This window comes from Rhodococcus sp. Ni2, from assembly GCF_021352185.1.
Lineage (GTDB): Bacteria > Actinomycetota > Actinomycetes > Mycobacteriales > Mycobacteriaceae > Rhodococcus_F > Rhodococcus_F qingshengii.
In genome coordinates this window covers 15001-130343 of record NZ_WOXZ01000002.1, presented here as the reverse complement: position 1 = coordinate 130343, position 115343 = coordinate 15001, and the positions used below count along the sequence as shown (strand labels likewise).

Genomic DNA, 115343 nt, shown 5'->3' with positions numbered 1-115343 from the left:
GACAGGTCAGCGGCCGCAGCCAGCTGAACCGAGACAACTACATCCGAGACGTCCAGCGGGCCGTTCTGCCCTTTGGCAAGCGATACAGACAACTAAATCCCCTTCATAGAGAGCGTGTATTACCCGAGCGCGGAAGAGAACCACCGCAAGATCTCCGCGCTCGCTGCGATACCGGACCTTTCTGTCACAGTAACGGTCGGCCGTTGCCAATTCAGTTCTTCCAGCTCACCGTGCCTGGGCCGGATCGCGAAATCGGAGTATTCGAGCATGTCCGCATCCAATGCGCCGTCACCAGCCGAGATCACGACGGCGGACTGATCCAGATCACCCGACTCGACCAGTCTGCGGCGCACCTCTGCCAGCGCTCGTGACTTCGAGACAGCGTCGGGCATCGTGTAGATCTTGCGGCCTTGACGCGAGACATTCCAGCCCCGCGTCACGCACCACCCATTCCATTCGGTTTCGAAATCACTCGGCATCACGGCCAGATCGACGACCAGGTATGGAAACAGGTCGTCGGCAACACGAATGGAGCTGACCCAACTCGAGTCGATCCGCGATTCCAGTTCCGCCTGAACCTGCGGCAACTCGGCGCCGGACTTACGGGTCGAACGGTCGATCTCGTTTCGCCAGTCGCGATCGGCCTCGCCGTCTACGAGGATGTTTCCGCCGTTGCTCGTGATCGCGTACTTCCACGGTCCGCCGGGAAGATCGATCCGCTGGAACTGCGCAATGGTCCTGGTCGTCGTCGGAATCACCGGAACCCGCGAGCTGAGCGCGGTCAGCAGTTCGATCGATTCGACGCTCATGTGCGAGAGCGGACCGCCGTTGTAGTACTCGACGCACAGCGGGCTCGGTGCCGAATCCAGGTCGGAGCCACTGGGATCGCCGCCGATCGCGGCCTGCGAATAGATCATCGTGCGGTCCAGATCCGTGGCGATCAGGACCTGGGACGCAGCGGTGTCCACACGGCTCACGTGATGTCCTTGATCAGGCCGACACACGAGTAGGCGAGATCCGGGACGACCTCGACCGGGACCCCACGGGCCTGTGCCAACAACCGGATGTGTGCGTGCTCCGGGGCTTCGAGTTCGCGCACCAGAACCTTCCAGGGAAGCCGGCGCAGCAGCACCCTGGTTGTTTCTCCGACACCGGGTTTGACGAAGTTGACCGTCGAGATCCCGTACTCGGCCTGCACCTTCTCCACCGACTCCCAACCGGCCCAGGTCGGCGTCCGATCGGAATCGAGCACTGCAGCAAGAGAATCCGCTGCGTCGCCGCGAACCGAATCGAACTCGGCCGAGACCACGTCGAGCAACCTGTTGGAAACGTCGACGTCGGCGAGGTCGGCGTAGAACTTGGCGCCGTGGAAATCGCCGGGCCCGATGAGGGTGTCGTTGAGGACAGTTCGTGAGACCAAGCCGGACACCGTCGAATTGAGGCACGCCGACGCGATCAGGAAGTCGTCACGGGTCCCGTACGTTCGCACGCAGTGTCCGGGGTCGGCGAGAACAGCCAGATCGGAGTCGAACTTCGCTCCGCCTGCCTCGTGGTACTCCGTCAACGCTGCGTCGAGTTCGCGGGCGATGGCGCCCTTGCCCGTCCAGCCGTCGACGAAGACGACGTTCTCCGAGTCGTGATGGTGCGCAAGATAATCGAGTGCGACGGAATCGATTCCTTTGCCACGGACGATGGACACCGCATAGTGCGGCAACGTCAACCCGCGGGTCTGCTGGGCCCAGCGCCGCATCAGAATCCCGATCGGTGTTCCGGCCCGGGCGAGTGAGACCAGCGTGATGTCACTCCCCCGCTCGGCCAAGACCAGGTCCATCACGGTCCCGACAGCGCGCGCCAACCGTGGAGCGCTCTCGGCGAGCACCGTCTCGAAAAGATCCCGGTATGCCTGATCGGGTTGGTACTCGATGGGAAGAGACTCGGCATAGTGCGCCTCACCCGACTGAATACGCTTCTCGCGCACGGATACATCCGCTTCGAGATCCACGTGCGAGAGATCCTTGAGCAGCCACTTCACTTCGCCCGGCGCGTACGAACCGAATTCGGGCCCGACCAATGGTTCGTTCATGACGAGCTCCCTGCTCTGGAATCTCGCAGCGCCAACGGATCGGCCCCGCGAACGGTGGCGACCAGGACGTCGGTGCCGGAGTTCCGCAACACCTCGACCACTCCGTCCATCGCCGTCAACCGATCGGTGTCGGCGGGCTCGTCGATGACCAGCAACGCAAGGGCGTCGACCGCCGCATCAGGCCACTGCGCGTTGTAGACGTATCGGGGTTCGTTCTCGCCCAGTTCGGGCGCCGGAAAGGTGAACCCGCGACGCAGCGGGTACCCCGGCACGTCAACGACGTAGGCGGGTGAACGCGTCGTGGTCTGGTAACGAACTGCTCGCCCAGAGCTTTCCAAGCCCGCAGCGATGCGCAGTGGCAGGTACATCAACTCCTCGTGACCGATCACGATCACAGCACGCGACGCGTCGATCGACGATTTGAGAATGGACACCGCTGCCTCGACGGCTGACTCGAATGCCGCGGTGTCGCCATCGAGAAAGCCGTGCCTGCCACCGTCGGGGACATGTGCCGGCCACGGCAGACCGATCCGTGCCAGCGTGCCACGGCGGTCACCGATCGGATTGAGATCCGGAGCATCCAGCGCCGTGACGCGCTCGGTCAGGCCGTCGGGCAGGACCGTCGAACCCGAAGCGAGAGAGACGTAGTCGATTCGTACATTCAACTCTGCCGCCGCGGCTTCGCCGGCGACTCGGTGTTCCTCAGTTCTCATGTCCACCAGCGAGGCCACGACGTAGCGGCTTCGCGGGCATTGCCCGTGCAGCGCCCGGATGGCATCGATCGCGGTGGCGCCGGTGGAGATCTCGTCGTCGACGAGGACCAGAGGCAGGTCGTTCTCGAACAGTTCGGCGGACGTCGGCTGCATCAGATGGCTCGTGGCGTGCGAGTGCCCCTCCTCGAATCCGGCGAGCGTCGTAGCCCCTGGTACGTCTCGGCGCGTGGAGTGCAGGTAGCAGTGAGCGTGCAGGCGAGCTGCGACGCAGTGACCCAAACCTGTTGCGGTTTCGGCAAACCCGAGCACGACGACGTCGACACCCTCACCGAGGGTTGTCCGCACCAGATCGCCAAGGTCGTCGGCAGCACCGATGACCACGGACGGCTCGGTGGGCACGTGCTTTCCCAGCACAGTGGACACCAGCAGGTGAGCGCGACGCGGATTCCGCCGAAGACCCGGGATCACCAGATCGGGCACCGAATGCCCGAGCGACGAATCACCGTGAACGAGGTCCAAGCCGAATTCTGCTGTAGCCCAGGGAACGTCCCGGGACTGGACAAGCTCTGTCATCGATCGACCAACGCCGTCAGCAACTCGACGAACGTGATGCCCTTATTGGTCACGCCGAACACGTGAGCTCGGAGCGCAGTCTGATGGGCCCAATTGCGGTGCGGCTTCATCTCGTTCATCTTGTTCCGGTAGCCGGAGGCCTGCACTCCCCCGGCGTCGGCACCGAGAATGTCGAGGGCATCGTGATATTCCTCGTGCGTGACAGCGGACAATGCATTGACCGCTGCGACGTGCGACGGGTGGATGACCGTCTTGCCCTGGATTCCGTTGGCGCGGTCCAGCGCGATCTCACGGAGCAGACCGTCGAGGTCGCGGCTGACGAGATGCTGACGGAACCGGACGGCGTCGTGTTCCTCGAACGGAGTGGCGCGCAGCATCGGCCGGAACATGCGTTCGTGATCGGCGAAGTACTCCCACACGGGCCCGGTGATGACAAAACCCGAACCGTCCGCGCGCCCGAGATAGTTGACGATGTCGGCGATGACGTCGACCACCACGCGCACGTCGTAGATGGTCAGATCGCGGTCACGACGGATGCCGAAGGTGCTGCACATGTCGGTGGCGCCGATGCGGACGGCAAGGATTCGATCGCGGTGTTGCGCGAGAATCCCACTGATGGTGCGCAATTCGAGATCGCGAGTATCGCGGTGCACAAGCGCGGGTGATTCGAGTACCGGCATCGCGTAGAGATGCTTGCCCAGCAACTCGGATGCGTCCGCGACGGCGTCGAGGAACACAGGGCCGGACTCGCTGCCGAACTTCGGGATTACGAACCCGGTGAGCGCGGCGCGCCCCTCGGTCAACGACGCGGCGACCTTGTGGATGTCCGCGACTTCACGAACCCGCACGAACAGCAGCATGCCGACGGCGTCGGTGGACGCGATCTTGTCGAGAGCGTCAACCGCGTTCGCTCGCGCCGACTCCACCTCGTGATCCGCGACGGCGTCCTCGAGATCGAGCACCATCGAGCTGACGCCCTCGGACGCACGCTTGACCACGATGTCGGCCAACCCGGCCCGGGTGGCAGGAACGTAGAGAGTTGCACCCAGAGCAATCGCGAGCAGATCCCTCTCGTCGGAATCCGCGAACGATCGAGGCGCATGCAGGAACAGTTGCTCCCGCACGTCATCCTCGAGATGTTGAAAGTGCTGCATTTCTCTTCTCTCTGTAACCGCAATCAAGTCCATGGAACGACCCCCTGTGACAACGCGTCGGGCAACTCCGATCCCCCGATCGGCCCGACCATTCAGTTTTTGCCGGCTCGCGCCCGCATCTTCTCGACAACTTCGGTGATGAACGTCGATACCGAGTCCAGCTGTAATACATACGACCAGTAGTCCGGATGAGTTCCCGACAGTGACGCACTCGCTCGCTCGATCCTTGCTAGTTGAGCATCGAGTACGGAGCCCCACTCCGCCACCAACCCTTGGTTAACAGCGAACATCTGGGCGTCTTTCAGCCGGAAACGAACCTCACGTTCCTTTTGGCTCGGATCTGCCCGGACTGCACGCAGAGTAGCGAGACGGTCCGTCACGGCGTCGGCACACGCTTCGGCGTCGGCGAGGTGCACGCGGGCTTCGGCCATCAAAGCCAGTGCATGTTCGGGGTTTCCCGCAGCCAACGACTGCTTCGCTTCCTTGAGATCGATGTCGGCCTGATCGATATGTGCTCGGCTGCGACTGCTGTTGTCGACGAGGTCAGCGGAACTCGCGGCGTTGAACTCGCGCAGCAATGCGGAGTACGCCGGATCCAGGCGGTCCACTCGAGTGCGCACTGCCGACAACCTGGTCGAGACCGAGGAAATCGTCATCTCGGCACGGTGCTGGGTCGACGGGGCTTCTGCCAATGCTTCCTCGAGCGCCGATACCGCTTCGCGGACACTCTCGGCCCGCGTGCGGACTGCGTCGGCGCGACCGGATGAGCGCGCATTGTCGAGCGCTGCAACCGCGTCGTCGAGGTGTTCGGAGGCCGTCACCACCGACGGGTACTCGCGATAGCGCTGATCGGTGGCAGCCAGTTTTTCCCGGACGGCGTTCGCCAGGGTTCGGGCCTGCTGGCCGAGGACGGGAATGGCGGACATCGTGACCGTCGCCTGCTCGAGGTGCGCACGATGCCCGTTGTAGAAGGCGTCGACGCCCTTCGCCGCCTCGACGAGTTCGGCTACCGACTTTTCGAACGCCGCCCGAGCACCGTTCGGGTTCTGGTGAAGTACCTGATCGTTGCCATAGCGCTCGGATGTGTCGAGGTAGTCCGACGCAGCCTGGAAGCACCGATCCCGAACGGGTTCCCACGCAGCGCGCAGCCCTCGCTCGGGGTACAGCTCGGCGGAAGCGTCGACTGCTGCCGACGCGATGGTCTGCCGCTTGTCCATGTCGAGGAACGCCGAAACCATGGCCGTCTGCGCCTCCCGCGCACGACTGACCGACTCCCCCACTCTTGCCCCCCGATTGAAGCGCTCCGACCATCTTCCCACCACGATTGAATCCTACGGGTCCAGCACTTCGCTTCTCGGTTCGTAATTCTGCTGTTACGGCGAACACACCGGAACTGCGGTTAGGGTGGTGGAGGTAAACACACTCCCAAGACGACTTCGCGTCGTAGTGGGCCTTGTCTCTCCTCTTGAAAGGACCCCTGAATGGGCGTCAGCTTGACCAAAGGCGGCAATGTCTCTCTCACGAAGGAGGCCCCGAACCTGACTGCAGTGGTCGTCGGCCTGGGCTGGGACGCACGTTCCACCACCGGAGCTGCTTTCGACCTCGACGCCAGCGCAATCGGCGCAGGCTCGAACAAGAAGGTCCTCTCCGACCAGCACTTCATCTTCTTCAACAACCTCCGTTCGCCCGACGGCTCGATCGAGCACAAGGGTGACAACACGGACGGCGAAGGCGAAGGCGACGACGAGCAGATCGACGTGAACCTCGCAGCGGTTCCCGCCGAGGTCGAGAGCGTTGTCTTCCCCGTCTCGATCTACGACGCAGAAGCTCGCTCGCAGTCCTTCGGCCAGGTCCGCAACGCGTACATCCGCGTCGTCGACAAGTCGAACGGCAACGAGCTCGCTCGTTACGACCTCTCCGAGGACGCTTCCACCGAGACCGCCATGGTCTTCGGTGAGCTGTACCGCAACGGTGCAGAGTGGAAGTTCCGCGCAATCGGCCAGGGCTACGCGTCCGGCCTCGCGGGCATCGCGCGCGATTACGGCGTCAACGTCTGATCTTCGCTCTCGACGAGCTGACTCGGGGAAGGTTCCGCAGTAGTCTGTGGAACCCTCCCCGTTTTCACGTTCGGATGCGGTGAGAGACCGCTTGCAGTAACCACTCTGCATTGACCAACTAGAAAGGGCCACGCTCCGTGGTACTGCGAATATTCGGTTTATCCATCGCAATTTCGATCCTCGCGATGATCGTTGCGTTCATCTACGGCGGACCCGAGGCACTGTTCCTCGTCATCATCCTGTCGATTCTGGAAATCTCGCTTTCCTTCGACAACGCCGTCATCAACGCCACTGTTCTGCAAAGAATGAGTGAATTCTGGCAGAAGATCTTCCTCACCATCGGCGTCATCATCGCCGTCTTCGGTATGCGTCTGGTGTTCCCGCTCGTGATCGTCTGGGCTGCATCCGGTCTCGGACCCGTAGCTGCACTCGACCTCGCACTGAACCCGCCTGCGGACGACGCCGCGTACTTCGCCAACGGCGAGCCGAGCTACGAAACCATCCTCACCGACGCTCACCCGCAGATCGCTGCCTTCGGTGGCATGTTCCTGCTGATGCTCTTCCTCGGATTCATCTTCGAAGAGCGTGAGATCACCTGGCTGTCCTGGCTGGAGAAGCCGCTCGCTCGCATCGGCAAGCTCGATCAGCTCTCCGTCGTCGTGGCCGGCATCGTCCTGGTTCTCAGTGGTTCGTTCCTCGCTGCTGACGACAAGGTTTCCACCGTCATGATCTCCGGTGTTCTGGGCATGATCACCTACATCGCGGTCAACGGACTGGGTGAACTGTTCAACCTGCCGGAAGAAGGCGAAGAGGAAGAAACCGCCAAGTCCGGCGGCCCCACGCAGCTCGCGAAAGCGACCGGTAAGGCCGGCTTCTTCCTGTTCCTCTACCTCGAGGTCCTCGACGCGTCCTTCTCCTTCGACGGCGTCATCGGCGCATTCGCCATCACAGCAGACCCGATCATCATCGCCCTCGGCCTCGGCTTCGTCGGCGCGATGTTCGTCCGTTCCATCACGGTCTTCCTGGTCCGCAAGGGCACGCTCTCCGATTACGTCTACCTCGAGCACGGTGCGCACTGGGCCATCGGCGCTCTGGCCGTCATCTTGATGGTGTCCATCGGCGTTCACATCAACGAGATCATCACCGGCCTGGTCGGTGTCTTCTTGATCGGCGCTGCTTTCATCAGCAGCCTCATTCGCAACAAGCGAATCGCGAACGCAGATCCGAAGTTGGACGAGAACACTCCGGCAACTGTCTGACGTTCTTTTTCACGAAACGCCCGCGACCAATTGGTTGCGGGCGTTTTGTTTGTTATGCCTGAATTGAAACTCTCTGCATTCCCAGCCGCGCGCCAATTGTTCCGCCGCGCGCCAAATTCAGCCTGCGGCTGAACAATTGCCCTGCGGGTGCGAAAAACCTATTCGTAAGGGAAACCATGAACGAGATAGTCATAGAGCGCGCAACGGACGAGGACGCCGCGGAAATCCTTGTTCTACAACGCTGTTGCTGGGTTTCGGAAGCAATCTCCAACAACAGCATGGACATACCCCCGCTCCACGAGGACCTACCCACGGTCCGAGCCTGGGTTCAGGAGTCGACTGTCTGGACCGCACGACGCGGCGGCCGGCTCGTCGGGGCCGTGCGAGGAACCGCGGACGGAACCGCATGGCAGATCGGTCGCCTCATGGTGGCACCGGACTTGGCGGGCAACGGCCTCGGCCGACGCCTCTTGCAGCACGTGGAACAGAACGCTCCGGAGCACATCACACGTTTCGAGCTGTTCACCGGAAGCAGGAGCCTGCGGAACATTCGCCTGTACACCCGAGCGGGCTACTCCCAATTGCCGCCGGACCCCAGCCACATCCCCGGAGTCGTCTACCTGTCCAAGCCGAACGCCATCAACTCCGACTGAACGGCGATACTGACTTCTGTGGTGAACATTCGCGTCGCAGCGCAGACAGACTTGCCGTTCTTACGTGAGCACGACTCACACATCGCAGCCGAGGAACTCGCGTCAGTGATCCAACGCGGCCGGATACTCGTCGCCGAGGACAACGGTAATCCAATCGGCTGGCTGCGCTGGGGCTTGTTCTGGGACGAGATTCCGTTCATGAACATGCTGACCGTCCTGTCTTCGAACCGCGGCCAAGGCATCGGGCGCGCTTTGGTCACAGATTGGGAAAAACGCATGAGCCGCGCGGGACACTCGCAGGTCCTCACCTCCACACTCGCCGACGAATCAGCCCAGAACTTCTATCGCGCAATGGGATACACCGACGCGGGAGTTCTGTTACTCCCAGGCGAGTCCTCCGAAATCTTCCTACGTCGAGACCTCGATACGACGACCGATCTGATCGATCCCCACATTACCCACGAGTAATATATGGTGGTCGTCACACCACGATCTCAGGGTGGGGCGTGGCACACCAATGTGGAGGACGAGTATGTCGTCAAGGGTTTTATCTCGCGCAGTTGTCGGAGTACTCGCGCTTGCACTGACAGGCGTCGGCGCACCGGTAGCGCTCGCGCAGCCAGTCCTTGCCAAGTCCCCCGATGACGGTTTCTACAGCTACGAGGGCGCGGCACCCCTCTCGTCGTACGCCCCAGGCGCGGTCCTCGAGACTCGCACCGTGCCGTACACCGTGCTCAACATCCCGACCCCGATACAGGCAGTCCAGGTTCTCTACCGATCAACCGACGCCCTGGGACAGCCGTCCGCCAACGTCACCTCGATCCTGCGCCCGGCCAACGCCCAACCGAACAAAGTTGTTTCGTACCAGTCCTTTTACGATTCGCTGAACCCCGACGACAGCCCGTCGCGAGCCATCGCGGGTAACACCCCGATCGGCGACTGGACTCCCAGCGGACGCAACTTCAACATCGGCGGTACCTTCACGTCCATCGAGGCAGCCTTGTTCGGGCCGCTCTTCGCATTGGGCTACACGATCGTCGTCCCGGACACCGAGGGCCCGGATGCAAACTTCGCTGCCGGACCCGAATACGGGATGATGACGCTCGACGCTCTGCGTGCCGCCCGCGATGTCCCGGAAACCGGAATCACCGACGACGCAGAGATCGCGCTGATGGGTTACTCCGGCGGAGCGATCGCCACCAACTGGGCTTCGATACTCGCTCCCGCATATGCACCGGAGATCAACGACAACTTGATCGGTGCCGCGCAGGGAGGCGTGCTGGTCAATCCGGCCAACAACCTTCGCTACGCGAGCGGAAGCATCGGGTGGGGCGGCGTTGTCGGCATGGCAGTCGTCGGCGTTGCGCGTTCGTACGACATCGATTTCGGGAAGTATCTCAGCGACCGTGGACGCGACGTCATGGCTCGACTCGAAGACGCGTCCATCGGCAATGTGCTGGCACAGTATCCCGGACTGACCTGGCAGGATCTGGTCAAACCCGAGTACGCCGATCCCAATACGGTTCCCGAGTACGTCGATGTCGTGAACAAGATCAACATGGGCACCGCGGCGACACCGACCATTCCGATGTTCATCGCGCAGGCGGCCAACGGCACCATCGAGGGCACCCAACCCGGCGGCCCCGGTGTCGGAGCGGGAGACGGCGTGATGATCACGGGCGACGTCCGCACCCTCGCACGCAAGTACTGCGACGCCGGCCTGGCGATTCAGTACGACCAGTACGACACCATCAGCCACTTCCTCGGCGCCATGCTCTGGCTCCCCGGTGCGCTCGCCTGGGTCGACGACCGCTTGAACGGCAAGCCTGCACCGTCCAACTGCGCGAACATTGCACCGGGGAACTCTCTTGCGCCGCAGGAACATGCGGCGCGCTAGCGAAGCGATCCCGCCAACAGATACCTTTGTCGTCCTGGTGCGCTATCGAACTCAACTGCATGGACCGCGTTATCGCAGGGCCCGTAAATCGCACTTAGAGTTCTGCGCCGACACGATATCCCTCTGCGACAGCGTGACTGATCCGACGGGGCGCGACGCAGTCACCGATGACGCTGACGGACTCTCCGGCAACGAGACCAAGATTCGACATCGGAATCCGCGGTTTGTGCCAGACGGCCAACGCGTCGTAAATCGTTATGTCACCACCGCCGAACACGGGCCGCAGAATCAGTGGCAACGCGGAATCTTCCGGAACCACGAGTGTGTGGCAAATCTTGAACTCCACGCCGCCGTCACCGAGCCGGCCGAGAAGTGGGCCTGCACTCTCGGCCGGAATCCGCGAGACCAATGCAGAAAGCGGGGTGGCAAAGGTGACGTGCCAGCCCCGGCCGGCGAGCGCTTCGGCGGCGCTGTATGCGGGCCAGAATCCGTCACCCTCGTCGAATACCACTGCGCGTCGACTTGCCACCTCCGGTACTCGACCGGACAAGACGTCGTCGACCGTGGCTGCTGCTCGACCCGACAGTTCGATCGGTAGTTCGGCCGGCCGCGATCCGGTGGCCACGATGACGTGGTCAGCTGACGAGTGGATGTCGGCAAGGTCGTCGGCGTCGATTTCGGCACCGAGGTTGACATCGACTTTGAGCCGTTTGAGTTCTCGCCCAAGGTAATCGATGATATCGACCAAGGTGGCGCGATGCGGCGCAGCCGCGGCCACGCGGACAGCGCCGCCGAGAATGGTGTTCCGCTCGAACAGTGTGACACGGTGCCCGCGCCCTGCGGCGACGCGCGCTGCCTCGAGTCCGGCCGGCCCGCCGCCGATGACAAATACTTCCTTGGTGCGCGGGGAGACGACACCAACACCCGGATGCCGACCGCGCCCGACTTCGGCGTTGACCGCGCAATGGAGATGCGGGTCGAAGGCACGGCAATCCTGATTGATACCGAGACAGCCACGGATCTCGTCGAGGCGGCCGGTCTGCGACTTGATGGGCAAGTCAGGATCGGCGATGAGCGCCCGTGCCATCCCCACCATGTCGACGTAACCGGACTTGATCGCGTGATCGGCGGTGGCGGCGTCGCGAATACGCTGGCCAACGAGAGTGGGAATTCCGGTGGCAGCTCGCACCTTTGACGCGGACGGAATTGCGACAGCGTCCTCGTTGGTGGAGTCCTTGACATATTTCCCGCGGGTGCCGTGCGTGATGGAGAAGTAATCGACCCCGAGTTCGGTCATATTCTCGGCGATGCGCACGCAGTCATCGATCCGCATTCCACCGGGGATTTCCTCTTCACCGCTCAGTCGCACGCCGAGGGCGAATCCGGTCGGCATGACGGAGCGCATTGCCTCGATCACCAAGCGGGGGAAACGCATTCGATTCTCGAACGATCCACCGAAGCTGTCGGTTCGCTGGTTGGTCAAGGGGGACATGAACTGAGCAGGCAGATAACCGTGCGCGGCATGGATTTCCGCGCCGTCTGCGCCTGCCTTGACAAGATTCGCGGTCGAGATGCGCCAGCCTTCGATAATGTCTTCGATCTCTGTAATCGTGAGTTCGTGAGGGGGGTAGGCATCGCGCGGTGTCTTTATCGGGGACGGGGCCGACGGCGGCGCATCCGATTCGCCGCCGATGAATTCGCGGCCGAGGTGACACAACTGACCGATGAACTTCGCGCCGTGACGGTGTATCACTTCGACTTTCGCGGCTGTGGCCGGAACGAATTCGTCGATGTACGCCTCGACGAGCTTTCGTGAGCGCAGCGTCGTGGTCGGGTGCACCACGGTGGCACCGCCGATGATCAGACCTACTCCACCGGCCGCGAGTCGCTGGAAATGTTCGGTGTCCCCGTGTGTGGGGACACCGTTTTCGGCCATGCTCGTACCGGCAGGCAAGGCCACCAATCGATTCTTGATGGTCATGCCACCGACTGCGAACGGTGAAAATAGGTGGGGGAATTCGTTACCCATGAGTGCTCTCCCAGCTCGCAACTACTGACATGGCGATCCTACTCTAACTGTATTGAATTCAGTTTAGCCAACAATGGCGGCATCGAAAACCTGCACGCACCCAACTATTGTGACGTGAGCCACATCATGGCATACTGCCGTCGTCAGCTAAACCGAGTTCAGGTCATCTCGAATGAATGCTGAATTTGCTTGTTCTCGAATATCTTTCGCGGTTCGACAACGAGATCTCCGGAAAATACCTATGACATACGAGCGCCAGAAGGGCACGTCCATGAAGATCTTTCCCCGGTCGGTCATAGCGGTGACTGCGGCCGCCACGCTGATGGTGGCGGCCGCGTGCAGCAGTAACGAGACCATGGCAACGCTGGCCTCCGGCAGTTGGGACGACGTCGTCGCCGCGGCCACAGCCGAAGGTTCCGTGCGGCTTTACTCCACCCAGCATCCGGCAAACCTCGAGGCACTGCGGGTTGCATTTGCGCAGCAGTATCCGCAGATCACCTTGGAAGTTACGCGCGGCACCGATGTCGAGATGAACCCTCGAATCGAAACCGAGAATCGAACTGGCAAGGGCGTAGGCGACGTTCACATGTCCTCGGATCCGTCCTGGATCAAAAATGCCGCCGCAACCGGCGACTTCTCGACGGCGATTGTCGGCCCAGCCTTCGACAATCCGATATACGATCGCGCTCGAAGTGTGATCGACGACCAGTTCTTCCTGACCAGCGCGGCTATATTCGCGCTCGGTTGGAACACCGACGCTCTGCCCCAGGGGCTTCGATCACCGGACGACCTGCTTGATCCCGCACTGAAGGGGAAGATCGGGGTTGTGAACCCCGGCGGATTCGCGGCCGTGGTCGACGAGTACCAGTTCTTCGAAAAGAATTGGGGCAACGGCGATTTCAACGAACGGCTCGCGGCCCTGAATCCTCGAATCTACCCGAGTTCGCTGGGTATCGCCCAAGCATTGAGCTCGGGTGAGATTGCCGCAACCCCGATGGTGCAACCGCTGGTGCGGGAGATGGCGACAGGTGCCCCGGTGGACTGGGTACTGCCGGAGCCGGCTTGGGGAACGCCGTGGTATTCCTTGGTACTTGCGTCCGCGCCGCATCCGAATGCCGCGCAGGTACTGGCCAACTTCATGGTCACAGAAGCAGGGCAGAAGGCACTCTCGTACGGATACGGTAGTGCTCTGCCGGACATCTCGGGTTCGGTCGGACGTGCGCAGGATATCCCTCTACCGGACACCGCTGCGCTCACTCCCGAGCTGACCGGCAAGTTCCAAGAAGAATGGGAGCGGAGCTTTCAACGTTAGTGGTGCGATCTGGCCCGCCTCGGATCGAGGCGGGCCACCTCAGTGCTTTACTACTTCAGTACTTTTCACCCACCTCGGCCTTCTCGACCAACGACTGCGGTGGTTCGAAATGACTGCCGTACTTCGACGCCAGATCTCGGGCGCGGTCGACGAAACCTGGCAGCCCGCCGTCGTACTGGTTGATGTACTGGATCACGCCGCCGGTCCAGGTTGGAAAGCCGATACCGTAGATCGAGCCGATGTTAGCGTCCGCGACCGATTCCAGCACGCCCTCGTCGAAGCAGCGCACGGTCTCGAGCGCTTCAGCGAACAGCATTCGTTCCTTCATGTCCTCGAACGGAATTTCCGTGGACCCTGACTTGAACGCTTCACGCAGACCTGGCCAGATGCCGACGCGCTTGCCGCTCTCGTCGTACGAGTAGAAACCGCCGCCGCCGGATCGTCCGGTGCGCTCGAGTTCACCGACCATCCGATCCATGACGGCGTTGGAACCGTGGAATGGAACGGTCTCGCCTGCGGCGAGCAATGCCCGCTCGGTTTCCTTGCGGATCTTCTGCGGCAGTGTGAGTGTCAGTTCGTCCATGAGCTGCAGTGGCGGTGCCGGGTATCCGGCCTGTGCGCCTGCTTGCTCGATGAACGTGGGGTTTATGCCCTCGCCGACGGCGGCCATCGCCTCGTCGAGGAACTTGCCGATGACGCGCGAGGTGAAGAAGCCACGACTGTCATTGACCACGATGGGGGTCTTACGGATCTGCTGGGTGTAGTCGATGACCCTGGCCAACACAGCATCCGACGTCTTGGCGCCTTTGATGATCTCGACCAGGGGCATCTTGTCCACCGGGGAGAAAAAGTGGATTCCGATGAAGTCTTCCGAGCGCGCGACACCTTCGGCCAGGATGGTGATCGGCAGGGTGGAGGTGTTGGAGCCGAGCACCGCTTCGGGTTCGACGATGTTCTCGATCTCCTGGAACACCTGGTGTTTGACTTCGACCGATTCAAATGCGGCTTCGATTACCAGGTCGACGCCCGCGAAATCGGCGGCGTAGGTGGTCGGTGTGATTCGGGCGAGGAGTTGTTCGGACTTCTCCGCCGTGGTCTTGCCACGCGCGAGCGCTTTGGCCTCCAGCGCTACCGCGTACTGCTTGCCTTTCGCCGCTGCGTCGAGCGAAACGTCCTTGAGCACCACGTCGATTCCGGCCTGGGCGGAGACGTATGCGATTGCGGCACCCATCATTCCGGCTCCGATGACACCCACCTTCTTAGCGGTGAACTTGTCGTAGCCGTCTGGCCTTGACGCTCCACCGTTGATCGCCTGCAGGTCGAAGAAGAAGGCGTTGATCATGTTCTGGGCCACTTGGCCGGTCACGAGCGAGACGAAGTAGCGGGTCTCGATCTCGTCGGCAGTGTCGATGTCGACGTACGCGCCTTCGATCGCGGCAGCCATGATCGCGCGTGGTGCCGGCATCGGTGCACCCTTGAGTTGCTTACGCAGGAGACTCGGGATAACCGGTAGGACCTGGGCCATCTTCACGTCAGCCGGTCCGCCGCCGGGAATCTTGAATCCTTTGGTGTCCCAAGGCTGTATGGCATCGGCGTGGTCGTGAATCCAAGCCTTGGCCGCCGGTAGCAATTCCGCCACCGAACCAACGACCTGGTCGATCAGGCCCAACTCCAGCGCGCGTGTCGGGCTCAAACGCGGGCCCTGCAGCAGCACGTTTGCCAGCGCCCCCTGGATGCCGAGCAGCCGTACGACACGGGAGATTCCGCCGCCGCCGGGCAACAGACCCAGGGTGACCTCGGGTAAGCCGAGTTGGTTGCCCTTGACGTCGGCCGCGATGCGGTGGTGGGTGTGCAGCACGATTTCCAGCCCGCCACCGAGCGCGACGCCGTTGATGGCGGACACTACGGGCTTGCCCAGCACCTCGAGTCGCCGCAGCACCTTCTTGAGTTCGTTGAGGTGGGTGGTGACCTCGGTGGCAGAAACCGGGTTCTTCGCCTGCGGTCCCCAAGCCTGCATGTCCCTGAGGTCACCACCGGCAAAGAATGTTCGCTTTGCCGAGGTGAGCACGACGCCGACGAAACTGTCCTTCTCGGCTTCGAGTCGGTCGACTGTCGCGGCCATTGACGACGTGTACAGGGCGTTCATCGTGTTGGCGCCCTGATTCGGGTCGTCCATCGTGAGCACGAGGACGCCATCGGTATCGAGCGCCCAGCCGATCATGTTGTCAGTCATTGATTCTGTATGTTCTTTCTCTTCAACAGAGGGAGGAGCGGACCGGGGTGCAGACTCAGACGCGTTCGATGACGGTGGCTATACCCATGCCGCCGCCGATGCACAGCGTGATCAGGCCGTAGCGTCCGCCGGTACGTTCGAGTTCGTCGAGCACGGTGCCGACCAGCATGGCTCCGGTAGCGCCGAGTGGGTGGCCCATCGCGATGGCCCCGCCGTTGACGTTGGTCTTCTCGTGCGGGATCTTCAGATCCTTCATCCACTTCATGACCACGGAGGCAAAGGCCTCGTTGAGTTCGAAGACGTCGATGTCGTCCACGGTCAGTCCGGCCCGCTTCAGAGCGAGTTCGGTGGCGGAAGTAGGTCCGGTCAGCATGATCGTCGGTTCACCACCGGTTTGGGCGGTGGCCACGACGCGGCCGCGCGGCGTCAGGCCGCCGCGCTTACCCGCGGCTTCGCTGCCGACGAGTACCAGTGCGGCACCGTCGACGATGCCCGAAGAGTTACCGCCGGTGTGGATGTGGTTGATCTTTTCTATGTTGACGTACTTCTGCAGCGCAACCTCGTCGAAACCGGTTGTAGCCGCATGTTTTTCGAACGCCGGTGTGAGCTTGCCCAGACTCTCGACGGTGCTTCCCGGACGGCGATGCTCGTCGTGATCGAGCAGGACGACCCCGTTGAAGTCCCGCACCGGAACCACGGATTTGGAGAAATAGCCTGCATTCCAAGCATTTTCCGCGCGCCCCTGTGACTGTGCGGCGTAACCGTCGATGTCCTCGCGGGTGAATCCTTCGACCGTGGCGATGAGGTCGGCGCCGATCCCCTGCGGGGCGATGTACAGGTCGTATGCGGTCGCCGGGTCGGTGAAGATGGCGCCGCCGTCGCTACCCATCGGGACACGCGACATCGACTCGACGCCGCCGGCGATCACCAGGTCGTCCCAACCGGATGCAACTTTCTGCGCCGCCAGGTTTGTGGCCTCGAGACCTGACGCACAGAAGCGATTGACCTGCGTGCCTGGCACCGAATCCGGCAATCCCGCGAGCAGGGCCGCGGTGCGCGCGATGACTGCACCCTGCTCGCCCACCGGGGAGACGACGCCCAGTACTACGTCGTCGATTTCTGCGGGATCCATTGCGGTAAAACGGGTTCCGAGTTCCTGGATCAGCCCGACTACAAGGTCGACGGGCTTGACACTGTTCAATGAGCCTTTTCGCAGCTTGCCTCTCGGCGTGCGAATGGCCTCGTAGATAAATGCTTGTTCACTCACAGGGATTCCTTTTGGTCATGACGGCTCAGTTGTTTCGGCCGGACAAGAGTGAGAGTCGCCGGCCGCATTGGCGGCGCGCGCCTGCGATAGAGATCGCGGAGGAGTGCGAGAGCGCGGGAGAATTACGGCGTCCCCGGGTAGCGCGGCAAGGCTGCGCTGTACCCGAGGTCGGCCTGGATGGAGCTGGAATCAGGAGAAGGACAGTTCGGGGGTGCGGGCGATCAGTAGGCGCCGCACCTTGCCCTCGCTGTCGAGCTGCGCAGTGGCGTTGAACGAAGCCTCGAAATCGCCGCCTCGAGTGGTGCGCCCGAGTGACAACTCGACACCGTCGACGAATGCCCCGGCGTCGATGTGGTGGATCAGAACACTCTTCTCGCGTTGCGCCAGGTAGGCGACGAGACCGTCGCGATCGCCGACGAACTCGGCAGACTGACCATCACCCTTCGAGAACTGAACGGACATCACGAAGTCTTTGCTGATCATCGTCAGCACGCGGTCCGGATCGTCGGAATCCATGTACTCGAACCACTGGATGAGCACTGGCGTCTGGTTGGTCTCGCTCATCAGCGAACTCCTTCGACGGACGAATCGGGGGGAATCAAACTGAACTCAGCGTCGAAGGTCACCTGATAGCGATCGACGAGACCGGCGGAATCGACGTGCATGACACCGACGAAATAGCCCGTGGTCTTGGTCCCGTTCTCAGTCACCGACCCATGCAGGAAATGCAGATCTCCTTCGGCTGCAACGCGCAGGACCTTGTGTTTGCGATCCACCGGAGGGCGACCCGACAGGTAGTCGAGCATTGACGCACGACCACTCCCGTAGTTAGCCCCGGTGGGCAAGACCATGGCGAACTCCACGTTCTCGGCCAACAAGGCCACAGCATCTTCGAGTCGACCGCTGTCCACGGTCGCGTAATAGGTTTCGATCACTGAGCTCATGAGATGAACTTAGTTCGGTTCACCCCTTCTTGTCGAGGCCCTGACGCGCTAGTCTCGATCCATAACCAAACTGAACTCAAGTCAATTGGAGTGATATGAAATCGTCTACTTCCCAGGTAGAGCCCCCCTGGCCACTCTCCGAGCCCGCTGCTCTCAATCCTGGCCCCGAACAGTTGGAGCTTCGTGATGCGATTCGAGCGCTGCTCGGGAAACACGGCGGCGTAGAGCAGGCTCGGTCGGCTTCGCACACGGCCGAGGGATACTCGCCGGACCTCTGGCAGCAATTGATCGAGAATATGTCGGTCACTTCGCTCGCTGCGCCAGAAGATCGCGGCGGGCTGGGTTACGGCATGGTCGAACTCGGCATCATTCTCGAAGAGTGCGGTCGGAGTCTGGCCTGTGAGCCCGTGTTTTCCTCGGCGGTCCTGGGCGCCCAGGCACTATTGGCGGCCACGTATCCCGTCGACGAACTACTGGTCAACGTCCTCGAGGGATCCTCGGTGGCAAGCGTCAGTCCACTGACTGCCGCGACCGATCGACTCAGCGGTGTCGAAAGTGAATCCTCCTGGCTGCTCAGCGGTGAGGTCTCGGCCGTCGTAGGTGGTGCTGCTGCCGACCTCGTCATCGTCTCCGCCGACACCGCCGCCGGACGGCAGATATTCGCAATTAAGACAGCCGGTCAGGTGCACTGGCGCGAGCGCGAAGTCGTCGACCCCACCCGCAGACAGGCCGACCTGACCGTAGCGGAAGTGCCGGCAGTTCCCGTGGTCGGTGCCGACGATTATGCCCGGGTCTGTACTCGGATTCATGATTTACGGACGCTCGCAATCGCTTTCGAGAACACCGGAATTGTCGACGCCCTGCTCGAGATGACCGTCGAATACGTGAAAACCCGACACCAATTCGGGCGCCCGATCGGCTCGTTTCAAGCCGTCAAGCACCGACTGGCCGACGTACTCGTGCTGCTCGAGCGCGCTCGAGCAGCAAGCAGATATGCCGCAGCCGTATACGACGAGGCCCCGGGCACTGCCCGATTGGCGATCGCGGTGGCCGGCGCCGTCTGCACCGACGCGGCCATCGACGCCGCGGCCGAGGCCGTGCAATTGCATGGCGGCGTCGGCTTCACATGGGAACACCCGGCACACTCCTATTTCCGCCGCGCATTGGGAAACGAAGCAGTACAGGGCGATTCGCGCACTCATCGCGCACGCATCGCAGAACTGATCGGTATTTGACTGTTCGGAAAATGCCACCGACGCCGGGTATTGACGCGACGTCACCCGATCTGCATACTGAAGTGAATCCAGTTCAATTTACATCCACACGAAAGGCTCATGATGATCGAGACCGACCACATCCTGTTGGAGAAAGACGGAGACATCGCACGGGTTTGGCTCAACCGCCCGCACAAGAAGAACGCGGTCACCGTTGAACTGCTGCACCGCCTCGACGAGATCATTGTCGAGGTCGACAACGATCCGAACCTCAAGGTTCTGGTGCTACGTGGCGTCAACAACACGTTCTGCTCAGGTTTCGACCTGGACGAGCTGCTCTCCGACTTCATCGGCAGCACCACAGCGATGGACGTCGCCGTGCTTTCGGCCAAGGTCTGCGACCGTCTCTACTCGATGAACACACCCTCGATCGCAGTCCTCGAAGGCTACGTCACCGCAGGTGGTTTCGAACTGATGATCTCGTGCGACTTCGCGATCGCATCGGATGACGCCAAGATCGGCGACTTCCACATCCGTCGCGCACTCTTCGGTGGCGCCGGCCCGATCTACCGCCTTCCTCGCATGATCGGGGTTCGCAAGACCAAGGAGCTCATGCTCACCGGCAAGCTGCTCTCGGGCACCGAGGCCGCTGCATTCGACCTGATCAATGCTTCGGCACCGGCCGATCAGCTCGATCAGACCGTGGCAGACTTCGCCGCGACTCTGACCGACAAGAGCCCGTTCATGATGAAGCTCACCAAGATGTGCATCGACAAGGGCCTCGACGCCGACATCCAGTCGCTCATGGTCATGGAGCACTTGGCCGTCGGCAACGCACTGCAGTCGGAAGACGGCAAGGAAGGCGTCACCGCATTCCTCGAGAAGCGTGATCCGGTGTGGGTCGGCCGCTGATCTGATTCACCCCGAGACCTGAAGGGATAGGCATGGCAGAGAAGACAGCAATCGTGCTCGAAGGCAGCCGGTGCACGGTGTGCGCCACGGTGGCCTTTCCGGCCGGCGTCATGTGCAGCAAGTGCGCAACGCCAACGGCAGCACCTCTCGATTTGAGTACCCGAGGTGTGCTGTGGGCGTATACGATTCAACGTTTTCCTCCGAAATCGCCGCCGTATGTATCGCCCGCCGGAGGGTTCACTCCTTTCGCGGTCGGTTACATCGAACTCCCTGAAGGAATCAAGGTCGAGGCAATCATCGACTGTGAAGACTTCGACGGACTGGATCAGGCACCGGTGACGTTGGTCGCCACCTCACCGGTGCCCCGGTTCGCCGTCGACCGTGACGCGAAGGAAGGAGCAACCAAGTGACGCAGCCTATTTCGATCGTCGGAGCCGGGCTCTCGAAGTTCGGCCGGCAACCGGGAGTGAGTGGGCGTGCCATGGCCGTCACCGCGATCGGCGCTGCGCTCGATGATGCCGGACTTTCATGGCCCGACGTCCAGGTCGCCTTCGGCGGCAGTGACGGATCCGGGCTGGCCGACACCTTGGTGGCCGAACTCGGTTTCACCGGAATACCTTTCACCAACGTCAAGAACGGTTGCGCAACCGGCGGTAGCGCACTCTTCTCGGCGGTCAATGCAGTTCGCTCGGGTGCAGCCGAGATCGCACTGGCGGTCGGCTTCGACAAGCACCCACGGGGGGCATTCGATCCCCGACCGGAAGAATGGGGCCTGCCGGACGGATACGGCGAGGCCGGTCTGATGGTCACCACACAATTCTTCGGAGCCAAGATCTCGCGCTATATGCGCCAGCACAACATCTCGGCCGACACCCTGGCCCGCGTGGCCGAGAAGGCTTATCGAAACGGCGTTCTCAATCCGAACGCCTGGCGCCGGGAGGCGATGTCCGCCGAGACCATCGCGACAGCCGACATGGTCAACGACCCGCTCACCCGTTACATGTTCTGCTCACCCGGAGAAGGCGCCGCCGCGATCGTGGTTGCCAGCGAGAGCGCAACCAAAGCGCTCGCCGCGCGAGCGGTCACACTTCGGGCAATCACCCATCGCACCCGAAGGTTCGGCTCCTTCGAGGTTTTCAGCCCGGCCGTGCAAGGTAACGGTGAACCGACCAGTGTCAGTGCGGACGCCGCGCGGGCAGCCTTCGAGCAGGCAGGCATCTCCCCCGGCGAAGTCGACGTGGCTCAGCTGCAGGACACCGAGAGCGGTGCCGAAATTATGCACATGGCCGAGTGCGGCTTCTGTGAACCCGGCGAACAGGAATCGATGATTGCGGCCGGCGAGACAGAGATTGGCGGCCGTATTCCGATCAACACCGACGGTGGATGCATCGCCAACGGTGAGCCGATCGGTGCGTCGGGCCTGCGGCAGGTGCACGAGATAGTCACCCAACTTCGCGGTGAGGCGGGTGCCCGTCAGGTTCCCGGTACTCCCCGGATCGGGTTCACCCACGTATACGGCGCACCGGGCATCAGTGCCTGCACCGTATTGTCCGTATGAGTTTGCGAAGACGACTGAGGGCAGATCAGTGACACCACAAACGATTCCAGGTCTCGACGCGTTCACCGAGGAAGCCATCGCCTGGTTGCGTGGCGTCGCCGCACCTCGCACCGAATCGGTGTGGGGCGTTGGTTCGGATTCGGTGGCGGTATTCGAGAATTGGACCGCCGAGCAAGAGCGCGAGCACACCGACGAAATCTCGCGCTACGAACAGGCGAAGTTCGATGCCGGCTGGGGAGCACTGAGTTGGCCGCCCGAACGCGGCGGTCGCAGTCTGCCGCTGTCATACGTGTTAGCTTTCCGCCGGGCTGAGGAATCGTTCGACGTGCCGCGGCGGACCGAGATGTTCTCGGTTACACAGCAATTGATCGCGCCCACCATCGAGCAGTGGGGCACCGACGAGCAGAAGGAACGCTACGTGCGCGCGATGCTTCGCACGGACATCATTGCCTGCCAACTGTTCTCCGAGACCGAGGCCGGATCGGACCTGGCTGCCGTCCGCACCAAGGCGGTGCGCAGCGAAGCCGGCACGTGGACTCTCGACGGGCACAAGGTATGGACCTCCGGCGCGCTGGTGGCGGACTACGGAGTTGCGGTGTGCCGTACCGACGCCACCGTCGCGAAACATGCCGGGCTCACCATGTTCCTGGTCCCGATGAACGCACCTGGCGTGACCATACGCCCGATCCGGCAGATGACCGGCGGCAGCTCGTTCAACGAGGTGTACCTCGACGGCGTCGAACTCGAAGACGCGTATCGACTCGGTCCGGTCGGCAAGGGTTGGCAGGTTGCTCTCACCGTGCTGGCGGCCGAACGTCTGGACGGCGGAAATCTCGGTCTGGCCAACGCAGATCAGGCAATTGCACTCGCACAGAACCTCGAACGCGAGCTGACCGAGATCGAGAAGGACAAGGTGGCCGACCTGGTCGCCAGGAGCTATCTACAGCGCGTGAGCAATATGCGGGTGGCCGGGGCGATGCTTGCCGGCAACGAGCCGGGTCCTGAAGCCTCACTCGGAAAGTTGTTGGCTACCGACACCATGGCCAGAACGTCGGAAGTTGCCCGTTTGCTGCTCGGCCGTGAACTTACCGCCGATTCCGGTCGATGGGGAACGTTCGCGTGGTCCGAACACGCACTCGGCGCCCCCGGATACCGAATTGCGGGCGGCACCGACGAGATTCAGCACAACATCATCTCCGAGCGCGTGCTCGGTCTACCAAGGGAGCCGCGACCGTGACCAGTTCGACTCTGCAAGAACGGGTCGCCGCCAAACTACTGGCGGACTGCGGCGCGACGTTAACCGACTTCCAGCCGCTACTCGGTGGACACTCCGGACTGACGTACCGCGCCACCACCTCGACCGGTGACGTGGTGATCAAGGCGGTGCCGGAAGGCCAGCGATCCATCGGCAGGCACGACATGCTGCGACAGGCGCATATTCTGCAGGCGCTGGCCGGCACCGAAGTTCCGGTGCCGCGCGTAGTTGTCGTCGACGAGATCGAGCCCGCGTGGTTTGCCATGGAATTTGTTGCAGGCGAGTCACTCGAGCCCGTGCTCGACGACCCGGCCGTCGATCCGGTGCTCGCTGCCAATCGAATGCGTCGTGCCGCTGCAGTCCTACCGCGACTGCATGAGGTGGACCTGGCCACCATTGCAGGGCTCGCAGATCCCCTGACACCGGCAGACGAGCTCGAGCGCTGGGCCAAGACGCTGGGCGCAGTGCCACCGGAATTGGTTGTCGGCGCCGATCGTCTGTTGGAACTGTTGCGCTCCGACATTCCCGAACCTATCGAACCCACACTGGTGCACGGTGATTACCGTCTCGGCAACATCATCTCCGACGGACTGGAGCCAGTTGCACTCATCGACTGGGAAATCTGGTCTGCCGGAGATCCACGAGTCGAATTGGGCTGGTTTCTGGTATTCGCCGACGGTTCGAACTTCCCCGGTGTCGGTCGGGAAGTCACCGGACTGCCGAGCGCCGAAGAGTTGGTCGCGCTGTACACCGGAGCGGGTCCCGCACTCCCCGAACTCAACTGGTTCGACGCACTCGGCCGGTTGAAGATGGCGGCGATCATGGGCCACAACCTGCGTCGGCACCGCGAGGGTCGCCATCATGATCCGGACCAGGAGAAGCTGCCCGACACCATCAACCGGTTGATCGAGACCGGTACCGCTCTCCTGCGTCCCTAGATCTTCTAGGCCGCTGGTCTTTTGCGTCGCTGATAATCACCTAAGGAGACCTACCGTGGATTTCGCCTATTCCCCGCGGACCGAGGAACTGCTCGGCAAGCTCGAATCTTTCATGGCCGATTACGTCTATCCGGCGGAATCGGTGTACGACGCCCAGGTCGCTGCCAACGACAACCCGCACGAACAGCCCCAGATCATGCGCGATCTGCAGGCGAAGGCACGCGAATTGGGTCTGTGGAATCTGTTCATGACGCACGACGGACTCGGTGCCGGGCTCACCAATCTCGAATACGCTCCGCTGGCTGAGATCGTCGGCCGCTCCATCATCGGTAACGAGACGATCAACTGCTCGGCTCCCGATACCGGAAACATGGAGATCCTCGCCATGTTCGGCACCGACGAACAGAAGGCGCAGTGGTTGAAGCCGTTGCTGGACTGCAGTATTCGTTCGGCTTTTGCGATGACCGAACCGGCCGTGGCAAGTTCGGATGCGACAAACATTCGATCGACTATCCAACGTGACGGTGACGAATACGTGCTCAACGGCCGTAAGTGGTACACCTCCGGCATCCTCGATCCTGACTGCAAGCTCATGATCTTCATGGGCAAGTCGGATCCCGAAGGCCCGACCTACCGACAGCAGAGCATGATCCTGGTACCGGCCGACGCGCCCGGCGTTGAGGTCATTCGGGACCTGCCGATGTTCGGCTTCCAAGACCGACTCGGCCACGGCGAAGTTCAATTCACCGATGTTCGGGTACCGGCTGCAAACATGCTCGGCGCCGAGGGCGACGGATTCGCCATCGCACAGGGACGCCTGGGCCCCGGCCGGATGCACTACGCGATGCGCGCAGTCGGTATGGCAGAACGGGCACTGGACATGATGTGTAAGCGCGCGCTCGAAAGGGAAGCGTTCGGAGGCCCCCTTGCCGACCGCGGCGTAGTGCGTGAATGGATTGCCCGCAGCCGCATCGAGATCGACCAAATCAGGTTGCTCGTACTCAAGTCGGCTTGGTTGATGGATACCCAGGGCAACGCGTCTGCGCGCTCGGAAGTGGCCGCCATCAAGGTGGCAGCAATGGAAGTTGCGCACAAGGTTGTCGACCGCGCGGTGCAGACCTTCGGCGCCGCCGGAGTCAGCAACGACACGATCCTGGCTCGGCTGTATGCGATTACCCGCGCCCTGCAGATTGCAGACGGACCCAGCGAGGTTCATCTGCGCACCATTGCCCGCCTCGAGGTGAAGAAGCACAAATGAGTACACCAGAATTGACCGGTAAGGTCGCGCTCGTGACCGGCGCGAGCCGCGGTTTGGGACTGGCCATCGCGCGCGGACTCCGGGACGCGGGCGCGACCGTGATCGTGTCCAGCCGAAAGCTCGAGTCCTGCCGCGAAGCGGTGGCGTCGCTCGGTGACACCGGCCCGGGAACCGCTCACCCGTTCGCCCTGCACGTCGGGCACTGGGACAGTATCGAGCCCGCGGTCGACCAGATCATTGCCGAATTCGGCAGCCTCGACATCGTGGTCAACAATGCCGGCATCGCACCGCTGGCCGACAACTTGCTCTCCGCCTCGGAAGGGCTGTGGGACAAAACTATCGAGGTCAACGTCAAGGGACCCTTCCGGCTGATGGCAGTCGCGGGAGACCGGATGCGGGCGGCCGGCGGCGGCTCGATCATCAACATCTCCAGTATCGGTGCGGAGCGCCCGAGCCCACCGGAAGCGATGTACGCCGCGGCCAAGAACGGCCTCAATGCGCTCACCCGGGCGTTTGCTCAGGAGTATGCACCGACGGTGCGGGTGAACTGTGTGATGCCAGGCGGTTTCGCTACCGACATGGCCGAGAACTGGGACGACGAGTTCATCGGAAAGATCGTGGACCGTCTGCCTGCCGGGCGACTGGGCCGGCCTGAGGAGATCGCCGGTCTGGTGACGCACCTGGCCTCGGATGCGGCCGGCTACACGACCGGCGCGCTCATCCCGGTCGACGGCGGCCGAACCGCCGTGTACTGACGCTGCGATGTCCTGATATCGCAGTAAAGCCATGACAGACAACGGATTCGAAGGTGGACAGATGCTGACCGAGATGTTCGGACTGGCCGGACGGGTAGCGATCGTGACGGGTGCGTCGTCTGGTCTCGGAATGGGATTTGCGCGCACACTGGCCAGTGCCGGGGCCACGGTGTACGCCGCGGCCCGCCGGCTCGACCGCCTACAGGACTTGGCAGCCGAGGTACCGGGAATTGTTCCGGTTCGTTGCGACATCACCGACGACGCTGATCGGCGCGCCCTGATCGACAGGTGTTACGAACAGTCCGGACGGCTGGACGTACTCGTCAACAATGCCGGCATGCCGGGACCGCCGAACGCCGAGGACGAAACCATCGCGGGATTCAATTCGGTACTCGAGCTCAATCTGGTATCCGGATTTCACCTGGCGACCTACGCCTCGACCCGACTTCCGGAGAACGAACGCGCGTCGTACATCAACATCTCCTCGGTGATCGGGCTGGTGTCCACGGCCCCGATCGGTGGCGCGAGCTATGCGGCCTCCAAGGCCGGAGCACTCGGCTTGACCCGGGAATTGGCCGGTCAGTGGGGACGCAGGGGGATCCGCGTGAACTCCGTCGTGCCTGGGTGGTTCGATACGGAGATGACCGACGGACTGTTCAGCAATGACAAATCGGCGGGGTGGGTGCGTAAGAACACCATGCTCGGCCGCGGCGGGGTCGAAGGTGAGATAAACGGCGCAGTGCTGTTCCTGGCCTCGGATGCCTCCTCGTACATGACCGGCCAGGCGCTGGTTGTCGACGGTGGTTGGACGGCGCGCTGATGTTGGCAGTCCAGCTGACGGCGTGGGGTCAGCCTCCGCAGGTGCGTGAGATCCCCGTACCCGAGCCCGCTGAGGGGCAACTGTTGATCAAAGTCGGCGCCGCTGGTCTGTGCCGCTCGGATCTGCACGTCATGGATTCGCCCGCCGGACGTTTCGATTACCCGTTGCCGCTCACACTCGGCCATGAGGTTGCCGGTACCGTCGTCGGTGCGGGACCGCTGGCCGATCACGCGTGGATCGGTGAAAATGTTGTCATTCATGGTGTTTGGCCATGTGGCCGGTGCCGCAATTGCCGGCGCGAGCGCGAGAACTACTGCTTGGAGAAAGTCCCGCGTGGGGACGGCCGACTCAGCCCGATCGGAAACGGGTTGGGCCATCCGGGCGGGCTGGCAGAATACCTGCTGGTGCCCTCGGAAGCTGTTCTCGTTCGCGTCGGTTCGCTGAGCCCCCAGCAGGCCGCTCCGCTCGCCGACGCCGGCCTGACCGCATATCATGCGATCCGGACCAACAGCGACGTCATCGACTCGGACACTGTGGCTTTGGTGATAGGAATCGGCGGTCTCGGCCATCTGGCGGTGCAGATCCTGCGCTCTTTCGGCGTCACAGACATCATCGCCGTCGAGACAAGAACCCAGACACACGCTCTCGCGCTCGAATCGGGAGCACACGCGTGTTTTGCGACGCTCGCGGAAGCGACAGAGGCTGTGGCGAGCCTCGGCGGTGCCGACGTGGTCTTCGACTTTGTCGGGGCTCAGGCGACGGTCGAACCCGCTCCGGCGCTTCTCGCTCCCGGCGGCCGAGTTGTCGTCGTGGGAAGTGCGGGCGGGCAACTGACCGTCGGCAAAAGCCTTGGTTTGGTCAACGGCTGGCAAGTTCGGGCGCCGTTCTGGGGCACCATCGAGGACCTGCGTCAGGTGGTCGAACTCGCCAGTGCAGGAAAGCTGCATGCCGAGGTGACCACGTTCACGTTCGACAGCGCACTGGAGGCATACGATCGCCTGCGTTCAGGCGATCTGTCCGGCCGCGCCGTACTGGTTCCCACAGCCCCTTCATCGCTGTAAACATCCAACACACAATCGAACTCGAAGACGGAAGAGGGACGCCGCAGTGAAGTTGCTGGCACAGGAGATGCTCGCCCGGGCGGAAGGCAATCCGGCCGAGATTGCGGTGATCGACGAGTTAGGTTCTCACACAATCGGTTCGATCGTGGAGGCGGCTCGCTTGCTGGCCGATACCATCGCTTCGCTCGACGGCGGGGCACCGACTGCGCTCATTCAGGCCGACAATACGTGGCAGACGGTGGCTACCGCCCTCGCGATCGGACTTCGCGGCGGCGTAGTGGCGGTCTTCAGTCCACACGCCACCGAATCCGAGTTCGAGATGGCGATCGACGACATCGACCCGGATCTCGTGGTGGCCGATGCCGACGCACTGACCCGCTGGGGCATCAAGGACGACCAGTTTGCCGGTTCGGTAGCCGCTTTCGGAACGCGAGTGCTCCGGTCTCGGCAGGGGGATTTCGCCTCGGTTGAGCGCTGGCGCGGCGGCACCGCGATCGCGATGACCTCCGGTTCGACCGGTCGCCCGAAGTGTGTCGTCCAGTCCGAGGAGGCAATCCGCTACGCGTGCCGGAGCACCATCGATACTGTCGGATTGCAACAGGGTGAGGCGGTCGGCGCTTTTGTGCCGCTGTCGTCCGTCGCAGCTTTCTGTTTCGGGATGTATCTGCCTGCTTACCTTGGCGGACAGATGGTTTCGATCGCCAAGTGGTCGCCTGCGGTAGCACTGGAGGCAATGGCGAAGCACCGGGTCGCCTGGACGATGCTGGTACCGACCATGGCCCTGCAGCTCTCGGTTACCGAAAGGGCTGGCGGTAAGCTCTCGGCGATGCGCGCCCTGACGGTTGGTGGCGGTCCGATGAACGAGCGCACACTCGGGAACGCCGAAACCGTCCTGGGTACCACCTTTCTTCGAGTATTCGGCATGTCCGAATGCCTGGGCCACACGACCCCACGTCTGGACGATCCGCCGGCCGTCCGACTGGGGCGGGACGGACGTCCGTTCCCCGGCACCGTCGTTCGAGCGGTCGACACCGCCGGGGCGCTGCTCACCGCAGGCGAGATCGGTGACGCCCAGGTGAAGGGACCGTCACTGTTCGTCGGTTATGCGCGCGGCGGTGCTCCGGTACTGCCCGAGCTCACCGCGGACGGCTTCCTGCCGACGGGCGATCTGGTCGAAGTCGGTGAAGACGGATCGATCTGCGTCATGGGACGCCAGAAACAAATCATCATCCGCGGCGGCCGCAATATCGACATCAACGAAATGGAATCTGCGATCGCGTCGTTGCCCGCAGTGGTTCAGGTCTGCGTCGTTCCCGTCCCAGATGACCTTCTGGGCGAGCGTGCGGCAGCCCTCGTCGTCACTGGTGGTGCGCCGCTGACGCTGGCGGAGGCGACCACCCAGCTTGCCGCGAGGGGCTTTCCAAAGTTCAAGTGGCCGGAGTTTCTCTTCTCCGTCGAAGATCTTCCTCAGAACCGAGTCGGCAAACTTTCCAGGGCCGATGCGGTGGCGCTCGCCTCAGGCCTGGCCTCTGAAATTGACACGAGTTCATCTCAAAAAGGGGTAAGGTCGAACTAATCATCCACGCACCTCCGGGGGAGCCACATGACAGCAGAGACCGCGTTGCGCCGGGAGAGTCCGCGCTCCAAACGAACTCTCATTCTTGCCACGGCGATCGACCAGTTCGGCAAATTGGGTTACGAGCACACCAAGTGGGCGTCGATTGCCGACGAGGTCGGTATAGGACAGACGGCGCTCTATCACTATTTCGAATCGAAAGCGCATTGCCTCCTGACAATCATGCGGCTGGAATTGGCCGATTCGTTGGAGCGAGTCACTGTTGCAACCGAGGGCGACTCGGATCCCACAAAGGCACTCAGGGCGGCAATCGTCGTATCACTCAAGGCTTCACCGAGGGATGCTCTGCAGCGCCGCATTCTTCAGAGCCACATGGATCTTCTTGCCGCGGAGCGACAGTCGGAAAAAGAGGAGTCCGAACGACTGAAGTCCCGTGAACTCGTTCAAGCGATCGAAGAAAAGTGGACCGCGCTGATTGCGAGCGGAATCAAGGAAGGCGTCTTCGCTGATTCCGATCCTCGCTTGATGGGCCGACTCGTCTTGGCCCTCGTGATCAGTGTTTGGCGCTGGTACCGGCCGGACGGCAAACTCAGCCTGACAGAGATCGCCGAACGAGTGACCGATGCGGCCCTGCGGATGGTGTGCGCGTAGATCACTCCGCGCACGGCGAGTATCAGTTTGGACTGCCCATCGAAACTAAAGTGAATTCAATTAGGAGTTGATATGTACAATCTCGTTCTCGTCGCATCCCGACCCACCGACTGGACCTATCAGCAGTTCATCACTTGGTGGCGCGGCGAACACGCGGAAGTCACCTATCCCCTTCCCGGCCTTCTGCGATGGCAGCACACCGAATTGCTCGAAGCTTTCGGCAGCAAGTCGGAGGGGTGGGATGGCTTGTCCGTCTTGAGTTTCGAATCGCGGGAGGCACTCGAAGCCGCGCTGGCGAGTCCGCAGTGGCAGGCCGCCGTTGATCACGTCGGAACCATGGGTGGCCGCCGGATGATGTGGTACGGCGACGAAAAGACCATGGTGCCGCTCGCCGACAGCGGAAAATGACCGACTCTTGGGATCGGCCCGGTTGCTATCGCGTCGCCGACGGCGTTTTCCGGATCCCATTGCAGATGCCGCAGGACGGCCTGCGTGCAATCAACGTCTACGCGCTCGAGACCACGGACGGACTGGCGCTGGTCGACGGCGGTTGGCATCGCAACAGCACGCACGCCGAACTGTCCGACGCCCTAGCGCTGATCGGTCGTAACCCGGCGGAGATTCACGACATCTATGTCACGCATGTCCACCGTGACCACTACACGTTTGCCGTTGAACTGCGTCGACGGCATGGTTCTCGAATCCACCTCGGCGCAGCCGAATCTCCCGGTATCGCCGCAATCGCCAAGCTGGGCAACAATGTTCCGGAGAGCTCAATTCTTCAGCTGCACCGATCCGGCGCAGCGACAATCGCCGAGCAGGTCTATCGAGACTCGATCGACGAACCCTTCGAGCCCTCGGACTGGGAGGCTCCCGATCACTGGCTCTCCCCCGGCGCTCTCGATATTCCAGGCCATCGCTTGTCCGCGGTACACACTCCCGGACACACCAAGGGGCACATGGTTTTTCATGACCTCGAACGCGACGTCTCTTTCACCGGAGACCATGTGTTGCCGACGATCACGCCATCGATCGGATTCGAACTCGGCGATTGGGAGCTGCCACTCGGAGCGTACCTCCGCTCGCTGGAGATGATGCTCGACGACCGGGACCGGATCATGATGCCGGCGCACGGCGGCACAGGCGCGGGTCTGCACGCGCGATGCCGGGAGTTGTTGGCGCACCACGATCACCGTCTGGGTCAGACTGCTTCTGCGGTAGCCGAATTGGGCGAGGTCTCAGGGCTGCAAGTGGCGCAGGTGTTGACCTGGACCCGGCGCGAACGCGGCTTCGATTCTCTCGATACCTTCAACCAGATGGTGGCCACCTGCGAGACGCTTGCCCACCTCGACGTGCTTGTCGAACGTGGGCAGTTGTCCGTGAAAAACAGGAACGGGGTGGATCACTTCAGTTCGAACTGAAGAGATCCACCCCGTTTACCGACCCCCTCAGGCGCAGGTCCATCCGCCGTCGACATAGAGTTCGATACCGGTGACGAACGTCGAGTCATCGCCAGCCAGAAAAGCCACGGCGGCAGCAACTTCTGAAGCCGTGCCAAGTCGGCCCATCGGCGTATTCGCAATCATCGCCCGGTGCCGCTCACTACCCTCGTAACGCCGCAGCAGTTGCTGGGTCTCGATAAATCCCGGATGCACCGAATTCACGCGCACACCCTTCGTGGCCCAGTGCAATGCGGCGTTCTTTGTCATCGTGCGGACCGCACCCTTGGCGGCCGCGTAGGCGAAGCTGTTACCCAATCCGCCGACCGTGCCGAGGATCGAGCAGATGTTGACGACCGAACCGCCGCCAGTGCTTTCGATATAGGCCCCGGCGTGTTTCATGCCGAGCCACGTTCCGGTCTGACTGACCTCGATGACTTTGTTGTACCGATCGATGTCTTCGTCGACGACGGAAGCCAAACTACCGATCGCACCGTTGTTCACCACAGCGTCGAGTCGGGAATACCGCTCGGTGACAGCCTCTATGACCCTCTGCCATTGCTCTTCGCGAGCGATGTCGAGTGCGAGAGCCTGATGGCGGTCGGGCTGATCCTGCTTCGCGACCACTTCGGCGCACGCGTCACCACTGATATCGGTCACGATCACCGAAGCACCCTCGGATGCAAGGCGGCCGACGATTTCGACGCCGATACCGCCGGTGGCTCCGGTAACCAGTACCACTTTCTCACGCAAACGAGTATTGCCCACCGACATCGTTTCAGCCTCACTTTCTGTCACAGCTTGCTCAGGACGTTACGCCCGCCGACCAGCATGGCGATGGCAACGCCGATCGTGGTCACCGCGGTCATCAGCAGCGCCATGGCGGCCACCATCGGATACGAACCGTTCTGCCACATGTCGAACAGCAGCGTTCCCATCACCTGAGTTGTGGAAGCGCGTACCAGGAGCGACGCGGCGAACTCGTGCGTGAGCAAGATGAACATCAGCGCGACGGCACTGAGAACCGTCGGACGCATGAGCGGCAACATGATTCGCAGCGTCGTGACGAAGGGGGATGCACCGCTGGTGGCCGAGGCCTCGTTGTATGTGTTTCCGAGTGCAAGCATGGCTGTCATCTGCATCCGTGTGGCGAACGGCAGCATCAGAACGATGTAGACGAGGATGATGACCGTGCGGGTGCCGTACAGGATGAACGGCGGTTCGGTGTAGGTCAGCAGGAAGCCGACGCCGAAGATCACTGCGGGGATGCCGAGCGGCAGGGCGGTCATCAGATCGGCCAGCAGCGCCAGGATCTTGAAGCGCCGCCCGCGGACCAGGAGGTTGGCCAGCGCGTACCCGATCGGAATGCAGATGATCACCGCTCCCAGAGAGGTAAGTACGCTGGTGACAACGGATTCGGTGATCGCACTAGTCGACCAGAGCTCCCGGAAGTTGTCCAGGGTCAGTAAACCCCACGACAGCGATCCGGACCAATACGGCGTCAGCGAGACGATGATCAGCCCGATCAGCGGAATGACCAGTGCGAACATCGAGAAGATCACCACGGTGGCCGTCGCCCAGGTAGCCCGGCCGGTGGACGAGGCAAATGCCTTGCCTCCGTGCGTGACAAACCGAGTCTGGTTGCCCAGCAGCACCTTCTGCACCAGGACGAGCACCAAACCGAAGATCACCAGTGGTGAACCGGCAGCTGCCGCGGCCGCGAAATCCGAAGGGGACTCGGACACTCGGCGGTACATCTCCGTGGTCAGGACCTTGACGCCCGAATTCTGGCCCAGCAGTAGCGGACCGGTGAACTGTCCCAGACCGAGTAGCAATGCGATTCCGCCGCCGTAGATGAGTGAAGGCCGCAGCAAGGGCAGCACGATCTTGAAGAAGATTCCGACCGTTGACGATCCGCTCACCTGAGCGGCTTCGAGGTGTTCCGAACTGATGTTCTGCATGCCGGAGCTGACGAACAAGTAGACGAACGACGTGAGGCCGAAACCTGTGAGGATCACGATCCACGGGATGGTGTACACGTCGATGGGTCCGGTGTCGGTCCCGCTCCACCAGGGGAGCTTGCGCAGGAGCACGTTGAGGTAGCCGGGACCGGGCGAGAGCAGGAATGCCCAGCCGACGATGTTTGCGACGGCGGGCATGACGATCGGGAGGATGGGGACGATGCGAAGCCATCCCAGTTTCTCCGGGAGTCGGCTGGCGGCGAACGCAAGTACGGTACCGAGGACCATCGCGATCACGAGCGAGCCGAGTGCCAGGGCGATCGTCGTCCAGATCGCCTCGGCCACATCGTAGCGGCCGTACTGCGTACGGTAACCCGCGCCGCCGTCCTCGAACGCCAGCATCTGCAGCCGAATCATCGGCAGCACTACGAGATACGCAAGAACGGCGATCAGAATCGCGTAGCCGATGCGGGCCTGCCACTGCCGTGAAATCGAGAACGACTTGACGGATCCGCCGGCCGTTGCGGTTGCGGTTGCGGTTGCGGTTGCCATCAGGATCGGTCTCCTACACCCGGTGCGACCAGTTCGGGGACGGTCACCGCAGCGGCGTCCGGATCGGCGTATACCCGCAGACTGGACGGAGAGAAGCTGATCACCATGGGCGTACCCGGATCACTGGCGCGCAGTGTGGCACTGTGTTCGGCGGCACTGGCACGCAATGCCAGTTGTTCGGTACCTGTCTTGACCAATACGTCGAAGTGTCGTCCGGCGTACTCGTATGTCACCAGTTCGGCGTGCAGTGCAACGTTTCCGGCCGGAACGTCGTCCATCGAGGCATGCATCTGCACGTCGTCCGGTCGGAACCGCGCCACCGCGGCGGTGCCCTCGTCAGCGCGGTCCCGCACGCTGGCGTTGCTGAGATCGATGACGTCGTTCGCGCTCGTGTTCCAACCGTCGTGGGCGCGGCGCAGCTCCAGTCGATTGCCCATGCCGATGAAAGCGGCGACATACTCGGACACCGGATTCTCGAACACGTGCTCCGGCGCGTCGTACTGTTCGATTCTGCCGGACTTCATGATTGCGATCCGGTCGGCAAGAGCGAAAGCCTCGGCCTGATCGTGCGTGACGAAAACTGCGGTAAAGCCCAGGCTTTGATGCAGCTGATGGATCTGGGAGCGCACCTGGTCGCGGAGCCGTGCATCCAAGTTGCTCAGGGGTTCGTCGAACAAGACCAGATCCGGTTGCGCAACGAGTCCACGGGCCACCGCAACTCGCTGTTGCTGCCCACCACTGAGCTGCGACGGGTACCGATCGAGCAGTGCGCCGCAATCGACCATCTCGGCAGCCTTCTCCACCGCACCGTCTGCGATGGCCTGTTTGAGCTTGCGGACCTTGAGCGGGTATCGGATGTTGTCCCGGACCGTCATGTGCGGCCAGAGCGCATACGACTGGAACACCATGCCGATGTTCCGCTTGTGTGCGGGGACATCGGTTTTGGTGGAGGCATCGAAAACGTGCCTACCGCCGAACGAGATCGAGCCGCCCTGAGGTGTTTCCAATCCCGCCAGGCACCGCAGCGTTGTGGTCTTGCCGCAACCGCTCGGACCGAGCAGGACAAGGAACTCACCCTGCTCGATTTCGAGATCGAGTTGATCGACCACCACGTTCGATCCGTAAGTCTTCGTGAGACCTGAAACTGCGAATTGTGATGCCATTTCTATACTTTCTCGTTCGAGATTTTGGGGGTACGAACACCGGCGGCCTGGCCACCGTCGACGAGGATGTCGGTTCCGGTTACGTAGCTGCTGTCGTCAGTGGCCAGGAAACGAATGACCCTCGCGACCTCGCTCGGCGCGCCACGGCGTTGCATCGGAATGCTGCGCACATACGCTTCGACGTCGTCGTTGGAGAAGTCCGATACCGACGTGATTTCGGTTTCGATGCTGCCGGGGCAGACGGAATTGACTCGGATACCGCGGTCGGCAAGCTCGAGTGCGGCCACCTTGGTCAGGGCTCGGACCCCGAATTTCGCTGCGCCGTAAGCACCCAACTCGGCGGTCGCGAGCACGCCACGCAATGATGCGAGATTGATGACGCACCCACCATCTGCCATTGACGCGGCTGCGGCCTTCAGCCCCAGGAATGTGCCAACAAGATTCAGGTCGATCATCCGACGAAACTGGTCGAGTGACGTATCTGCCAGAGTCGCCTTCATCGCAGCTCCGGCACTGTTGACCAGCACCGTCATGTCGTGGCCGGCCGCCGCCATCGCCGCTGTTGCGTCGGCCCAGTCAGTCTCGCTCGTCACGTCGAGATGGCGGTAATACGCGTTTGCGCCCAACGTCGCAGTGAACGCGCTTCCGGCGTCGTCGTTGACATCGGTAAGGTAAACGGTTGCGCCGTGCGCGGCGAACAGTTCGGCGCAGGCCCCGCCAATACCGCCGGATGCTCCCGTGACAAGAACATTCGTTCCCCGCATCGAATCCGTGAGGTGGTTCAAGGTCAGCCTTCCACTTGTTGATTGGCGCTTATGTTCTGCGGAGCCATGTTTCGGTGTTACTGGAAGAGCTTTTGCCACTGCTGGGAGTACTGCTCGACCTTTTCCGGTGTCAAGTCTTCGGGATTGGGCAGCGCGATGTCCTGAGCCCGGGCGACAGCCCCAGGAATATTCGGGAGTGCAGCAGCGTATCCGTCGTTGAGGGCGGTCTGACCTGCGACAGTTACCAGGAAGTTGGCCAACACCTGGGCGGCGTTCGGATGCGGCGCCGTGTTCAAAACGTGGGAGTACCAAGGGGTTCCCCACGGCTGCTGCGGCAGCACCCAGTCGACAGGCGCGCCTGAGTTCACTTCGGTCACCAGCGGCTGCACCGAGGGGCTGACGACGATCTCGCCGGACGTCAGGGCCTGGGCCACACCGAGCGCGCTCGGGTAGATGCGGGGTTGCAGCTCCGCAAGCTTGTTCCAGTAGTCCTCCCCGTATGTGTTCGCGAAGTGCCGGTACATGTCGACGTACGAAGCGATCCCCACAGGGTTGACGATGCCGATCTTGCCGCGGTAGGCCGGATTGAGGATGTCCTGCGGCGTCTTCAGTCCGTTCGGTACCGCATCGGTATTCCAGCCGAGCGCAAAGACGGCCGCGCTGGTGAGGAAGAACCGGTTGTCGAGCACGCTCGCCGCTGGATCGAATTCGGGGGCTTCGAGTGCGGGCCCGACCAATTCGGCGGAATAGGTACCGGACTTGGCGGCGTTCTGGATCCATGCCGAGTCGGTGAGCATGTGGACGTCGGCGGTACCCTTACCGATCTTGTGTTCGGTCTCGACCCGGGGATTGATATCCGGATCGGTACCGCGAACGTATTCCAATTCGATTTGCGGGTACTCAGCGTGGAATGCGACCTTGAGCGCATCGAGGTTGGCCGGCTTCTGGCTCGAATAGAGCATCACCTTGCCCTCTTCGTTCGCTGCAGCGACCACATCTTCCCAGCTGCCGTCGACGGCAGCAGACGCGGGTTCACTACTGCCACATCCCGAGATGCCGACCATGGCTGCGGCGGCGCTCAACGCCACCAGGGTGCGGACGAATGACTTCATGGCTTCCTTTCGGGCATGCCGTCGGACGTCGATGTATCGACATGTCGTGGGCACTCCAGTGAGAGATGTTCTCGCGTCGGCATTTCTGAAGCTGACCCTGCGCGGTGTGTCATCGCGCCTGGTCTCGGGCGGAGGCTGCCGAATCGAGAGCCACCCGCTTAAACTGAACTGATGTCAGTTCGAAGGTAGTGCCCATAGCTTGTGATGTCAATCACGAAGTTCACGGACGTGGAAATTGCTTCGAAGAAACAGGGCGATGGCTCGACACCGCCAACGGAACAAGTCAGCCGACGGCAGCGGAGGCTGCGGACAGACCGAACACCAGAGCCGAGGCGAGGCCACCGGCGTACGCCCGGTTCCACAATCCGCCGGTGTCGGAGCCTGCTGCAAACAGTCCGGGGATGGGCAGTCCGGCGGCGTCCAGAACTCGGGCTTGCGTGTCGATCCGAATCCCGTGAAACGGGAAGGTGACCGCGGGAACCGTTTCGATCACGTAGTAGGGCCCCTCGAGTAAGGGAGCGCGATCGAGTCTACGGCCTGGAACCAGTTCTGCACCCTGGGAGGCCGCCTCGTTGAACTTCCTGATCGCCGCAGCGATCGCCGCTCCGTCGTATCCCCATTCCTCCGGCAAAAATTCGAGTTCCTCGAGGTCCTCGGCGAGGCCGACCCTGCCACCACGCCTGCTGGCAAGTTCGAATTTGTCAACGGCCACAGCACCTTCGACATACGACGCGACCATCCAGTCGCGGTGCACGCGCGCGTCGGCAATCAGCAGGCCTCGGCCCTGCGGCTGTTCGAGAAGAGCCATCGTGGTGAGGTGATCGCCGAGCGTTTCGTCGACGAACCGTTCGTTGTCGAGACTGAAGAGAAGCGCATGCTCGCTGTAGTACAGCGACATGTCGACGAAGTCTGCGGGATCGGCAAGTTCAACACCGCTCGGAATCAGATGCCCGTAGAAGCCGGCATCCTCGACGCCGGTCGACGCGCCGACCTCGATCGCGAGGCGGTAACCTTCGCCGCAACTGTGTGGGTTCGAACGCAAGGCCATCCGGCCTGCGTCCGGGTGGACGTGCTGAGCGAGCAATTCCTTGTTGCCTTGGAATCCGCCGGTTGCCAGGAGGATCTGGCCGGCCCGAATCTCGCGCGCGGGCTCGGCACCCGTACGTACCACGGCGCCGCGGACGGCACCGTCCTCGAACAGGAGCCCTTCGGTCGCGGTATCGAGCACGACCGATCCGCCGGCGTCAAGAACGATTCGCTTGCAGGTGTCGACGTAGTGATTGGTGTCGAATCTGTGCCCGCGACCGAAGCTCAGAATGGGCTGCGCCGCGTCGACGTCAATGCCAATCGAGCGGATCCACTCGACACCGACATCAAAGCTGTCGACGAGGTGGCGCTTGAGAGCTTCGTCGCCCCTCGGGTTCTGTTCGGCCATGACGTCGTGATTCGGTGCGCTCCAGGCGTATCCAGCGAATCGCGCCGAACCTCCGACGTCGGCGCTGATCTCGATCAAGCACACTCGCCTGCCTGCTGCGGAAGCTTTTGCCCCAGCAGTCAATCCGGCCATTCCAGCCCCGATTACCAGCAGATCGTATTCATTGCTACTCAAATTGACTCCAATTGTCCGGCGCCGGTGAGCGCCTCCCATTCAAATTGAACTGACCTCAATTTGATTACAGTAGAAGCGCAGCGAGGAGAGAGTCAATCGATGTCACTCCCGACATGACGGTTGCATTGTGGGCTGAGTCACTCTAATATGAACTGAATTAGGTTTGATTTTGTTTCGGCAGGTACCAGAAACGGAGCAGCTCGCATGATCCCTCAGGTTTTCAGAACCACCGTGGCACTCGCCGCGGTGGCGCTCGCGTTGACGGCGTGTAGCAACGCTCCCGCTGCCCCGTCAGAGCCGGTTTCAGGTTCGTGGGACGACGTCGTTGCTGCGGCCAACAACGAGGGAAAGGTCACGATTTACTCGACCCAGGCGGCGCCCCGACTCGCAGCCCTGGAAACTGCCTTCGAAAAGGCCTACCCCGCAATCGATCTCGAGGTCGTCCGCGGAGTCGATTCGGATCTGCTTTCCAAGATCGATGCCGAAAGCAAGTCCGGCAAGGGAATCGGAGACCTCGCGGTGATCACCGACGTGTCGTGGATGAATACTGTCAAGGATACAGGCAAGGCGACCAAGCCGATCGGGCCGAGTTTCGACAACCCGGACTATCGCCGGGATACAAGCATCGTCTCGGACAAGTACTTCCTCGAAGGGGCAGTGATCCTGGGATTCGGCTGGAACACCGACCAGCTGCCCGGCGGTGTCTCTTCCCCGGCAGATCTTCTCGCTCCTGTGCTCAAGGGCAAGGTCGGAATCGTCAGTCCGTCAACGTCACCGACATACCTGGACTTCTACTCCCACATCGAGAAGTACTACGGCGGCAGGGAGTATCTGGAGAAGCTTGCCGACCAGAACCCACGCATCTATCCGAGCAATCAGCCGCTCGCTCAGGCACTCGCTTCCGGTGAGATCGCCGCCGGCTTGATGGCCGATCCGATGTTGGCATCCAAGGACTCCGGGGCACCGGTTGAATGGTCTGCCGGAGAACATATCTGGGGAGCGCGCTGGTACGGTCTGACTCTCGGCTCGTCACCGCATCCCAATGCCGCGCAGGTATTGGCCGACTTCATGGTCACCCGACCCGGCCAGGAGGCCACGTCGGTCGGTTACAGCTCGGTGTTGCCCGACATCGAAGGTTCGATCGCGAATGCTCAAGAGGTTCCTGATCAGAACACCGAGGTGACCACGGGTGACGGCGCCGCGCGTTACCGCGACGACCTCGAAGCCCTGTTCAACTGAACTGCTTGACAACCGTTCCACGTGCACGTGTTCTACTCGTAATACCCGCGGCCGCCAAGCGAGCGGATCGACGGGACTGAAAGGTGTATTCGATGTCTGATCGGCAGTTCGAGGGCCAGGTCGCAGTGGTAACCGGAGCAGGTTCCGGAATCGGCGCTGCCACAGCGCGTCTGCTCGCTGACCGGGGCGCCGTGGCGGTGTATCTGTGCGACGTCAACGAAGCTGCGGTAACCGAGGTAGCAGCGTCTGTGGTCGGTGGCCAGGCCATCGGTTTGGATGTCGGCAATTCGGCGCAGGTGACCCAGGCTTTCACGAGAGTGATCGCCGAGCAGGGGCGGGTTGACATCGTCGTCCATGCCGCCGGCGTCGACGACCCGAAGAGTAAACAGCGCATCTACGAGGCAGCTGAGCGTAATGAACCGGTTGACGTTCTCACTCACCTCGAGGACGAAGATTGGCGACGGGTCATGTCGATCAACCTCGACGGTACGTTCTTCATACTCCGCGAAGCAGTCCGGGCGATGAAACCAGCCCGCAGCGGCGCCATCGTGACGGTCGGCTCGTCCTCGGCGTTCGACACGCTTGTTGGCTACCCACACTACTCAGCTTCGAAGGCCGGAGTTCATGCGGTAAGCCAGGCTGTAGCTAAAGAGGTTGCGCCCTTTGGCATCCGGGTTAACACGATCGCTCCGGGACCAGTCGACACAGGAATGGCCAGTCGCACTCCGACCAACCTTCGCGCTGCGATGACACAGGACGGATTCCGCGGTTACGCAACCGCCGAGGAATTGGCAGATAACATCCTGTACCTGGCGTCGCCGGGTGCCGCCAACGTCGTCGGGGCCGTACTACTGAGCAACGGTGGTAGATTCACCGTCTGATCGGGGTCAGTTCCGTAGAAATGCCCGGTTTTGCACGTCTTCCGAAGACGTGCAAAACCGGGCATCGTGCTTTGTCAAAATAGCTTCGGCTCGACAAGTAATCGGGTTTGCGGCGCTAAGACAAGATATTCGGCCAATTTCGTCCGCACCCGATTCTCCGGAACGGTCAGTCGCTCGGTCTCCTGAGCGAGGTACTCAGACCAATCACGGAACGTGCAGTGTTCAACGTAGATGTCGGGCTCGTTTGCCGATCGCGACACGCTCCAGCGCAGTGCACCAAGACGCCGCCGGGAGAGTTTGAGTTCGTGCACGTTGTCGAGAAATTCTTCCGTGCGGCCCGGGAGCACGTGATAGGTGGTCTCGACGATCACGCGCAGACCGGAGTATTCGGCATTAGGGGCCAAGGGATCCGGTGCCCCGGTCAGTTCGGGGGCAATCGCCTCACTCGGCATGATCCCGCGGCGAACTGTCTCGAACACCGAGACGAACATCAACAGTGCGGCCAGTAGCACGGCGGGAACGAGGCCGAGCGAGTCGGCAAGGACGCCCCACAACAGGGCGCCGATCGCCTGGCTCCCCTGAAACATCAACATGACGAAGGCGATAACACGCGCCTTGATCCATCGGGGAACCACGGCATGAGCGGCGATCATCCAGGTGCTCTGAACCCCGACCCACCCGGCGCCAACCACTACAAGAACGGCAAACATCGCGCTGAACCACGGGATCACGACCAAACCGATCAGGACAAGCGCATATGCACCCGAGCCTAGCGCCACGAAGTGATTCCAACTCATCCGCGCGCGCAGCGGCATCAGCAGGATCGTACCGAGCACGGCGCCGATTCCGATTGCGCCGGAGAGGATTCCGAAGCCGAACGTACTCACCTGCAACCGATCATGCGCGACCAGCGGCAGAAGCCCCCACAGACAACTCGCCGGGATCCCGAACATGGTCAGTCGCAGCAGCAATCGCCTGGTCCAGCGGGAATGGCGAATGAAGCGCACGCTTCCTGCCACCGCCTGGCCTATCGAATTGTGCACTTCGACCCGCCCGGTCGATGCGGGTACCGTCCGTGCCGAGACGAAGACGCAGACGGCGAACAGAGCGGCAGTCAAGGCGAAAGCCGAAGTCGATCCCCAGCCGGCGAGAACGGCACCACCGATAACCGGCCCGACTGCGCGAGCGCCATTGAAGACGGCGCCGTCGATCGCAGGAACCACCGCCATCATCTCGCGGCTGACTATGTTGGGCAGCAACGCCTGCCAGACGATAGCGACGGACGCCAGACCTGCGCCGGCGACGAAGACCGCGAGCATCAAAATCGGAGTTTTCGCCAAGCCCAACTGCTGCAGTACCGCCAGCAGGATCGTCGACCCAGTCAACACCATTGCGGTTCCGACGAGCAGTAGGCGATGGCTGACGAACTCGGCCATCGCGCCGATCGGCAACGCCAACAGGAAGAACGGCAAGCTGGCGGCGAACTGAACCATCGACACCGTCGTCGCAGACTCCCCGGTTTCGGTGAATGTCCACTGCACTGCAAGTACCAGAATCCATACTCCGACGCTTGCGCACAGTTGGAAGCCAAGCATCATGCGGAGTCGCCTGATGCGCAGTGGCGCAAAGATGCTCACTGGCCGATCGCTATCCATAGCGTTCCTCTCGATCAACAAATGCTAGACTGAACTTAATTCAGTTTAGAATCAACTGGGAAAGTTTTCGCAATATTTGCCTTGCACTGCGTTCCCTTGCCGGTCCGTACAAGATCCCAGCTATCCGGAAAGGATCATCGCCATTCACAATCGAGTTGTGTGCCTGACCACACGTCCGTCCGGCCCTCTAGCGCCGGAACATTTCACGATCGTCGATGCCGACGTGCCTACCTTGTCGCGGGGTGAGGTTCTGATCCGAAACACTTGGCTTTCGATAGATCCGTCGATCCGACTGCGGCTCAGCGCCACAACGCCTTCGGGGTATCTACGACCCCTGGCTCCCGGAGATCCACTGGTCGGCCTGGCTATCGGCACTGTCGTCGAATCTCGAAGTCCGGGATTCAGTGCTGGCGAGATGGTCTCTCACATGTTCGGATATCGCAGTTACGCGGTGGTTACCGCAGACGGTGAAACGCTCGGTGGTACAGGCGGGCTAACGAAGATTACTCCGGGCAACTTTCCCCCTCAGTGGTACCTTGGGCCACTAGGCAGTGCCGGCTTGACCGCCTACGTAGGGCTTTTCGAGGTCCTCGAGCTCAAAAACGATGATGTACTTTGGGTTTCAGCAGCAGCCGGCGCCGTCGGAAGCATTGCGGTGCAATTGGCAGTGCTGCGAGGCAACACGGTTGTCGCATCCGCAGGCGGCCCGGAGAAGGTCGAATACCTCCGGCGTGTATTAGGCGTCTCCCATGCAATCGATTACCGTGCCGGCGATTTGAAGACGCAACTGACCAAAGCCGTCCCGGGCGGTATCGACGCCTACTTCGACAACGTCGGTGGCGATCATCTGGGCGCAGCCCTCGATCACCTCCGGCCAGGCGGCCGCATCGCGATGTGTGGGGCCGTCTCGACCTACGACACATCTTCCCCCGCGCCCGGGCCAACGAATCTCTTCCAGATCACCGCAAAGAGCCTGCGAGTGAGAGGGTTTCGCGCAGGGGCATATGACGAGTTGTATGCGGACGTACGTTCGGAGGTCGGCGGTTACCTCGCCAAAGGCATGATGACGTACCAGGAGACAGTATTCGATGGGCTCGACCTAGCACCCACCGCGCTCGTCGGAATGCTCAATGGCAACAACACCGGAAAGACTCTGTGCCGACTGTAGGGAGCTCTGCTCCCACATTGGCATAGTACGCCGGTGCCGGTACGAGTCCTCCGCAATTCTGGATTTGAGAGTCTGGCCTCCGAAACTACTTCGACGGTTCCACCTCCCACCGGACGTGAGTCACCAACGGTTCCAAGCTCAGCCGGCTGACGGCGGATTCCAGGAGTCCGTCGTCACGCTCCGCTGCGGCCAATTCCGCGACCACTCGTACGCGGTCGCTGTCCGGGATGTCGAAGGACTGCACTGACCGGAGCTGGAACTCCGGCCTCGAAATGGACTGCACGGTAAGCCCTCTGATGTGAGCTTCGGCGTCACCGTGGCAGGTCACCTCGAAGGTGTAGTCAGCCGGCGGTTCCTCGCGTCCGGTGCGGGCAGGCTGGTGATCCATCATCCGGCCCAACGGCCTCAACAACGTATTCGCCAACATGATTGCACCGGCACCGAACACCGCCACCCAGTACATTCCGCCGCCCGCCAGCGCGCCGACGGCGGCCGTGGCCCACAAGGTTGCGGCGGTGTTCAGGCCGGTGACGGAGGCTCCCTGCTTCATGATCACCCCGGCACCGAGGAAGCCGATCCCCGAGACGATCTGCGCTGCGACGCGCGTCGGATCAGCGTCCGGCCCCTGAAACCCGTACGCGCCCATGATGACGAAGAGCGTCGCACCCAAGCTCACCAACGCGTTGGTTCGCAGACCCGCCATCCTTGCGCGCCATTGCCTTTCGATCCCGACGGCAGCGCCGAGGACGAGCCCGAGCGCTATCCGCACAAGGATGACGTGGATTTCCACGGTGAACTCCTAGAGCCAGGTCGCGAATCGACGAATGAACATTCCCTTGGCCACCTGCGTGACGACGCAGTATGCCCCGAGGGTGAGGACCAGCCACGGGAAGTAGTTCCACGGCAGTGAAACCAACCCGAGGGAATGACCCCAGGACGTGAACGGGAACACCAGCGCGAAGACGCAGGCAGCGCCCGTGCTGAGCAGTACCGGCAGCGATGCACGCGACTGGATGAACGGGATCTTGCGGGTGCGGATCATGTGAACGATCAGCGTCTGCGAGATCAATGACTCGATGAACCAACCCGATTGGAACAGCGCTGCATGCTCGGGAGAGTTGGCGGCGAACACGAACCACATCAGCGCGAACGTCGAGATATCGAAGATCGAACTGATCGGGCCGATGAACACCATGAACCGGCGAAGGCTCTTGGTCTCCCACTTGCGGGGCTTCGCGAGGAAGTCGTCGTCGACACGGTCCCACGGGATCGTGAGCATCGAGAGATCGTAGATCAGGTTCTGCAACAACAGAACTACGGGAATCATGGGGATGAACGGCAGCAGGGCACTGGCGACGAGCACCGAGAAGACGTTCCCGAAGTTCGACGACGCAGTCATCTTGATGTACTTCTGGATGTTTCCGAAGGTACGACGCCCTTCGATGACTCCTTGTTCGAGTACACCGAGGTCCTTCTCCAGCAAGATGATGTCCGCGGATTCGCGGGCGATGTCCGCCGCTGTGTCAACGGAGATGCCGACGTCCGCAGCCCGCAGTGCGGGTGCGTCGTTGACACCATCACCGAGGAAACCAACCGTGTGGCCGACCCGGCGCAGCGATTCGACAATGCGTGCCTTCTGCATCGGATCCGTCTTCGCGAATACGGTTGTCCGCTGCACCAACTCGTCGAGGGCGTCGTCGCTCAACGCTTCGATCTCGGCGCCGGATACAACAGTTCCCACGTCGATACCGACTTTGCCGCAGACGGTTTCGGCGACCAGTTCGTTGTCACCCGTCACTACCTTGACCGCGACTCCGTGGCTCGCGAGGGCTTCGATCGCCCCGGCCGCAGATTCCTTCGGCGGGTCGAGGAAGGCCAGCAGTCCAACCAGGGTCATGCCCTCTTCGTCGGCCGTCGAGTACTCGCGGCGCCGCTCTTCGACGACTGTCTTGGTTGCCACCGCAAGCACTCGCTTACCTTGACCGTTCAGCTCCGCGACCAGACGGTCGACTCGGGCCAGCCATCCCGGTGTCAATTGGTGGGTCACCCCGTCCAGTTCCACCGATTCACAGACCGAAAGGAGCTCTTCCACTGCACCTTTGGTTACGATCAGATCGGCGTCTCCGTGGTCGACCACCACGGAGAGTCGACGGCGCTTGAAGTCGAAGGGAATCTCGTCCACCAACCCGTGGCGACGCGAGATCTCCTCGACCACTTCGGGACCGGCGGCCTCGATCACCGCGTCGTCGAGAAGACTGCGCAATCCGGTCTGATTCACGGAATTGACCGCCGCTAGCCGCAATACGTCCTCGGACTTACGTCCGGCAGTATCGAGATGCTCACCGAGAACGATGCGGTCCTCGGTGAGAGTTCCGGTCTTGTCCGTGCACAGAACGTCCATGGCACCGAAGTTCTGAATCGCGTTGATCTGCTTGACGATCACCTTCTTGCGCGACATGTGGAGCGCACCCTTGGCCAGGTTCGCCGTCACGATGAGCGGCAACATTTCCGGAGTCAACCCCACCGCGGTGGCGACGCCGAAGAGTAGTGCTTGGCTCCAGTCCTTGGTCAGTCCGTTGATGATGAACACCGCGGGAACCATGATCAGCATGAACTTGATCAGCAGATAGCTGACACTGCGCACCCCGACGTCGAAGCTGGTTTCGGGTCGCTTGGACGCCAATTGTGCTGTCATGGCACCGAAGTAAGTCCGCTTGCCGGTGTGTACCGCAACGGCGGTGCCACTGCCCGACACGACGGAAGTACCCATGAACCCGATGTTCTCGGCTTCGAGCAGGCGATCGACGTCGATCCCCGACGACGGGTCCGCCGACTTCTCGGCCGGCATCGATTCACCGCTGAGCATTGACTGATTGACCTGTAGATCCTTGGCCCGGATGATGCGGACATCGGCCGGGATCATGTCGCCGGCGGCAAGCTGGACTACATCCCCCGGCAGTAACTGCTCGATCGGAATCTCAGCCGTGACCACGGTGTTGTTGATCTTGCGGGTGGCCGCGACGGTCGTCGTAACCATCGCCTTGAGCGCCTCGGCGGCGCGACTCGAACGGTATTCCTGCCAGAACCTCAGTGAGACACTGACAAAGATCATCAACCCGAGAGTGATGATGCCCTCGTAGGAAGGACCGTCCTCGGGGTCCGCCCAGACCACGTCGGTCCCGACCATGATCAGGGCGAGGAACACCAGGATCAGGATGAACGGGTTCTTGAAGGCCCCCGCGAACTGCACGATTGCCGGCGCCGGGCGGTCGTGGCGGACATCGTTGCGCCCGTATCGCCGACGAAGATCGTCGATCTGATCGTCACGAAGGCCGTTGGCCGTCGTAGTCAGATCTGCGAGAACGGTGCGCGTGTCCGAGGCCGAGTAGTCGACCAATTCCTGTGCGCTTTCTTTTGCCAGGACCGTTGAAGGTGTTTGTTGTGCACTGTTTCTCGTGGGCCGTGGCCGCAATGCGAGAACGGAAAATGACATGACGAATCTCCTCGGCTGCCCGAACACGCCGGACCATGCCAGTGCATGAGGGCAGCAGAATGCGCTGAGCGACAATGGAAGTCGTCAGCGGTCGCGGCAAAGCCGCGCAGATGAAGCCGAGGATGCAAAGAGTCAGTGACTGAAGAGCAAAAGACCGGGGTGAGCATCGTCGGCAAGAACAGAAGGATGGGTCGAATATCGACTCGGCGGGTCGTCCACGATGGTCACCTCCTGAAAGTTCGGGGCGTCCGATGACGCCACACAAGTACATGCGCACAGCACACGCCAGGAGAACCGAATATCGACGTACTCTCGCCTTCGCCGGAAGAAACCGGCATCAAGCTGCGAAAACACCTCCACGTCCGAGTTTTGGCACTGCACGACGTGTCCCGATCAAGAACGGGAAGCCACTTTGGATCACCCCTTAAGCCGGGGAGATCTGTCCTAACCTTGGGCGTCTCTCGACGTCGTGAGATCAGTGGCCTGTGTTCGTGCAGAAGCCTCACCTAACGAGGTACTGCACCCAGAGGGTAGTTCTCAAATCTGTTGCCTGTCAACCGAGCAACTCAGACGGCGGGCAATCCTGCCCGTGCGACGGCGCCGGCGAAGAGTGCCGTCACGGCGGCACCCATCACGCTCTGATCAACTTCTTCCGGATCCACGGAGTGTTCGAGAACGAGCCCGGATATCAAGGCCATCAACGAGATTGCAGTGGTCCGCACATCGAAGGAATCATCCACTCCCCATTCTCGGGCACGTTCGCCGATCAACTCCACGAGTTGACTGCGCAAGTGGCGACGCTCACGTAAGTACGCCTGTGCGATCTGCGGATCACGTCCGGCGAGCACTCCGAATTCGAGGACGAGCAGTGACCACCCCGGGTCGTCGACCATCCACGTGGCAATGGCCTCGCCACCTTTGCCCGCCGCGTCGGCCGGGTTCATCCCGGCGATCTCGGCAAGCACCCGGCCGGCCAGTTGGAGAGACCGTTGCGCGAACAGTTCGGCGAACAGATCTTGTTTCGACTCGAAGTTGGAGTAGACAGCCCCCTTGGTGAAGCCCGCTCGGCGAGCAACTTCAGTGAGACGTGCGGCACTGAATCCGCGCTCCGCAAACTCTTCCGCCGCAGCGTCGAGCAGTCTTTGCCGCACCACGTCACGTCCGGGGCGGGTTACCGGCGTCCAGTCCGGTTGACGAGATTCAGTCACGATACCTAGAGTATTCAATACCTCGGGTATTGACAAGCTCTTTACTTTCGACAAGATCAGGACTCTTTCGTGACCACTACGCATCCGGCACACGCCGCACCAGACAACAGCTCCACCCACGACGAACACCACCACGACAACCTGCTGGTGAAATACGGCGCACCCAAGGTGATGGCTGCGCTGTTCGTCGGCGTGCTCCTGCTGCAGATGGGCTTCATCCTCAGCTACGTCGCCGCCTTCCATCAGCCGACTCCGCGAGACATCGAAATCGCGGTCATCGCCGATCAGGGCACACCGGACGGCATGGATCAGCAGATCGCCGACAAACTCAATGCCATCGACGGCAGCCCGCTCGACGCTCAGGTGGTCGACAGCACGGCGACCGCTCGCCGCATGATCAACGACCGAGAGATCCAGGGCGCGTTTGTCATCAACCCGGCCGGGCCGGACACCCTGATCACCGCGAGCGCGGGCGGCAGCTCCATCGCGACGTCACTCGAAGCGGTGTTCACGAAGGTCGAGGCGACACAGGACCGACAGTTCGTCGTCCGCGACGAGATCCCCGTCGGAGCCCACGACAACCGCGGCCTCTCCGGCTTCTACCTCTCGGTCGGCTGGGTCGTCGGCGGCTATCTCCTCGCGGCAGCCATCGGACTGTTCATCGGTGCGCCGAAGACTCTCCGCCAGGCAAGCGCACACACGGGCGTGATCGCGATCTACTCGATCATCTCGGGAGCTCTCGGCGCCCTCATTACCTCACACGTACTCGGAACTTTCGCGGGCCACTGGTTCCCGCTGTGGATCCTGGGAACAGCCGTGGTGTTCGGCACCGCCATGTTCACACTCGGATTGCGCGCCGCCATCGGCGTTCTGGCAGTCCCGCTGGCTATCGCCGTCTTCGTGATCCTCGGCAATCCCAGTGCGGGAGGCGCATTCGGCTCCAACGTGATTCCCTCGTTCTACGCCGCCATCGGCCGGTGGATCACACCCGGCGCCGGCACCGAAGGCGTCCGGAGCATCGTCTACTTCAACAACGTCGGCGTCGGCCAGCCTGCTCTGACGCTGTTCCTGTACGCGCTGATCGGTGCGGTCATGCTGTTCGGCTTCACGATCCGTCGTAACCGAAAGTCCACCGACACGACGCCGACTCCAGCTGTGGCGAACGCCGACTAGTCCTAGTCTGAACTCATGACGAGCCTCCTCCACCCCAACGCCTCGCACGTCGCCGAAACACTGATCTCGCGGGGTCACCACGGCGTCATCGTCACGCAGCCCGACGCCACGCACACCGCGGCCGAGGCAGCGGCGGCCGTCGGGGTGGAGGTAGGCGCGATCACCAAGTCACTGGTGTTCCTTCTCGACGACGATCCGGTCCTGCTGCTGGTCTCCGGCGCACATCAGGTGAATCTGAAGGCCACCGGCGAACGCCTCGAAGGCAAGCTCACGCGGGCGACGCTGGAGATGGCGAAGTCCGCGACGGGCCAGCCGATCGGTGGGGTCGCTCCGCTCGGGCATCCCACCAACCTGCCGACGTACGTCGATACCGCCCTCGAGCAGTACCCCGAGTTGTGGGCAGCCGCCGGGCACCCCAACACGGTCTTTCGCACGACGTACTCCGAACTCCTCCGAATCACCGCCGGCCTCGCCGTCGACATGGACTGAAGCACTTCATCCAGCCCGGTCCGAAACCACTCAGACGTGCGTCCACCTATAGTTGGACGCACCATGTGCACTGCAACCAGGACCCCGGCCGGCAACCACTGGCGTCGACGGCACGTAGATCTGTGCCGCACCGACGCCTGTCTGTGTATGCCGAGCGCAGTCACCTCGACCACACCGCACACCTCGAGTTCCAGCCGGAGAGTTCCCGTTGTCTGACAAGCCGAATGCCGTTTCCAGCCACACCACCCCCGACGTCCCCGAAGTAGCGGTGACGCCCGAGTTGTCCACCGGCATCTGCGCCGGTGACTACCGCGCTGCGCTTCGCCGCCACCCCGCCGGTGTCACCGTCGTGACCCTCGATTCGGGTACCGGCCCGGTGGGTTTCACCGCCACCTCGTTCTCGTCCGTCTCCCTCGAGCCGCCGCTCGTCTCGTTCAACATCGCGGAGACGTCGTCGAGCATCAATGCACTCAAGGCAGCCGAGTCCTTGGTGATCCACCTTCTCGGCGAACATCAGCAGCATCTGGCCCAGCGCTTTGCGCGTAGTGCCGATCAGCGTTTTGCAGACGAGTCACTGTGGGCAGTGCTCGACACCGGGGAGCCGGTGCTGCACGGCACCCCCAGCTGGATGCGCGTCAAGGTCGACCAGCTGATCCCTGTCGGCGATCACACGTTGGTCATCGGTCTCGTCACGCGGGTGCACGCCGAAGAGGACGACGAATCCGCTGCCGCGCCCCTGCTCTACCACGAGGGCAAGTACTACCGCCCGACTCCGTTGGGTCAATAGACAACTGTGCGCCTTTATTAACCGCCCGCGGTTAATAAAGGCGCACAGCAAGTTAGAGCGCTACGTACTTGGTATCGAGATACTCGTCGATACCCTCGGTTCCGCCTTCACGGCCGAAGCCCGATTCCTTCACCCCACCGAACGGCGCGGCAGCATCGGAGATCGCGCCGCGATTGACGCCGACCATGCCGGTGTCCAGCTTGGCCGAGACGCGCATCGCCCGGTCGATGTCGCGGGTGTAGAAGTACGCCACGAGGCCGTATTCGGTGTTGTTCGCAGCCGCGATCGCTTCGTCTTCGGTGTCGAAACCGACCACTGCCGCAACGGGTCCGAAGATCTCTTCCTTCAGCAGGCGCGCATCGGCGGGCACCTGGTCGAGGACCGTCGGGGTGAAGAAGAATCCGGGGCCTTCGGGTGCCGATCCACCGGTGCGAACGCGAGCACCCTTGGACACGGCGTCGTCGACGAGTCCGGTGACGGTTGCGAGCTGCTTGGTGTTGATCAGCGGTCCGATGTTGGTGCCCTCGGCGTCACCGGCGCCCACCTTCAAGGCCGCAACCTTGGCGGTGAACTTGTCGGTGAACTCCTCGCGCACCGAGTTGGCGACGTAGATGCGGTTGGCCGCGGTGCAGGCCTCGCCGCCGTTGCGCATCTTCGCGAGCATTGCGCCGTCGACAGCTGCGTCGATGTCGGCGTCGTCGAAGACGATGAACGGCGCATTGCCACCGAGTTCCATCGACGTGCGGAGCAGCTTGTCAGCAGCATTGCGCACCAACAACTTTCCGACGCCAGTGGAGCCGGTGAAGGTGACCTTGCGCAGACGCGCATCTTCCATCAGCGGTCCACTGATGGAGGCCGCGTCGGACGTCGGGAGGATCGAGAGCACACCGTCGGGCAGACCGGCATCGGCGAACACCTGACCGAGGAGCTGCATGGTCAGCGGCGTGTCCTCGGCGGGCTTGACGATGATGGTGCAACCGGCAGCCAGCGCCGGTCCGATCTTGCGTGTGCCCATGGCGAGCGGGAAGTTCCACGGGGTGATCGCGAGGACCGGTCCGACGGCTTCCTTGGTGACCAGGATGCGACCGTTGCCGGCCGGAGCCTGCGTGTAACGTCCGCCGATGCGTACTGCTTCCTCGCTGAACCAGCGCAGGAATTCGCCGCCGTAGTTGACCTCACCGCGGCTCTCTGCCAACGACTTACCCATTTCCAGGGTCATCATCAGCGCGAAGTCCTCGGCGCGGGCGTGCAGCAATTCGAAGGCGGTGCGCAGAATCTCGCCGCGTACACGTGCCGGAGTGGCCGCCCAGTCTTCCTGCGCCGCAGCGGCGAGGTCGAGCGCACGGATACCGTCGGCAGCGGTGGCGTCGGCTACCTGGGCGAGTTCCTCACCCGTTGCCGGGTTGTAGACCGCAAAGGTCTTCTCGGCCGGGACGAGCTTGCCGCCGAGCCAGAGACCCTTGGGTACCGAGTCGAGAAGATCCGAGACGTTGGACATGTCAGTTCCCCTGTGCTGCAGTGCGGATGGCGGTCTCGAGGACGGTCAACGCGTCGTCGAGCAGCTCTTCGGAGATGACCAGCGGCGGGAGTAGACGGATGACGTTGCCGTAGGTACCGCAGGTGAGGATCACGACGCCGGCAGCGAGGCATTCGGCGGCGATCTTCTTGGTGATGTCGGCGTCCGGCTCCTGCCCACCGGGCTTGACCAGCTCGATGGCGAGCATGGCGCCGCGACCGCGAACGTCGCCGATGACGTCGAGTTCCTTTGCCAGTGCGTTCATTCGGCCGACGACGGTCGACTCGATGGTGCGTGCGCGGCCACAGAGGTCGAGCTCACGCATCTGGTCGATGGACGCCAATGCAGCGGCGCAGGCGACGGGGTTACCGCCGTAGGTGCCACCGAGGCCGCCGGGGTGGACAGCGTCGATGAGCTCGGCGCGGCCCGTGACAGCGGCGAGCGGCATGCCGCCTGCGATGCCCTTGGCGAGCGTGACCAGGTCGGGCACGATGCCCTCGTGATCGCTGGCGAACCAGGCGCCGGTACGAGCGAAGCCTGCCTGAACCTCGTCGGCGATGAAGACGACGCCGTTCTCCTTGGCCCACGCGACGAGCGTCGGGAGGAAGCCTTCTGCGGGAACGATGAATCCACCCTCACCCTGAATGGGCTCGATGAGGATGGCGGCGGTGTTGGCAGCGCCGACCTGCTTCTCGATCATCGTGATGGCGCGCTGTGCGGCCTGCTCACCGGTGATCTTGGAGCCGTCGACATTGAGGCCCTCGCGGTACGGGTAGGACATCGGGACGCGGTAGACCTCGGGGGCGAACGGACCGAAGCCGCTCTTGTAGGGCATGGACTTCGAGGTCAGTGCCATCGTGAGGTTGGTGCGGCCGTGGTACGCGTGGTCGAAGACGACGACTGCGTCGCGACCGGTTGCGTGACGGGCGATCTTGACTGCGTTCTCGACAGCTTCTGCGCCGGAGTTGAACAGCACGGAACGCTTCTCGTGGTCACCGGGGGTGAGTTCGGCGAGACGCTCGGCGACCTCGACGTAGCCCTCGTACGGAGCGACCATGAAACAGGTGTGGGTGAAGTGCGCGACCTGATCCTGAACTGCGGACACGACGGCCGGGTTGGAGGCGCCGACGCTGGTCACCGCGATACCGGCACCGAGGTCGATCAGCGAGTTGCCGTCGACGTCGACGATGACTCCGCCGTCTGCGTCGGCGACGTAGACCGGGAGGGTGGATGCGACGCCGGCGCCGACGACCTTCTTACGGCGTTCGGCGAGCGCAGCCGAGCGCGGGCCCGGGAACTCCGTGACGATGCGACGCTCCTGCGGAAGCCGGTATTCGATTGCACTCATGTGACCACCCTCTCGGTTGTGTATTGCATTCGAGTATGCGACGCGCGAAGCATCGCAAGCACTGCCGAAATGGATACCCGGAGCTTCAGGGCTACTCCATATCGGCAACGACAGCTAGCCTTGATCAGGTGACGGTTCCGATCTCGTGGCTCTTGCGCCAGAAACACCTCTCGCTGGCTCTGCTCACCGACCGAGCAGCTGCCACCCACCCCGTCACGTTTGCGCAGGCCACAGAGCTGACGGACCCCACCCCGTGGCTTTCCGGCGGCGAATTGGTGCTCACCACCGGGCTGGCACTGGTGGGCGCGGACGCCACCGACTACAGCGAGTACATCGACCGTCTGGCCGCCGCAGAAGTATCGGCTCTGGGTTTCGGGACCGGCCTTTCCCACGAGAGTGTGCCCACAGACCTGATTGCCGCCGCCCGCAGCCGCGGACTCCCCCTGCTGGAAGTGCCGTTCACGACCCCGTTCGCGGCAGTCACGCGCGCGGTGATGACCCGTCTGAGCCAGCAGGAGTACGAATCGGTACTCCGCGCGGCAGAAGTACAGACGCGCATCACCCGCGTTGCACTGCGCGGTGGCGTGTCTGCCATCGTGCGCGAACTGGCCACGGCCACAAAAACTTCGGTGGCGTTTGTCGGAGATCGGATCACCGCGGTGCATCCGGCAAACCAGAAGTCGTTGATCACCGAGGTTCGCGCGGTCGCGGCGACCACCCGCGATCCCAACGCTCCGGCGTCGATCTCGCAGAGCACACCCGAACGGACGCTGACACTGTCCCCCGTCGGCGTCACCGACAGCTGGCACGGCTACCTCGCCATGGCGGGCGCCGGGCCCCTGAGCAATATCGACAGAGTGTTGCTCGGGCATGCGGTCTCGCTGCTCACTCTCGAACTCGAGAAACCGGTTCGACTACGGGCCGAGCGAACTCGACTCAACGCCATGGCTTTCGGGCTCTTACTCGACGGCCGAATCCCCGAAGACAGTGTGCCGTCGTACTTGGACGAAGCGAGCGACACGCACGGCAACATTCGTGTCGTCCACGTTCGCGGATCCGGACTCGGCCCCGTTCTTCGCGAACTCGACAACGCTCTCGCGCGAGCAGGCCGGCCGTTGTTCGCGCAATCCGAGGACGGTTCGCTGACCGTCCTCCTCCGAGGAACCGACACAATCGACACCGCCAAAACACTACTGGCGCAGCTCTCCCCCACCGAAGCGAAAGCCGTGCGTGCCGGAATCAGCACCCCTCACCGTCTTCTCGACGCACCCCGCGCACTCGTCCAGGCCCGCGCCGCGGCCAACCTCACGACGGCTACGGCGCGTATTCTCGAGTTCGACGCTCTGAGTGGTTCGACGATTCTGGCATCCGAGTCTGCCCGTGAGGCACTGATCGCAATGGCTGCGGACACCATCCCGGTGTTGACGGAACACGACCAGGCACACGGAACCGCACTGGCCGCGTCTTTGCGCGCCTATCTCGAGGCAAACGGCCAATGGGAATCGGCCGCAGCCGAACTCGGTGTTCATCGGCACACCCTCCGAGGTCGCATCGCACGCATCGAGGAACTGCTGCAATGCGACCTCGGGCAGGCCAGGGTCAGAGCCGAACTGCTGCTATCGCTACTCGCCTGGGAGGGCCGCTGAACCCTCCGCGGCGTCTACCGAAGCGAAACTGGACGCACCGCGAACGAGTAGTTCGAGTTCGGCGTCGACCGTGCAGAGACGGGCGGTGTCCAGCGCTCCACTGCGGCTCACACTCGACATCAAAGCCGTGAACCGGCGCACCGCTTGCGGATTGGCGGCGGTCCACAGCTCGACGACCTCCGGAATACCTTCTCCGAGCGCTCCGGACACGAGGTCTGCGAAACGCGCCGTCAACCTGGCGTGGACGGCAGCGCTGCCCATGACCTCCCAATGCGAGGCACCGACGGCGACGTCGACGCCGCCGAGAACATCGCCCAGGTCGAGAGCGTCGGAGAGTTCCCGATAGATCGCGGCTGCGGCCGCGGCCGTCGTATTCTCCTGCAGTGCAATGTCTGCCAGGGCGAGTGCTCCGAAAGACGCCTCGATGCGCTCGCTTGCCGACAAACCGTCGGTGAGTTCCCGCACCGGGGCTGCCCACCGATCGATGTCGGCGCGCGGGTTCACGGTGAACCGGCCGGCAGCACCCGGGCGGCGCAACACCCAGCTCATTTCGGATTCCAACAGCTGCTGCAAGCGATCGAGAGCCTTCAGCTGTTCGGTGGCACTGAGATCGGAGTTCAGGATTTCACGTCGAAGGTCCTCCGTTCCAAGCACTTCGCTGACTACGGCGTAGGCCAGAGCCGCTTCCGGACTGCGAACTCTGAGGTGTTCCTCGAGCCGGAACAGCACGCCGGGGCCGACGCGGTTGACCAGTTCGTCGACCACCGAGGTGATGATGATGTCGCGGCCCAACCGATGTGCGCGGACTGCGTCCGGTGCGGCCTCGACGACGGAGAGCGGGAAGTACTGCGGGAGACGATCGGCGAAGATCTGATTGTCCGGGACCGTCGATGCGCCCAGTTCCGCAGTCAGTACGTTCTTCGACTGCGCCACCAGCACAGCAAGTTCCGGCCGCAGGAGACCCTGCCCGGCACGCGCCCTGACCGCCAGCGCCTTGGCGTCGGGCAGAGATTCTTCCAGTCGCTTCATGGCGCCCGCCGAGACCAGGTTCTCGATCAACCGCTCGTGCTGATCGAGCAGGGCCGGTGCGCGGTGCTCGGCCAGGCTGATCGCGAGGGTCTGATCTTCACTGGCCTCGAGCACCGATGCGGCCACCTCGTCCTGGGCCGCCGCAAGTAGTTCATTGCGCGAGGTCGAGTCCAACGCTGCGAGTGCGATCTTGATGTTGACCTCACGGTCCGAGGTAGCCACGCCGGCCGCGTTGTCGATGAAGTCGGCGTTGATTCGGCCTCCGCCAGCGGCATATTCGATGCGGGCACGCTGGGTGAAGCCGAGGTTGCCGCCCTCACCGACCACCGTCGCACGCAACTCGTCAGCGCTGACGCGAACTGCGTCGTTGGACGGATCGGCCGCGTCGACGTTGCTTTCGGTCGACGCTTTCACGTAGGTACCGACGCCGCCGTTCCACAACAGGTCCACCGGAGCACACAGGATCGCTCGGATCAGTTCCTGCGGGGTCAAGTTCTCCTCGGTGATCCCGAGGGCCGCACGCGCCTCGAGCGGAAGGCGGATCGACTTCGCGCTCCGCGGCCAGACGCCACCGCCCGGCGACATCACGGTGCGATCGAAGTCGTCCCAGGACGAGCGCGGCACGGTGAAGAGGCGAGCGCGTTCGGCAAAGCTCGTCTCGGTGTCGGGGTTCGGGTCGATGAAGATGTGGCGGTGATCGAATGCCGCGACCAGACGGATCTTGTGCGAGAGCAACATTCCGTTGCCGAACACGTCGCCGGACATGTCCCCGATACCCGCGACGGTGAACGGATCGGTGTCGACATCGAGGTCGCGCTCGGCGAAGTGCCGTCGTACCGCCACCCAGGCTCCGCGAGCGGTGATGCCCATCGCCTTGTGGTCGTATCCGGCCGAACCGCCAGAAGCAAAAGCGTCGCCGAGCCAGAAACCACGCTCGACGGCGATGCCGTTCGCGACGTCCGAGAACCGCGCTGTCCCCTTGTCTGCTGCCACGACGAGATAGGAGTCTTCACCGTCGTACTCGATTACTTCTGCCGGGTGTACCGCAGCGCCGTCGACGATGTTGTCCACCACGTCCAGCAGGCCGCGAATGAAGGTGCTGTAAGACTCCTGCACCTGCGCCGGAGTCGGTGACGACGTGCCCCGAACCACGAACGCGCCCTTGGCTCCCGAAGGAACGATCGGCGAATTCTTCACGCTCTGGGTCTTCATGAGACTCAGAGCCTCGGTGCGGAAGTCCTCGTATCGATCCGACCAACGCAGGCCACCACGGGCGACGGAGGAACTACGCAGATGCACGCCTTCGACATTGGGTGCGCTGACGTAGATCTCGCGGAAGGGAACGGTCTTCTGCGGAGTGGAGAGCAACTGCGAGTCGATCTTGAACGACGCGTACGGTAGCGGTTCGCCGCTCTCACCGCGCAGGTACCAGTTGGTGCGCAGAGTCGCCTGCAGGAACGAACGCACGCCGCGCAAGACGCGATCCTCGTCGAGAGTGTCTGCACCGTCGACTGATTCGTCGATAGCTGCCGTTGCGGTAGCCACAGCTGTCTCACGCACACCCGCCACGGCGGGGTCGAAACGCGCGGTGAAAAGTTCGATCGCCTGCCGTACGAAGAGTGGCTTCGCTGCCAACACTCCGACGATGTAGCTCTCGGACAAACCGATACGAGCCTGAGCGAGGAAACGGCACGCAGCGCGCAGCAACTCTGCATCGCGCCAGGTGATGTCTGCTCGTCCGATCAGACTGGAGAACGCATCCATCCGGGTCTGTCCGGCGATGACGGCTTCGAAGGCGTCCGCCATCTTCTCCAGCGCACTGCCGTCGAAGGTGCTCGGCTCGAAGGTGAAGTAATGCGCCGAACCCAGAACGGTCGGAAGCGGGCGGTGCGTCGAAACTCGGAGTCCGAGAGACTCGAAGTTCTCGCACAGATCGGAGAGGGAGGGCTCTCCGGACGGCCACAGCACCACGCAGGTCAGATCGTCACTGTTCAGGTTGTCACCCTGACGGAAGACGAGTCGCTGGCCCGCTGCTGCCAATTCGGCGACCAGTTCGAGCGCCGGGTCACCGGATCGATCACCGCCTGCCGGTCTCGATTCTGCAGCTGCGGTCTTGGTCGCCGATGATGTGCTCGCCATTGAACACCCTCCTGGAAATTATTGGATCCGAACACTTTCCAGTGTTGCGTGGATCACCGGAAAGAGGTCGTGCCCGATAGGAGTACCAACCCCCATCGGGCACGACATTTCGGCAGTTGCGGTGAGCTCAGTCGCCCAACCTGATCGGAGCAAGCTCCTCGAACACGTCGCCGGGTCCGGGATTCTCGGCAGGCGCAGCGCCGCCGAGATGGTTGACGACGCCCCATACCGCGTTGATCGCGGTCTGGATCGCGCCCTCAGCCCAGCCGGCGGTCCACGACACGTCGTCACCGGCGAGGAAGATTCCCCGATGACGCGGTTCGAGATCATTCTGCACGAAGTGGGAGAACAGGCGCTCCTGGTAGCGGTAGTGCCCCGGAAGGTTCGCCTTGAATGCGCCCATGAAGTCGCGCTCGGTTTCCCACGACAGCGTCACCGGGCTCGAGATGATGTGGCTGCGGAAGTCAACGCCGGGGTAGATCTCTTCGAGAGAGCGCAGCATGATGTTCATGCGCTCGGTGGCGTCGAGCGCCAGCAGCTTCAGCGAATCGTCCGACCAGGTGTACGACAAGCAGATCAGGCCTGGCTTGCCCTCGCCTTGATCCAGCAGGTAGGTGCCGCGACTCATACGGTCGGTCAGTGTCATCGACACCGAATCACGGCCGGTCACGGGGTCCTTGTCCTTCCAGAACGGGCGGTCGACGAGAACGAACACCTTGGTCGAACCCATGTAGTGAGTTCGCTCGATCGCAGTCCAGTGGTCGATCGGGAACAGATCGTCGTCACACCTGATATTGTTCAGCAGCATCCAACTCTGCACTGTCACAACGGCACTCGCATACGTGCGAATGAAACCTTCGGAGTCCGTCACCGTGATGTTGCCGGGCTCGGTACGCCGGAGTTCGGTGACGCGGGGACGCGTCTCACCGTCGTTGAGCGAAGCGACCGTAGTACCGGCAGGCCAATGCGCCATGTGCGCCGGGGCGCGGTTCCACAACCGCATCGGCAGCTGCTGCGATCCACCGACGATGCCGCGGTGGTCGTCGTCGGCGGCCGTGATGACCACACGAAGGATTTCGAGGATCGAATTGGGGTAGTCGGTATCCCAACCGCCCGTACCGAATCCGACCTGTCCGAACACTTCCCGCATGTGGAAGGACTTGAAGTGCTTCGACGCGGCGAGGAATCCGTAGAACGTCTGGTCGTCGTAGCGCACCACGAGGTCGTTCCAGATCCGCTTGATTTCTGCGGTGTCGCGGTCACGAATGGCCTGCTGCAACGGAATCAGATCGGCATGCTCTTCGAGAGTGCGCTGCCAGGCCTGCGCCACCTCGGTGTAGATCGGCGGCAGATCCTCGAGAGTGTGCGCGTAGTGGCTCTCACCCTTGAGATCGATGACCGTGCTCGGTGTGACCTCGGCAAGGGGATTGGGGAACTCTTCGGTCTGCAGACCCAGTTCGTTCAGGTAATGGAACAACGTCGTCGACGACGGTGGGAAACGCATTGCGCCCATCTCGGCGACAACCCCGGGGTGCCCGTCGAACTCGACCGACCGCATCCGGCCGCCGATCTGATCGGCTTCGTAGACAATCGGTTTGAGACCGATCTTGAGCAACTCGTAGGCCGCGATCATGCCGGAGAGTCCGCCACCGATCACGGCAACCTCGGTACCCAGTGCCAGGTCGGGCACCGAGCCGAGTCCCGCCGGACTGGAAACGTAGTCGTCGTACGGGAACGGAAAATCCGGTCCGAACATCGTGAGGGGCGGCTGCTTGCCGGGTTCCGAGGAACTGTCCGGAGCTACTGGGATGGTCATCTACGGTTCTCCTTGGAGACAGTCGTGACAGGAAGGTCTGGATACAGATCGAGGCGTCGATCGTCGAGATGTGTATTGAGAGTGCGCGATTGCGCGACGGTGGCGGCGGCGATGTCCGCGAAGAGCAATTCCTGGTCGCCGCCGGCCCTCGCCAACTCGGCACCGTCGGGCGCGATGGCGCACGAGAGACCGCAGTAGGTCAGCTCGGTTTCGGCGCCGCAGCGATTGACGTAGGTGACAAACATCTGACTCTCGTATGCGCGGGCCGGAACCACTTGCTGCGCAATGTGTTCGTACGGAGTCATCAACCCTGTCGGCACGATGAGCCATTCGGTACCGGAGTCGGCATGGGCCCGAACCGCTTCCGGAAATTCCACGTCGTAGCAGATCAACAATCCGCAGCGGATGCCCTCGAAATCGAACCCGACCACCAGGGTCTCACCTGGCCGAAAGTGCTCACGGTCGAGCGTGCCGAACAGATGCGTCTTGCGGTAGTGCGCAAGCGAAGTGCCATCGCGGTCCACCACCTGCACGCTGTTGTAGACGTCTCCCCCGTCGAGTTCGGGGTAGCCGTAGACGACTGCGATGCCTGCACTTCGAGCAATCTCGGCGACGGAATCGAAGATAGGGCCGTCGGCCGGCTCCGCGCGTAGCGACACCAGTTCACCGATGTCGTAGCCGGTTGCGGACATCTCCGGCGTCAGCAGGATCTTCGCACCGGATGCCGCAGCCTCGCGGGCAGCAGTGTCGATTGCAGCGAGATTGAACTCCACCGACGCAAAGGTGTCCGGGGTGGTGAGCGGACCTTGGAACAGGCCAACTCGAACTGAATCGACATGCATGGTGCGCTCCTTCAGGAGTTCCGTGACGCCAATTTTCGACGGTGTGTGTGACGGGGACAACTACCAGGGTGACGGGTGCCGCCAATCATGTCAACTCTTGTTTCCTAAGAATCAACATTCGCGGATTCGATTCTCACAAAGACGACGCGCGTGGCCCTTCCGGCAATGCCGGATTCAAGACCCACAGAACCTTCGCCGGAACCGAGCCTTCGGCCTGAAAACTATGGTTGTGCGTCGGCGTGAACGTGAAGGAGTCGCCCGCCGCAAGCACGACGTCCTCGGCATCGACGGCCTCACCGTTCGGATCCGTCCGACCACCCTCGAACGAAACCCGCAAACCACCCTCGAGCACGTGTACGAAGTTCACGTCGATCGGCAGACTGTAGAACTCCCGACCACTTCCGCCGCCTGGTTCCAGCTCGCCGAGCAGCACCTGAATTCGACGCTCGTTGGTAGGCGTGAGCAGGTACTCCGTCATCTTTTCGCCACCGAAGCTGATTTGCGGCATGGCGTCGGCGCGGACCACTTCACCGGCGGACGCATTCTCGAACAGGGATCCGACGGGGATCTCGAGCACCGCGCACACCTTTATCAGGGTCGCCACCGACGCGTTGACGTGATCGCGCTCGAGTTTCGAGAGATACCCCTTGGTCACACCACAGGCCTCGGCCAGGTCGTCGAGGGTCAACCGCTTCGATTGACGTGCCGCCTTGAGCCTCGCCCCGATGCGCGGTCCGACCGGCTCGACCGCTTCCTTCGCCTTGGCCACTGAACCCACTCCTTCACGACCACCGTGTCCCTTTCAGGAAACAGGGGTTGACAACCGAGCCTCTTGAAGAAACCATACTTGCTCAGAGAGCTACATCACTGAAGGGCGCCCGGTGTGCGCCGAATCGAGAGCAGGGACCTCTGCACATGGCTACCAACAACCCCGGATCGTTCATCGGACCCGTCGACGCCACGCGCGTCCCCCGCTACGCCGAGCCGACCACCTTTGCGCGTCTCCCGCGCCTGGACGAGGTCTCGCGCGCCGACGTGACGATCCTCGGTATCCCCTTCGATTCGGGTGTCAGCTACCGCCCCGGTGCCCGGTTCGGTCCGGGGCACATCCGCGCTGCGTCGAAGCTGCTGCGTCCGTACAACCCAGCGCTGAAGGTCTCGCCCTTCGCCAACCAGCAGGTAGCCGATTTCGGCGACATCGGCGTCAACCCCTTCGACATCCAGGAAGCTCTCACGACGGTTCAGTCCGCCGTCACCGACCTGCGCGCCGACGGTTCCTCCGTGCTCACGCTCGGCGGCGATCACACCATCGCACTGCCGATCCTGCGTTCACTGGCCCGCGATCACGGCCCGATCGCCGTCCTGCACTTCGACGCTCATCTCGACACCTGGGACACCTACTTCGGTCAGCCTTTCACCCACGGCACCCCCTTCCGCCGCGCCAGTGAAGAGGGCCTGATCGACATGGAGCGTTCGCAGCACATCGGCATCCGTGGACCGCTCTACAGCGAGAAGGACCTCGAAGACGACCGCGTCCTCGGTTTCCAGGTGATCCGCAGTGACGACTACGAGGTCGACGGTGTCGCCAGCATCGTCGAGCGCATGCGTAAGCGCCTCGACGGTGGCCCGGTGTACGTCTCCGTCGACATCGACGTACTCGATCCCGCCCACGCTCCGGGCACCGGAACACCCGAAGCGGGCGGCATGACCTCTCGCGAATTGTTGAACACACTGCGTGGGTTGGTGGGACTCAACGTGGTCGGCGCCGACATCGTCGAGGTAGCGCCGGCGTACGACCACGCCGAGATCACCGGTATCGCAGCGGCTCACGTCGCTTACGAGTTGCTGTCGGTACTCGCACTCAATCGCTGAAGCAGCACAACGGTATCCGTCGTGTGATGCATCTCGGGGTTCGCGGGAAGATCACGTTCCCGCGACTCCGAGACCAACACCTTCCAACCATCGGTAAACAGCGACTCCACGTATTCGGGTGTATGCAGCATTGCCCGATGATGTTCGGTGGGCGACTCGTGGGGCGAGTGGCCCACGATCAGCAAATGCCCGCCCGGCGCGACCAGATCTCCGAGAGCACGGAACAATTCCCCGCGCGCGGGTTCGAGCATGTGGAAGAACTGCGCGGACACCAGATCGAACGATCGACCCTGCGGATCCCACTTCGTCAGGTCGGCTTCCAGCCATTCGATGTCGACGCCCTCGCCCTCGACGTGAGCCTGGGCGCGGCTGAGCGCAACCGACGATATGTCGGTGCCGGTGACCTTCCACCCGCGACGCGCCAACCACAAAGCGTCGGCACCTTCGCCGCAACCGACGTCGAGTGCCGTGCCCGGTTCCAGGTCGGAGGCTTCGGCAATCAACTGTGGGTTGGGATTTCCGCTCCAGCGCGCGGGGCGTTCCTCGTACAGCGAGTTCCAGAATTGTGCGTCCGCCTTGGCGTACGGATTCTCGGTGGTATCGGAGTTTTCGTGGTGATTGTGGCGTTCGTGGCTCATGCACCCAGGATGAACGACCTTCCACAACTCACGCAACTATCTTTGCTGAAACAGCAACTTCTCCATTTCGACGCCCTGCTAACGTCACGTCGTGGCCGGTGGATTTCCCGTGTTTCGTCTCTACTGCAACTCAGCAGGCCCATACGTTTTGTGTTGTGCGCATTTCCCCGAGTTCACCGGTTCGAACTCGGACGAAGAGTTCGGCGTCCAGCAGAGCTTCGACCGCGCAGTCGAGAAGATTCTGCGCGATGCATCCTTCGAACCGACTACCTTGACTTTGGTCGGCGAGCAGCAGGGCTATCCCGTCGGAGACCGACTGTTCGATACGACAGTTCCGCGTACCGGAACCGTCTCGTACGCGTTCCAAGAAGCCGGACCGCCGTGGATCGTTCTCGGCCTTGATGTTTCGGCGGACGAATCCTGGTCCGAAATCGACGACGACGCAGACCTCCACGGTCTCGGCCCCACCTCCCCGTTGAGGTCAGTTCCAGCAACCGTGCTCACGGAGACCGGGTGGCCACGACGAAGTGACCTCGACTCCCCGTGAACTGAACCAGAACTCCAACCTTCGTGAAATCGAACAAAAATCCGCCCGATTTTCGTGAGGATCGACCGAAATGCCCGTCACGTCCTACGCCAAGATTTAGCGGTCACACTCGACTGCGCCCTCACGATTCACTCCCGGGCCCCGGCTCCTTCACGGAGGCACAATGAAACACCGCTCCTATTCGACGCTTGCCGCGACCGCGGGGCTCGCGCTCGTATTGTCGGCTTGCAGCTCGGGAGGCACGTCCTCGGGCTCCGGCGGCGGTGAGCCTCTGACTGACGGAACCTTCCGGTACGCGTTGCAAGGCGATCCGGGTGCACTCAACCCGATCATGTCCGGCTCTGCGGCAACCGCGGAAATTTCGAAGCTGGCGTACGACTCCCTGGTCTACCAGGATCCTGAAACCAGTGAATTCAAACCATGGTTGGCCGAGAAGTGGGAAGAAACGCCGACCTCCGCGTCCTTCACCATTCGTGAAGGCGTGACCTGTACCGACGGGTCGACGCTGACTGCACAGACCGTCGCGAACAACATCAACTTCGTAGCCGATCCAGCCAAGGGTTCACAACAACGCGGCACCACAGTTCCCATCGGCGCTTCGGCCACTGCCGATCTCGCCACCCGCACCATCACGGTAACCACTCCGGCGCCGACCCCGTTCCTCCTCCTCACCATCAGTCGCCTCCCGATCATGTGCGATGCCGGTCTCGAAGATCCGACCGCCTCGAACAACAAGTCGCTGGGCTCCGGCATGTTCGAAGTCACCGAAGTCTCGGCCAATGACCACTACACGTTCGAGCGTCGTGACGGTTACAGCTGGGGGCCCGACGACACCACCTCCGACACACCGGGTGTCCCCAAGACAGTCATTGCTGTCATGGCACCCAATGTCAGCACCGCAGCAAACCAGCTGCTCTCAGGCGAACTGAGCGCATCTCCGATCGCCGGTCCGGACAAGGATCGCATCGATGCCGCCAATTTCGACTCGGTCCAGCGCCCACTTCCCGCCGGTCAGATGTACTTCAATCAGATTGCGGACAATCCGACCAGTGATCCCGCCGTTCGAAAAGCTCTCGTCCAGGCTGTCAATCTCGACGATCTCGCTGAAGTCATCACTGGCGGCCAGGGCACCCGTGCAACAAGTCTTGTCTCCGTCGAGCCCCGAGCCTGTGTGTACGACTCTGTCGCAGGCAACATTCCGGACTTCGACCTCAGCGCAGCAAAGGCAACACTGGACGCTGCAGGTTGGACCGCCGGCTCCGACGGCAAACGAAGCAAGGACGGAAAGCCGCTGACCCTCCGCCTCTTCTACGCTGCCGGCGAAGATGCGCGCAGCGCGGCAGCCGAGCTCACCCAGTCGGCATGGTCCGACCTCGGTGCGACCGTCGAGGTGACAGGAGCCGACCAGACCAAGGTTGTCGACGTCATGCTCAGTGGCAAGGACAACAACCAGTGGGACATCGCGTGGATCCAGATCAACAATTCGGTTCCCAGCGGGTTCGTCCCGTTCTTCTCCGGTCCGGCTCCGGCAGCAGGTAAGAACTTCTCTTCGATCAACAACCCCGCCTACGAAGCAGCCGTTGCCAAGGCCTCCGGTTTGACCGGCGACGCAGCATGCGCGGAGTGGGCAGACGCCGAGTCACAGATCACCAAAACGGTGTCCGCAGTCCCGTTTGCAGATACGGTCTTGAGCTTCTACTTCAACAAGGCCGGACTCGCATTCGGTAAGACCTTCATCGGTTCTGCGTTGCGCCTCTACCAGTAGGCCGGTCGACCGAACGCGGTGCGTCAACGAGATACGTCAGATCATTGTGATCTGACGTATCTTGTTGCCACACCGATCGTCTCGTTGTCGAGTTCGACGTAGGTCAGCTGAGGAATGCTGGACGCAAGTTCAGTGAAAGCCCACTTCGCAACGTTCTCGAATGACGGACTCGTCCAGAGCGTCCGTGTCGACAAACCATCCACGTTCTCCGAGTTGGTCGTCCTCGAACGAGAACGCCACTCGCATCGTCACGCGAAATCCCTCGGCAGGCATCAGCGGCGGCAAGTTCTTCGCGTCCCGCACCGGTGCCGGAAGCCCCTGCCTCACAGCGAATGTACGACGGATCTCGATACTGAACATGCGCACCAAGGTATCAACATTCATCACAATTCTATGAGCGGACCAATCGCGCAATCGCCTCGTTCGCTTCTTTGATCTTCGCGTCCGCCTCGGGCCCACCGGCAACAGCGGCTTTGACGACGCAGTGGCCGATGTGGTCCTCGAGCAGGCCCATGGCCACCGCCTGGAGGCCCTTGGTCATCGCCGACACCTGCGTCAGGATGTCGATACAGTACTTGTCCTCGTCGACCATGCGCTGCAGGCCGCGAGCTTGACCTTCAATGCGACGCAGACGCGCCAGGTAGTCGCCCTTGGCGGTGATGTAGCCGTGCGAATCTCCCGTGCAGCACACATCGCCGGTCGCATCACTGCCTTGGACACTGTTTGGAGCGCTGCTTGGCGCACTGCCAACTTCTGTCGCTTCCGACATTCGATGTCCTCCTGTTCGTCAACGCGTGATTTCGCAACAATTCTCGTTACCGGGGCGATGTGCGGAGACTCTTCGACTTCCGTTGTCTTGCAGAGCAATCACTGCGCACATCGCCACGCATTTCGCTACTGCATGAACAGATGGATGCATGGCGATTGCCCATGCCCGTTTTCCCGTTGCTGCGAAACTCATTCGGTTTCAGTGCCCGTGGTGCGCGTGGCTCGAGTGTTCGGCCCCAGACGTGGTCGCATTGTCGGCCGTCAGCGTGAATTCCGCCGTACGCACCACTCCGCCGTGCTTGAAGTCCAAAAACAACCGGTAACCCTCGGCGCTCGGCATGTTGGCGTAGAAGGTGATTGCCGGTCCGGCCGGCGTGACACCGTCACCGGGGTAGCCGTCCGGATGGACATGGAGATAGGCGAGGTCGGAGGCACGCAACGCGACCAGATGCCCGTATGCGGCAAGGTAGGGCTGCAAGTCTGTGACCGGGATTCCGTCACGACTGACCGAGAGCGTGAGCTTCGATGTCTGGCCGGCATGGGCCGCGCCTTCGAGGGAGACGGTATAGCCGTCGACCGTCGTGGCGGCAGTAGCGGCGGGCAACGGCCGAGGATCGTAGGATCCGGCGACGCGCACATCCGCACTGAGCGTGATTCCGTCACCACCGTCCGGAGTGAAATCAGCGAATACTCGATAGTCTCCCGCATGATCGAAATCGACTGACACATGCCAGTTTCCGTTCTCGTCCAATTCGGGATGCACGTGCTGGAATCCGGTCAGGTCCAGACCGACCACGATCAGATGCAACTGCTTGTCGTGGGTGTCCGTGTACCGGATCAACGGAGTTCCAACCGGATCCAGGATCCGGAACTGCAAGGGGACATGGTTGCCGACGGCCGCCTCCGACGTTGCCAATTCCAGTGTGTAGCCGTTGTCGCTGAACATCTTGCCCTCCAAAGTTTGGGTCGGCAGCACTTTCGTTGCCGTCTGCGTCAGGTTCTGCACTCCTTGACATCGAACCTGTTGCAATTTGTACCATACCCCCCTAGGGTATGCAACGAACTACTCGAACACCCTGAATTCACTCGAAGGAGATCCGATGCGCATCTACGCAGAGCGCCGGCCGAATGAGTTCCAAAAACAGCATTTCCCCGCGCACCTCAACGAAGCGCTGCGCCGATGTCGCCCGGGCTCGCTTTCGACACTCCCTGACCACACGAGCATCACCTATACCCCGTACAGGTAAGGAACTCAGAATGTCCACACAACCGCAATCCACACGTAAGTGGTGGGCGTTGGCGTTGATCGCCGCCGCTCAGTTCATGGTCATCATGGACACCTCGATCATCGGTGTCGCTCTCCCCCAGATGCAGAGCGATCTCGGCTTTTCCCAGGAAGGCCTGACCTGGGTCTTCAATGCGTACGTCATCGCATTCGGCGGGCTACTCCTCCTCGGCGGCCGCCTGTCCGACCTGTTCGGCGCCCGCAGAGTGTTCTCTGCTGGTTGGCTGATCCTGCTGATCGGTTCCGTTGTCGCCGGTGCCGCCGGTAACGTCGCCGTCGAACTTGCGGGCCGTGCAGTCCAGGGCGCAGGCGCCGCACTCATCGCACCATCGGCGCTCACCTTGCTGATGATGCTGTTCGGCAGCACACAAAAGGAAATGACCAAGGCGCTGTCCATCTACGGCGCTGCCGCCCCGGCCGGCGGTACGGCCGGCGTGTTCCTCGGCGGCGTCATCACCGAATACACCAGCTGGCCTTGGGTGTTCTACCTCAACATTCCCATCGCTGTCATCGCGCTGATCGCTACTCCCCTCCTGATGCCGAACGCACCGGCACGTACCGGGTCGATCGACTTCCTCGGCGCACTCGCTGTCACCGCAGGTCTTGCTGTCGGAGTCTTCGGCATCGTCAGAGCACCTGACGTCGGATGGGGATCCGGGCAGACGTGGCTGGCACTCGCCGTTTCGGCCGCTCTGTTGGGTGCATTCGTGTTGATCCAGTCGAAGCGTCGGGAACCTCTGGTGCGTCTGGGAATCTTCAAGGCGCCCAACCTCGGTGCCGCGAACATCGCTCAGCTCGTGCTCGGCGCCGCCTGGATACCGATGTGGTTCTTCCTGAACCTGTACCTGCAGCAAGTGCTCGGATACAGCGCCTTCCCGGCCGGTGCGGCGCTGCTGCCGATGACGATCTTCGTCATGCTCGGCATGGTCGTCGTGGCACCACGGGCCATGGCGCGCTTCGGCGCAAAAGCAATGATCGTGACCGGATTGCTGGTACTGGGAATCGGTTTGGGTTGGATGTCGTTGATCCGGCCCACCGGCAACTTCTGGGTCGACGTACTGCCGGCGTCGCTCGTGGCTGCGGCAGGTATGACGCTGGCGTTCATTCCCTCACTCGGTACGGCGATTTCGGCTGCACGCCCGGAAGAGGGCGGATTGGCTTCCGGCATCGTCAACGTCAGCTACCAGGTCGGCTCGGCTGTCGGCCTCGCGGTGATGACCGCGATCGCAGCAGTGTTCGGCGCTGATCAACTCGGTGACCTGACGGAGTTGACGAAAGGTTTCTCCGCCGTGTTCCTCGGAGCAGCCGCCATCGCAGTGGTTGGCGCAGCAATCACCGCGGTCGTGATGCGGTCGACCAAGGTCGACGATCCTCGAACCGTTCAATCCACCGTCAATTCTTGACCAACTCCGGTGGTGGGTTCGGCCGGCTGTCACCAGCCGAACCCACCACCGGCGGAACCACTTAGGACTCGTTATGTCGCGCCTTGCTTCTCTCACGCCCACCACCGCTGTCGGTGCATCGAAAGACCTTCTCGCCGAACTCGTCAACCGTCACGGAGAGGTCGGTGACATGGTCGCGGCGATGGCTCATTCGCCCGCTGTGCTGGGCGGCTATCTGCAACTCAGCCGAGCAATGAAGCGAGCGAAACTGAGCCGCAAGATCACCGAGCGAATCTCTATCGCTGTGCAGGTCCAGCAAGGTTGCGCTGTTTGCCTCGAAGCCCACGTGGCCGCCGCGCACGCCAACGGCGTCGAGGCGGACGAGATCGAGCGTGCCCGCGCGGGCACCTCGGCCGATCCCGCCATCGCGGCAATGATCGACCTCGGGCTTCGCGTCTATCGGGAGCCTGCCTCGATTTCAGACGAACACATCACGGGCCTTCGAGCGCACGGCTACGGTGATCGCGAGATCGCCGACGTAGTCGGAATCGTCGCCCTCAATGTCCTGACCGGAGCTTTCAATCTTGTCGCGGGAGTGAAACCAAATGAACCGGATCGCTAACTCCGCACCGGAACGGAACAGCCTGCGTCTGTTCTTGATTCGCGACTATCGCCTGCTCTTCAGCGCCCAGATCATCGCGCTGTTCGGCACCGGGTTGGCGACGGTTGCGCTGGGTCTACTCGCCTACGAACTCGCCGGACCGAGCGCCGGAGCCGTGCTGGCCACCGCGCTGACGATCAAGATGTCCCTGTACGTCGTGATCGCTCCACTCGCGGCGGCGTACGTAGACCGGTTGCCGAGACGGGCTTTCCTCGTTGCCCTCGACGCCATTCGTGCAGCAGTCGTGATCGCATTGCCCTTCGTCAGCGAGATCTGGCACATCTACGTGCTGGTGGGCGTTCTCCAAGCTGCGTCGGCAGCGTTCACTCCCACGTTCCAAGCGGTCATCCCTGACATCGTGACCGACGAGGCCGATTTCACCCGCGCACTGTCGGCATCGCAGGTCGCTTACACGATGGAAAGCCTGCTCAGCCCTGTTCTTGCCGCAGTCGCACTGTCCTTCATGACATTCAACCTGTTGTTCGTCGCCACCTCCGTGGGCTTTGCGGTCTCGGCACTGCTCGTGCTGGCCACCCGAATCCCCAACGCTCGCCGAAGTACTCACCGCAAGGCGTGGGATCGGATCGCGTCGGGGGTGCGGATCTTCGTGACCACGCCGCGACTGCGCGGCATCATGGCACTCAATCTCGTGGTGGCAGCAGCCGGATCGATCGTGGTGGTCAACACCGTCAACTACGTCCGCGACGAGCTCGGTGGAACCCAATCCGACGTGGCGTGGATGCTTGCCGCGTCAGGCACCGGCACGTTGGTGACCGCGCTTCTTCTTCCACGCGTTCTCGACAGAACCGCTGAACGAACTGTGATGACAGCAGGTTCCGTTGTCCTGGTCGTCAGCGCCGGCGCGGCAGCAGCCCTCGCCGTGGCCGGTGTATTCACGTGGATGCTCACTGCCGCAGTGTGGGCGCTCGTCGGCGCCGGCATGGCCATGATCGTCACTCCGACCGGAAAAGTACTTCGGCGCTCCGTCGAACCCGCAGGTATACCGGAGGTGTTCGCAGCCCAGTTCTCCCTGTCGCACCTTGCCTGGCTTGTCACCTATCCGATCGCCGGATGGGTTGGTTCGAGCGCGGGATTTGCGGTCACCTGGAGCATCCTTGCAGCGCTTGTCGCAGTGGGAGCCGTTGCAGGATTTGCACTTTGGCCTCGGGAGACGGTTGTTGAATTGCCCGGACAGGCGACGTACGAAACCACCCGAGGCGAATGCACCTTGGCGGCTGCCCAGTGCGCGTGCGCTCGCACCGTCTGACGTCGACGGTCCGACTGAACCCCGACAGCGCTACAACGAAAGTGGTGGTGCAGCCATCGCCTGCACCACCACTCTTGGCTCAACTCACGTCGGCGTACTTCCTCGGATTTGCGTCGAATCGAGGACCACATCCCTTGCAGCAGAACCAGTACCGATTACCTTCGAAGTCACGGAACAGGCCTTCCGCTTCGGCACGCGCCTTTTCGATCACACTGCCGGGCATGACCCGACATTCGACGAGTTCACTACTGCCAGCGTTGAGTAGGTCTTTACCACCGGTCGGCATCGCCGAACCGACAGCGCCGACATCGCCTTTGGCGTCAGACTTCGGGGTGTTGCCACAGCCACAACTGCTCATTGGGATTCCTGTTCTTTTGCGGGACGGATGTGGCCCGCAAGCGAGCCCGATACAACCGCCAGTATACCCCCTATAGGTATATTTTACTGAGCCTGAGGGTGCGTTCAGTTGACATCTCGCCGTATAAACCGTTGCGGGATAGGGAATATACCGTCGCTGGATCCCCGCTCGCCTGCAGCATCATGACACAGTCAACCCTATACCTACTGGGGGTATAGGGTAGGTCTGGTATCGACCATCCATGTCCGCGAGGTCGTCGACGAAGAGGAGCAATGAAGAACTGGAAAGCAATCGGCAGCAGCCGATTCGCCGTGGTTGGAGCTTTGCTGTTGGTCGGCGTGCTCTGGGGAAGCTCGTTCCCCCTGGTTGCTGTGGCAGCACCAACTCTCGGCGCCGTCGGCACGACGCACGGCCGCTTCATTGTTGCAGCGTTGGTTCTCGCGCTGATAACTGCTTCCAGCAGATCGACCTGGCGCGCGGTCCGTCATCGGTTTCCTGCATTCCTACTGCTGGCTGCCCTCAATGTCGCTGGGCCCCTGACACTTGTCGCAACTGCGATCGTCGGCCTCAACTCGTCGACGGCGTCGATCCTGAATGCCACGACTCCGATGTTCACAGTATTCGTCGCCGCTTTCTGGCTTCGACAAAAGATCACCTGGCGAAAACTCTCGGGGGTCGCGATCGGCATCGTCGGCGTCTCGGTGCTTGTCGGCGGAATTCCGTCAGCGATCGACAGTCGCGCAACGCTGGCCATTGGCGCATCTTTGACCGCGGCGCTGCTGTACGCAGTCGGAGGTGTCTACGCACGAAAGTCGTTCCAGGACACTCCACCCCTGACGCTGGCCCTCGGCCAACAACTTGCCGCGGTCGCCCTCTTGGTGCCGGTGTCCGCCGTCGCTCCCCCTCCGGGGCCCATAACCGTCGGCCCACTCATCGCCGTGGTAGCCCTGGGGCTGGGGGCTACGGCCGGTGGCTACCTGGTCTACTTCTGGATAATTCGTCAGGCGGGTCCAGTCGCGGCATCGGCCGTCACGCTTCTCGTTCCGATTTCGGCATCAGCTATCGGAGTGCTGTGGTTGAACGAACCTGTCACCTTCGCGCTCGTCGGCGGGCTCGTCGTCATTCTTGCCGGAGTCGGCTTGCTCCTGGATCTTCCACCGACGCGAGATCCATCCCGCAGGGTTGCCCCGGACCGGGCGGCTAGCGCGGACAAACGGCCGGTCAGCGGCTGATCGGAGCAGTCCAAAGTCCGACCAGCGCGTCGACGAGATCGGTCGTGAAGTCCTCCCATGACGTGACCGCGTCCGGCCCCTCTTCGGCAAGCGTGCGCTCGCGTTCGGCGAACATGTGCACGATCGCATTACGCCCGATGTCCGCGCGGGCGCGTCGAACACTCATCGGCATGTCAGTCAGACAGGCTGAAAGTCCGCGTAGCGTCTCCTGCAGAGTAGGCGAGGCCAGCACCTCGTCGTAAACGATTTTCCGCAGGACCGGGTCGGTGAGAATCTGCGCGCTGAACCGCGCATACCAGGTCGGGCCACCCATTTCGGCGTAGTGATCGGTCGACGCCCGAACCAGACACGAAATCCAGTCACGAACATTTGTGGACCCTTCGATCTCACGCAGCAGTTCGCCACGGTTCTTCTCGACCTGCTGGGAATGCTTGTTCACGATCGCGCGGACCAGATCGGTCTTGGTTCCGAAGTGATATCCGACGGCAGCATTGTTGCCCTGACCTGCCGCGTCGCTCACCTGACGGTTCGAAACCGCGAAGACTCCATGTTCTGCGAACAACTGCTCGGCGACGGCGAGAATGCGGTCTCGGGTTGCAGCAGAGCGCGCGGAATTTGCGGCGCCGCCGACATCGGCCGACGCGTCCTCAGTCCTCGTAGTCATGGACACCATCATCCTCGACCATCCGAAGCTGCTCGGCACCGGAGATATTCGTCACGATCGGAGGCGCACCCTTCCGTTAAGTCAGTCACTTGATTTAACTTTAGTTCAATCAAGTGACTTAAACCATTATTCGTTCTTCCTCCGATGGAGTTACCGCAATGTCGTCAACCACTTCTCCACCACCGACAACGCCGCCACAGACAACGAAGTCGCCATCCACCACCGCAGTGGTGGCTGTTCTGGCGTTTTCCGGCATCGTCGTCTCCCTCATGCAGACGCTGGTCATCCCGATCATCCCGCATCTGCCCGAGTACTTGAACGCGCCGGCGTCCGATACCGCGTGGGCTGTGACCGCCACGCTGCTCGCAGCTGCCGTCGCCGTCCCGACCATGGGCCGCTTGGGCGACATGTTCGGCAAACGGCGTCTACTCCTGATCAGCATGGCGCTGTTGGTAACCGGTTCGGTGGTCGGAGCACTCAGTTCGAGCGTTATCCCCCTCGTTGCCGGCCGAATCCTGCAGGGCCTTGCTGCCGGCGTCATTCCGCTGGGCATCAGTGTGATGCGCGACGTGCTTCCGCCCAAGAAGCTCGCCGGCGCTGTTGCGATGATGAGCGCTTCACTGGGAGTCGGTGGCGCTCTAGGTCTTCCGATCGCGGCTTTGATCGCCGAGTACGCCGACTGGCACGTCCTGTTCTGGGCGTCAGCCGTGCTCGGCGCTCTTGCGGCCGTTCTTGTTGTCGTCCTGGTCCCCGAATCGACGGTTCGCACAGGTGGCACGTTCGACTTCGGCGGGGCAATCTCGCTCTCAGCCGCCCTCATCGCTCTACTACTGGCCATTTCCAAGGGTGGCGACTGGGGTTGGACGAGCACGCTCACGCTTTCCCTGTTCGGCGCCGCGATCCTGATATTCGGATTCTGGGCTTGGTGGGAACTACGCACCCCCAAGCCGCTGGTGGATCTACGCGTATCCATCCGCCGCCAGGTGCTCTTCACCAACCTCGCATCGATCGTGTTCGGATTCGCGATGTTCGCCGCCAGCATGGTCTTTCCCCAGGTAGTCCAGTTGCCTGAAGTCACTGGTTACGGCCTAGGCGGTTCGATGCTCACCGCAGGTCTGGTCATGGCTCCCTCCGGCATCATCATGATGCTGATCTCTCCGCTGTCCTCACGCATCACCAATTCGCACGGCCCCAAGGTGACGCTCATGCTCGGCGCCGTTGTCGTCGCAATCGGTTACGGCATCGGCATTTTCGCCATGCACTCGATTTGGGAACTGATCGTGATCGCCGTGATCATCGGCGCCGGTACCGGTATGGCTTACGGCGCGATGCCCGCTCTCATCATGGGGGCTGTTCCTCCGTCCGAGACCGGTGCAGCCAACAGCTTCAACACCCTGATGCGCTCCCTCGGTACATCATTCGCCAGCGCCATCGCGGGTGTCGTCATCGCCCAGATGACCATGTCCATCGGTGGGGCAACGCTGCCGTCGGAGAACGCTTTCCGCGTCGTCATGGCCCTCGCTGCCGGATCCGCCGTCGTCGCACTCGTCCTGGCCGGTTTCCTCCCTCGGTTCAAGGGCTCCAACTCCCGCAAGGAGATTGGTAGCCAGCACACCGATACGTCCCCGACCACGTCGAAGGAATCCGTTCCGACACACTGAGCCAGCGCGCAATACACACTGCGCTGTACACACAGCCCGGCCCCGGCGGAGTCCAACTCCGTCGGGGCCGACGCGTTTCACACATATTGCTGTTGATACACCTGCGGACGACAGTTTCGTGACATGCTCCGTTGAGATGGGTGCTCGTTCGATACTCGGGGAAAGGATGCCGCGATCGCCGCTCCTCGTGCTGACGTAGCCCTTGCTGTCGCCGCCGCTGCCGTCCTGGGCATAGGCGTCGGTGTCCTTCTTGCCGATGTCGTCGCCGGCCTGGCTGCAGGTGCGGGTGCTGCGGTGGTATTTCGGTTTGCTCTTCGGATGATCAATACCCGAAAGTGAGCGTTTGCCGAGGGTCCTACTTCAGGACACGGATCGCCGAGCCCGGAAGGATTCCGCTCGATGGCGGATAGATCGACGTTGCCCCGTTGAAGAACATGTGAGCGGGAGTCGTGGATACCGGCAGCAGGTCGACGTCCTTGAACAATGCCCGCTCACTTTCCTCCCAGACCTTGCAGGACTCGTCACCGGGAAGAAGCGAAGCCTCAGTGGACAATTCGATGTACTTCTTGTTGTCGAGGGAAGCGAAGTTCACTCCTTCAGGCTTCGGTGGGCCGGTGAAGTACTTCGCAAAGATACTCGGCGTATCACTCCCCAGCGTCAAACCGATGGAAACGTCCCACGACGACAGGTCGGTGGTGCTGAATGTGTTGGCGATGACAAAACTGTAGTCGCCGCCGGTCAGTTTCACTCTCGCGCCCAGTCCTTCCCACTGTGTTGCCACGTATTCCGCGGCGGCAGAGTTCGTATCGCGTGAGTTGTTGAAAATCACGTTGAGGGCAAGCGGTCGCCCGTCCTTCGTCAGGATGCCGTCGGGACCCGCCTTCCAACCTGCGTCGGACAGCGTTTTCTTTGCTGCGTCGACGTCGAACTCGGGAATCGTTCCTTCAACACTGTTGTAGTCGCAGGCAAGGGGTTCCGAAACCGCGAGGGCACGTGCGCGGGTTCCTTTACCGCCGGTGGTGATCTCGGTGTAGTCGTCCAGGTCTACTGCCTGCACGAGGGCCTGCCGTACAGCACGGTCTGCCGTGGGTAGGGCCGCGAAATGATTGAAGATGAACTCGCCGGACAACGTGGTGTAGGTCTTCGAATCCAGACCCGCGGCCAAGACTCGTTCCTCGTCCGAACCGGTGACCGCTGCGGCATTCACTCCGCCTGTGAGAACAAGATTCGCCGTCGTACTGGGATCGGTGACAATCTTGATCGTCACTGTCTTCGGCACTCCGAGAGTGTCGGAAGTGGTCTCGCCGTTCGGACTCCAGGTGTAGCCGTCGCGGCGTTCCATCGTGATGTGATCGTTGGGAACAACTTCGGTGACCTTGAACAGACCCGTTCCGTTACTACTGGAACGGATACTGGCCGGGTCTTCGAGCGTCGCAGCGCACGGAAGCCGCAACGCGCCGATCCGAGAGAGCAGGAAGGGCGCTGGCTCGGCGGTAGTCACCGTCAGTTCGTCACCGTCCGCTGAGGCCGAAGTCGACATCGGCACAGTGGATCCGCGTAGCGGTGAAGCGTTTTCAGGATCCATGACCCAGTTGATGTCATCGGCCGCGGTCTGTGCGGTGAAGGAAGTGCCGTCGGCACAAGTGATGCCCTTCTTGAGCACGAACTTCAGCGTGTTCCCTTCTTCACTCCAGCTCTCCGCCAGATAGGGACGCACAGTGCGTGTTTGCGCGTCGATGTCGATCAACGAATCGTACGAGTACGCGTTCACGATCTGAGTCGACGTAAGGTTGGTGATCAGAGGGTGCAGATTTCCGGGATCGGCGTTGATGACAGTCGTGAAACTGCCGTCCTTTGCATACTCACCGACTGAACCTTCGGGACTGGATGCGCCGCCACACCCGGCCAGGGTGAAAACGCCAACGCTGATAACTGCTGTCGCGGAGACAGAACGGGCTTTCATACGAGCCGCCATCTACTAGGAGTTGCCATGGCGACAATCGTGCGGGATTGACGTGGTCTGTATCTCGTTGAAGTTCCCCATACAGTCGGCCGTACTCTGTTCGATTGTCACTATCGACCGGGCAAGCGCAGACGCTAAGTACGACGCTGCCGTTGACGGTGATTCGCGACGTTGATTCGGTTGCCGCACAACGCCGGCATGCAGTATCGGCGTCGCCCTCCCCTGCTCGTATCGACAAACACCCCGTTGCACGTCGGCGATGCGCATGGACGGAATCGTTCGTACCCCAATGTGCGCAGAGTCCCCAGCAACGAGTATCCGATCAACAACGTGAGTTCACCCGCGAGATCGATTGTGTTGTCCGGTACTGCATTCCACCGATAGCCGTTCTGGGAATCTGGCGTAAGTCGAACGTGATGCGGGACGGCCTGGAGAAGTTGATGAGTGCGATCGACTAGTTCGCCGGCAGTCGGAGCATCGAGAACCGAACGAATTTCCTCTCTGAGCCCCTGAACGTCCGCAAGTTCACCGCTGGTCGGCCCGCGTCCGTTGGTGAGCGCATCCGGCGAGAGTCCATGTTCGTCCAGTAGATCGTGAAGCGTCTGGGAGTCTGGCAACGCGTCACCAGCCTCCACCCACACTCGGGGTGAGGTGTTGACCAGGTCCGTCGCAAACGACGCACCGGATACGTAATCGTCTAAAACTACTTGCATCCCTTACCTCCCTGCTTTACCGTAATTGAATAACCTAACTTTACACCTTACGGAGGCGGCGGGATGGAACACTGCGCAGACCACGGACTGCCCGAGATACTCCTCGACACCCACAACCGATTACGCCGCGCCGGCACCGTGGCGTCGGGGACACCCGTCGTTGCAGCCGATCTCTACTGGTCGATCGGAGCGCTCGCCCAATGCCTGACCGCGATGGACGAGGTCATTTCACAACTGGGAATCAACGCCCGAAAGCAGTTGCGAGCTGGAAAGTTCGATGTCGAGAGCGGACCGTTCGAAGGACAACCCGACGCTGCCCTGCTCACCGCAGTTCTTGCGCTCGCCCGAGCATCGAGCAGTTGTGAACCAGTTCAGACGGCAATCGGCAATGCCCAGATCGCGGTGAGCGATCTCGTCGTCTCAAGGCCCACCAGCGCTTGACGCCCGCGCTCGCAGCCTGTCCCAATAGAGACTGTATGGTTGGTTTTCAGGCAGCCATCGAGAGCATCGACCAGCAGGAACCGGGTTATCACTGTGAGTGCAGGAACATCGACAATCTACGAGGACCGAACCGTCCGGATCGACGATCAGGGCGTCACGATCCGCCACTACTACTTCCCGTTTGTCAGCAAGTTCGTCCCGTACTCGCAGATCGAATCCGTCGACCTCGGAGTCATGTCATGGCTGAGCGGACGCGTACGAATCTGGGGAACAACAGATTTCAGCTCGTGGTACAGCCTGGATCTTTCACGCCCGTGGAAGGAGACCGCGGTGGTACTCACTCTCGCCGGCCACGGATCGCCTTCGTTCAGCCCCAAGGACGCCGATCGCGTCGAGACCGAAATCCGCAGTCGCATCGGATCACACGCCGCGAACTGACTAGCGGAACTCGGATTCGACGGTGACGATCTCACTCCAGTCGGTTCGATCGAACAACCGCGCCAGCGCAGTGAACAGAACTTCCGGGTCGACGACGCTCTCGGGTGAGTGCACACCGATCCGATCCGAAATCGTTCCGTCGGCGAGCCGGGACACCACCTGAGCAAGGCCGAGCGCCAAGGGGATTCCGGTTGCACCGGCCATGTCCGACAGCAACTCCGACACCGGTGAATCGTCTGCAATCCGGGCCACGACGCGCATCGCTCTTCCGTCGAACATTCCTGTCGCCGAGGCAAAGAACAACGGCAGGGATCCGTGGCCGGCGCGCGTGAGCATTCGAGGCGCAGCACGGATCATCCGTCCGAGCGAAGGCTTGCCCAATTCTTCGGCGGCCGAGTCGAGATCGATTCTCCCCTTGTCGATGTCGGCGCGGAGAACGTCGAGAAACGCCACGGTTTCCGGTGTGATGACCATCAGATTTGCCGAATGCCCCGCAGGATTGATGGTCCGATGAAACATCACCGGCTCCGGATGCCCGACCACGTAAGCGTTCCCCCGACGTCCGCCGGGCAGTTCGAGTGCGATGGAACGCAACGGTTCTTCGTTGACGATTCGCCCCGCACGAACCACCGGAACCTGGCCGCTGATCTGTTGCATCCAGTGAACGGCGGCTGCACTCAATGTGTCCACCGACTCGTCCTCGCCCTCGACATCAACCGGCCAGGCTGTATACAGATCGTCGACCACGTCCAATCGCGAGACTGCCATCGCGGCCAGGAGGTTACTCATCCCGGGACTTGCGCCCATGCCGACTACCGCACAGATTCCGGCTCCCCTCGCGGCACAGTCCAATTCCAGCATGTCGACGGCCGGCTCCCAGTCGTCGCAGATGTCGAGATAGTGAGTCCCGGTCTCGATCGCTGCCTGGAGAATGCCGACGCCGAAACGGAAGAACGGTCCGACCGTATTGACGACCACGTCTGCGCCGTCAAGCAATTCACGTAGCGTGCGACCGTCCGTGACGTCGATGCTGCGCGCCTCGACTTCCGCTGACGCCTGCGCCAGTTCAACTGAAAGACGCTTCGCAGCATCGATATCGCGATCCGCGACTACTACCTTGCCGATTCCCGGCAATGTTGCGGCCAGACGAACTGCTGCCGAGCCCATGGCACCGGCACCACCCAGTGCGACAACCGTGATTCCGTCAGCCATGAATTCCCTCCAAAAATGCAGTCTGATCCGCTAGATAGCCGGGAGCGAAGATCGAACGGGGAGCAAGAACGGCCACCAGAGCCGACATCAATTCCGAGTCTTCGAGGTCCTTCTCAACAATCGAGTGAGTGGCGTCGGGGTACTTCTTGACCACCAGTTGCCCTGGCGAGTCGAGTAATTCGCGGTACACCCTTTCGGTATCAGCCACGTCGACGTTGACGTCTTGTCCGCCGATGATCAAGAGCACCGGAACCTTCACGGTTTCGAGATCGGCTCGCGCATCCGAGAGGTAGTTCTTTCGGATGAAGTTCCACCGGTCTTCGGTGAGACCGTCGGCCTCGCCGGAGGCCACGAGATCGTCGAACGATGCATCACGGGCCAACTGATCCAAGTTCTTCGCACGATCGACCCGCGCTTTCTCGAACTCGTCGGCCGACGCATTTCTCTCGGAAAGTTCGGCTAGGGTATTGAATTCGCCTTGTTGGAGCCAGTTGATCGCGGGACCCACGGCAATGACGAACGCTACGTCCGGGTCGAGGTTCACCACCTTGGGCATCACCCACCCTGCCTGGCTTGCACCCCACAGACCGATCCGAGACGGATCGATATCCGAACGTCCCCGCGCCCACTCGATTGCCGCTTCCGTTTCTGCCGCGCGATCGTCCATGCTCTGGTCGAGCCAATTGCCCGGTGCCCCATTCACCCCCGGCTTGTCCCAGGAGAGTGACGCGTACCCCGCCTTTGCGAACGCCTCCCACACCGGTCGATAGAACGTCTCATGTGTTGCATCGACCGGGCCGTCTCCGTGGACGAAAACCACGAGCCCGAAGGGACCGTCACCGTGTTCGGGCAGTGCAAGGACTCCCTGGAGCGGCACCGATCCCCCGGTGATCGTCACTTTTTCCTCACGGATGTCATAGGTGTTCTGGTACAGCGTCCAGCCCACCAGAGTCGCGATCAGAACAACGACCACCGCCAGGGAAGTAACCATCCACCTGCGTAAACGAGGCTTACTCTTGCCCTCGCTCATCGATTCCGCTGCCATCTTCCCGCCCTAACGTACGAATTTGAAACGATCGTATTGCATTCGATAGTACAGTTGTGGGCGAAGATGTCGAGAAGCGAGGAAAGGACATGGCGATGACCGACAGGGACGTCGATGTACCCACGAGGATCTTGATCGAGGGACTACTGCGCACGGACGGAACTGTCGACGGGCACACCCTCTATGCCACCGCCGACGCCCTCGGCAAAACTGATCAACAGGTTCGGCTGTGCATCAAGCGGTTGGTCACCGAGGGGAAGTTCACTCAGGAAGGTCGCGGGCGACAGGCCACGCTACGAGCAACGCCGAAAGCCCTGCGCGAGATGGAACCCGACGTCGAATTCGTTCGGCTGGCCTATCGACAAGACCGCGACACTGTGACGCCGTGGGACGGGTACTGGCACCTGGCCGGATTCGCAATTCCGGAGTCGTCACGGAAAGGGCGAGATGCGCTGCGCACCAGGGTCGTTTACCTCGGCGGCGCGCTCGTCCAGGGCGGTCTGTACGTCTCGCCGCACGCCTGGGAACCGTATATTCGCGATGCGGCCGCCGAACTCGACGTCGAACAGCACCTGTCTTCTCTCACCACTCGAGATCTGAAAGTGGGCACTCTCGAAGACCCCGTGAAGATTGCCGCGCAGTTGTGGCCACTGGACCAGATCGCTGACGGATACGAACGGCTACTCGACGTAGCGACCGCACGCCTGCACAAACTGCAGAACAGTCCGGGTACCGATGCTGTCACGATGACCATCGAACTCGCGGCGGAATTCACGCGAGCCATGGAACCGGATCCGCTGTTGCCGCCGGAACTACTGCCCACCAACTGGATCGGCACGAGGGCTCGGTCGATCACTGCGCAGTGCTGGACGCTTCTGGCACAGGTGGACGGTGCCGACGAATTACCGTCGCTGTTCCACCTGTACGCAGATGCAATCGGTGACGATCAGGACGCAAGCGTGCGCTGACGGGGCGGCAGTCCGAAACGCCCGAGAACCTCGTCGACTGCGGTGGACGGTGTGACAAGTCCGCGATCCTGAAGCCACGGAATGGTGCTGTCCACCAGATGCTCGAGCGTGCGAGGCAATGCGAGAGGCAGCAACGTAACGCCGTCGGCGACCTCCGCAGCTCGGATATCGGCGATCAAACTGCCGAGACCGGAAGGCGTTCCGACGTAATGAAGCGAAACGGGAACCCGCGGCGAGGTCAACGCGCTGTCCAACTGCGCAAGCTCCTTACGAGCGGAGCGAGCCTCCGGCGCGATCAGAATCTCGAGATCGACCAGCACTGCGACGCTGTCGGGATCGCGTCCTTCTTCGGCGACGGCAGCGCGTATCCGTGCGCGTTCGAGCTGTGCCTCACGCAGATCCGCAGCGCGAATCCGAACCACATTGGTAGGGAATGAAGCCAAATCGAGAGCCTTTTCACCCTCGGTGAGGTCCACCCAGTAGTCGCCGCCGATGATGGGCAGGTTGCCGGGTGCGCCCTCAGCGGCCGGATGGTGACCGGATCCGGTCAACTCGACCGCTACGTGCAGAGAATGCGAAGCGAGTGAAGACATGTGAGACCTCCGAAAATCAGAAAAGTATGGGATGAGCGAGACGAATCGTCAGCTCGAACACATTCCTGAAGAGGTGCGGCACAGATCGACATGGCGACGGCACCACTGACCGAGAGTGATGCTCACTCTCGAAGGGGTGGCGGGAAAATCCGCTGGTGCCATGGCTGCCATGCTAGTTGTCCGTTCGAGTTTTCGGGGACCGAGCTCAGCTCAGACGCACTCGGCTGCGCCGGCATTGTCGTCTGCGGCTCCGAGGAAGGGGCGGGTCTCGGGCACAGGGTTCCACGCACCTGCCGTCTTCGCGTACTTCCAATCACGCTGATTCGAAACCAGGATGTTCACGGCGTCGACCAACCGCGTCACGTCGTCCGAGCTGCTACCGAGGCCGAGGCTGGCGCGAACTGCACCGCCGGAGAGGCCGAGGCGCGCGAGAACCGGATGTGCGCAGAAGCGACCGTCGCGAACTCCGATGCCGTGCTCGGCGGAGAGGAATGCGGCGATCTCGCCCGCTTCGAATCCGTCAACGGTGAAGGTGACGATTCCGACGGCGTCGGGAGCGTCGTTCCACAGTCGCACGAGTGAGACGCCCTCGATGGCGGACAAGCCGTCAGTGAGCTGGGCGGTGAGCGCCTTCTCATGCTCGGCGATCACGTCGAAGTCCAGGGCGTGCAGGGTTTCGCAGGCGGTCGCGATGGCTGCCGCACCGAGCACGTTGGGGGAACCCGCCTCGTGGCGGGCGGGCGCGCAAGCCCACTCGGTGGATTCGATGGTCACCTCACGCACGGCGCCGCCGCCGGCGAGGTACGGCTGAGCTTCGTCGAGCCAGTCACGGCGGCCGACGAGAACGCCGGCGCCGAAGGGCGCGTACAGCTTGTGGCCCGAGAACGCTACGTAGTCGACGCCGCATTCCTGCAGGTCGATGCGACGGTGGGGAGCCAACTGAGCAGCGTCGACGAGGATACGTGCGCCGCAACGGTGAGCGATGTCAGCCAAACGTGCAATCGGCAGGATCTCACCGGTCACGTTGGAGGCCCCGGTGATTGCGAGCAGCGCGGCAGGCTTGGTGCACAGTTCACCGATCAGACGCTCGATCGTTTCTTCGATGGTGTCTGCGGCGGTGACGATACGAGCGTCGTTCCACGGCAACAGGTTTGCGTGATGTTCGACGTCGAGGACGACGGTGCTGCCGGGGACGCACTGCGCAAGCAGGTTCAGCGAATCGGTGGTGTTCCGGGTGAAGACGACAACCTGATCGTCGGCACAGTTCACGAAACGAGCAACGGATTCACGAGCGTTCTCGTAGGTGAGCGTGGAGATCCGGGACGCATAGCCGGCACCGCGGTGGACGCTGGCGTATGTCGGCAGCAACTCGGCGATACGGTCGGTGACCTGGGCCAATGCCGGCGCACTCGCGGCGTAGTCGAAGTTGGCGTAGGAGCATTCGCCACCCTGAACCAATGGAACCTGCAGGTCGGCACCCGAAACCTTGGCAATCGCGGTGGTGCAGCAGGTGTCGGCACTCAATACAGCAGTCATCGAAGACAATCCTCACGTTCAAGGACTCGTTCGTCGGGAGATGGCCCCGGAAGAGTCCGCGCTTGCCGCATTCGTTTTCGAACGCAGCCGGGTCGTCACCCGGAGCACCCCACCGCGGAGGAGGGTTGCCGACCAGCAAGCCGGGGCTGAACACTGGTACTCGTGACCTGGCAACGAGGATGGCAGGAACCTCCCGCGCTTGTCAAGACGAAGCTGCGAAGACCGTCGTCACGGCGCGATCGTCCGGCAGGCGAGGTGGAGCGCAAGCCTGGTTTCCGGATCGGCCAGATCGACCGAGAGAAGGCGCTGAATTCTATCGATCCGACTCGATACGGTGTTGCGGTGCAAGCCCATTCGGGTTGCGGTGTGAGCCAGAGACGATTCTTCGTCGAGGTACGTCGACAGAGTCTCGAGCAACTCTCCATTGGAATCGCGTAGCGGTGCGAGCAATGCCGCGGCCGCAGGCTGGAAGGTGTCGGTTCGCGTCCACGCCAGCAGCAACTGCGCCAGCCCGAGGCGGTCCACGTGCAGGAATCGACCTGTTTGAGATCGGGAACCGGCGAGCCGAGCGGCATCCCCGGCCTCCGACAGGGACGAACCGATTCCAGCCGGACCGTCGTGTGCGCGTCCCACACCTACCCAGGTCTCCATCGTGGGTTCCAACCTGGCCTGAGCTGCACGGATGCACTCGGCGATCCTGGTGATCGCCTCCGGTCGCGGCTCGCCTGGCAGAGTCGTCCACGCCGCCCAGCCGTCAGCCTGTTCCACGACATTGGCGTCGATTCCCTCGGCGGCGAGAGCATCTGCAACCTCGCTGCGTCTTGCCACCAGGTCGACCTCACCGACCGCCAGGACTTTGATGCCGATGTGCCATCCGTCCAGCATCCAACCCGCGTCGAGTGCGCGCCGGAGCAGTCCGGGTGTGGCGTCTGCTGACGTGTCGATCAGTTCACCGAGCAACGCGCTACGCCGGCGCGCTTCACGCTCGTCGACCATGCGCGCAACGGCCAGTCGGTGCCCGGCAGCCAACGAGGCCACGTCGAGAACCACTGAGAGAGAAGCCTCTTCGACGCTTTGACGCACCGGGAGCAGCACCGCCAGCCAGGGCTCTCGGGCTGCGCCGGACATCACCGGGCACGCAATCAGGACCCCGCCGGAGTCCAATTCGACCGTGGTGGGCGCCCCGCGACCCGACAACATACCGGCAGCTGCTCGATCAGCGTCTGACAACAGGTCGGCGCCGGTCATCGGACGTCCGGACGTGTCCAGGAGAAAGAATGAACGCTGAAAGGTGTTCAGTAGCACCGACAGAAGATTCTCGACGCTTCCGCCGGCTCGTTGGCCCGCGTGTGTCGCCCGCAGTACTGCGTCGGCCATCACCGCCCGCGAATTCGAGAGAAGATCACGAAGATCCACGCTGAACTGCCACGGGTCGGATACTCCGAGCACCACCAGTCCGAGCCGATCGGCAAGCAACGAGAGATTCGCATCCTCCGCCGCAGCGCTGTGCACAGCGACCACCTGGCAGCCGGTCGCCGCTGTGCGCCGAAGGAGAGCGTCGAATCTCCACTCCCCGATGTCGATTCGATCGAGAATCACCAGAACTGATCCTGAACTCGCCGCACCCGACACGGCGTCGGCCGACTGTGCCGATTCCCCGGTGAGTGCTCCCACTGTCGTCACGACGGGATCACCCTCCCCGGCAAGTCGATACAGCCCGACAAAGGCCGGGTTGTTCAGCAACGCCGAAACACTCGCGCTCATCGCGCCTCCATCAGCACTGCGTCGTGGTCGATCCCGAATGCCCGCGGGCCGACAACTTTCAATCTGCCCACTTCGTCCGCCCACCACTGTGGACCGGGAAGAACCAACACGGCCACATCGTGCCCCTGGTGCACGGATTCACACGAGACGAAGGCGCCGGTCCGCACGTCGAGCAACGTCACGATGTCCGGGCACGTTGCAATCATCTCGCCGTCCAACGCGACGGTCAGGAACTCACTCTCGAATTCGACTCGTATCACCGCAGAATCGTGTTCGAGAATTACGCTGCCCCGACGATCGCCGGTGTCCGGACGACTACGACGGACCGCACGCACCCGGCCAGTCCCCATTACCAGGGCCCCGGAGCTCTCCGCGATCTCCTGCCAACTGCCCAGGGCCCCGATGTGCTGACCCAGTTCGTATGCTCGGGAGAGAGTTCCCGGAATGCACGCCTCCTGCACCGTCCGCGCATCGATCGACGCGATCGCCAGAGCGCCCCAACCGCTGGTTCTCCCGATCAACGACCGCACTGCTACCTCGGCGCCGAGCACATCCACTCCGTCGACGACGGTAATGAGGCCGCCGGGCTGGGCGAGTGTGACCGGGCACAATTCCAACCCGGCTGCGGCGAGAGAGAAGTGATCGAGCCGCGGCATCGCTCGACCCAGCAGGTCCGCGTCGACCACGGGAATTCCCAACGCCAACGCCGCCGCAATGCCGGAGAGAGCGTTGAGTCCACCGCCTTCGAAAGTCATCACCGCGGTCGGACGCTTCCCGGTCCAGCGCGTCAAAGCTGCTGCAGTATCTGCAAACTCACGCCCGGAGGGCAATTGCTCCTCCAAGGCCAGGGCCGATCCGACGATTCCCACCGGCATCACCAATGCCTCCTCCGGCAACTGGTCCGGCGCGATGACCTCCACCGAAGTAGACGTCATCAGTGGACGCAGCAATTCCACGAACAAGCGTGGATCGCCGCCCCCGCCGCAGCCCAGGACCACCGCCCCCGCTGCGATCGCGTCGAGGTCGGCCTCCCGGACCGCGTGCAGCCTGCTCACGGCTCGCTATTCTGCCAGTACAGGTTGCTCGAGTGTCTCCACCGGCAGGAACGGGCGATCGAGCCCGAAGCTAGCCGGGCCGAAGACCGCCAGTGCCTCCGGGGTTCTCATGATGGGTGGGGTCGCGATCCCGATGACCGCAACGCGCTGCCCGTACCGCAAGCCCTCGGTGGTGATGGGTTCGGCGGTATCGGCCTCGACGATGCAGATCAGGTCTGGCACGATCGCCACCATCACTCCGGATTGGACGGCGATCAGATTTTCGTTCTGGAACTGAACTTCCAGCTCTTCGTCTCCGACGCCGGCGATCCGCACCGAACCGCGAGCGAACCCCTCATCGGTTCGCCGGTCGACATCGATCACCTTGCCGTGAAAGAGAACTCGCCCGTATCCGTAGAGCGTGTCGGCGAGACTGTCGACAAGCGCCCGCACCGGGTCCACCCGCTGCTCTCGTGAAAGTCTGATGGACCGGCCGATCGTCATGGCCAACGACAGAGTCCGTGGGATCGCCGTCCGCTTCACATCTGCACCCGTCATCGAGTACTGCGCGATGTGCGCCATCCCACCGAACCTCGACGTCACCCCGCGGGCGAGGCCCTCCAATCTGCTGTTGTCACTTCCGGTGTCGAAGATCGCCACCTCGTCGTGCTCGTTCGCCATGGCGAGCGGACTCGCCGAAATCCCGTACACCGAGAAGGTTTCCATCTCGAGCTGAGGAAAGGCTCGCCCCATCCCGTCGGCGTCGACAACCGGCAGGCCGCGCCGTGCGGCCACCAGCAACGGAATCATCGAATTGATTCCGCCGCACTCCATCGGCATCGTGGCATCTGCAGTTCGACCTGTGTGCTTCTCCAACGTGATCAGCGCCAGCTCGGGTTCGGTTCCGCGCGGCATCTTTTCGACCACGACGGTCGGGGCACCCATCTGCGCGACGGGAATCACCCACGCGTCGTCGTCAAGCTCCTCCGGATCGAGAATTGTGATTTCACCGGCCTCACCGAGCGCCTGCGTGACCAACATCTTGCCGACGAACGGATCTCCCCCGCCGCCGGTGCCCAACAAGGCTGCGCCCCTGGCGAGGTCGTCGAGATCCGCCGTTCGTAGTGTCCAACTCATCGTGAGCCCTCCTGACCGGTGGAGACCAAACCACTGTGCAGTGCCAAGTCACCGACTGCCTTCACTCGAATACGTGTTGCGTTGCCCGGCAGATACGGAATCGGGACCTCGTCGAACTCCACGATCTGCACCGACTCGGGCCGTGCGCCTGCGGCGACTGCCCGATCGATCGCCTCCTGGCGAGCATCGTCGGCAAAAACCTGCCGGTGCCCGTCCCGCACCGCTTCGACTCGATCTACCTCACCACTGACCTGCGCGATCGCAGCGCCGATCGCATTGGCAACATCGAAGCGCTCAGGACGAATCACCGTTCCCAGGCCCGGGAGTTCACGCTCCAGCAGTACCGATCCCCCGCCAACCGCCACAACGGGAAGTGGATCCGACGTGGTCCGCATCTGTTCCACGGCGTCGGCGACTCGGCGCGAGATCCGGTCGAGTGCCGTCGACACCAGGCCGCGGTCGAGGTGCGCCACCGCACTGCGATCTCCGACGTCGGCCAAGCCTGCCGCGACGGCTATGTCGGTGGCCGTCAACGTGTCACCGCCGAATACGAGTGCCCGTGAACCCAATTCGTATCCCACAGATTCGGGTCCGACTGTGAGTCCGTCTGCATCCACCAGCGAACCACCACCGATACCGATCGAGAAGACGTCCGGCATACGGAAATTGGTCCGTACCCCGGCGACCGTCACCTCCGTGGTGGCTTCTCGCGGGAAACCGTTGGTCAATACGCCCACGTCGGTAGTGGTACCTCCGATGTCGATCACCGCACAGCTGGCCAGACCGGACAGCACAGCGGCGCCTCGCATGGAGTTGGTCGGCCCCGAAGCGAAAGTCGCCACCGGATAACGCCTCGCGTACTCGATGTCCATCAAGGTTCCGTCGTTCTGGCTCAGGTACAGCGGCGCGACAATGCCGTGCTCGACCAAAGATCGGGCAAGACCGTCGACGATGTGATCGGCGAGCTCGCGCAGCGCAGCATTGATGATGGTCGCGTTCTCCCGCTGAAGTAGACCCACTCGACCGATCTCGTGCGAGAGCGAAATTGCGACGTCCGGGCCGAGTTCCTCACGCACGATCTCCGCGGCGGCCGCTTCGCATTCGAGATTGACCGGAGAGAACACCGAAGATATTGCGACCGAACGAGTACCGCTGCGAGCCATATCGGCGGCATGGCGGCGAATCTCGTCGGGGTCCAGCGACGAAATACGACGACCGTCGAACTCGTGCCCACCGTGAGCGAGGTAGCGCCTTCCTTGCACAGCGGAGACCAGGTCTCGCGGCCACCCCACCATCGGCGGAAGCGCCGCGGTCGCCGGAAGCCCCAATCGCAGAGCCGCTGTCGGTGCAAGTCCGCGTTGCTCGATGAGAGCGTTGAGAAAGTGCGTCGTGCCGATCATCACTGCTTGAACAGCGCTGGGAGAGAACGAGTACTGCTGCTGCAGCGCCGTCAGAGCTCCGCCGATTCCGCCGGTGATGTCCTTGCTGGTCGAGTGTTTGACATGCCCGATGACGGTGGTCCCGTCCATCAGGACCGCGTCGGTGTTCGTACCACCGACGTCGATTCCGATTCGCATCGCGAACTCCCTTCTACAGTGTGTGCCGTGCTAGTGCGTGAGCGCAGATTTCCCCGAAGTCTCTTGCGGCGCTTCGGTTGCGGTGCGTCCGACTCCGCGAATCAGGCCGAGTCGACCCGCGACGACGTAGAGAACGAAGGCCGAGGCCACCGCGTTGATCGACGGCAGGCCGAAGGTGCTGTAATGACCGATCAGCGCCGAGACGATCCAGATCACCAGCGTGGCCGGTACCCAAGTGGGTGCCGAGTTCGGGAGGGTACCCGCAGCTCGACTCTCCTCCAGATCCTTGCGCCATGTCTTGACGATGAAGTATTCCGCCACCATGATCCCGGCGATCGGCGGGAATCCGACGCCCAACAGGATCAGGAAGTCGGTGAACGAGTTCAGGATTCCGGCAGCCGCGAGGACCGAACCGGTGATGCCGACAACTGCTGTGACAACTGCGCGATTGATCCGTCGACCGAACACGACGTCGATGAAGTTCACGACGCCGAGCCCCGAGCTGTACAGGTTCCAGTCGTTGATCTTGAAGGTGCCGAGAACGATGATCAGAACGCCGACCCAACCGACCGACGAGAGAATGATCGTGGCGATGTCGGAACTGCGAACGGCATGGGCAAGAAGAACACCGGTCAGCCCGATCACGTATTCGCCCAACGTTATTCCGACGAGCGTCTGCTTCACGACATCGCCTGCCGTGCGGTTGAAGCGCGTCATGTCAGGTGTGATCACTGCTCCGGCAATGAAACCGCCTGCGACGATGGTAGTTCCGGCGAGGAAGCTGAGCTCCGGCCCGGCCGGCGCAGATGTCATCAGATCTGACAGCGAGTGATTACGCAGTTCGGCGATGACGGCCCAACCGACCAGGATCAGGAACAGCGGAACGGTGATGTTGGCGATCAGTTGCATGGATCCGAACCCGCGAAGGACTATCGCGGTGATCAGGAGACCGAAGGCCAAAGCCCACGCCCACTGCGGCAGAAACGGCATGATTCCGTGCAAACCTGATGCAGAGACAGCAGATTGAATGCCGAACCAACCGATCAGGCTGACCCCGATCACCAAACCGATCACCGCGGAACCTGCGTGCCCGAATCCACACCAGCGTGCGACCACCGATGTGTTGAGCCCTTCACGAACCCCGATGATGCCGATGAAAATACAGACGACCTCGAGAATCACCGCCCCGACTGTCAATGCCCAGAAGGCATTCCAGAACGTCATTCCGTAGCCGAGCGTCGCACCGAGCAAGAACTGTGCGAGTGCCGATACCTGACCGAATCGCTGTACTGCCACCGAGAACCACGAATATCGTGCTTCGTCGGGAACGCGGGTGAGCGCGTAGTCGTCACCGTCGGACACTTCACCGCCGGCGGCGGTCGTTGACGTGTTTTTCATGACGGACTCCTCGAATAGTTGGGAAGTGTTCTCGGAGAAGACGGTACGAATGTGGCCAGGGTCACGCCTATGGGCGAATTGGCGTTTCTTCGTGTTACGACAATGCATTTCGCACAGTCGTCATTTCACACAGTCGCCAAATCGCACGGGTCTAACGCAACGCGTACCCGCCGTCGGGGTACAGCGTGGAACCCGTTGTGTACGTGTTGGTGAAGAGATAGAACACCGCTTGTGCAATCTCGTCTTCGTTCCCGACGCGGCCGAGCACGTTGTTCTCGGCACTCCAGGTGAACGCGGCCTCCCGAACCTCCGCCGGGCGCTGAGCCCACAGATGCCCGTCGATGGTTCCGGGAGCGACAGTGTTGACGCGGATCGGCGACAGTTCGACCGCCAGCCCCCGCCCGAGCCCCTCGATTGCCGCGTTGGCTGCAACGTATGCCGCGGCAGCTGCGGGTGGCCGCACACTGGCAGCGCCGGACATGAGGACCACCGATGCGGTGGGTGTCAGCTTGTCGAGCGCAGCGTGCACGACGCGGTACTGCCCCCAGAACTTGGAGGTGAACGGCGACGCCGCTTCCTCGACGCTCTGTTCACGGAACGAGCCGACCTGGTAATCGGCAGCCGTGGTGAAGAGCGCATCGACGCTGGGGATGTTGGTGAAGAACGCTTTCACCGAGTCGTCGTCGGAGGTGTCGACGGTGAACCAGTGCGCCGCCTCACCCAGCTGCGCGGCCGCTGCTTCGAGCTTGGATGCGGTTCGGCCGCCGAGAACTACCTGCGCACCGGCGTCGACGGCAAGCTGCGCCACTCGCAGCCCGATGCCTGTTCCGCCGCCGATCAGTACGACGGTCTTGCCTGAGAGAGGAGAAGGTGTCGTTGTCATGCAGCGACTGTAGGGCTCACCGAATTGTCCCGACATGTGCAGAACGCACAGATTTCACTACGGCACCGTGCTAAGTATCGAGACTTAGCTGTTAGAGGACACCGCCCCGGGGGATCTCGCTTGACGACGTTTGCTGCGTCGAAACTGCCTTCACATGTACTCCTCCTTCGAGTTCGCCTGTAACAAAACAACTCCCACGACCGAAAATGTCGGTGAACCACAACAGCGAAGGGAAGTAACGACTATGGGATCAGCAGACGTCATGGCCTGGCTCGCCGAGGGTTACCTCGCCGGCGATCCGATTCGCTATCCGCTCTACGTCGGATCGATGTTCCTCGCGATGCCGTTCCAACTGATCGGCGTAATTCTGGGTCACCCCTTCTGAATCGTCACATCAGGCCAGGGCGGACGACGTAGAACGGCCAGAGTTGCGATCACTGCGGCCGCCAACCCGATGAACTCCCCCATCAAAGCCGCCCTGGTGTGATCGACGGCCGGTGACCACGACGGCTCACCCTCGTGGATCGAGAACACTCCCACTGGCACCGGTATCGGGTCGCGGCGCCACCGCCGGTGTAGACGCGAAACCGTGATGATCGTCGATCCGTCGCTGGTCTGGTGCGGTTCTCCGAAGATCGTCGAGGTCCCTGATTCCCCTCGAAATCGCTCCACCGCATCACGAATCTCCATGATCTCCATCGTCGCATCGAAACCGCAGCACTGTGCGAGTATCGATCGATGGCCGAGTGGTGGAATCCGAGCAGGCGCGTCGAGCGATGGTGGCAGACGATTGGCCTCGTCCTGCTCGTAGTCGTAATCGGTCCGAGCACCATCCATACAGTGACCACGGAACCGACAACCGGTAATTGGGTTCGCCTGGCAATCTGGCTTTTCGCGACGGCCGGATTTGCCTACGGCACCGTCCAAGCCTGGCGAAACAGGAACAAACCTCAGTCGGTGTGGTGGGAAGGGACGACTGCCCCCACCGAAATACCCGCCGACGACGTCCGTAGCGCACTCGCGTCGACAGACGACCGCATTCCGGCAATCAAGGCACTACGCGAACTGCATCCGGGCTTGGGTCTGAAGGATGCGATGGATCTGATCGACGCTCAGCGGGGCGAACAGGGCCCGCATCACTGATAGTTGCGACCATCACAATCACAGTTAGGTATCGACACCTGACCGCCACGATCGGGCAAGCACACCAGGAGTTAACCACCTGACAGACAGGCTGTTTCGCCGAGTTTGACAAATGTGGTCAATCGGTGAGCGTCGACTCGACCGATTCAACTCACCGTACCAATCGAATTCGCCGTTCAGCATTCCACTCATGGCCCAATGCCACTATTACCCAACGATTTACAACCGGAACTACGGTATCCAGTGAGAACTTTCGCGACAGTGCAGCATCTTTCGTCCAGTTGAGTTGACCGAAACTTGACGTTACGTTGAATTTCAAAGCAATAGCCCGGTCTTGACCTGCGATGGTGTGAGCGCAACGCCCACCTACGCGTGACACGTGGCTGCCCGTATGGGCGCTGTGAATGCCTGAACGTTCGAGGAGTGGAATGACTGCGGTCAAAACTGCGTGGCGTGAACTACGGAAACCCGTGTTCATCCCCGCGTCGATAGTGATCTTTGCCCTGATCGCCTTTGCCGTGATCTATGCGGGAACCGCTGCGGATGCTTTCGAAACTCTCAACAACGTGATCAGCGACGGCGTCGGCTGGTGGTACATCCTCTCGGCTACCGGTTTCGTGATCTTTGCGCTGTACTGCGGAATCAGCCGCATCGGCAACATCCGATTGGGGCGCGACGACGAGCAACCCGAGTTCGGCATGCTCTCGTGGTTCGCGATGCTCTTCAGCGCCGGGATGGGCATCGGCCTCGTGTTCTACGGAGTGGCAGAACCCCTTTCGCACTATGTGAACCCTCCCGTCGCCGGGCAGATCGCGGGATCCACGGACGCCGCAGCCAATCAAGCGATGGAACTGACGCTGTTCCACTGGGGCCTTCATGCATGGGCGATCTACGTCGTCGTCGGCCTTGGTCTGGCGTACATGACCTACCGCAAGGGTCGTCCGCTCTCGATCCGTTGGTTGCTCGAGCCGCTCCTCGGACGGGCTCGCATCGAAGGAAAGATCGGCCACGCCATCGACGTCGTCGCCATCGTCGGCACGCTGTTCGGTGTCGCGACGTCGCTGGGCTTCGGTGTCCAGCAGATCTCGGCCGGCCTCGACTACCTCGGCTGGGTGGAGACCGACAACTGGTTGGTCATCACCATCATCGTCATCGTGACGGGCATGGCCACCTTCTCGGTCGTCTCCGGCGTCACCAAGGGCCTCAAGTGGCTCTCCAACATCAACATGATGCTCGCTGCCGCGCTGGCACTGTTCGTCCTGATTCTGGGACCGACGCTGTTCCTCATGCAGTCGTGGGTGCAGAACCTCGGCGGATACGTCCAGGCCTTGCCCGAACTGATGCTGCGTACGTCCCCGTTCGCCGAAGACGGCTGGCAGGGCGCATGGACCATCTTCTACTGGGGTTGGTGGATGAGCTGGGCACCGTTCGTCGGCATGTTCATCGCGCGCATCTCACGCGGCCGCACCATCCGCGAATTCGTCTTCGGTGTGCTGCTGGCCCCGACGCTGGTCGGTTCGTTGTGGTTCACGATCTTCGGTAACTCCGGCATTCTGCGTCAGCGCAACGAGGGCACGATGCTCGACGCATCCGGCGCAGTGGACACCAACACGTCACTGTTCACGCTTCTCGACGGACTTCCGCTCGGAACGATTTCGAGTGTTCTCGCGATCGTCGTGATCGTCTTCTTCTTCGTCACGTCCGCGGATTCCGGCTCGATCGTCATCGACATCCTTGCGACCGGTGGCAGCTTGGAGACCTCCAAGATCACGCGTGTCTACTGGACGTTCCTCTCCGGTGCCGCGGCCGCAGTTCTCCTCATCGTGGGTGGCAGTGGATCGCTCACGGCGCTGCAGACCGTTGCCATCGCCACGGCGGTACCGTTCTCGGTCATCATGGTGCTGGCATGTCTGTCGATGCTGAAGGCGTTCCGATACGAGGTCGCGTCGGCACCACGCTACCTGCGGGTTTCTACAAATGCCTCGGCATCAACCGACGTTCCGCAACCCACCGAAAAGCGGCTCCGCGATCTGAAGATCTCGTCGACCTTCGCCGGGCTCACTCCGTCACAAAGCGGGATCATGACGGATCCCTCCGACGCCCACATGCTCGTCGCGGTCCACGAAGTCCCCGCCCATGCGGTCAACATCGACCCGGATACCGGCGCCGTCGACTTCTCCGAGGAATCGAAGGTCGTCGATCCACTGGGCGGAGAGGTGTTCGACACACCCGAGTTCGCCGACTCGGCAGAAGGCCACGCGCAAGCTGCCAGTACGGACTGACCGGCACGTTCGGCATGTTGCATTAGGCATATCTGTTCACCAACTCGCAAACTTGTCATGAGACTTTCAACTCGACAGTTCGCAGGACTCTAAGTTTCGTGAGTAGAACAGGACCAACGGGTTTGCCACTCCAGTCGCAGTCGGAGACGGAACAATCTTTCGGGATTCCGTCCGTATTCCTACGGTCGGCGCATGCACCTGCGCCGCGCACGCTCATCGACATCGTGCGGGCCTCAGCCGAGGCCAACCCGGAAGCACCTGCCATCGACGACGGCGACACCACACTGTCGTACTCGGAGTTGCTCGACGAGATCGCGCTCGGTGCGCGCTGGCTCGGTGATGCCGGCGTCGGCGCAGGTGACCGCGTCGGAATCAGGATGCCGTCAGGTTCGCGTTCGCTGTACGTGGCGATCCTGTCGATCCTCGCGGCGGGCGCCGCCTACGTTCCCGTCGACGCCGACGATCCGGAAGAGCGCGCCGAGTTGGTGTTCGGCGAGGCGCAGGTAGCGGCAATCATCACCGGCGACGGAATCCAGCCGGGGACGGCGCCGAAGCGGCTCGAACATCCACCGGTTCGCGAACCCGAACCCGAGGACGACGCCTGGATCATCTTCACCTCAGGATCCACGGGCACCCCCAAGGGCGTCGCGGTCACTCACCTCAATGCCGCAGCCTTCGTCGACGCCGAGGCGCGCATGTTCCTCCAGGACGAGCCCATCGGGCCTGGTGACCGCGTCCTCGCGGGACTCTCCGTGGCATTCGACGCGTCCTGCGAGGAGATGTGGCTCGCGTGGCGCCACGGCGCCTGCCTCGTCCCGGCTCCTCGTTCGTTGGTTCGCAGCGGCATGGACCTCGGCCCGTGGCTGGTCTCGCGTGACGTCAGCATCGTCTCCACTGTGCCGACGCTTGCGTCTCTGTGGCCGGCCGAGGCCCTCGAAGCCGTTCGACTCCTGATCTTCGGCGGCGAAGCCTGCCCACCCGAACTGGCAGAGCGCCTGGCCGTCGAGGGCCGCGAGGTCTGGAACACTTACGGCCCCACCGAGGCAACCGTCGTCGCCTGCGGCGCACTGATGGACGGCAAGAGCCCCGTCAGCATCGGCCTCCCCCTCGACGGCTGGGACCTTGCCGTCGTCGACGCCCAGAGCAATCCCGTCGCGGTCGGTGAGGTAGGCGAGCTGGTGATCGGCGGCGTCGGCCTCGCCCGTTACCTCGATCCCGCGAAGGACGCCGAGAAGTACGCGTCGATGCCCTCTCTCGGGTGGGAACGCGCCTACCGAAGCGGCGACCTGGTCCGGCTCGAGACCACCGGCCTGATGTTCCAGGGCCGCGCGGACGATCAGGTCAAGCTCGGCGGCAGGCGCATCGAACTCGGTGAGGTCGACAACGCCTTGCAGAACCTGCCGGGTGTGAGCGGCGCTGCCGCAGCCGTGAAGAAGACGGCAGCCGGCAACCAGCTCCTCGTCGGATACATCGCCAGCACGGATCCCGACTTCGATCTCAAGGCCGCTCATGCGCTGCTCAGCGAGCAACTACCAGCGGCCCTCGTGCCGCGTCTGGCGTTGATGGACGAACTTCCGACGCGTACGTCAGGCAAGGTCGACCGCAATGCGCTGCCGTGGCCGTTGCCCGGCGCCGGTGAAGATGCCGGGGCCGCGTTGGGCCTCGACGGCACCGCTGCCTGGGTTGCCGGTCTGTGGGGTTCGATCCTGGGCGCGCAGATCACCGGACTCGACGACGACTTCTTCGAAGTGGGCGGCGGATCCCTCTCTGCGGCTCAGCTGGTAACCGCCCTGCGCGAGCGGTTCCCCGAAGTGACCGTCGCACAGCTCTACGACCACCCACGGTTGGGATCGCTCGCCGAATATCTCGACGAATTGGCACCCACCGAAACTGTGGAGCCGCGCATCGTCGCTCCGACACCCTTGAAGACTCAGCTCGCGCAGATCGCCGTCACCGTTCCGCTCACGACGCTCACCGGACTGCAGTGGGTGACGTGGCTGGCGATCGCGAACAACGTCCTCGGCTGGTTCGTCGACGTCAGCTGGGCGCCCACGGTCTCGTGGTGGTGGATCCTGTTGGCGTTCATCGTGTTCATCACGCCGATCGGCCGTATGACCATCGCCGTCGTCGGGGCGCGCCTGCTCCTACGCAAGTTGGAGCCAGGAACGTACCCGCGAGGTGGTAGTGAACACCTGCGTCTGTGGATAGCGCTCCGACTCACCGAAGCCAGTGGCGCAGCCAACCTTTCGGGCGCACCGTGGATGCTCTACTACGCCCGCGCCCTCGGCGCCGACATCGGCAGCGGCGTCGATCTCCACACACTTCCTCCCATCACCGGCATGCTCGAACTCGGTGACGGCTGCTCCGTCGAACCCGAAGTCGACCTCTCCGGCCACTGGATCGACGGCGACGTCATTCACATCGGCGAGATCAAGATCGGTGACGGCGCCTCCGTCGGTTCACGCTCGACGCTTCTGCCCGGCGCGCGTATCGGTCGCGACGCCGTCGTCGAACCCGGATCTGCGGTGTTCGGCCGAGTGAAGGCAAACCAGCAGTGGGCCGGCTCCCCCGCCACCAAGGTCGGGAAAGCGAATCATCCTTGGCCTGCCGAACATCCGAAGCGTGCACCCGGCTGGGTGCCGGTATACGGTGTCACCTCGGTCTTCCTGGCCGGTATGCCGATCTTCGCGCTGATGGCCGGAATCGCCTTGATCGGTTGGTGGATTCGCGACACCGACACGCTCGCGAGTGCAGTGCTCCAATCGCTGATCATGCTTCCCGTCGCGACCATCCTGAGTTTGCTCGTCTTCGCAGTCGTCACCCTTGTGGCCGTTCGTCTTCTCTCGATCGGGCTGACCCCCGGTTACCACCCTGTCCGCAGCCGCATCGGCTGGCAGGTGTGGGCGACCGAACGCCTGCTCGACTCGGCCAGAACCTTCCTCTTCCCGCTCTACGCGAGCCTGCTGACACCGGGATGGCTCCGCCTTCTCGGCGCCAAGATCGGCAAGAACGTCGAAGCCTCCACCGTGCTCCTCCTTCCCAAGTTCACGACGGTCGCCGACGGCGCATTCCTCGCTGACGACACCATGGTTGCGAGCTACGGCCTCGGCGGCGGCTGGATGCACATCGAACAGGCGAAGATCGGCAAGCGCGCGTTCCTCGGCAACTCCGGTATGACCGCCCCCGGTCGACGCGTCCCCAAGAACGGTCTGGTGGCGGTTCTGTCGGCTACCCCGTCCAAGGCCAAGTCCGGATCATCGTGGCTGGGTAGTCCACCGGTACGTCTGAGAAGGGCTGCCGGAGACACCGACGCCGCCCGCACGTTCAATCCGCCCATGCGCCTCAAGATCGCCCGCGGAGTGGTCGAAACCTGCCGACTGATCCCCGTCATGGTCACGTTCGGCATCGGTCTCGGTGTTCTGTTTGCACTCGAAGCACTGGTCGGCGCAGTCGGATTCTGGTTCGCGGCTCTGCTGAGCGGCGTAATTCTGCTCGTCGCCGGAGCAGTGGCGGGCGCGATCACCATCGCCGCCAAGTGGATCGTCGTCGGACGCATCGCCAAGGTCGAGCATCCGCTGTGGAGTTCGTTCGTCTGGCGAAACGAGGTAGCCGACGCCTTCGTCGAGACCGTCGCGGCGCCGTGGTTCGCTCGCGCGGCGACTGGTACGGCCGTACTGAACATCTTCTTGCGTGGACTCGGGGCCAAGATCGGTAAGGGCGTTTGGTGTGAGTCGTACTGGCTACCCGAGGCAGATCTTGTGACTTTGGGCGACGGAGCGACAGTGGAACGGGGGTGCGTCGTGCAAACTCATCTCTTCCATGATCGGATCATGTCCATGGACACCGTCACTTTGGGAGCAGGAGCAACGCTGGGACCGCACTGTGTCGCGCTACCCGCAGCCGGCATCGGCGCGGGAGCGACGGTAGGGCCTGCATCTCTGGTGATGCGAGGTGACACCGTTCCGCCCTCCACCCGCTGGCAGGGCAACCCGATTGCACCGTGGGTGGCGTCGTGAAGCCGAACCGAATGCTCGAGGAGCCGATCGATCCGTACCTGCCGCTCAACGGCAACCGCGGGTACCGCGTGTCCCGGTACGAACTGGAACTGACGTACAAGGTCTTCAGCAACCGTCTCGCCGGCAAAGCTGTCATCACCGCTGTCACCACCGAGAGCCGATCCAAGTTCAGCTTCGACCTCGCACAGAACCTGCAGGTGTCCAAGGTGTCCGTCAACGGTGCCCGCGGCACCAAGTACGCGCACTTGAACAACAAGCTGATCCTCACGCCGTCTACCAAGATCCCCGCGGGCGGTGCCCTGTCGGTCACCATCGCGTACAGCGGCAACCCCGAGCCGATCAAGAGCCTGTGGGGCGAAGTCGGCTGGGAGGAACTCGACGAAGGAACTTTGGTCGCAAGTCAGCCCAACGGCGCGGCGTCCTGGTTCCCGTGCGACGACCATCCGATTTCCAAAGCGTCGTACCGAATCTCGATCACCACCGATTCCCCGTTCTATGCCCTCGCCAACGGCAAGCTGATCCGCAAGCAGACCCGTGCGAGTCAGACGACGTGGGTCTACGAGCAGACCGAACCGATGGCAACCTACCTGGCAACCATTCAGATCGGTCAGTACGAGCACCGACAAGTGAGCGCCGGGCCGGTACCGGTCTTCGCCGTTCACCCACCTCGGCTGCGCGCAGCGTTCGACGTCGACTTCGGGCGCCAACCCCAGATGCTGGAGGTCTTCGGAAAGCTGTTCGGCCCGTATCCCTTTGCCGACTACACCGCTGTGGTCACCGACGACGAACTCGAAATCCCCATCGAAGCGCAGGGACTCTCGATCTTCGGAGCCAACCATTGCACAGGCAGGCGCGGTTCCGAACGTCTTGTCGCACACGAGCTTGCCCATCAATGGTTCGGCAACAGCCTCACTCTCGGGCAGTGGTGCGACATCTGGCTGCACGAAGGCTTTGCCTGTTACGCGGAGTGGATCTGGTCCGAGAATTCCGGTGGCCCGTCCTCGAACCAACTCGCGACAAACGCCTATCAAGGGCTCGGGCGTAAATCTCAGGACTTGATCGTCGCCAATCCCGGTCCTGCCCTGATGTTCGACGATCGAATCTACAAGCGGGGCGCATTGACTCTGCACGCCCTGCGCGGCGTTCTCGGAGACGAGAAGTTCTTCGAACTGATCCGTCAGTGGACCACGAAGCATCGGCACAGCACGGTCAGTACCGAGCAATTCACCGATCTCGCTTCACGTTTCACCGACACTCCATTGCGCCCACTGTGGGATGCATGGCTGAATCAGCGCTCTCTGCCTCGTCTCTGACGCTCTCTCACCGCGATATCACCACGCCGAAACATTCCGAATGCGCCGATTAGCTTTGTCTTACCTTTACTATAGAGGTGGGCCGAGGGACGACCCCGACAACACAATTCTCAGGGCACGCTTCCTCGACAGGTAGATCGGGGGATCGATGTTCGTTGTATTCACAATATGTTTCGTGATCGGGGTCGTCGCCCTGATCGGAGCCTTTGCCGTCGGCGAGGTTGCAGATCTGGGCGGCGGCCACGCAGACGGGCTGCCATTTCTGAGCCTGACAACTTTGGCCACAGCACTTTTCGGCTTCGGCGCCGGCGGCGTAGCTGCCACTCTCGCGGACGCTCCGACGTTGGTAGCGGTGATTGCAGCACTCGCACTCGCCGCCGTTCTCGTTGTCGTCACGCGCGGCCTTCTTCTCCCCTATCTCCTTAAACAACAAGATAATTCGCACATCGGGCGCAATTCATACCACGGACTGTTGGGCACGGTCACCCTCACCATCGCAGCCGAAGGTTGGGGAGAAGTCTCGTTCGTCGACGCCGAAGGCAATCGCGTCCAGGCCAAGGCCGTCAGTGCACAGCCGATGGCGCTCACCACCGGCACCACCGTCTACATCGCCGATGTAGACGATCAATACCTTCACGTCGTCACGGTTGACGACGCGATCTAAGGACTCGATACATGCTGCCAATCATCATCATTGCGGTTGTAGTCGCAGTAATCATCTTCATCGTTCTCCCCGCGATCTACGTGAAGAACTACGTCAAGGTCCCGCCGAACGAAGTGGCGGTCTTCACCGGACGAGGCAAGCCGAAAGTCGTCCGCGGCGGAGCCCGGTTCAAGATTCCGGGAATCGAACGCGTCGACATCATGTCGCTCGAGCCGTTCAACGTCAGCATCAATCTCAAGAATGCGCTCTCCAACGACGGTGTTCCGGTCAACGTCGAGGCAGTCGGCCTGGTACGAATCGGTTCCGCCGACGAAGCGGTTCAGACAGCGGTGCAACGATTCCTGACCTCCGACCTGGACGAACTCCAACAGCAGATCAACGAAATCCTCGCAGGCAGCCTGCGCGGAATCACCGCAACCATGACGGTCGAGGATCTGAACTCCAACCGCGATTCGCTCGCACGCAGCGTGGTCGAGGAGGCAGGCGGCGACCTCGCCCGCATCGGCATGGAAGTCGATGTCATCAAGATCGCGGGAATCTCCGACTTCAACGGCTACCTCGAATCGCTCGGTCAGCGCCGCATCGCCGAGGTCAAACGTGATGCCGCGATCGGAACTGCTGAAGCAGAGCGTGATTCGCAGATCCAGTCGGCAAAGGCGCGACAGGCAGGCTCCGTCGCACAGGCCGAGGCCGACACTGCGATCGCGAGTGCAAATCAGAAGCGCGACGTCGAACTCGCTCGCCTTCGAGCACAGACCGAAGCCGAGAACGCCGAAGCCGACCAGGCCGGACCACTCGCGCAGGCAACGGCCGAGAAGGCCGTCGGCATCGCACGTGAGCAGGCCGAGGCGGCCCGCGTCGAAGCTCGCACCGAGGTCGAGCGTCGTCGCGCCCAGCAATCGGAAGCGGCATTGCAGGCAGATGTCATTGCACCGGCCGAGGCCGAACGCCAAGCCTCCATCGCACGCGCAGAGGGTGAGCGACAGGCCGCGATCCTCCGCGCCCAGGCACAGGCCGAGTCAGCAAGGCAGGCCGGCGGGGCTCAGGCCGATGCACGAAAGCTCGTCGCCGACGCTGTTCGCTCCGAGCAGCAGGCTGATGCCGACGGCCTTCGAGCACGTCTGGAGGCCGAAGCTGACGGCCGCAAGGTAGCGGCCGACGCCGTTCGCGCCGAACAGCAGGCCGAAGCGGATGGTTTGCGCGCCAAGCTCGAAGCCGAGGCTGCCGGTAAGCGTCAGATCGCCGAGGCGCTCAATTCCTACACCCCGCAGGCCGCGCAGTTGCTCACTCTGCCTGACGTTCTGGCAGCACTGGTCGACGCCACCGCAGCAGCAGCGAAGCCGGTCGGCGACATCGATCGGATCTCCATCGTCGGCGGAAGCGACGGGGCGCAGGGTTCGATCGGCTCGATCCTGGGCATCAGTCCCCAGGTGATTGCCGGTGTCATCGAAACTCTCGAAAGCTCAGGCGTCGATATCACCGGTTTGCTCAACGGCCTGAACAAGACCGCATCGGTTCCGGCTGGTTCGGTACACAATTCGGTCCACAGTTCGGAAAACGGTTCCGCAACCGTGGACGCGTGATTTCGCCCCGGTCCGCCGACTCTCGCAGGAGTCGGCGGGCCGGCTTCACGCGCTCGGAAGATGTGAACGCGACTTGAAGAGAATCAGAATCAAGCAGGCAGCGGCGGCGGCTGATCCGAACAGCAGAGTCACCGTGTAGCTCAGTGCCGGAATGCTTTCCGACAGCATCGCCAGCAACGCAGGCACCGCGAACCCGATGTAGGTGATCGAGTAGAACACCGCGGTCAATCCTGCCAGATCGTCCGGCCCCGCGATTCGCTGGATCTCCAGCAACCCGGACACCAGTGCCATGCCGTACCCGCAACCGAGGATCGCTGCAGCCACGATCGCGATCGCCACGGTCAGCGTCGACGCAACCAGAGCAGCACCGGCCATACCGACCACCAGAAACACCAGAGCCACAACGGCGCCACGAGCACTGCGGTCGGTGTCGATCTTGCGCCCCAACGACTGAATCGCGAATCCGCATGTCAGCGCGACCATGCACAGCAGAGCCGAAAAGGCCACGGGCGCATCGCCACTGTGCCCGGTCATGAGCGCCGGAATAACTGCATACGCGACACTGGCGGCACCGAACACCCACGGCGCCAACGGAACAACGACGTAGAGGAATCTGCGGTGACCTGCCGAGGGGATCTTGAGGTCGTCGATCAACCTGCGACGGTCGGATTTCGCCTGTGCCGGTCGTGTTTCAGGCGCACGCCACAGCGCCATGGCGGCGAGGACGGTGATCGCGATGTGCAGCACGTACGCCAACACACTCGGCATGGGCGCCCATTGCGCCAAGATTCCCGCAGCACCCGCTCCCAAGGCGAAGCCCGCGGTCAGACTCATCGCTGCTCGCCGAGCACCTGCGCCTTCCGACGCCGTCTGGTCCCAAGGTTGCGTGGACAACTCCTTGACCCAGGAGCCGCCGACGGCCATACCGATCCCCAAGGCGATGCCACAGAGGATTCTTCCCAGGATGAGAGCAGCGGCAGAGTCGGCCCCGAAAGCGAGCAGCGTCGAACCGGCGATCGCGATGATCGGCGCGGGGAGCATGATCGGGCGTCGACCCAATCGATCGGACAGCGGGCCGCCGAGCAGCAGGGCCGGCACAATTCCGACGACGTAGGCGAAGAGGAAGAAATCGACCATCACCGGCGAATAGCCGTGGTCGAGTCGGTACATCACCAGCAGTGGGGTGAATTCGTTTCCGCCCCAGGCAGCGGCGAACATACTGGCGGCAACGGTCAGCCACAGCCACTTTCCGCCGGAGAGGCGTTCACCCTCGAGACGAGTTTCGGCCGCGGTCCCAGCGCCGATCGTTTGGGTGCTCATCACAGAGTTCCTTCGAAGCCGAGGCCGTGGACCTGGCGCATGTGTGTGAGGACGGCAGTGTTGTATCCGTCGGCATCGCCTGTGTCGACGAGGTCGGTAAGCGCGGTGTGATCGGCAAGGATGCGCGAGAGTTGGCCGGGGTCGCGTGAGATCGACCGGGCTGTCATCCGTCGTTGCCTGTCGCGCAGACTCGCGTAGAACGAGTCGAGCAAAGGGTTCCCGCCGGCGGCAACGATCATCTTGTGGAAGTCTGCATCGATTGCGCTGAACGCGGCCACGTCCCCGCGATCAGCAATCTCACGTTGCTCGATCAGATTCGCGCGCAACGCTGCGACAAGCGCTTCCCGTGCGTGCGGTCGGACCGACACCACTCGAACGCTCTGAGTCTCGACGAGCTGTCTGGCACTGACTACGTGTTCCGCTTCCCCATCCGCGACCGGGACGATCAGCGCCCCCTTCTTCGGATAGAGGCGCATCCAACCTTCCGACTCGAGACGCAGAAACGCCTCACGCACCGGCGTTCGGCTCACATTGGTCCGTGCAGCGATGTCACCCTCACTGATCAGCTCCCCGCCGGCAAGCTTGCCGGAAAGGATCAGCTCCTTGACTTCGCGGAAGACGGTTTCGGAAGCGGAATACAACATAGACACAAGATGTATTTATACTCCACGCTGGCGCAACACAGACATCCGGGTCGCCGATCCGAACATCTCGGTCCGATGCGGCATCGATCCAGTTAGCATTGCAAGGTGCCAGACAGAGGAGGAATCAGTTCGCGATGAATGGCGCACGCTCCAGCCTTCGAGGACTGATGCACTCATGACATCGCAGATGAAGTCGATGAGGACGCTGACCCGCGAGTGGTTGATTCTTCCCGATCAATACGACCGCTTCACTCGCTATCTCCGCGACAACGGCCTCACGACCGCCACCCGGCTATTACTTGGCATCATTGTCATCGGACTGGGAGTGTGCGCACTACTGAACAGATTCAGCCCTGCCGGTCCGACAAGCACGATTGCGCTGTTCTTCAATACTGTTGTCGTGATCTCGTGCTTCGTAGTCGGAGTCTCATGGTGGGTCTTCGGCCCCACAAAGCGTCGCTCGTTCGGTTTCGTGGTCTTCTGCGACATCGCGGTCACGATCTCCGTCGTTGGAGATTCCTCCCAGCTCGCACGATTGCTCACCTGTGTCATTTTTGCTCTGGTCGGCATCTACATCGCCTACTTCCACAACCCGAAGTTGCAGATCGCGCACATAGCTTTTTCGCTTCTTGTGATCGCGGTGGCTGCGCAGCCAATTCTGTTCGGGCCGGATCGCGATCCAGCCCTTGGTGTTTCGAAAGTACTGGTCGTCATCACCGCGTTGGTGGTCTGCGCATTCATCTCGCAGATCGTGCTGACGATGCTCAGCATGGATGCTTCCAGTTCCGACCTCGATCCTCTCACCGGCCTCTTGAACCGTCGTGGCCTCGACCGCCACGTCGAGAAGGTACTCGAGGGGTTCCAGCGTCAAGAATCTGCGGCACTACTCGTGATCGCGATCGACATCGACCGGTTCAAGACGATCAACGACGTGCACGGACACGACGTCGGCGATCGCATCATTCTCCGGGTATCGCAGCGGTTATCCGCCTGGGCACACGCCGATGCTGTCGTCGCGCGGATCGGCGGCGACGAATTCATCCTCGTCCAAAGACTTTCTGTGCCAGCCATCGGACCGATGCTCAACTCGATCGGACCGGCAATGCACTCGAATACCGACGAGATACCATCGACGTCGAGCGTCGGAATCGCCGTGCGTACCCACAAATTCGTCGCCGGAGCAGACCGCGCAGCAGCGTTCACGGACATGCAGAAAGTCGCCGATTCGGCGATGTACGAAAGCAAGAGACTCGGCGGCGGACGCGTTCACACGATCGTCACCACCGCCGGCAGGTAGCAGTACGCACAATTTCAGTAGTAGACCGGCCCCGGCACTCCTCCACCCGCTGCCACTGCGTCACCGGTGATCGCGATGCTTCGCGGCGATGCCAGGAAGGTCACGACATCGGCTACCTCTTCGGCGTCGATGATCCGGTGTATCGAATTCGTCGCGATACCCCGCTCCACCTCCGCCTGCGAGCGGCCGGATTCTTCCGACTCGCGCGCAATCCGCGCGGTCAACCTCTCGGTCCGCGTCACGCCCGGATGGACGACGGTGACGTTGATTCCCTTGGGGCCCAGCTCGTCTGCAAGATTCTTGGTCAGCGCAGACACACTGACGTTGCGGATCGTGTGGGCGATCGAGGTTGCCTGTCTGGCACCCAAACCGCTGATGTTGATGATCCGACCCCAACCCTGATCGATCAGATACGGCGCCACAGCGCGCGCAGTTCGCAGGTACCCCAGCACTTTCACTTCGACTTCGTCTCGCACGACGTCGTCGGTGGTCGCCTCGAAATCCGTCGGCTTTCCGGCGCTGAACGGCGTCGCTGCCGAATTGACCAGAATGTCGACACCGCCGAACTCCTTTACCACTTGCCGCACCGACGCCTGAACCGCGTCGTCGTCTCGCGTATCCGTCACGACTCCGATCGCACGAATTCCGAACTCCGAAACCAAATCTCGTGAAACGCTTACGACGGTTCGCTCAGTGCGCGCGAGTATCGCGATGTCGACCCCTTCAGCGGACAGACCTCTGGCGATTGCCAGACCGATCCCCTTGCTACCACCGGCAACGATCGCACGCTTTCCAGACAGGTGAAGATCCATACCTGCGACACTATCCAACAGGCGATCCCCGATCGCTACGAAGAGGGATCGGGGACCGTCGGAATCATGCCTGTGTCTCAGAGCATCAGATCCGCGTACAGGTAGACGTTGTCGGCGTAGTTGCCCACACCGTCCTCGAATTGCAGTTCGCCGCCGCAGGTTACGACTGCCAACTTACGAGGGCCTTCCGGGCCGGCCAGCACGCTTTCTTCCACACCATCGGCCTTCGGGCGCGTCGTCACCGCAGTCACCTTCCACGACGTGCTCTTACCCGTCGCGTCGGATGTACGGATCACTTCACCCGGCTCGATCGTGCCCAGGTCGAACAGCGCGCCGTTACCCTGGCCGGTCAGATTGACGTGTCCGGCAATCAAGGTCGTGCCGGTGGCGGAATCGAGAGATGCACCGTCGAGCCAGATTCCGACGTTCTTGACGTTCTCCGGCGGAGTGAGAACTCCTTCCGGCACGGTGGCGTCCACGATCGGCGCCTGAACACCGACCGGGTCGAGCGAAAGGATGTTGGGAGTCATCAACGCATCCGTAGGCGTTGCCGGATTCGCGGAGTGCGACATGACAACTCCCGGACTCGGCGGGATCGCAGCATCGTCATCGGAGGATCGCAGGCCGACGAAGGCCATGGAAGCACCAGCGACCAACACCGCGATGAGAGCCAGAATGAACGCGACACGACGCCCTTTGCCTGGACTCGCGGGCTGATCGTGGTTGGGATCGTCGTATGGATTGGATGGATTGGGATCCGACTCGTACATGGTCATCGAACTGTCTCCTGCGGGATGAGGCGCCCCCGGCACCTCGTGCGAATTGACGCCCCCTGCGTCTGATCAATGTCGGCACCGATCACACGAATCGTGATCGGTGCCGACGTCTACTACACGTGCCTGGTGTCAGGATCGCTTGCGGCGGAGAGCAACTGCTCCGGCGGCAGCCATTCCGACAAGCCCGAGGCCCGTCACTGCGACGGCGACGTTACGGCCTGAATTCTGTTCAGCAGCACCACCGTCGATGGCAACCGGGCGGGGGCCAGTGGCCGGCTTCGGAGCCGACGGCGCCGGAGTTGCGGGAGTTGCAACCGGCTGCGACGGAACAGGTGCACCCGGAACTACAGGCACAATCGGCACGATGGGCACGATCGGAACAATCGGCACGATCGGAACGACCGGGGTTGCAGGCGTCGTGGTGGCCGGTGTGGTCGTTGCCGGTGTGGTTGTTGCCGGCGTGCTCGTTGCCGGTGTCGTCGTGGGTGCTGCTGCATATCCGACGCTGGCAGATGCATTCATCGAAGCCGGCCGAACGGTGTCGAACGACGCGAAGATCTGGCACTGTGCGCCTGCCGTGTTCCAGTGCAGGTTCTCGACCGAATCCGGAATGACGCTTGCAGTCACCGAGTAGTCCCCGCCGGCCGCAGCGGTGAGGCAAAGATCAACAGCAGTCGGTGCGTCGCCGCGGCCGTCGACCGTCAGTTGGTTTGCAGTCAACGTCGCCTTGGCGTTGTCACCACAGACGGTCAGTTCGGTGCCCGCCGAGGACTGAACAGTGATCGGCTTCCGGTACATATTCGTATTCAGGGTGAAAACGGCAGTCTCGCCGGCCTTCAGAGTCCCCGTCGCGGGTGTCTTGCGAACGAGGTCGAGCGTCTGCGTGACGTTCATGATCTCGACGATGCGAGCTCGCTCGTCGTCTCCGATGTTCCTGTCGCACAGGCTTTTGAAATCGGCCATCAGCGGATTGTCGTAGTCCGAGACACACCACACAAGCGTCTGCCGCGCCGAACGTGCATCCTCGCTGCCATTTCCCGAAACGACACCGTCGAGTTTGGCGGGATTCTGCAGCAACCAACTGATGACAGCGAGATCGTCGGCTGACAGATCGGGATTGCCCGAAGACGGCACCGTCGCACCCATCTCGTCGTTGTGCTTGTCAACCGGCAAACCGTTCTCGTCGACACCGGCACACGGATCGAGATCGAAGTCCGTGCAGTACATCCATTCCGACTTCGCAATTCCGTCGACGTCGCGGACACCGCAGACCGGAGCATCCACCGCGGCCGAGGTACCCCGATCGGTGGTGCCGTACATCGGCACGATGTTGCCGTCGTTGTAGTGATCCAGCCGAATGCCGGAGATGTCGAGCATCTGCTCCGAGGGCGTGTACTCGGTGCCCTCACACAACCCGGCGGTGAACGCCGGAGCGGCCGCGGTTCGCACCGGCATCGGCGCGGACACAGCTGGTGATGCAAAAGCGACGCTACTACCGGCCACCGTTACGGCAATAGCTGCAGTTAGCGAGAGCCGGAGAACAAGCGGCCTACGCCGTGAACCAGACACAGTCATCAAAGCTTCCCTTTCAAGACATTTCGGTAGCGGGACGGTTGCCTGGATTCCCAATACCACGCCACCCAGCGCTCACTTCCGAGAGGATCAGCCGATCACTTTTGGCAATCAGCCAGTTACTGAATGGCAATGTAGTGCATGTTTCAAGAAAGATCACCCAATCGTCGAGCACCCAGGGCGCAGCTTGGACATTCGGATGACGAGTTAGCCATGAAGGTGACTGAACCTTTGTCCAACCGCACAACAATCGCGATCCCCCCAAAATCTGCTCATCCAACCGCGACGTTCCCGACATTTCGCCAACGCTAGCCAGTCGGTAACTTGGACATTCTGGGGAAACTCACAGGAAGGGGCGTTTTCAGCTCGCGCGCAAAAGAAGGGGCCCGCTATGCGGACCCCTTCGCCGGAAACTTCCGATCGAGACTGCTTTGTCGGGATTCGGGCAACTTGTAGATGCTCCAGAACAATCTCCACTCACGTTATGTGATTTGCCTCACATTCAAAGAATCTGTTGGTTTTGTTCACACCCTGAACCAATCTTTTGGTCCTCTTTGCGGCGATTAACCAGATCTCCGACGGCGGAACCCTGCCCTGCCGGAGAGCGGAGCACGAGCCTCGGATCAGTCTCGGACCGGAGGCGCCTTCCTCGTGGTAACCGCAATGCGATTCCACGCATTGATCGTCAAAATGACGCTGATGAGCTGAGCCAGTTCCACGTCCGAGAATTCGCCGGCAGCCTCGCTGTACACCTCGTCCGGAACGAAACCGTCGGTGAGGACTGTCACGGCCTCGGTCAAGGCGAGCGCGGCACGTTCACGATCGGAGTACATCCCTCGCGCTTCTTCCCACGCGTTCAGTAGGTAGAGCTTCTGCTCCGTCACGCCGACCTTTCGGGCGTCGCGAGTGTGCATGTCCAGGCACCATGCGCAATGATTCAGCTGCGACGCACGCGTGAGGACCAGCTCGACGAGCGTCGGCTCCAGCCCCTTGCGTGCAGCGGCATCCAACGCAATCATCGCCTTGTAGACCTCGGGCGCCAGCTTTGCGATATCCAGTCTTTGTCCTGTTGCTGTAGTCATAACTCAAACGGTAATCCCGGAAAGACCCGGAAACATGGTTCAATCCGGTGGTGAATTCGTGGGCCAATCTTGGGTTCGATCTACATATCGAGCTGCCACAGGGAATCGGGGTTCGCGCTGCACTGCTTCAGACCCTTCGCGACGCGATCGACAGTGGACTGCTGAAGCCCGGCACCAGACTCCCACCTTCCCGCACCCTCGCGCTCGACCTCGGAGTTGCCCGAAACACCGTTGCGGACTGCTATGCCGAACTCGCCGCAGCTGGGTGGCTTGTCACACGGCCTGGTTCCGGGACCCTGGTCGCCACGCTCGCCAGCACACACACCCGCGAGGTCGAGCCATCACCGACTCGACGACGCTGGACCTACAGCCTTCTCCCTGGATCGCCCGACGCGTCGGCGTTTCCCCGCGCTGCATGGATTTCGTCCGCCAGACGTGCTTTGACCACCGCGCCGACCGACGCGTTCGCGACTACTGATCCCAGAGGCCGAGCCGAACTCCGAAACGCCCTCACCACATACCTGAGCCGCACCAGAGGCGTTCGCGTCGATCCGAACTGCATTGTGATCAGTGCCAGCTCGGGTCACGGGATCTCCCTCCTTGCCCGCGCACTCGGAGGAACGATTGCGGTCGACGCTTTCTGCCTTCACCTGCACCGGCAGTTGCTCGCCGACGAAGGGCTGCTGACAGTTCCCATATCGGTTGACGAATCAGGCACTTGCACAGACGAATTGGCGTCTACATCTGCTGAGAGTGTTCTGCTGACGCCGACCCATCAGTTCCCTCTCGGCGGTCCCCTCACACCGGCGAGGCGCGCGACCGCTCTCGAATGGGCCACGACTACGGGTGGCGTCATCATCGAGGACGACTACGACGGCGAATTCCGTTACGACAGAAAACCTGTCGGTGCACTCCAAGGAATCGCACCGCAGCACGTTGCGTACCTGGGCACTGTCAGCAAGACACTGTCGCCGGCCATTCGCATCGGATGGATGGTGTTGCCGGACAGGCTGATCGAACCTGTCCTCGCAACAAAGGGACCCTACGAACGCTGGGTAAGTTCAACGGATCAATTGACCTTGGCGGACTTCATCGAATCCGGAAGATTCGACAGCCATATTCGAAAGATGCGCACCTCGTACCGACGACGACGCGATCAACTGGTTGCGACACTTGCGCAGCAAGTACCCCAGGTCAGGGTCGGGGGGATCTCCGCGGGACTTCACGCTGTGATCCGTCTGCCCTCCGGCACCGAACAATCTGTTCTTGCAGCGGCCCGGGCGCGCGATCTCGGGCTCGAAGGGCTTTCGGTCTTCCGACATCCCGACGTGTCGTCAGTCGGCGGTGACGGCATCGTCGTCGGCTACAGCACGCCGACGCAGTCGCAGTACTCGAGGACGCTGGACGTGCTCTGCGAGGTGCTGCAGGCGGCTCTGCGATAGCGCCTGTCGGATCTGCGCATCCGCTCACCTGCCCTGCCCTGCCCTGCCCTGCCCTGCCCTGATGGAGTGAACGTACCGTTCCCCTCGCCTAAGAGGGTGAGCGTGCCGTTCACTCCATGCCGGGGTGCCGGCGGCGTGCCCGCCCCTTTGATGGTGCGAACGGTACGTTCGGTCGATCTGAGGCGACGAAAGTGCCGTTCGCTCGAAGTCGGGGCCGGCGAAGGTACTTTCGGGTGATGGTGGGGTGTTTTGGGTACGAGAAAGCCCCCCAACCAGTACTGGTTGGGGGGCTTCTCTAATGTGTGTTCGGCGGTGTCCTACTCTCCCACACCCTGTCGAGTGCAGTACCATCGGCGCTGAAGGGCTTAGCTTCCGGGTTCGGAATGGGACCGGGCGTTTCCCCTTCGCTATGACCGCCGTAACTCTATGAAACTGTCACAGTAACCTTCTTCTGATCACCTGGTTTCACCACCCGTCAACACCAGTTTCTGGTGTTGGGGGATGGAGAAAACAGGGTTTCTCATCAGTATCTGTGTGTTGTTTCAGATACCGCACAGTGGACGCGTAGCTTCTTTGTGGTAAGTCCTCGGCCTATTAGTACCAGTCACCTGCATGCATTACTGCACTTCCAGTTCTGGCCTATCAACCCGGTGGTCTGCCGGGGGCCTTACCCCCTCGAGGGGGTGAGAAACCTCATCTTGGAACAGGCTTCCCGCTTAGATGCTTTCAGCGGTTATCCCTTCCGAACGTAGCTAACCAGCGGTGCTCCTGGCGGAACAACTGGCACACCAGAGGTTCGTCCGTCCCGGTCCTCTCGTACTAGGGACAGCCTTCCTCAAGTTTCTAACGCGCGCGGCGGATAGAGACCGAACTGTCTCACGACGTTCTAAACCCAGCTCGCGTGCCGCTTTAATGGGCGAACAGCCCAACCCTTGGGACCTACTCCAGCCCCAGGATGCGACGAGCCGACATCGAGGTGCCAAACCATCCCGTCGATATGGACTCTTGGGGAAGATCAGCCTGTTATCCCCGGGGTACCTTTTATCCGTTGAGCGACACCGCTTCCACTTGCCGGTGCCGGATCACTAGTCCCGACTTTCGTCCCTGCTCGACCTGTCAGTCTCACAGTCAAGCTCCCTTGTGCACTTGCACTCGACACCTGATTGCCAACCAGGCTGAGGGAACCTTTGGGCGCCTCCGTTACATTTTGGGAGGCAACCGCCCCAGTTAAACTACCCACCAGGCACTGTCCCTGAACCAGATCATGGTCCGAGGTTAGAGGTCCAATTCGATCAGAGTGGTATTTCAACAACGACTCCACGATAACTGGCGTCACCGCTTCACAGTCTCCCACCTATCCTACACAAACCGAACCGAACACCAATACCAAGCTGTAGTGAAGGTCCCGGGGTCTTTTCGTCCTGCCGCGCGTAACGAGCATCTTTACTCGTAATGCAATTTCGCCGAGTCTACGGTTGAGACAGCTGAGAAGTCGTTACGCCATTCGTGCAGGTCGGAACTTACCCGACAAGGAATTTCGCTACCTTAGGATGGTTATAGTTACCACCGCCGTTTACTGGGGCTTAAATTCTCAGCTTCGCTCCCGAAGGAACTAACCGGTCCTCTTAACCTTCCAGCACCGGGCAGGCGTCAGTCCGTATACATCGTCTTACGACTTCGCACGGACCTGTGTTTTTAGTAAACAGTCGCTTCTCACTGGTCTCTGCGGCCCCACCCAGCTCAGACAGTAAATGTCGTCACCAGACAGGGCCCCCCTTCTCCCGAAGTTACGGGGGCATTTTGCCGAGTTCCTTAACCATAGTTATCTCGATCGCCTTAGTATTCTCTACCTGACCACCTGTGTCGGTTTGGGGTACGGGCCGTGTGAAAGCTCGCTAGAGGCTTTTCTCGGCAGCATAGGATCACTGAATTCGCCTCAATCGGCTACGCATCACGTCTCAGGCTTGTGTGCGACCCGGATTTGCCTAGGTCACGCCCTACACGCTTACACCAGTATTACCACTGACTGGCTCAGCTACCTTCCTGCGTCACCCCATCGCTTGGCTACTACCAGATCAGGTCCCATGCATCCACCAACTCGAGACCCGAAGGTCTTCTCGTGGCTTCAGGATGGTTAGTATCACTGATTCACCATGGGCGCGTTCACACGGGTACGGGAATATCAACCCGTTGTCCATCGGCTACGCCTGTCGGCCTCGTCTTAGGTCCCGACTCACCCTGGGCGGATTAACCTGGCCCAGGAACCCTTGGTCATTCGGCGGACGAGTTTCTCACTCGTCTTTCGCTACTCATGCCTGCATTCTCACTCGTGTGGCCTCCACGGCTAGGTCACCCTGCCGCTTCCATGGCCACACGACGCTCCCCTACCCATCCACACACCTGCCCAACACTCCGCAGAGTGAAGGGGGGCTATTGCGTGAATGCCGCAGCTTCGGTGGTGTACTTGAGCCCCGCTACATTGTCGGCGCAGGATCACTTGACCAGTGAGCTATTACGCACTCTTTCAAGGGTGGCTGCTTCTAAGCCAACCTCCTGGTTGTCTTCGCGACCCCACATCCTTTTCCACTTAGTACACGCTTAGGGACCTTAGCTGGCGATCTGGGCTGTTTCCCTCTCGACTACGAACCTTATCGCCCGCAGTCTCACTGCCGCGCTCTCACTCACCGGCATTCGGAGTTTGGCTGATTTCGGTAAGCTTGTGGGCCCCCTAGACCATCCAGTAGCTCTACCTCCGGTGAGAAACACGCGACGCTGCACCTAAATGCATTTCGGGGAGAACCAGCTATCACGGAGTTTGATTGGCCTTTCACCCCTACCCACAACTCATCCCCTCAGTTTTCAACCTAAGTGGGTTCGGTCCTCCACGACGTCTTACCGTCGCTTCAACCTGGCCATGGGTAGATCACTCCGCTTCGGGTCTAGAGCATGCCACTACGATCGCCCTATTCGGACTCGCTTTCGCTACGGCTACCCCACACGGGTTAACCTCGCGACATGCCACTAACTCGCAGGCTCATTCTTCAAAAGGCACGCCATCACCCCCAGCAGTAAACTGCTCGAAGGCTCTGACGGATTGTAAGCGCACGGTTTCAGGTACTATTTCACTCCCCTCCCGGGGTACTTTTCACCTTTCCCTCACGGTACTAGTCCGCTATCGGTCACCAGGGAGTATTCAGGCTTATCGGGTGGTCCCGACAGATTCACACCAGATTTCACGGGCCCGGTGCTACTTGGGTTTCCATTACAACAGTCACAAAGTTTTCGTGTACGGGATTCTCACCCTCTACGACAGGCCGTTCCAGACCACTTCCACTAACCCTGTGATTTCTTACTGTTGGCCAACACGGCAGTATTGACAAAATGAACCCCACAA

The 115343-nt window shown here is 62.0% G+C and carries 99 protein-coding genes, 2 rRNA genes, 1 pseudogene and 2 riboswitches (2 of these 104 only partly in view); of the genes and pseudogenes, 48 read left to right on the top strand and 54 right to left on the bottom strand.

Going from position 1 to position 115343, the window contains the following annotated elements; translation table 11 throughout:
* From GN300_RS14205 to GN300_RS14180, 6 genes are all read right to left on the bottom strand, one after another.
* On the bottom strand, positions 1-92 hold the 5' portion of the coding sequence (locus tag GN300_RS14205) for a TerD family protein (protein WP_063315079.1). Its footprint begins 1321 nt before the window's first position; the window shows 92 of its 1413 coding nt (coding positions 1-92); its start codon is at positions 90-92; its stop codon lies beyond the left edge, outside the window.
* A 27-nt stretch (positions 93-119) separates the two neighbouring features.
* Entirely contained in the window at positions 120-977 is an 858-nt protein-coding gene (locus GN300_RS14200; RefSeq protein WP_007727039.1) for a hypothetical protein, read from the bottom strand.
* On the bottom strand, positions 974-2083 hold the full coding sequence (locus GN300_RS14195) for a cysteine protease StiP family protein (protein ID WP_003941082.1): 1110 nt from the start codon (positions 2081-2083) through the stop codon (positions 974-976). The genes GN300_RS14200 and GN300_RS14195 overlap by 4 nt, the downstream gene beginning before the upstream one ends.
* Positions 2080-3369 carry a phosphoribosyltransferase family protein gene (locus GN300_RS14190; RefSeq protein WP_063315080.1) on the bottom strand — a complete coding sequence of 430 codons (1290 nt, stop codon included), beginning with the start codon at positions 3367-3369 and terminating at the stop codon, positions 2080-2082. The genes GN300_RS14195 and GN300_RS14190 overlap by 4 nt, the downstream gene beginning before the upstream one ends.
* Positions 3366-4523 (bottom strand): HpcH/HpaI aldolase/citrate lyase family protein, encoded by a 1158-nt coding sequence (locus tag GN300_RS14185; RefSeq protein ID WP_042950575.1) that lies wholly within the window; start codon positions 4521-4523, stop codon positions 3366-3368. The genes GN300_RS14190 and GN300_RS14185 overlap by 4 nt, the downstream gene beginning before the upstream one ends.
* 92 nt (positions 4524-4615) lie before the next feature.
* The gene (locus tag GN300_RS14180) at positions 4616-5761 is read right to left on the bottom strand and encodes a hypothetical protein (RefSeq protein ID WP_007727045.1); all 1146 of its coding nucleotides are present in this window, start codon (positions 5759-5761) and stop codon (positions 4616-4618) included.
* A gap of 243 nt (positions 5762-6004) precedes the next feature.
* Between GN300_RS14180 and GN300_RS14175 the strand changes: the two genes are divergently transcribed.
* The 5 genes from GN300_RS14175 (at position 6005) to GN300_RS14155 (ending at position 10389) form a co-directional block, all read left to right on the top strand.
* Complete coding sequence (locus GN300_RS14175) at positions 6005-6580, top strand: TerD family protein (protein ID WP_003941199.1); 576 nt, start codon at positions 6005-6007, stop codon at positions 6578-6580.
* A 137-nt stretch (positions 6581-6717) separates the two neighbouring features.
* A complete protein-coding gene (locus tag GN300_RS14170; RefSeq protein WP_003941145.1) occupies positions 6718-7839 on the top strand; it encodes a DUF475 domain-containing protein in 1122 nt (373 codons plus the stop codon).
* A gap of 176 nt (positions 7840-8015) precedes the next feature.
* Complete coding sequence (locus tag GN300_RS14165) at positions 8016-8492, top strand: GNAT family N-acetyltransferase (protein ID WP_042922718.1); 477 nt, start codon at positions 8016-8018, stop codon at positions 8490-8492.
* 18 nt (positions 8493-8510) lie between these two features.
* Positions 8511-8960, top strand: a complete 450-nt coding sequence (locus GN300_RS14160) for a GNAT family N-acetyltransferase (protein ID WP_063315081.1) — start codon at positions 8511-8513, stop codon at positions 8958-8960.
* A gap of 64 nt (positions 8961-9024) precedes the next feature.
* Entirely contained in the window at positions 9025-10389 is a 1365-nt protein-coding gene (locus tag GN300_RS14155) for a lipase family protein (RefSeq protein ID WP_063315082.1), read from the top strand.
* Between the two features lie 94 nt (positions 10390-10483).
* Here GN300_RS14155 and GN300_RS14150 read toward each other — a convergent pair whose 3' ends face one another.
* Positions 10484-12418, bottom strand: a complete 1935-nt coding sequence (locus tag GN300_RS14150; RefSeq protein WP_063315083.1) for an FAD-dependent oxidoreductase — start codon at positions 12416-12418, stop codon at positions 10484-10486.
* Between the two features lie 271 nt (positions 12419-12689).
* Here GN300_RS14150 and GN300_RS14145 point away from each other — a divergent pair, with 271 nt between their 5' ends.
* Positions 12690-13730, top strand: a complete 1041-nt coding sequence (locus tag GN300_RS14145; protein ID WP_045066630.1) for an ABC transporter substrate-binding protein — start codon at positions 12690-12692, stop codon at positions 13728-13730.
* Positions 13731-13785: 55 nt separating this feature from the next.
* Here GN300_RS14145 and GN300_RS14140 read toward each other — a convergent pair whose 3' ends face one another.
* From GN300_RS14140 to GN300_RS14125, 4 genes are all read right to left on the bottom strand, one after another.
* A complete protein-coding gene (locus GN300_RS14140) occupies positions 13786-15963 on the bottom strand; it encodes a 3-hydroxyacyl-CoA dehydrogenase NAD-binding domain-containing protein (protein ID WP_063315084.1) in 2178 nt (725 codons plus the stop codon).
* A 55-nt stretch (positions 15964-16018) separates the two neighbouring features.
* Positions 16019-17230 (bottom strand): acetyl-CoA C-acetyltransferase, encoded by a 1212-nt coding sequence (locus GN300_RS14135; protein ID WP_063315085.1) that lies wholly within the window; start codon positions 17228-17230, stop codon positions 16019-16021.
* Positions 17231-17419: 189 nt separating this feature from the next.
* Positions 17420-17794: a hypothetical protein gene (locus GN300_RS14130; protein ID WP_021333780.1), complete on the bottom strand. Its 375-nt coding sequence runs from the start codon at positions 17792-17794 to the stop codon at positions 17420-17422.
* A complete protein-coding gene (locus GN300_RS14125; RefSeq protein ID WP_063315086.1) occupies positions 17794-18174 on the bottom strand; it encodes a nuclear transport factor 2 family protein in 381 nt (126 codons plus the stop codon). The genes GN300_RS14130 and GN300_RS14125 overlap by 1 nt, the downstream gene beginning before the upstream one ends.
* 95 nt (positions 18175-18269) lie before the next feature.
* Here GN300_RS14125 and GN300_RS14120 point away from each other — a divergent pair, with 95 nt between their 5' ends.
* From GN300_RS14120 to GN300_RS14055, 14 genes are all read left to right on the top strand, one after another.
* Entirely contained in the window at positions 18270-19409 is a 1140-nt protein-coding gene (locus tag GN300_RS14120; RefSeq protein WP_063315087.1) for an acyl-CoA dehydrogenase family protein, read from the top strand.
* A gap of 102 nt (positions 19410-19511) precedes the next feature.
* Positions 19512-20300 carry an enoyl-CoA hydratase/isomerase family protein gene (locus GN300_RS14115; protein WP_031331690.1) on the top strand — a complete coding sequence of 263 codons (789 nt, stop codon included), beginning with the start codon at positions 19512-19514 and terminating at the stop codon, positions 20298-20300.
* 32 nt (positions 20301-20332) lie between these two features.
* Positions 20333-20710 carry a Zn-ribbon domain-containing OB-fold protein gene (locus GN300_RS14110; protein WP_063315088.1) on the top strand — a complete coding sequence of 126 codons (378 nt, stop codon included), beginning with the start codon at positions 20333-20335 and terminating at the stop codon, positions 20708-20710.
* Positions 20707-21858, top strand: a complete 1152-nt coding sequence (locus GN300_RS14105) for a thiolase family protein (RefSeq protein WP_045064296.1) — start codon at positions 20707-20709, stop codon at positions 21856-21858. The genes GN300_RS14110 and GN300_RS14105 overlap by 4 nt, the downstream gene beginning before the upstream one ends.
* Before the next feature lie 43 nt (positions 21859-21901).
* Complete coding sequence (locus tag GN300_RS14100) at positions 21902-23095, top strand: acyl-CoA dehydrogenase family protein (RefSeq protein WP_063315168.1); 1194 nt, start codon at positions 21902-21904, stop codon at positions 23093-23095.
* Complete coding sequence (locus GN300_RS14095; protein WP_063315089.1) at positions 23092-24051, top strand: phosphotransferase family protein; 960 nt, start codon at positions 23092-23094, stop codon at positions 24049-24051. The genes GN300_RS14100 and GN300_RS14095 overlap by 4 nt, the downstream gene beginning before the upstream one ends.
* Before the next feature lie 55 nt (positions 24052-24106).
* On the top strand, positions 24107-25309 hold the full coding sequence (locus GN300_RS14090) for an acyl-CoA dehydrogenase family protein (protein ID WP_063315090.1): 1203 nt from the start codon (positions 24107-24109) through the stop codon (positions 25307-25309).
* Positions 25306-26064, top strand: a complete 759-nt coding sequence (locus GN300_RS14085; protein ID WP_045064304.1) for an SDR family NAD(P)-dependent oxidoreductase — start codon at positions 25306-25308, stop codon at positions 26062-26064. Before GN300_RS14090 ends, GN300_RS14085 begins: the two co-directional genes overlap by 4 nt.
* Positions 26065-26095: 31 nt before the next feature.
* Positions 26096-26884, top strand: coding sequence for an SDR family NAD(P)-dependent oxidoreductase (locus GN300_RS14080; protein ID WP_082845685.1), 789 nt, complete (start codon positions 26096-26098; stop codon positions 26882-26884).
* Positions 26884-27945: an NAD(P)-dependent alcohol dehydrogenase gene (locus GN300_RS14075; protein WP_045066632.1), complete on the top strand. Its 1062-nt coding sequence runs from the start codon at positions 26884-26886 to the stop codon at positions 27943-27945. Before GN300_RS14080 ends, GN300_RS14075 begins: the two co-directional genes overlap by 1 nt.
* A gap of 67 nt (positions 27946-28012) precedes the next feature.
* Positions 28013-29521: a class I adenylate-forming enzyme family protein gene (locus GN300_RS14070; RefSeq protein WP_063315169.1), complete on the top strand. Its 1509-nt coding sequence runs from the start codon at positions 28013-28015 to the stop codon at positions 29519-29521.
* Positions 29522-29548: 27 nt separating this feature from the next.
* Entirely contained in the window at positions 29549-30172 is a 624-nt protein-coding gene (locus GN300_RS14065; RefSeq protein WP_063315091.1) for a TetR family transcriptional regulator, read from the top strand.
* A gap of 72 nt (positions 30173-30244) precedes the next feature.
* Positions 30245-30580, top strand: coding sequence for an EthD family reductase (locus GN300_RS14060; RefSeq protein WP_021333766.1), 336 nt, complete (start codon positions 30245-30247; stop codon positions 30578-30580).
* Positions 30577-31593 carry an MBL fold metallo-hydrolase gene (locus GN300_RS14055; protein ID WP_021333765.1) on the top strand — a complete coding sequence of 339 codons (1017 nt, stop codon included), beginning with the start codon at positions 30577-30579 and terminating at the stop codon, positions 31591-31593. The genes GN300_RS14060 and GN300_RS14055 overlap by 4 nt, the downstream gene beginning before the upstream one ends.
* A gap of 27 nt (positions 31594-31620) precedes the next feature.
* On the opposite strand, the gene GN300_RS14050 is transcribed toward GN300_RS14055, so the two are convergent.
* The 6 genes from GN300_RS14050 to GN300_RS14025 form a co-directional block, all read right to left on the bottom strand.
* Positions 31621-32385 carry an SDR family NAD(P)-dependent oxidoreductase gene (locus GN300_RS14050; RefSeq protein ID WP_031331685.1) on the bottom strand — a complete coding sequence of 255 codons (765 nt, stop codon included), beginning with the start codon at positions 32383-32385 and terminating at the stop codon, positions 31621-31623.
* A 20-nt stretch (positions 32386-32405) separates the two neighbouring features.
* Positions 32406-34124, bottom strand: coding sequence for an iron ABC transporter permease (locus GN300_RS14045; RefSeq protein WP_063315092.1), 1719 nt, complete (start codon positions 34122-34124; stop codon positions 32406-32408).
* Positions 34124-35287: an ABC transporter ATP-binding protein gene (locus GN300_RS14040; RefSeq protein WP_021333762.1), complete on the bottom strand. Its 1164-nt coding sequence runs from the start codon at positions 35285-35287 to the stop codon at positions 34124-34126. Before GN300_RS14040 ends, GN300_RS14045 begins: the two co-directional genes overlap by 1 nt.
* 2 nt (positions 35288-35289) lie before the next feature.
* The gene (locus tag GN300_RS14035) at positions 35290-36051 is read right to left on the bottom strand and encodes an SDR family NAD(P)-dependent oxidoreductase (protein WP_021333761.1); all 762 of its coding nucleotides are present in this window, start codon (positions 36049-36051) and stop codon (positions 35290-35292) included.
* A 77-nt stretch (positions 36052-36128) separates the two neighbouring features.
* Positions 36129-37163, bottom strand: coding sequence for an ABC transporter substrate-binding protein (locus GN300_RS14030; protein WP_021333760.1), 1035 nt, complete (start codon positions 37161-37163; stop codon positions 36129-36131).
* Positions 37164-37446: 283 nt separating this feature from the next.
* Positions 37447-38772 (bottom strand): FAD-binding protein, encoded by a 1326-nt coding sequence (locus GN300_RS14025; protein WP_172403421.1) that lies wholly within the window; start codon positions 38770-38772, stop codon positions 37447-37449.
* Positions 38773-38976: 204 nt separating this feature from the next.
* On the opposite strand from GN300_RS14025, the gene GN300_RS14020 reads away from it, so the two are divergent.
* Both GN300_RS14020 and GN300_RS14015 read left to right on the top strand, forming a co-directional pair.
* Positions 38977-40011, top strand: a complete 1035-nt coding sequence (locus GN300_RS14020) for an ABC transporter substrate-binding protein (protein WP_063315093.1) — start codon at positions 38977-38979, stop codon at positions 40009-40011.
* Between the two features lie 92 nt (positions 40012-40103).
* A complete protein-coding gene (locus tag GN300_RS14015; RefSeq protein WP_021333757.1) occupies positions 40104-40892 on the top strand; it encodes an SDR family NAD(P)-dependent oxidoreductase in 789 nt (262 codons plus the stop codon).
* Positions 40893-40966: 74 nt separating this feature from the next.
* Here the strand turns inward: GN300_RS14015 and GN300_RS14010 are convergent, their stop codons facing one another.
* The gene (locus tag GN300_RS14010) at positions 40967-42529 is read right to left on the bottom strand and encodes an MFS transporter (RefSeq protein ID WP_063315094.1); all 1563 of its coding nucleotides are present in this window, start codon (positions 42527-42529) and stop codon (positions 40967-40969) included.
* A 175-nt stretch (positions 42530-42704) separates the two neighbouring features.
* On the opposite strand from GN300_RS14010, the pseudogene GN300_RS14005 reads away from it, so the two are divergent.
* Both GN300_RS14005 and GN300_RS14000 read left to right on the top strand, forming a co-directional pair.
* A pseudogene (locus GN300_RS14005) lies at positions 42705-43001 on the top strand (NADP-dependent oxidoreductase); the annotation flags it as partial.
* 105 nt (positions 43002-43106) lie between these two features.
* On the top strand, positions 43107-43715 hold the full coding sequence (locus tag GN300_RS14000) for an NADP-dependent oxidoreductase (protein WP_233405705.1): 609 nt from the start codon (positions 43107-43109) through the stop codon (positions 43713-43715).
* A gap of 85 nt (positions 43716-43800) precedes the next feature.
* Here the strand turns inward: GN300_RS14000 and GN300_RS13995 are convergent, their stop codons facing one another.
* The 3 genes from GN300_RS13995 to GN300_RS13985 all read right to left on the bottom strand — a co-directional run bounded on the left by GN300_RS13995 (position 43801) and on the right by GN300_RS13985 (position 48359).
* On the bottom strand, positions 43801-44505 hold the full coding sequence (locus GN300_RS13995) for an MgtC/SapB family protein (protein WP_003941187.1): 705 nt from the start codon (positions 44503-44505) through the stop codon (positions 43801-43803).
* Positions 44506-44514: 9 nt separating this feature from the next.
* Positions 44515-47208: a magnesium-translocating P-type ATPase gene (gene mgtA, locus GN300_RS13990; protein WP_063315095.1), complete on the bottom strand. Its 2694-nt coding sequence runs from the start codon at positions 47206-47208 to the stop codon at positions 44515-44517.
* A 347-nt stretch (positions 47209-47555) separates the two neighbouring features.
* Positions 47556-47729, bottom strand: a riboswitch (M-box (ykoK) riboswitch).
* A gap of 45 nt (positions 47730-47774) precedes the next feature.
* Positions 47775-48359, bottom strand: coding sequence for a TetR/AcrR family transcriptional regulator (locus GN300_RS13985; protein ID WP_063315172.1), 585 nt, complete (start codon positions 48357-48359; stop codon positions 47775-47777).
* Between the two features lie 126 nt (positions 48360-48485).
* Here GN300_RS13985 and GN300_RS13980 point away from each other — a divergent pair, with 126 nt between their 5' ends.
* The 3 genes from GN300_RS13980 (at position 48486) to dszD (ending at position 50865) form a co-directional block, all read left to right on the top strand.
* Positions 48486-49589, top strand: coding sequence for a membrane protein (locus GN300_RS13980; protein ID WP_003941129.1), 1104 nt, complete (start codon positions 48486-48488; stop codon positions 49587-49589).
* Positions 49590-49604: 15 nt separating this feature from the next.
* Complete coding sequence (locus tag GN300_RS13975) at positions 49605-50078, top strand: YbaK/EbsC family protein (protein ID WP_063315096.1); 474 nt, start codon at positions 49605-49607, stop codon at positions 50076-50078.
* A gap of 208 nt (positions 50079-50286) precedes the next feature.
* Entirely contained in the window at positions 50287-50865 is a 579-nt protein-coding gene (gene dszD / locus GN300_RS13970) for an NADH:FMN oxidoreductase DszD (RefSeq protein ID WP_063315097.1), read from the top strand.
* Between the two features lie 52 nt (positions 50866-50917).
* On the opposite strand, the gene GN300_RS13965 is transcribed toward dszD, so the two are convergent.
* Both GN300_RS13965 and gabT read right to left on the bottom strand, forming a co-directional pair.
* Positions 50918-52363: an NAD-dependent succinate-semialdehyde dehydrogenase gene (locus tag GN300_RS13965; RefSeq protein WP_058227969.1), complete on the bottom strand. Its 1446-nt coding sequence runs from the start codon at positions 52361-52363 to the stop codon at positions 50918-50920.
* Position 52364: 1 nt separating this feature from the next.
* Positions 52365-53729: a 4-aminobutyrate--2-oxoglutarate transaminase gene (gabT, locus tag GN300_RS13960; protein ID WP_007727077.1), complete on the bottom strand. Its 1365-nt coding sequence runs from the start codon at positions 53727-53729 to the stop codon at positions 52365-52367.
* 128 nt (positions 53730-53857) lie between these two features.
* Here gabT and GN300_RS13955 point away from each other — a divergent pair, with 128 nt between their 5' ends.
* A complete protein-coding gene (locus GN300_RS13955; protein WP_054187874.1) occupies positions 53858-55375 on the top strand; it encodes a PucR family transcriptional regulator in 1518 nt (505 codons plus the stop codon).
* Here GN300_RS13955 and GN300_RS13950 read toward each other — a convergent pair.
* From GN300_RS13950 to GN300_RS13935, 4 genes are all read right to left on the bottom strand, one after another.
* Complete coding sequence (locus GN300_RS13950) at positions 55352-58543, bottom strand: NAD-glutamate dehydrogenase domain-containing protein (RefSeq protein WP_063315098.1); 3192 nt, start codon at positions 58541-58543, stop codon at positions 55352-55354. The genes GN300_RS13955 and GN300_RS13950 overlap by 24 nt on opposite strands.
* A gap of 127 nt (positions 58544-58670) precedes the next feature.
* Positions 58671-60359 (bottom strand): NAD(P)/FAD-dependent oxidoreductase, encoded by a 1689-nt coding sequence (locus GN300_RS13945; protein WP_007727084.1) that lies wholly within the window; start codon positions 60357-60359, stop codon positions 58671-58673.
* Positions 60356-61201 (bottom strand): carbon-nitrogen hydrolase family protein, encoded by an 846-nt coding sequence (locus tag GN300_RS13940; RefSeq protein WP_063315099.1) that lies wholly within the window; start codon positions 61199-61201, stop codon positions 60356-60358. Before GN300_RS13940 ends, GN300_RS13945 begins: the two co-directional genes overlap by 4 nt.
* Positions 61202-61334: 133 nt before the next feature.
* Positions 61335-61970 (bottom strand): helix-turn-helix domain-containing protein, encoded by a 636-nt coding sequence (locus GN300_RS13935; protein ID WP_082845687.1) that lies wholly within the window; start codon positions 61968-61970, stop codon positions 61335-61337.
* 146 nt (positions 61971-62116) lie between these two features.
* On the opposite strand from GN300_RS13935, the gene speB reads away from it, so the two are divergent.
* The gene (gene speB, locus GN300_RS13930) at positions 62117-63073 is read left to right on the top strand and encodes an agmatinase (RefSeq protein ID WP_003941134.1); all 957 of its coding nucleotides are present in this window, start codon (positions 62117-62119) and stop codon (positions 63071-63073) included.
* Here the strand turns inward: speB and GN300_RS13925 are convergent.
* Positions 63037-63711, bottom strand: coding sequence for a bifunctional 2-polyprenyl-6-hydroxyphenol methylase/3-demethylubiquinol 3-O-methyltransferase UbiG (locus GN300_RS13925; RefSeq protein ID WP_063315101.1), 675 nt, complete (start codon positions 63709-63711; stop codon positions 63037-63039). The two genes, speB and GN300_RS13925, sit on opposite strands and share 37 nt — an antisense overlap.
* A gap of 91 nt (positions 63712-63802) precedes the next feature.
* On the opposite strand from GN300_RS13925, the gene GN300_RS13920 reads away from it, so the two are divergent.
* Both GN300_RS13920 and GN300_RS13915 read left to right on the top strand, forming a co-directional pair.
* Positions 63803-64258, top strand: a complete 456-nt coding sequence (locus tag GN300_RS13920; RefSeq protein WP_233405641.1) for a hypothetical protein — start codon at positions 63803-63805, stop codon at positions 64256-64258.
* A 163-nt stretch (positions 64259-64421) separates the two neighbouring features.
* Positions 64422-66023: an ABC transporter substrate-binding protein gene (locus tag GN300_RS13915; RefSeq protein WP_050655997.1), complete on the top strand. Its 1602-nt coding sequence runs from the start codon at positions 64422-64424 to the stop codon at positions 66021-66023.
* 129 nt (positions 66024-66152) lie between these two features.
* Here the strand turns inward: GN300_RS13915 and GN300_RS13910 are convergent, their stop codons facing one another.
* The 3 genes from GN300_RS13910 to GN300_RS13900 form a co-directional block, all read right to left on the bottom strand.
* Positions 66153-66407 carry a hypothetical protein gene (locus GN300_RS13910; RefSeq protein WP_233405640.1) on the bottom strand — a complete coding sequence of 85 codons (255 nt, stop codon included), beginning with the start codon at positions 66405-66407 and terminating at the stop codon, positions 66153-66155.
* A 7-nt stretch (positions 66408-66414) separates the two neighbouring features.
* Positions 66415-66792, bottom strand: coding sequence for a metal-sensitive transcriptional regulator (locus GN300_RS13905; RefSeq protein WP_063315102.1), 378 nt, complete (start codon positions 66790-66792; stop codon positions 66415-66417).
* Positions 66793-66990: 198 nt separating this feature from the next.
* Positions 66991-67737, bottom strand: a complete 747-nt coding sequence (locus GN300_RS13900) for a hypothetical protein (protein ID WP_267933158.1) — start codon at positions 67735-67737, stop codon at positions 66991-66993.
* 311 nt (positions 67738-68048) lie between these two features.
* Here GN300_RS13900 and GN300_RS13895 point away from each other — a divergent pair, with 311 nt between their 5' ends.
* The 3 genes from GN300_RS13895 (at position 68049) to GN300_RS13885 (ending at position 71386) form a co-directional block, all read left to right on the top strand.
* Positions 68049-69479 carry an MFS transporter gene (locus GN300_RS13895; RefSeq protein ID WP_063315104.1) on the top strand — a complete coding sequence of 477 codons (1431 nt, stop codon included), beginning with the start codon at positions 68049-68051 and terminating at the stop codon, positions 69477-69479.
* 73 nt (positions 69480-69552) lie between these two features.
* Complete coding sequence (locus tag GN300_RS13890) at positions 69553-70080, top strand: carboxymuconolactone decarboxylase family protein (RefSeq protein WP_063315105.1); 528 nt, start codon at positions 69553-69555, stop codon at positions 70078-70080.
* Positions 70064-71386: an MFS transporter gene (locus GN300_RS13885; RefSeq protein ID WP_197487698.1), complete on the top strand. Its 1323-nt coding sequence runs from the start codon at positions 70064-70066 to the stop codon at positions 71384-71386. Before GN300_RS13890 ends, GN300_RS13885 begins: the two co-directional genes overlap by 17 nt.
* A gap of 79 nt (positions 71387-71465) precedes the next feature.
* Here GN300_RS13885 and GN300_RS13880 read toward each other — a convergent pair whose 3' ends face one another.
* On the bottom strand, positions 71466-71744 hold the full coding sequence (locus tag GN300_RS13880) for a YHS domain-containing protein (RefSeq protein WP_042922741.1): 279 nt from the start codon (positions 71742-71744) through the stop codon (positions 71466-71468).
* 272 nt (positions 71745-72016) lie between these two features.
* Between GN300_RS13880 and GN300_RS13875 the strand changes: the two genes are divergently transcribed.
* Positions 72017-72976 (top strand): DMT family transporter, encoded by a 960-nt coding sequence (locus tag GN300_RS13875; protein WP_063315106.1) that lies wholly within the window; start codon positions 72017-72019, stop codon positions 72974-72976.
* Here GN300_RS13875 and GN300_RS13870 read toward each other — a convergent pair.
* Entirely contained in the window at positions 72966-73640 is a 675-nt protein-coding gene (locus GN300_RS13870; RefSeq protein WP_042450572.1) for a TetR/AcrR family transcriptional regulator, read from the bottom strand. The two genes, GN300_RS13875 and GN300_RS13870, sit on opposite strands and share 11 nt — an antisense overlap.
* 158 nt (positions 73641-73798) lie before the next feature.
* Between GN300_RS13870 and GN300_RS13865 the strand changes: the two genes are divergently transcribed.
* Positions 73799-75301 (top strand): MFS transporter, encoded by a 1503-nt coding sequence (locus tag GN300_RS13865; RefSeq protein ID WP_063315107.1) that lies wholly within the window; start codon positions 73799-73801, stop codon positions 75299-75301.
* A gap of 355 nt (positions 75302-75656) precedes the next feature.
* On the opposite strand, the gene GN300_RS13860 is transcribed toward GN300_RS13865, so the two are convergent.
* A complete protein-coding gene (locus tag GN300_RS13860) occupies positions 75657-77264 on the bottom strand; it encodes an ABC transporter substrate-binding protein (protein ID WP_063315175.1) in 1608 nt (535 codons plus the stop codon).
* Positions 77265-77398: 134 nt separating this feature from the next.
* Positions 77399-77977 (bottom strand): CGNR zinc finger domain-containing protein, encoded by a 579-nt coding sequence (locus GN300_RS13855; RefSeq protein WP_050655927.1) that lies wholly within the window; start codon positions 77975-77977, stop codon positions 77399-77401.
* Positions 77978-78040: 63 nt separating this feature from the next.
* Here GN300_RS13855 and GN300_RS13850 point away from each other — a divergent pair, with 63 nt between their 5' ends.
* Together GN300_RS13850 and GN300_RS13845 are read left to right on the top strand one after the other, a co-directional pair.
* Positions 78041-78418, top strand: coding sequence for a hypothetical protein (locus GN300_RS13850; RefSeq protein WP_050655926.1), 378 nt, complete (start codon positions 78041-78043; stop codon positions 78416-78418).
* 93 nt (positions 78419-78511) lie between these two features.
* Complete coding sequence (locus tag GN300_RS13845; protein WP_063315108.1) at positions 78512-78856, top strand: hypothetical protein; 345 nt, start codon at positions 78512-78514, stop codon at positions 78854-78856.
* Here the strand turns inward: GN300_RS13845 and GN300_RS13840 are convergent, their stop codons facing one another.
* On the bottom strand, positions 78857-80068 hold the full coding sequence (locus tag GN300_RS13840; protein ID WP_054187867.1) for a saccharopine dehydrogenase family protein: 1212 nt from the start codon (positions 80066-80068) through the stop codon (positions 78857-78859).
* Positions 80061-81059 (bottom strand): S9 family peptidase, encoded by a 999-nt coding sequence (locus tag GN300_RS13835; RefSeq protein ID WP_029254370.1) that lies wholly within the window; start codon positions 81057-81059, stop codon positions 80061-80063. Before GN300_RS13835 ends, GN300_RS13840 begins: the two co-directional genes overlap by 8 nt.
* Before the next feature lie 143 nt (positions 81060-81202).
* On the opposite strand from GN300_RS13835, the gene GN300_RS13830 reads away from it, so the two are divergent.
* Positions 81203-82081: a DNA-binding transcriptional regulator gene (locus GN300_RS13830; protein WP_054187927.1), complete on the top strand. Its 879-nt coding sequence runs from the start codon at positions 81203-81205 to the stop codon at positions 82079-82081.
* Here the strand turns inward: GN300_RS13830 and GN300_RS13825 are convergent.
* The 8 genes from GN300_RS13825 to GN300_RS13790 form a co-directional block, all read right to left on the bottom strand.
* Positions 82060-82674, bottom strand: coding sequence for a hypothetical protein (locus tag GN300_RS13825; RefSeq protein ID WP_003941149.1), 615 nt, complete (start codon positions 82672-82674; stop codon positions 82060-82062). The two genes, GN300_RS13830 and GN300_RS13825, sit on opposite strands and share 22 nt — an antisense overlap.
* A gap of 210 nt (positions 82675-82884) precedes the next feature.
* Positions 82885-84210: an aminotransferase class V-fold PLP-dependent enzyme gene (locus tag GN300_RS13820; protein WP_003941108.1), complete on the bottom strand. Its 1326-nt coding sequence runs from the start codon at positions 84208-84210 to the stop codon at positions 82885-82887.
* Positions 84211-84263: 53 nt separating this feature from the next.
* Positions 84264-84378: riboswitch (SAM riboswitch) on the bottom strand.
* Positions 84379-84438: 60 nt separating this feature from the next.
* A complete protein-coding gene (locus GN300_RS13815) occupies positions 84439-85974 on the bottom strand; it encodes a CdaR family transcriptional regulator (RefSeq protein WP_063315109.1) in 1536 nt (511 codons plus the stop codon).
* Positions 85971-87029 carry a DUF917 domain-containing protein gene (locus GN300_RS13810; protein ID WP_063315110.1) on the bottom strand — a complete coding sequence of 353 codons (1059 nt, stop codon included), beginning with the start codon at positions 87027-87029 and terminating at the stop codon, positions 85971-85973. Before GN300_RS13810 ends, GN300_RS13815 begins: the two co-directional genes overlap by 4 nt.
* Positions 87030-87035: 6 nt before the next feature.
* Complete coding sequence (locus GN300_RS13805) at positions 87036-88145, bottom strand: DUF917 domain-containing protein (protein ID WP_007727138.1); 1110 nt, start codon at positions 88143-88145, stop codon at positions 87036-87038.
* The gene (locus GN300_RS13800) at positions 88142-89722 is read right to left on the bottom strand and encodes a hydantoinase/oxoprolinase N-terminal domain-containing protein (RefSeq protein WP_054187861.1); all 1581 of its coding nucleotides are present in this window, start codon (positions 89720-89722) and stop codon (positions 88142-88144) included. The genes GN300_RS13805 and GN300_RS13800 overlap by 4 nt, the downstream gene beginning before the upstream one ends.
* 30 nt (positions 89723-89752) lie before the next feature.
* Positions 89753-91120, bottom strand: a complete 1368-nt coding sequence (locus tag GN300_RS13795) for a cytosine permease (protein WP_007727143.1) — start codon at positions 91118-91120, stop codon at positions 89753-89755.
* 151 nt (positions 91121-91271) lie between these two features.
* A complete protein-coding gene (locus tag GN300_RS13790; RefSeq protein ID WP_042922757.1) occupies positions 91272-92003 on the bottom strand; it encodes an SDR family oxidoreductase in 732 nt (243 codons plus the stop codon).
* Positions 92004-92247: 244 nt separating this feature from the next.
* Between GN300_RS13790 and GN300_RS13785 the strand changes: the two genes are divergently transcribed.
* On the top strand, positions 92248-92388 hold the full coding sequence (locus tag GN300_RS13785; RefSeq protein ID WP_003941170.1) for a hypothetical protein: 141 nt from the start codon (positions 92248-92250) through the stop codon (positions 92386-92388).
* Here the strand turns inward: GN300_RS13785 and GN300_RS13780 are convergent.
* The gene (locus GN300_RS13780; protein WP_372455471.1) at positions 92376-92840 is read right to left on the bottom strand and encodes a hypothetical protein; all 465 of its coding nucleotides are present in this window, start codon (positions 92838-92840) and stop codon (positions 92376-92378) included. The two genes, GN300_RS13785 and GN300_RS13780, sit on opposite strands and share 13 nt — an antisense overlap.
* Before the next feature lie 3 nt (positions 92841-92843).
* Here GN300_RS13780 and GN300_RS13775 point away from each other — a divergent pair, with 3 nt between their 5' ends.
* From GN300_RS13775 to GN300_RS13750, 6 genes are all read left to right on the top strand, one after another.
* Positions 92844-93146, top strand: coding sequence for a ribosomal protein L7/L12 (locus GN300_RS13775; RefSeq protein ID WP_232329970.1), 303 nt, complete (start codon positions 92844-92846; stop codon positions 93144-93146).
* 428 nt (positions 93147-93574) lie between these two features.
* Positions 93575-95428, top strand: coding sequence for a BCCT family transporter (locus tag GN300_RS13770; RefSeq protein WP_050655916.1), 1854 nt, complete (start codon positions 93575-93577; stop codon positions 95426-95428).
* Between the two features lie 122 nt (positions 95429-95550).
* A complete protein-coding gene (locus GN300_RS13765; RefSeq protein WP_003941141.1) occupies positions 95551-99444 on the top strand; it encodes a Pls/PosA family non-ribosomal peptide synthetase in 3894 nt (1297 codons plus the stop codon).
* Between the two features lie 11 nt (positions 99445-99455).
* The gene (locus GN300_RS13760) at positions 99456-100757 is read left to right on the top strand and encodes a M1 family metallopeptidase (protein WP_050655931.1); all 1302 of its coding nucleotides are present in this window, start codon (positions 99456-99458) and stop codon (positions 100755-100757) included.
* Between the two features lie 148 nt (positions 100758-100905).
* Entirely contained in the window at positions 100906-101421 is a 516-nt protein-coding gene (locus GN300_RS13755) for a hypothetical protein (protein ID WP_063315111.1), read from the top strand.
* Positions 101422-101432: 11 nt separating this feature from the next.
* Positions 101433-103004 (top strand): flotillin family protein, encoded by a 1572-nt coding sequence (locus tag GN300_RS13750; protein ID WP_003941083.1) that lies wholly within the window; start codon positions 101433-101435, stop codon positions 103002-103004.
* 45 nt (positions 103005-103049) lie between these two features.
* On the opposite strand, the gene GN300_RS13745 is transcribed toward GN300_RS13750, so the two are convergent.
* Together GN300_RS13745 and GN300_RS13740 are read right to left on the bottom strand one after the other, a co-directional pair.
* A complete protein-coding gene (locus GN300_RS13745) occupies positions 103050-104324 on the bottom strand; it encodes an MFS transporter (protein ID WP_063315112.1) in 1275 nt (424 codons plus the stop codon).
* Entirely contained in the window at positions 104324-104968 is a 645-nt protein-coding gene (locus GN300_RS13740) for a GntR family transcriptional regulator (protein WP_063315113.1), read from the bottom strand. The genes GN300_RS13745 and GN300_RS13740 overlap by 1 nt, the downstream gene beginning before the upstream one ends.
* 175 nt (positions 104969-105143) lie before the next feature.
* Between GN300_RS13740 and GN300_RS13735 the strand changes: the two genes are divergently transcribed.
* On the top strand, positions 105144-106265 hold the full coding sequence (locus GN300_RS13735; protein ID WP_063315114.1) for a GGDEF domain-containing protein: 1122 nt from the start codon (positions 105144-105146) through the stop codon (positions 106263-106265).
* Positions 106266-106279: 14 nt separating this feature from the next.
* Here GN300_RS13735 and GN300_RS13730 read toward each other — a convergent pair whose 3' ends face one another.
* The 4 genes from GN300_RS13730 to GN300_RS13715 all read right to left on the bottom strand — a co-directional run bounded on the left by GN300_RS13730 (position 106280) and on the right by GN300_RS13715 (position 110507).
* Positions 106280-107077: an SDR family NAD(P)-dependent oxidoreductase gene (locus GN300_RS13730; RefSeq protein ID WP_063315115.1), complete on the bottom strand. Its 798-nt coding sequence runs from the start codon at positions 107075-107077 to the stop codon at positions 106280-106282.
* Positions 107078-107154: 77 nt separating this feature from the next.
* Positions 107155-107853 (bottom strand): class F sortase, encoded by a 699-nt coding sequence (locus GN300_RS13725; protein ID WP_063315176.1) that lies wholly within the window; start codon positions 107851-107853, stop codon positions 107155-107157.
* A 129-nt stretch (positions 107854-107982) separates the two neighbouring features.
* Positions 107983-109428 carry a hypothetical protein gene (locus GN300_RS13720; protein ID WP_231782875.1) on the bottom strand — a complete coding sequence of 482 codons (1446 nt, stop codon included), beginning with the start codon at positions 109426-109428 and terminating at the stop codon, positions 107983-107985.
* Between the two features lie 620 nt (positions 109429-110048).
* Positions 110049-110507 carry a carboxymuconolactone decarboxylase family protein gene (locus GN300_RS13715; protein ID WP_007727180.1) on the bottom strand — a complete coding sequence of 153 codons (459 nt, stop codon included), beginning with the start codon at positions 110505-110507 and terminating at the stop codon, positions 110049-110051.
* Positions 110508-110557: 50 nt separating this feature from the next.
* On the opposite strand from GN300_RS13715, the gene GN300_RS13710 reads away from it, so the two are divergent.
* Positions 110558-111949: a PLP-dependent aminotransferase family protein gene (locus GN300_RS13710; RefSeq protein WP_063315177.1), complete on the top strand. Its 1392-nt coding sequence runs from the start codon at positions 110558-110560 to the stop codon at positions 111947-111949.
* 304 nt (positions 111950-112253) lie between these two features.
* Here the strand turns inward: GN300_RS13710 and rrf are convergent.
* Both rrf and GN300_RS13700 read right to left on the bottom strand, forming a co-directional pair.
* Positions 112254-112370 (bottom strand): 5S ribosomal RNA (gene rrf, locus GN300_RS13705).
* 153 nt (positions 112371-112523) lie between these two features.
* A 23S ribosomal RNA gene (locus tag GN300_RS13700) occupies positions 112524-115343 on the bottom strand (it continues 316 nt past the right edge of the window).

Coding starts and splice junctions, on each gene's coding strand:
- GN300_RS14195 (WP_003941082.1), bottom strand. CDS start 2,083: ATGAACGAACCATTGGTCGGGCCCGAATTCGGTTCGTACGCGCCGGGC.
- GN300_RS14190 (WP_063315080.1), bottom strand. CDS start 3,369: ATGACAGAGCTTGTCCAGTCCCGGGACGTTCCCTGGGCTACAGCAGAA.
- GN300_RS14185 (WP_042950575.1), bottom strand. CDS start 4,523: ATGCAGCACTTTCAACATCTCGAGGATGACGTGCGGGAGCAACTGTTC.
- GN300_RS14180 (WP_007727045.1), bottom strand. CDS start 5,761: ATGGTTTCGGCGTTCCTCGACATGGACAAGCGGCAGACCATCGCGTCG.
- GN300_RS14175 (WP_003941199.1), top strand. CDS start 6,005: ATGGGCGTCAGCTTGACCAAAGGCGGCAATGTCTCTCTCACGAAGGAG.
- GN300_RS14165 (WP_042922718.1), top strand. CDS start 8,016: ATGAACGAGATAGTCATAGAGCGCGCAACGGACGAGGACGCCGCGGAA.
- GN300_RS14155 (WP_063315082.1), top strand. CDS start 9,025: ATGTCGTCAAGGGTTTTATCTCGCGCAGTTGTCGGAGTACTCGCGCTT.
- GN300_RS14150 (WP_063315083.1), bottom strand. CDS start 12,418: ATGGGTAACGAATTCCCCCACCTATTTTCACCGTTCGCAGTCGGTGGC.
- GN300_RS14145 (WP_045066630.1), top strand. CDS start 12,690: ATGAAGATCTTTCCCCGGTCGGTCATAGCGGTGACTGCGGCCGCCACG.
- GN300_RS14140 (WP_063315084.1), bottom strand. CDS start 15,963: ATGACTGACAACATGATCGGCTGGGCGCTCGATACCGATGGCGTCCTC.
- GN300_RS14130 (WP_021333780.1), bottom strand. CDS start 17,794: ATGAGCGAGACCAACCAGACGCCAGTGCTCATCCAGTGGTTCGAGTAC.
- GN300_RS14125 (WP_063315086.1), bottom strand. CDS start 18,174: ATGAGCTCAGTGATCGAAACCTATTACGCGACCGTGGACAGCGGTCGA.
- GN300_RS14120 (WP_063315087.1), top strand. CDS start 18,270: ATGAAATCGTCTACTTCCCAGGTAGAGCCCCCCTGGCCACTCTCCGAG.
- GN300_RS14115 (WP_031331690.1), top strand. CDS start 19,512: ATGATCGAGACCGACCACATCCTGTTGGAGAAAGACGGAGACATCGCA.
- GN300_RS14110 (WP_063315088.1), top strand. CDS start 20,333: ATGGCAGAGAAGACAGCAATCGTGCTCGAAGGCAGCCGGTGCACGGTG.
- GN300_RS14085 (WP_045064304.1), top strand. CDS start 25,306: ATGAGTACACCAGAATTGACCGGTAAGGTCGCGCTCGTGACCGGCGCG.
- GN300_RS14080 (WP_082845685.1), top strand. CDS start 26,096: ATGACAGACAACGGATTCGAAGGTGGACAGATGCTGACCGAGATGTTC.
- GN300_RS14075 (WP_045066632.1), top strand. CDS start 26,884: ATGTTGGCAGTCCAGCTGACGGCGTGGGGTCAGCCTCCGCAGGTGCGT.
- GN300_RS14070 (WP_063315169.1), top strand. CDS start 28,013: ATGCTCGCCCGGGCGGAAGGCAATCCGGCCGAGATTGCGGTGATCGAC.
- GN300_RS14065 (WP_063315091.1), top strand. CDS start 29,549: ATGACAGCAGAGACCGCGTTGCGCCGGGAGAGTCCGCGCTCCAAACGA.
- GN300_RS14060 (WP_021333766.1), top strand. CDS start 30,245: ATGTACAATCTCGTTCTCGTCGCATCCCGACCCACCGACTGGACCTAT.
- GN300_RS14055 (WP_021333765.1), top strand. CDS start 30,577: ATGACCGACTCTTGGGATCGGCCCGGTTGCTATCGCGTCGCCGACGGC.
- GN300_RS14050 (WP_031331685.1), bottom strand. CDS start 32,385: ATGTCGGTGGGCAATACTCGTTTGCGTGAGAAAGTGGTACTGGTTACC.
- GN300_RS14045 (WP_063315092.1), bottom strand. CDS start 34,124: ATGGCAACCGCAACCGCAACCGCAACCGCAACGGCCGGCGGATCCGTC.
- GN300_RS14040 (WP_021333762.1), bottom strand. CDS start 35,287: ATGGCATCACAATTCGCAGTTTCAGGTCTCACGAAGACTTACGGATCG.
- GN300_RS14035 (WP_021333761.1), bottom strand. CDS start 36,051: ATGCGGGGAACGAATGTTCTTGTCACGGGAGCATCCGGCGGTATTGGC.
- GN300_RS14030 (WP_021333760.1), bottom strand. CDS start 37,163: ATGAAGTCATTCGTCCGCACCCTGGTGGCGTTGAGCGCCGCCGCAGCC.
- GN300_RS14020 (WP_063315093.1), top strand. CDS start 38,977: ATGATCCCTCAGGTTTTCAGAACCACCGTGGCACTCGCCGCGGTGGCG.
- GN300_RS14015 (WP_021333757.1), top strand. CDS start 40,104: ATGTCTGATCGGCAGTTCGAGGGCCAGGTCGCAGTGGTAACCGGAGCA.
- mgtA (WP_063315095.1), bottom strand. CDS start 47,208: ATGTCATTTTCCGTTCTCGCATTGCGGCCACGGCCCACGAGAAACAGT.
- GN300_RS13975 (WP_063315096.1), top strand. CDS start 49,605: ATGACGAGCCTCCTCCACCCCAACGCCTCGCACGTCGCCGAAACACTG.
- GN300_RS13965 (WP_058227969.1), bottom strand. CDS start 52,363: ATGTCCAACGTCTCGGATCTTCTCGACTCGGTACCCAAGGGTCTCTGG.
- gabT (WP_007727077.1), bottom strand. CDS start 53,729: ATGAGTGCAATCGAATACCGGCTTCCGCAGGAGCGTCGCATCGTCACG.
- GN300_RS13950 (WP_063315098.1), bottom strand. CDS start 58,543: ATGGCGAGCACATCATCGGCGACCAAGACCGCAGCTGCAGAATCGAGA.
- GN300_RS13945 (WP_007727084.1), bottom strand. CDS start 60,359: ATGACCATCCCAGTAGCTCCGGACAGTTCCTCGGAACCCGGCAAGCAG.
- GN300_RS13940 (WP_063315099.1), bottom strand. CDS start 61,201: ATGCATGTCGATTCAGTTCGAGTTGGCCTGTTCCAAGGTCCGCTCACC.
- speB (WP_003941134.1), top strand. CDS start 62,117: ATGGCTACCAACAACCCCGGATCGTTCATCGGACCCGTCGACGCCACG.
- GN300_RS13925 (WP_063315101.1), bottom strand. CDS start 63,711: ATGAGCCACGAACGCCACAATCACCACGAAAACTCCGATACCACCGAG.
- GN300_RS13915 (WP_050655997.1), top strand. CDS start 64,422: ATGAAACACCGCTCCTATTCGACGCTTGCCGCGACCGCGGGGCTCGCG.
- GN300_RS13910 (WP_233405640.1), bottom strand. CDS start 66,407: ATGAATGTTGATACCTTGGTGCGCATGTTCAGTATCGAGATCCGTCGT.
- GN300_RS13905 (WP_063315102.1), bottom strand. CDS start 66,792: ATGTCGGAAGCGACAGAAGTTGGCAGTGCGCCAAGCAGCGCTCCAAAC.
- GN300_RS13900 (WP_267933158.1), bottom strand. CDS start 67,737: ATGTTCAGCGACAACGGCTACACACTGGAATTGGCAACGTCGGAGGCG.
- GN300_RS13895 (WP_063315104.1), top strand. CDS start 68,049: ATGTCCACACAACCGCAATCCACACGTAAGTGGTGGGCGTTGGCGTTG.
- GN300_RS13890 (WP_063315105.1), top strand. CDS start 69,553: ATGTCGCGCCTTGCTTCTCTCACGCCCACCACCGCTGTCGGTGCATCG.
- GN300_RS13885 (WP_197487698.1), top strand. CDS start 70,064: ATGAACCGGATCGCTAACTCCGCACCGGAACGGAACAGCCTGCGTCTG.
- GN300_RS13880 (WP_042922741.1), bottom strand. CDS start 71,744: ATGAGCAGTTGTGGCTGTGGCAACACCCCGAAGTCTGACGCCAAAGGC.
- GN300_RS13875 (WP_063315106.1), top strand. CDS start 72,017: ATGAAGAACTGGAAAGCAATCGGCAGCAGCCGATTCGCCGTGGTTGGA.
- GN300_RS13870 (WP_042450572.1), bottom strand. CDS start 73,640: ATGACTACGAGGACTGAGGACGCGTCGGCCGATGTCGGCGGCGCCGCA.
- GN300_RS13865 (WP_063315107.1), top strand. CDS start 73,799: ATGTCGTCAACCACTTCTCCACCACCGACAACGCCGCCACAGACAACG.
- GN300_RS13860 (WP_063315175.1), bottom strand. CDS start 77,264: ATGAAAGCCCGTTCTGTCTCCGCGACAGCAGTTATCAGCGTTGGCGTT.
- GN300_RS13855 (WP_050655927.1), bottom strand. CDS start 77,977: ATGCAAGTAGTTTTAGACGATTACGTATCCGGTGCGTCGTTTGCGACG.
- GN300_RS13850 (WP_050655926.1), top strand. CDS start 78,041: ATGGAACACTGCGCAGACCACGGACTGCCCGAGATACTCCTCGACACC.
- GN300_RS13840 (WP_054187867.1), bottom strand. CDS start 80,068: ATGGCTGACGGAATCACGGTTGTCGCACTGGGTGGTGCCGGTGCCATG.
- GN300_RS13835 (WP_029254370.1), bottom strand. CDS start 81,059: ATGGTTACTTCCCTGGCGGTGGTCGTTGTTCTGATCGCGACTCTGGTG.
- GN300_RS13830 (WP_054187927.1), top strand. CDS start 81,203: ATGGCGATGACCGACAGGGACGTCGATGTACCCACGAGGATCTTGATC.
- GN300_RS13825 (WP_003941149.1), bottom strand. CDS start 82,674: ATGTCTTCACTCGCTTCGCATTCTCTGCACGTAGCGGTCGAGTTGACC.
- GN300_RS13820 (WP_003941108.1), bottom strand. CDS start 84,210: ATGACTGCTGTATTGAGTGCCGACACCTGCTGCACCACCGCGATTGCC.
- GN300_RS13815 (WP_063315109.1), bottom strand. CDS start 85,974: ATGAGCGCGAGTGTTTCGGCGTTGCTGAACAACCCGGCCTTTGTCGGG.
- GN300_RS13805 (WP_007727138.1), bottom strand. CDS start 88,145: ATGAGTTGGACACTACGAACGGCGGATCTCGACGACCTCGCCAGGGGC.
- GN300_RS13800 (WP_054187861.1), bottom strand. CDS start 89,722: ATGCGAATCGGAATCGACGTCGGTGGTACGAACACCGACGCGGTCCTG.
- GN300_RS13795 (WP_007727143.1), bottom strand. CDS start 91,120: ATGAAAAACACGTCAACGACCGCCGCCGGCGGTGAAGTGTCCGACGGT.
- GN300_RS13790 (WP_042922757.1), bottom strand. CDS start 92,003: ATGACAACGACACCTTCTCCTCTCTCAGGCAAGACCGTCGTACTGATC.
- GN300_RS13785 (WP_003941170.1), top strand. CDS start 92,248: ATGGGATCAGCAGACGTCATGGCCTGGCTCGCCGAGGGTTACCTCGCC.
- GN300_RS13780 (WP_372455471.1), bottom strand. CDS start 92,840: ATGGATGGTGCTCGGACCGATTACGACTACGAGCAGGACGAGGCCAAT.
- GN300_RS13770 (WP_050655916.1), top strand. CDS start 93,575: ATGACTGCGGTCAAAACTGCGTGGCGTGAACTACGGAAACCCGTGTTC.
- GN300_RS13760 (WP_050655931.1), top strand. CDS start 99,456: ATGCTCGAGGAGCCGATCGATCCGTACCTGCCGCTCAACGGCAACCGC.
- GN300_RS13755 (WP_063315111.1), top strand. CDS start 100,906: ATGTTCGTTGTATTCACAATATGTTTCGTGATCGGGGTCGTCGCCCTG.
- GN300_RS13750 (WP_003941083.1), top strand. CDS start 101,433: ATGCTGCCAATCATCATCATTGCGGTTGTAGTCGCAGTAATCATCTTC.
- GN300_RS13745 (WP_063315112.1), bottom strand. CDS start 104,324: ATGAGCACCCAAACGATCGGCGCTGGGACCGCGGCCGAAACTCGTCTC.
- GN300_RS13740 (WP_063315113.1), bottom strand. CDS start 104,968: ATGTTGTATTCCGCTTCCGAAACCGTCTTCCGCGAAGTCAAGGAGCTG.
- GN300_RS13735 (WP_063315114.1), top strand. CDS start 105,144: ATGACATCGCAGATGAAGTCGATGAGGACGCTGACCCGCGAGTGGTTG.
- GN300_RS13730 (WP_063315115.1), bottom strand. CDS start 107,077: ATGGATCTTCACCTGTCTGGAAAGCGTGCGATCGTTGCCGGTGGTAGC.
- GN300_RS13725 (WP_063315176.1), bottom strand. CDS start 107,853: ATGACCATGTACGAGTCGGATCCCAATCCATCCAATCCATACGACGAT.
- GN300_RS13720 (WP_231782875.1), bottom strand. CDS start 109,428: ATGACTGTGTCTGGTTCACGGCGTAGGCCGCTTGTTCTCCGGCTCTCG.
- GN300_RS13715 (WP_007727180.1), bottom strand. CDS start 110,507: ATGACTACAGCAACAGGACAAAGACTGGATATCGCAAAGCTGGCGCCC.